The sequence below is a fragment of the Shimia sp. CNT1-13L.2 genome, assembly GCF_024331145.1.
Lineage (GTDB): Bacteria > Pseudomonadota > Alphaproteobacteria > Rhodobacterales > Rhodobacteraceae > Shimia.
In genome coordinates, this window is record NZ_JANDJO010000004.1 from 113,665 (window position 1) to 227,825 (window position 114,161).

A 114,161-nucleotide genomic window follows, 5' to 3' on the forward strand; every position below is an offset into this window, starting at 1 on the left:
CGGGCTTGGCCGCCACCACCCAACCGACGCGCAAACCGGGCGAGAGGGTCTTGGAAAAACTGCCGCAATAGATCGTCCGGCAAGCCTCGATTGTGCCCTTGCGGGCAATCTCGAGCGCAAGGATCGGCGGCACCGCTTTGCCATCATAACGCAGGCTTTGATAGGCCGCGTCCTCGATCACGGCACAGTCCATGTCCTCGGCCTGATCCAGCATCCACTCGCGCCCTGCACGGTCTACGGTCTCGCCGGTGGGGTTGGCGAAATCCACTGATAAATAAGCAAATTTCACCGATCCACCCGCCGCCTTGGCACGTTCGGAAAAATCCGCCGCGCCCTGATTTCCATTGATCGTCAACTGGTCATAGGTCGGCTCGTAAGGATTGAAGGCGCCCAGCGCCCCCATGTAGGTTGGCCAGCTCACAAGCGCGGTATCACCGGGGGACAGGAACAGCTTGCCCAGGTAGTCCAGCGCCTGCTGCGATCCGCTGGTGATCAGGATGTTGTCGGCATCACAGGGAATACCGATCCTGCCCATCTCTGAGGCCAGCCAGTCGCGCAACGGGCGATAACCTTCGCTGACTGAATATTGCAGGGCCATCGCCTGCTTGTCGGGCATCATGCAGGTCGACATGGCGTCACGGAACGCATCGCCCGGAAACAGGTCGGGATCGGGGATGCCCCCGGCAAAGGAAATGATGCCCGGTTGATCCAGAAGTTTCAGCAACTCACGGATCTCCGACGCCTTCATGCGCGCGGTGCGTGTCGCAAAGATTTGTTCAAGGCTCATGGGGCAGTGTCCTCATCCGAAAATTTCAAACGACGCTACCCGAGACGCAATATAAGTCAATATTGCTGACCCACTGTAACAATTTTTGTGAACACGCTCCCACCCCTTGCCCCCGCACCCCCAAATGTGGTCAAATCATCTGACCACCGCGCACAGGTCCCCCATGCCCTTCCAAAAAGTCCAAACCGAAAAACTCTCCACCTCCGTCATCAAGCAGGTTGAGTTATTGATTTTGCGAGGAATTTTGCGGCCCGGTGAGCGCTTGCCATCGGAGCGGGAACTTTCTGAAAGGCTGGGCGTCTCGCGTCCTTCCCTGCGTGAGGCAATTGCCGAACTACAGGAACGCGGTCTGCTCGAAGCCAAGGCCGGGGCCGGGATATTTGTGGCGGATGTCCTTGGGAACGCTTTCTCAGACAGCCTGATCAAGCTCTTTGCGTCACATGACGAGGCGGTTTTCGATTACATCTCGTTCCGCCGCGACATGGAGGGGCTCGCTGCGGAAAGGGCGGCACTTTATGCCTCGGACACAGACCTGGCGGTTATCCAAGCCGTGTTCGACAAGATGGAAGCCGCCCACGCCAAGCGCAATCCTGCGGACGAAGCGCAACTTGATGCGGACTTTCACCTCGCTATCATCGAAGCAAGCCACAATGTCATCATGCTGCATATGATGCGTTCGATGTATCAGCTGTTGCGCGAAGGTGTTTTCTACAATCGCTCAATCATGTTCAAACAGCGCACCACGCGCGGCGACCTTCTGGACCAGCACCGCGCCATTAACACGGCGCTTCAGTCCCGGGATGCGGAAGGCGCACGGACGGCGGTGATTGCGCACCTCGACTATGTTGAGAGATCGCTGTTCGACTACAAGAAGTCCGAACAGAACGAGGCAATCGCCAGACAGCGTTACGAGCACGAGCAACGCCGCTAGGACGTTGCTCTAAGACTTTGTTAAACTTTTAGGACGATCTTGCCGATATGACCGCTGGTTTCCATGCGGGCATGGGCCGCCGATGCCTCTTCCAAGGCGAATTCGCTGTCCATAACGGGGGCTACGCGCCCTGCATCCAGAAGCGGCCAGACCTTTTCCCGAAGGTCAGCGGCAATCTTGGCTTTGGCCAAATCGCTTTGCGGACGAAGGGTACTGCCCGTGACTGTAAGGCGGCGGGTCATGATCTGCGCAAAATTCAACTCAACTTTCGGGCCGGTCAGAAAGGCGATTTGAACCAGCCGACCGTCGTCTGACAGGGTTTTGACGTTGCGGGGGATATATGACCCGCCAACCATATCAAGGATCAGGTTCGCGCCACCTTCGGCCCGAAGGATTTCGACAAAATCCTCGTCGCGATAGTTGATGGCCCGCTCTGCACCCAGCTTCAGACAGGCTTCGCACTTGTCGTCTGATCCGGCCGTCGCGAACACGCGGGCGCCGAAAATCTTGGCCAACTGAATGGCCGTTGTGCCAATGCCACTTGAGCCGCCATGCACCAGGAACCGCTCTCCGGCCTGAAGGCCGCCGCGCTGGAACACGTTGGACCAGACAGTAAAGAAGGTTTCCGGCAGACATGCTGCTTCGCGCAAGCCCATGCCCTCGGGAATGGGCAGGCAGTGCGCGGCCGGGGTCAGAACATACTCGGCATAGCCGCCGCCGGGCAGGAGAGCGCAGACCTTGTCGCCGACCTCCCACTCGCTCACGCCTTCGCCAATCGCCACGATCTCGCCAGAGGCTTCCAGACCCGGCAGATCACTTGCGGTCGGCGGCGGGGCATACATCCCCGCCCGTTGCAGGGCATCGGGTCGGTTGACGCCGGCATAGGCCACCTTGATCACGACCTCCCCGGCCCCGGGGGTCGGGACGGGTCTCTCGCAAAGTTGCAGGACCTCGGGGCCACCTGCCTCGGTAATCTCGATTGCGCGCATAGTCTGGCTCATCTGCCCCTCCTCGAATGCCACATGGATTTGTCACGAGACATATCACCCGGCATCAGGCAGGCAAACGCCGAAAAGCGACGCGCTGCGCACGGGTCCGAACCAAGTTTTCGAAAGAGATCAGCTTTTCCACTGGCCCGGCATATTCGTCCGGGCCGTTGGGGCCTTGATACGCCCGAGCAACCCCAGGGGTCCCTCTGCCAACTTACCAAGTGGGCTCTTGCGGAACTGGGCCTTGGCTTTTTCGAACTGCATCACGTTCTCGATCCGACGATCAAGAAATGCCCAGGTCGCCTCGTGCCCTTCGCTTTCGTCGCCCAACCAATAGAGCACCGTCGAGCCATAGACCGCCGACAGGGTCATGCGCTTGGTGTACCAGTTCACATCATCCGAGGTATCACCAAGGGCGTTCCAGATGGCATCGCACGTATACCAAATCAGCTGAGCGCCGGTAGCAGCATATTGCGGCAAGGAAAACAGTGTCGAACCGCGACGCACGGCTTCCTTGTCTTCGGCTGCTTCAAGGCGGAACCGTACCAAGGCCGCAACCTTTTCGCTGTAGCGCAGGGTGCCTAGGTCTTCCTCATGAAATCGTGCCAACATCTCGGCGTCGCCGCGCTTGTGGTAGGCAACAGCAAGGTCCACGGCTCCGCGTGGGCACAAGGCCCGCGCCAGCGCGGGATCTATATCGGTGTCAGCTATGGCCGCGTCGAAAGTCGCCTCGCTCCAGCCGTCGAATACCACGTGAAGCAGGGCTGCATCCAACAGGGCTTCTTTAGGATCTGTGGTAGTCATGGCATACTCCTTGGCGCTCGCGCGGATACTAGACAAACTCAAGGGGCTTTGCTATAGGGCGGCTTCCTGCAATTCCTTGCAACACAAACTTAGAAAGGTGGTGAAAACCACATGCAGGTTAGCGTTCGCGACAATAACGTCGATCAGGCTCTCCGTGCCCTGAAGAAAAAGCTGCAGCGTGAAGGCGTCTTCCGCGAAATGAAGCTCAAGCAACATTTCGAAAAGCCGTCCGAGAAAAAAGCACGCGAGAAAGCTGAAGCGATTCGCCGTGCCCGTAAGCTGGCACGCAAAAAAGCACAGCGCGAAGGTCTTCTCTAAGAACTTCTTCTCAGCTTTGACGCAAAAGTTAGACGACCCCCGAGGCCCTGCTTCGGGGGTTTGTCATTTCCAAGACACGAAAAGTTGTGTCGCGGCTTGCTTGATGTCCCCCCTAGTAAACTCGGGCGTATCCCCTAGATTGTGTTCAAACCAATAACAGGGCGTGCTCTTATGACTGATACCTACACCCCCCCGAAAGTCTGGACTTGGGATTCCGAAAGCGGTGGCAAATTCGCCAGCATAAACCGCCCGATTGCAGGGCCGACACACGACAAGGAGCTTGAGGTCGGCAAGCACCCTCACCAGCTTTATTCGCTTGCCACACCGAATGGCGTGAAGGTCACCATCCTGTTCGAAGAACTGCTGGCCGCGGGACATGCGGATGCGGAATATGATGCCTGGCTCATCAATATCGGCGAGGGCAACCAGTTTGGCAGCGGTTTCGTGGATGTGAACCCGAACTCGAAAATCCCTGCACTGATGGACCATTCGACCACGCCCCCGACCCGTGTGTTCGAATCCGGTGCGATCCTTCTCTACCTTGCCGAGAAATTCGGTGCCTTTATCCCGGAAGACCCTGCAAAGCGCACAGAGATGATGTCCTGGCTGTTCTGGCAGATGGGCAGCGCGCCTTACCTGGGTGGCGGGTTTGGTCACTTCTATGCCTATGCGCCAGAGAAGTGGCAGTATCCGATTGACCGGTTCGCAATGGAAACCAAACGTCAGCTGGATGTGCTTAACCGCCATCTGGCCGAGAACACCTATATGGCGGGTGACGAGTATTCGATTGCCGATATCGCGATCTGGTCATGGTACGGGGCGTTGGCACTGGGCCGCCTGTATGATGCGGCCGAGTTCCTGGACGTGGAGAGCTATGAACACGTCCAACGCTGGGCCAAGGCCATCAACGAGCGCCCCGCCGTCAAACGCGGGGTTATGGTCAACCGCTCTTGGGGTGATCTCGACAAGCAGCTGCGGGAACGTCACGATGCCGAAGATTTCGAAACCCGGACTCAGGACAAGCTGGAACCGGAAGACAGCGAAACCGCGTAACTGATGAAACGCCGCCTCCTTGGGGAGGCGGCGTTTTTCTATGCAGGTTGGCTCAGCAGACCAACCATTTCACTTTCTCTATCGGCGAGAGCATCAATCACGTCAAAGTGGTGACGGCCCTTCTCGATATGCAGGTCCGTGTGCCACGCCTCTGACAGCCATTGCGCCTGTTCAATAAAGACAGGGCGTTCGTCCGCCCCGACCCAGACAATCACTTTCGCCCCAGAAACCGGTTTCCCGAAGATCGGGCTTTCGGCTTTGGCGGTCTTTTCATCCAGATCAAAATCGGCATTCATCGAGGTCGACATCAAGGGGCGCAGGTCGGAAAGGGGCGAAATTGGCAATACCGTTTGCAGGCGCGCGGCGATGTCTTCGGGAAGGACACCTTCGCAGGCCATGCGCGCCGCGAGGTGCCCGCCAGCCGAATGGCCCGCAAGGCAAATTGGCCCCGCGATGCAATGTGCGGCATGCGTCGTCGCCTCAGCGATCTGACGGGTGATATCGGGGATGCCCACGGCAGGGCAGAGATCGTAGCTGGGCATGGCCACGGCCCACCCCCTCGCTCGCATCCCTTCCGCCAAATGCGACCATGACGATTTGTCGAAGGCCCGCCAATATCCGCCGTGAACAAAGAGAAACAGTCCGCATGAATGGCCATCCGGGTGAAACAGATCGTACACTTGCCGATCACCGGCCCCGTATTTCACGTCTATTTCGGCATGTGCAACAGGTGCCTCTCTATAAGCCTGCGCATCGGCGGACCAACGGGCGGGAAAGGCGTCGCTCCCCTCGATATAGGCAGCATTGGCATAGGCATCATCCAGTTGCATCAATTTACCTAACATGTTAATTATTATCTGGACTCACAAAGAGTGCTAGACAACAATATGATCAAATGTATTTGTTGCGCGAGAGGAATCCCGGGAGGCCACTATGCTTGATACCGTTACCAATATGAAATCGCTTTTGAGCGACCCCACCCTTCTCGAAACCCGCGCCTATATCGGCGGTGCATGGGTCGACGGTGAAAACGGCACCTTTGCCGTGACCAACCCTGCACGCGGCGACGTGATTGCCGACGTTGCCGATCTGAGTCGTGCCCAGGTTGCCGGCGCCATTGCCCAGGCACAGGACGCCCAAAAGGAATGGGCGAAATGGACCGGCAAGGAACGTGCCAATGTTATGCGCAAATGGTACGACCTGATGATCGAGAACCAGCAGGATCTTGGCATCATCCTGACCGCCGAGATGGGCAAGCCGCTGGCCGAAGCGGTTGGTGAAATCGGTTACGGCGCCTCGTTCATCGAGTTCTTCGGTGAAGAAGCCAAACGCATCTATGGTGAAACCATCCCCGGCCATCAGCGCGACAAACGTATCACCGTAATCAAACAGCCCATTGGCGTTGCCGCGTCGATCACGCCATGGAACTTTCCGAACGCGATGATCACCCGCAAAGCGGGCCCGGCGCTGGCTGCTGGCTGTGCCTTCGTCGCGCGCCCCGCCGCGGAAACACCGCTTTCGGCGATCGTTCTGGGCGTTCTGGCGGAACGCGCAGGCATCCCGGCTGGTGTCTTCAACGTGGTACCGTCGTCGCGTGCGAGCGACATTGGCAAAGAGTTCTGCGAGAACGATGCCGTGCGCAAACTGACCTTCACCGGATCGACGGAAGTTGGCCGTATCCTGCTGCGCCAGGCGGCCGACAGCGTGATGAAGTGTTCGATGGAACTCGGCGGTAACGCTCCCTTCATCGTGTTTGACGATGCGGATCTCGATGCGGCAGTCGAAGGCGCAATCATGTGCAAGTTCCGCAACAACGGCCAAACCTGCGTCTGTGCGAACCGCATTTACGTACAGGCCGGCATCTACGATGCCTTTGCCGCAAAGCTGAAGGCCCGCGTAGAAGCCATGAAGGTCGGCGACGGCCTTGAAGATGGTACGATCTTCGGCCCCCTGATCAGCCAGGACGCCGTTGAAAAGGTTCAGGAACATATCGCGGATGCAACCGCCAAGGGTGCGGAAGTGATCCTGGGCGGCAATCCGTCGGAACTGGGTGGCACCTTCTTCCAGCCGACAATCGTCACCGGAGCCACCACAGAGATGGCCTTTGCCACCGACGAGACTTTTGGCCCGCTTGCCCCACTCTTCAAGTTCGAAGACGAGGACGAGGTGATCGCGATGGCCAACGACACGATCTTTGGCCTTGCATCCTACTTCTACGCCAAGGACCTGAGCCGCGTTTACAAGGTGGCTGAAGCGCTGGAATACGGCATCGTTGGTGTGAACACGGGCATTATCTCGACCGAAGTTGCGCCTTTCGGTGGCGTCAAGCAATCGGGCCTTGGCCGAGAAGGCAGCCATCATGGCATCGAAGACTACCTTGAGATGAAATACATCTGCATGAGCGTCTAACCAATCTGGCGCCGTCCGAAGACTGTTCGGGTGGCGCCCTTTAGGCTCTTGGGAAAAGCTTGACGCCTTCGTGCGACAAACGAACGACCATGTCTTCCACGTCGTCCTCGGTCTTCCCTGTCAAGTCGGCAAGCCAATTCAGTGCCTGCCTGATGTCGTCCGTCACAATCGTATGGTCTTCGGGTGACAGGCCCGAAAGCTCGGCGAAGATGTTTGCCATACGCAAGGCGGCCTGTCCGGCGATGCCTTTCACCAGATAGGCACAGGGAATGCGCATCAGCTTTGGATCAAGCGACGTTTTCTTCATCAAGTGGCGCCTGATGTCAGGAGCCTCGAGGCGGCCAAGATCGACAAACCGAAGATCAAGGAGCGTCGGCTGAGATAATACTTCGGCAATCTGCGGGTTCTCATTCGCCTTGAGCAGCAAAGAAAACAGCTCTCCCAATGAAAAGGGTTCGAGCGCACAGACATAGTTGATGCCGAAATCCGGATAGAATTCATGGTGAACCATAACGCACAGTTCCCGACACAAAGATGACTTTAGAATATCGACAGTTTACCTCTGGCGCGGGTCGGCTGTCTACACCAAGACCAGAAATCGGACATGATGCACTCTCGCCAGAATTGTATTATTTTCCGTTTTCCGAATTGAAATGCCCCGGATGCGATTGCGCCCAGGGCATTGGTGAAAGCGGTTTGTACCGGACGGCCCTAGTTTACAGCCTTGGCTTCAACCACGTCTTTCTCGATCTGCTTGCCGCTGGAGATCGCGATACGACGCGGCTTGAGTGCTTCTGGAATTTCGCGTTCGAGATCAATGTGCAACATGCCGTCTTCGTGGCTTGCGCCGACAACCCGAACGTGATCGGCAAGGTGGAAGCGACGCTCGAAGGCGCGCGTGGCGATGCCACGGTGCAGATAGGTTGCCTCATTGGTGTCTTCGGCTTTGCGCGCGGTCACAACCAGCGCGTTTTCCTTGACTTCGATCCCCAGATCGTCCGCCGAGAAACCCGCGACGGCAATCGATATGCGATAGGCGTCATCGTCGGTTTTCTCGATGTTGTAGGGGGGATAGCTCGGCTGGGACACGTCGTTTGACAGAACGCGGTCCATCAGGTTTGCCAGTTGATCAAAGCCAACCGACGAACGGTAAAGGGGTGCAAAATCATAGCTACGCATGGGAATCCTCCATCATGAGCGATACCAAAGTGGGTGCCTTCCCAAAGGGACAGGCGGGTTATGCGAGACCCGATCATCGGCGTCCCGTGGAACCTAGGTGTGGATCGCTTTCGGGGTTTTCAAGTGGAGAAGGCCATTCGCCTAATCGACCCGGATGAACTTGGCGCCAGAGGTCGATTTGCGGGTGCCGATCTTGATGCGTTTGGCGCCTGAATTCACCCGAACGGGCGCCGCATCGCCAGTGCGCATCCGGCGCTTCAGTTCCGCGACAACCGCGGGCAGTTCCATGCCAAAGGCGATCGTCTGGCCCTGGGCATCCTTATCCATCGCCGACACGAGCGACAGGATACGCACGCGATCGCCGTATCGGGCAAAGACCGGTGCCCCCGATGAGCCGTAGGTGACATTGCAATCAAACGTCATGAGGCCACGGCCGCGGCTGAGAAGCCCGCAATCCCTTTGCCAGGACAGGTGTTCGCTGCGTCCTCTGCCGTAGCTCAGAACCGAAACCTTTTCGCCAGGACGCGGATCCGAGTAGATCGCAAACGGGTTGGCTTCGCTGGGTGAAATGGGCGAATCCAGCCGTAATAGAGCCACATCATGCAGCATCATGCTGCCGGAAATCTTTCCATCCCGACTTGGGACGTAACGGGCATTGGCGACCACCTTGTTCACGCCTCGTGTCGCGAAAGATGCTCCTGAAACATACCCTGCATTGAAACGGATGCTACCCGCGTCAAGGAGTTTGCCGGTCTTGCGTTCGAACACGCAGTGCGCTGCCGTCAAAACCAGATCGGAGGCGATCAAGGCACCAGTACAGTAACCCTCTCCCCTCAGATCGACACGTCCCACAGCCTCCCAACCAATCAACTCTCCCCGGCTCTTCAAGGCACGCAGGGTTTCCTCGGCGCTGGCCTGAGAGCCAAGGGCCATCGAAAACAGGCACAGAATTCGCAGGATGGTTTTCATGGTCGCACAAACTTTGCACTCAAAGTCGTGCGACCCTGACCAGATGTTGCACGCGACGAAACGAAGTGTCCGGAAGACATCTGCATCACCTCGAGCAAGAGCTGTAGCGGTTCGAGCAAAGGCATCCCAAGAGCCACGGGCTGTCCATTCAAATCCGCCTTGGCCGAGACAACGGAAACGATGCGCGGCTCACCGCCTTCAAAGGAAAAGATCGGGGCGCCGCTGCTGCCGAAATCGACGTTGCACGAGGTCACGACAAGACCTTTTTCATGACCGAGAAACTCACACCCTTCCTGGATCGAGGGCACCTCGGCGCGGTCATGGGCATAGGAAACAACACCAACACGATCGCCACGACGCAAACCGACGGAGGTTTTGTAGGGCCTGATGGCCGTCGTGCGGATCGGATGGTAAAGCTGCAGGAGCGCCAGATCATCAGCGTCCGGCAACGCCCCATCCCGTTTCATTTCGAAATCGGGGTGGACCACGGCCTGTCGAATACTGCGATAGGCCTCGGCCCTGCCGTTGCGCCAACCGGCACGAAACTCGATCCGGGTGTGATCGATACGACGTTTGCTCGCCTTGTCGAACAGGCAATGGGCGGCTGTCAAAACAAGGTCCGGCGCGATCAATGCGCCGGTACAGAACCCCTTGCCACCAATTTCCAGACGACCAACCGCCTGCCAGCCACGGATGTCATCCCCGGTTGTCATCTGGCGCAGCCCGCCTGAATCCGCGAGTGCGGTCTGGGCCAGCCCCATGAATGCAAACAGAAAAAGAAGATTTCGCAGCATGTTCATCCCTTGTGTCACCCTCTTCCTAACAAGGGGAGAGGGCAAAACTTGGGCAGGAACTGCGCAATCTGCGGGCGGTTTGGACTGTCAGCGCAGGATCGGGATGTCCGGCGTGCGCTTGCCTTCCTCGGTCAAAGCGGGCGGTTGGGGACCACCCGTTGCCCAATCCAGAAGCTCGACCGTGTGCACGATCGGCACCTCGGTACCCGAACCAATCTGCATCATGCAGCCAATGTTGCCTGCTGCGATGATGTCGGGGTTTCGCGCCTCAAGGGTGCGCACTTTGCGTTCCTTGAGCTGGCCCGAAATCTCGGGCTGCATCAGGTTGTAGGTTCCCGCCGAGCCACAGCAAAGATGGCTGTCTGCGGGCTCGACAACCGTAAAGCCCGCGCGCTTCAACAAATCCTTGGGATAGGTCTTGATCTGCTGGCCATGCTGCAAAGAACACGCCGCGTGATAGGCGACCACGGTGTCCTTTGCCTCACCTTCCGGCAGTTCAAGCTTCATCAAGAGTTCCGACACATCCATCGCCAATGCGCTCACCCGTATCGCATCCTCTGCCAGCGGATCGTTGCGGAACATGTGGCCATAGTCTTTGACCGTCGTGCCACAGCCCGACGTATTGATGACAATCGCATCTAGGCCTTCACCATCCATTTCAGAACACCACGCTTTGATATTCTTGGCGGCAGCCGTGTGACTTTCGCTTGTTTTGCCCATGTGATGGGTCAGCGCCCCACAGCACCCTGCCCCCTTGGCCACGACTATTTCGCATCCCAGCCGCCGCAACAGGCGTATTGTGGCATCATTGATATCGGTATTCAGCGCCTTTTGCGCACAGCCCGTCATCAGGGCGACACGCATTTTCCGGGCACCCGTGGCTGAAAAGCTTTGTGGATCGTCATTTCGGCTCACCGGCGGAATGTGCTTGGGTGCCATGGCCAGCATCGCCTTGAGCCGTGCATCCGGCATCAGGAAAGCAAAGGGGCGGCCGATCTTTGCGCCCAGCAGCGCAAGGCGGAACCGTTTTGGGTAGGGCAGGATGCGGGCCAGAACCCAACGCAACGCGCGGTCCATGAATGGCCGTTTGTAGCGGTCTTCGATGTATTCCCGCGCATGATCCACCAGGTGCATATAGTGCACGCCGGACGGACAGGTTGTCATGCAGGCAAGGCACGACAGGCAGCGATCGATGTGCTTAACGGTTTTCGGATCGGGGTCACGCTCGTTTTCGAGCATATCCTTGATTTGGTAGATCCGTCCCCGCGGGCTGTCGAGTTCGTCTCCCAGCACTTGATAGGTCGGGCATGTGGCCGTGCAAAAACCGCAGTGCACGCAGGCACGCAGGATTTCGTTGGCGCGCTGCGTGCCGGGGTTCTTCAACTGGTTTTCGGTAAATGTCGTCTGCATCGTATTATCCCATCAGGCCCGGATTGAGGATGCCGCGCGGATCAAACTTGTCGCGGATGCCTTGGGAAAGCAAAGCAAGCGGCGCGGGCTCGGGGTGAAAGGCTGGTGGTTTCTGCTGGGATTGCCCCACAGAACGCACAAGAGTGGCGTGCCCACCAAGTGAAGCCACGACATCGCGAACCGGCAAGTCCGGATCATCGGTTACAATCGAGATCAGACCGCCGCCCCAATCGAAGATCGTACGCGGGGTGCCTAGCGCCTGAATGACTTCTGGTGCATCGCTCGGCTTTACAGAGACCCGCCAGACGAAACCGTCTTGTCCGCTGAACGCATCCAGGTTCTTGAGCGCCTTCCAGAGCATCGCGCTTTGCTCGCCTTCCACCAACTGCCAGCCAACGCAGATCGAAGACTGAAGCTGTTGCACGCGATAGGAAACCGACTGGGCCAGGCCTTCAAGGCGTATCATCGCACGCCCGTCAGCCCCTATGCCTGCACCGGTCAGATCAAAAGGCGAACCCAATGCCTTGGACAAGGCGGAAATGGCATTCCCCAGATCAAGCTCCGGCGCAACAAGGGTCGCTTCGGTCTCTGGAATGGCCTGAACCTTCAGAGAAACTTCGGTCAGCACGCCCAGTGTTCCCCAGCTTCCCGCCATAAGCTTGACGAGATCATATCCGGTCACGTTTTTCATGACCCGACCGCCGTTTTTCAGGACACGCCCCATGCCGTCAACAAAGCGCACGCCGAGAAGGGAATCCCGGCAGGCACCCACCTGTATACGGCGAGGGCCAGACACATTCCCCGCAACCGCACCTCCGATCGTGGGAGTACCGGTCGTTCCAAGCAGTGCGCGATGGTCCATCGGCTCAAAGGCAAGTCGCTGGCCTTCCGCTGCAAGCGTGTCTTCGATCTCGCTGACGGGCGTACCGGCCTTGGCAACAAGGGTTAATGCACCGGGCTCATAGAGCGTCACGCCCGACATGCCGGAAGCCGAAAGAACCTCGCCGTCTACGGGATCGCCAATCGGGCGGGTGCCACCGCCGATGATCCGCAAGGGGCCATTCGCTGAGGCAATACACTCGGCCAACGCGGCTTCGTTTTCTGGTTTCATCATGTGCATGTGTCTCTATTCCGCCGCAATGCGCCGCGTTTCACTGGATGCCAGCGGAAAAACCTTGGCCGGATTCAAAAGCCATTTGGGATCGAACACGTCCTTGATCGCCATCTGGATGTCGAGATCTTCAGGGGCGTACTGGTCCACCATGAGATCGCGCTTTTCGATCCCGACCCCGTGTTCGCCCGTCAGGCAGCCGCCAACCTCGACACACAGGCGCAGGATGTCGGCGCCAAAGGCTTCGCACTTCTCGAGATCTCCGGGTTTGTTGGCATCAAACAGGATCAGCGGGTGCATGTTGCCATCACCGGCGTGAAATACGTTGCCCACATCAAGACCATAGTCCTTCGACAGTTCACCGATCCGGCGCAGGACGAAAGGAAGCTGGCTGACCGGAATGGTTCCATCAAGGCACATGTAGTCGTTGATCTGCCCCATCGCGCCAAACGCCGACTTTCGACCAAGCCAGATGCGCGCACTCTCGTCTGCCGAGCCGCTTTCGCGCAGTTCGACCGGATTGTGTGTCTTCGCAATTGCGACGATGCGCTCAAGCTGCGCATCAATCTCCTGGTCGCTGCCCTCAACCTCGACGATCAGTAGCGCCTCGCAGTCAGGATAACCCGCACCGGCAAATGCCTCGGTCGCGCGGATGCAGGGGCGATCCATGAACTCAATGGCAACGGGCAAGATGCCCGCCTTGATGATGTCGCTAACGCACTGGCCGGCAACTTCGTTGCTATCAAATCCCATCAGCACCGGACGCGCGCCTTCGGGTTTACGAAGAATACGCAGCGTGGCCTCGGTCACGACGCCAAGCTGTCCTTCGGAGCCACAAATGACACCAAGCAGATCAAGGCCTTGTGCATCAAGGTGCGCGCCGCCAATTTCGACGATCTCGCCATCCATCATGACCATCTTCACGGCCATGAGGTTGTTCGTCGTCACGCCGTACTTCAAACAGTGCGCCCCGCCAGAGTTCATTGCAATATTGCCAGCAATGGCGCAGGCCAGCTGGGACGAAGGGTCAGGCGCATAGAAGAAATCCTCTTCTTCTACCGCACCTGAAACACTCAGGTTCGTGCGTCCGGTTTGAACACGGATAAAGCGGTTGTCGTAGTCGACTTCGAGAACATCGTTCATTCGGGCAACACCGAGAATAACCGAATCGGCCGTTGGCAAGGCCCCGCCCGCCAAAGAGGTGCCGGCACCGCGGGGTACGACGGGAACACCTTCTTCGTGGCATATCTTAAGGATTTCCGAGACCTCTTGTGTTGTTGCGGGCAGCACGGCTGCAAGAGGGGGGCACCGGTATGCGGTTAACGCATCGCACTCATAGGCACGGGTTTCTATCTCGTCTTCCACCACTGCGTCGGTCGGCAAGACGGATCGCAGGCGGGCCACGATACGGGACTTGCGGGCAAGGATCCGGGGATCCGGGGCTGGCATCTCCATGGGGCGCACTCCTCACTCATAGATTGGTAAGGAAATATAACCAATTCTTGCCTCTGGCAAGCCCAGAGCAAAGCCGTTAGTGTCCAATCATGATCTGGATGGACCGACTTTCTCTTTTCTCGGCAATGGATTTCATTGCAGTTTCAATGCTTTGCCTTCTGTGGCTCGGAATTGGTTTTTTTATTGAAAATCCTCCAAAGAAGCATCCATCTCTGTCATTTCTGATGGTCAAATACCGAAAGGAGTGGATGATCCAGTTCGTCCACCGCAATCCAAGGATGTTTGACGCCCAAATGCTTGGGCACCTGCGTCAGGGAACGGCGTTTTTCGCGTCTACGACCATGATCGCCATCGGCGGCGGGCTTGCCCTGATTGGCAATACAGAGCGCCTCGCAGGGGTGGCAAGCGACCTAACCCTGGTGAGCGCACCAGCCTTCGTGATTGAGGTAAAGCTCGTCCTCATGGTCCTGTTCGTGGCGAACTCATTTCTGAAATTTGTGTGGGCTCACAGGCTCTTCGGCTATTGTTCCGTGGTGATGTCAGCGGTTCCGAACGACCCTGAAGACGCGGCGGCCATTCCGCGTGCCATGCAGGCATCCGAGATCAACATTACGGCCGCTCGCAGCTTCAACAGGGCGATGCGGTCGGTTTATTTTGGGCTGGCTTCGGCGGCCTGGCTTTTTGGTGCGTCAGCGTTGATTGCGGCCTCTTTGTTAACGGTTTTCGTGCTTTGGCGGCGCGAATTTGCTTCGCAATCGCGCAATGCGCTGTTCCAAGACCCGCTTTGAGGTTTACCAAGGTTAAGGGCAAAACCCCCTGTCGGTGCCACGTCGGTATTGCGTCGGTATTGCGACGGTATGTATGCCGGAAATCGGACGGTTAACGCACCGCACGGGTTGACGTTTCATGAAGATTTCAATTGGAGAGATTGGTCAGACGCGGTGGTAGGGAGAGCCCGCGAGGATCGAGGCGGCGCGATAAAGCTGTTCGCTCAGCATGACGCGCGCCAGCATATGTGGCCAAACCATCTTACCAAAACTGAGCTTGGCATCGACCCGCGATCGCAACGAGGGATCAATGCCATCCGCGCCACCGATGACAAAGGCGAGGTCGCCACGACCCTCGTCCCGCCACCCCGCCATCATGTTGGCGAAGTCGGGAGAGGACATCAGCTTGCCGCGCTCATCGAGGGCGCAGATCACGGCCCCTTTCGGGATGACACCGGACAGGAGCGTGGCCTCGGCGGCCATGCCGCCACCCTTCTTGTCTTCAACCTCGTGAACGGCAACAGGGCCGAGACCCAAGGCCCGGCCCGTCTTGTCAAACCGTGAAAGATAATCGTCAAGGAGTTGGCGCTCGGGACCGGCGCGCAGCCGTCCCACGGCGCAGATATGCACCCGCAAAGGCATGTTTCACCCGTGGCCCTTCCTGGCCCGAAAGTTAATGGATCAGGCGGTACCGCCCGGCAGCCACATCTTTTCGAGCTGATAGAATTCGCGAACCTCGGGACGGAACACGTGAACGATCACATCGCCCGTATCAATCAGCACCCAGTCGCCGGTCTCTTTACCTTCGACCTTAGAGATTCGATTGAAGTCCTGCTTCACGCGCTCGATGAGCTTTTCCGAAATCGCCGCCACCTGACGCGAGGAGCGACCAGAGCAGATCACCATGTAATCCGCCATGGACGACTTGCCGCGCAGGTCGACCTGAACGATGTCTTCGGCTTTGTCATCTTCGAGCGAGGAAAGGACCCGAGCAAGCAATGCTTCGCTTGTCGCTTCGGCCTGAACTCCGTTGGTTTCGGAGTTGGGAGTAGCATCATGTGCCACGTCAGAATTCAGAGACAGAGATCTGCCCTCCTTGCAACGCACCGCAACGCCCCGGTGCTGGGCATGCTTTCAAGATAGCATCGCTTATGGGGCTGCTCAATGGCGCTCACGCAGGATTGTGGTGTTCCTGCCACAGGGGTGTCAGTCGGCCAGTGGGCGTGGATCGCCGTCCTGAAGCATGCGCACTTCGCGCTGCGGGAAGGGCAAAGAGATCCCATTTTCGTGGAAAGCGTCCCAAAGCGCGAGATAGACGTTGCCGCGGATATTGGTCAGGCCGCCAGTCGGATCTTCGATCCAGAAGCGAAGGATGTAATCAACCGAACTGTCGCCAAAGCCAACGATGTGGCAGACTGGCGTCTTGGGGAACGTCAGGACACGGTCCACGCTTTTGGCGGCGTCGATCGCCAGTTTGCGAACGACATGCGGATCGTCGCCATATGAAGTCCCGAAATAGATATCGAGCCGCACATAGGCATCGGTATGAGACCAGTTCACCACCTGCCCCGTGATCAGGTCTTCGTTCGGAATGAGGTATTCGCGGCCATCGCGGGTAACGACGCTGACATAGCGGGCGCCAAGTGAATTGATCCACCCGAAGGTTTCGCCAAGCGAGATCACGTCGCCGGGTTTGATCGACTTGTCGAGCAGGATGATGATGCCGGACACAAGGTTCGAAACCACCTTTTGCAGACCGAAACCAAGGCCGACGCCGATGAAGCCGGACATGAAGGCAAGGCCACGCAGATCAAAACCGACGATGCGCAGGCCGACCACGAAGGCGATTCCGTAAAGCACCACTTGCAGGAACTTGACGAAGAGCACCTGCATAGACGGTGAAATGTCTTCGTTGTTGCGGATCGACGTGGCGGATTGGGTGGACAGGAACCGGGCAAGCGCGAAGGTCAGGCCCAGCATCACCGCCGCCTGTGCTACCACCCAGAGCGAGATCCGGGTTTCCCCGATCTCGATGGCGGCATGATCCATCAGCTGCATGGTTTCCTGGGACAGGCCAAGGATCGAGATGGTGACCCAAGCCCATGCGCCGTAGCGCAGGATCGCCCGCAGGAACGAATTCGAGACCAGACGGACGACAAGCACCACAACCAGCCAGGCCGTCGACAGATTGGCGAGAACCCCGAGAAGGTAGGAGCGGCTTGGCCAGGTGACCTCGCGCATGATCCAGACAATTGACCAGATCAATACAACGAACACCACAAGCGCCAGACGCCTGTGCAGCATCAGCATGTAGCGATAACGCCACTTGGGCCAATCCTCGCGCGCGCGCATCCACTCATAAAACCGGGGTTTGATGATCCGGGCCAAGAGAAGCGACACCGCGAGGACGGCCAGTGCGATGGCCACCTGATAGGCATTCCATGGGCGCAACAGCCCTTCGAGGAAGGTCAGGGTCTGATCCCAGACGCTTAGCGCGATTTCCTGGGCATCCTGTTCGACTGCCTCCGCAGGGGCATCGGTTGCCTGTTCAAGGGTGGTTTGCGATTCCGCCTGGGTTGTCTCTTCGTCTGCCATTGCCCTCATCATGCACGGGTGGGCGGCTTGCGGCAATCATCAACCGACCACTGGAAATCCGAAGGCGCCGACGGGTGATTTCGATGAGGCAGGCAAGTTGACTTGATGGAAAGCGATTCGAGGTGTATGTCGGGCGCATGAAACGCATCTATGACATTGCCGACCGCGCCTTTCTGCCCTGGCGCTTTCACGGTCAGAGCAAGACTGTCATCGCCGCGCTATGAGCGCGCCGGCGCGCCTTTTGGCGTGCCCGATTTGCAAGCCACACAGCCATTCTAAACAAATCGGAGAGGACCCATGTCCCCCAAGACCCTTTATGACAAGATCTGGGATGCGCATGTTGCGCATGAAGCGGAAGACGGCACCTGCCTTCTGTATATCGACCGCCACCTGGTACACGAAGTAACCTCGCCGCAGGCCTTTGAAGGTCTGCGCATGGCGGGCCGAAAGGTACGCGCGCCCGAGAAAACCATCGCGGTTCCGGACCACAACGTGCCGACCACCGCAGGCCGCGAAGACCCGGCGCAGATGACCGAAGAGTCGCGCATCCAGGTTGAGGCGCTCGACAAGAACGCCAAGGAATTCGGCGTGCACTACTATCCGGTGTCGGACGTGCGTCAGGGCATCGTGCACATCGTTGGCCCGGAAAACGGCTGGACCCTGCCGGGCATGACCGTTGTTTGCGGTGACAGCCACACCGCGACCCACGGTGCCTTTGGCGCGCTGGCGCATGGTATCGGGACGTCGGAAGTGGAACACGTTCTGGCGACCCAGACCCTGATCCAGAAGAAATCGAAGAACATGAAGGTCGAGATCACCGGCAAGCTCAAGCCGGGTGTGACCGCCAAGGACATCACCCTCGCGGTGATCGGCGAGACCGGCACCGGTGGCGGTACTGGCTATGTCATCGAGTATTGCGGTGAAGCGATCCGTGATCTGTCGATGGAAGGCCGTATGACCGTCTGCAACATGGCGATCGAAGGCGGTGCCCGCGCGGGCCTGATCGCGCCGGACGAGACCACCTTTGAATACTGCAAGGGCCGTCCGCACGCACCGAAAGGTGGTGCTTGGGAGCAGGCTGTCGAGTACTGGAAGACCCTGTTCACCGACGAAGGTGCGCATTTCGACAAGGTTGTCACCCTGAAGGGTGAAGAGATCGAGCCGGTTGTGACCTGGGGCACCTCGCCCGAGGACGTTCTGCCGATCACCGGTGTTGTGCCCTCGCCCGAAGATTTCGAAGGCGGCAAGGTCGAAGCGGCCCGTCGTTCGATCGAATACATGGGCCTGACCCCCGGTCAGAAGCTGGACGAGATCGAGATCGACACCGTGTTCATCGGTTCCTGCACCAACGGCCGTATCGAAGACATGCGCGCCGTGGCCGAGATCGTGAAGGGCAAGAAGATCAAGGAAGGCATCCGCGCCATGATCGTTCCCGGTTCGGGCCTCGTTCGTGCGCAGGCCGAAGAGGAAGGTCTTGCCGAGATCTTCAAGGACGCCGGTTTCGAATGGCGCCTTGCGGGCTGTTCGATGTGCCTTGCGATGAACCCCGACCAGCTTTCGGAAAACGAGCGTTGCGCGTCGACCTCGAACCGGAACTTCGAAGGACGTCAGGGCTATAAGGGCCGTACGCACCTCGTGTCGCCGGGCATGGCCGCCGCTGCCGCATTGACCGGCAAACTCACCGACGTTCGCGAGCTGATGTAAGGAGCCAGCACAATGGAAAAATTCGAAAAACTGCACGGCATCGCCGCGCCCATGCCGCTGGTGAACATCGACACCGACATGATCATCCCCAAGGTGTTCCTGAAGTCGATTCAACGCACCGGGTTCGGCAAGAACCTGTTTGACGAAATGCGCTACAACCGCGACGGCAGCGAGATTGAGGACTTCGTCCTGAACAAGCCGCAGTATCGCAACGCCGAGATCCTGATCGCCGGTGACAACTTCGGCTGTGGTTCCTCGCGCGAGCACGCGCCCTGGGCTATTGCCGACTTTGGCATCAAGTGCATCGTGTCGACCTCGTTTGCCGACATCTTCTTCAACAACTCGTTCAAGAACGGCATTCTGCCGATCGTCCTGCCGCAAGAGCAGGTCGACATCCTGATGGCCGACGCGGAAAAGGGTGCCAACGCCCGCATGACCGTGGACCTGGAAGCGCAGGAAATCACCACTTCGGACGGCACCACCATCGCCTTCGAAGTTGACGCGTTCAAAAAGCACTGCCTGCTGAACGGTCTGGATGACATCGGTCTGACCATGGAAAAAGCCGAGGCGATCGACGCGTTCGAAGCCAAGGCATCGGCCGCACGCCCCTGGGTCTGACCCCAAAGGAATGTGGCAGAAATAAGGCGGGCCGCCCCATTTGGGCGGCCCGTTTTCTTTTGAACACCCCCCACATACCCCCGGTTTTGTCCCCTAGCGTGCCTTGTGAGCAGGGGATTCCACCCCCACAATATCTTGTAGAGCCTTGGGGAAATTGACAATTTTCCGGAAGAGTTGGTGCAAACGCGCACCAGTTTTCCAGCTTTGCCAAGGATTTCAGAGCTTTGGCAAACATTTGCTTGAGAACATGCTACATTGGATGCAAGATTGAGGCAGAAATGAGGCAACCGTCCGAGCAGACGGTATCAAGTTGGAAAAAGATCACGGCAATGTATCGTGACAGTCCAGTTTGGAAGGAAGAGAGCAGTGGTCGCAAAGCTGATTAGTGCGCTGACGCGTGCGGTGTTGATGTCGCTTCTGGTGGCGACTCCCGCGCTGATTCTGCCCAATGTCAGCACCGATGTGATCCATATCGTTGTCCTGTTCTCGATCTTTGCCGGCGCACTGGTCTTCTTTGAATACTTCGCCACCTATCCCAGCATCGTTGAATTCCGCTATGCGCCACCATTCAACAGGCTGCGGTTCGTTTCGATCTTCATGACGGTGTTCACCCTGTCGGTGATCGCGCGCGGCCAGTTCGAGCCCAACGCGCTGACGAGTTTCCTGCGCACGCTTGGCGTGATTGTCGGAAACTGGATCGACTTTCCCTATTCGCCGGTCCGCCTGATGGTGATCATGATGCCGGACAATGCGTCGCCCGCATTGATCGCCGAAGTCCGGACGGCCTCTGGCATGTCCTACCTGATCTCGCTGATCACGCTGACGGTGTTCTTTTTCTTCGTGCGTATCCTGGGCTGGCCTGCACGCAACGGTGCCTTCAATGTCTGGGTGAACCTGCCGCTGTTTGATCCGACGGCGGGGGGCGATGTCTTGCCGCGCCTGCAACGTGATGGACGTCTTAACATCGCGTTAGGATTTCTGATGCCATTCTTGATCCCGGCGATCGTGCAGATGATGTCGGACCTTGTGGACCCCGTGCATCTGGATGATCCGATGACCCTGATCTGGACGATGAGCGCATGGGCCTTTATCCCGGCAAGCCTGATCATGCGGGGCATGGCAATGATCCGCGTGGCCGAGTTGATCGGCGAAAACCGGCGTCGCGCCTATGCGGCGGCAGAGGCCATTCAAACGGCCTGATCCTTCTTCTGTGTCTGTTTTTGATGCTGCCCGGCCTTGTCGGGGCGGATGCTCTGCGCTTGGCGACCTTTCATGTGGAAATGGGGCGCAAGGGGCCGGGGCTGATGCTGCGGGACATCCTGAAGGGGGATGCGCAGGCACGGGCGGTGGCGCAGGTGGTGGCCGAGGTCGGGCCGGATGTGCTGGTGTTGCAGGGGGTGGATTATGACCATGGGTTGCGCGGGCTGGGGGCCCTGCGAGACGTGATGGCGGCCGAGGGCGTGGCGTATGACCATATGTTCGCGCTGCGCCCCAATACGGGCATGGCGACGGGGATGGATTTGAATGGTGACGGGCGCACGGGTGGGCCGGCGGATGCACAGGGGTTCGGGTATTTCGCGGGACAGCGCGGGATGGCGGTCTTGTCGCGCTGGCCGGTTGTGCGGGACGGGGTGCAGGACTTCAGCGCGATGTTATGGCGTGATTTCCCGGGGGCGGAGATGCCCTTGGTGGAAGGTGCGCCCTTTCCTTCCCAAACCGCTTGGGAGGTTCAACGGCTGAGTTCCGTGGGCCATTGGGTGGTGCCGGTTGAGACGCCGGAGGGCGTGTTGTCGTTGCTGGTGTTTCACGCAACACCGCCGGTGTTTGACGGCCCGGAGGATCGCAACGGGTTGCGCAATGCCGATGAGGTGCGGCTGTGGCAGCGTGTGTTGGATGGAGAGGTCGGCGCGGCGCCTGAGCCGCCCTTTGTGATTGCGGGGGTTGGCAATGTTGATCCCGAGCGTGGGGAAGGCAGGCGCGAGGTGATGCGCGGGCTGTTACAGGACGCGCGATTGCAAAACCCGGGACCGCGCGGCGCGGACGGACGGCTGGTGACGGTTGATTGGCCCGAGCCGACACCGGGCGATCTGCGCGTGAGCTATCTGCTGCCCTCGGCCGGGGTCACCGTGGTGGCCAGCGGGGTTTACTGGCCACACAGCGGGAGTGGAGTGGATGTCGCAGCAGCGAGCCGTCACCGGCTGGTCTGGGTTGATTTCGAGATGTGAGTGGGCGTGGTGCGGGTGTGGGCCGTTGCCATGCGCAGGGCTTCATCGCGCGGGGTTGGCTGAAAGTCGGGCAACAGAGTGTTGAACCGCGTACCGTCCAGCGCGTGCGGCAGGTTCCAGAGATAGCGCATCTCGAGCAGGCAGCGCCCCATCGCCCAGAACGGAGCGGCAAGCCTCAGGGGCAGCCAGTTCATGGTCTTGGCGCGAACGATCTGGCCGGTGGCCCTGGAGATCGCCTGTGCCATCTCGGCGCCGCTCAGGGTGTAGCCGGGAAAGGGAACCTCTTCGTATTGCGCAAGGTCGTGGCGTTTTTCGGCGAGGGCGACAGCGGCACGGGCCAGATCGGGCAGATAGGCCCAGGCATGGGGCGCATCAAGGCGACCGGGATAGGTCAGCCTGCCCTTGGCAAGCGGCGTGGTGATGATCTGATCGAACCAGTTGCCCGAGGCTTCGGTATCGAGGAAATCCCCTGCCCGCAGCAGGATCACCCGCACGCCGCTTTCCCGATAGGCGCGTTCCATCTCGATGCGGAGACGGCCCAGCGGGTTGGTGGCGCGATGGGCGGTGCGTTCGTCCCACGGCATGCCCGCGTCCGGCCCGAAGACATAGACGTTGCCCGGCACGATCACGGTTGCGCCCGATGTCTTGGCGGCGCGGATAATCCCGGCGTGGAGCTTTGGCACCTGTCTTGCCCAATCGGGATAGGCCGGGTTCCAGCCGGCTACGATCACGTCCTTGCCCTGCGCTGCGGTGACGAGGGTGTCTTGGTCACGGTCGAACTGGTGAACATCCCATCCCGACGCTGAAAAAGCGCGGGTGGCGTTCCTGCCAAAGCGACCAGAGCCGCCGAGGATGAGTACGGATTTTGTCATGCTGTCCTCCAGATGTCTTGGGATCATGGAGAGAATGAGGTGTTCACAATCAAATATAAATTGGCAAATTTCTTACGTATGGTATTCATTTTTGAATGGATAAACTTGCCTCTCTCGACTGGTCGCTTGTGCAGTCTTTTCTTGCCGTGGCCGAAACCGGATCGCTTTCTGCCGCGGCCAAGGCCCTGCGCACGAGCCAGCCGACGGTGGGGCGGCACATCCGCAGCCTTGAGGCGGAACTGGAAGTGGAACTGTTTCACCGCCACGCCCGGGGGCTGCACCTTACGCCGCTTGGGCAGGACATGGCGGCATCGGCCCGCGACATGCAGGAGGCGGTGCGCCGGATCGGCATAAGGGCGGCAGGTGCGCGCGAGGCGCTGGAGGGTGATGTGCGGATCACGGCCAGCGTGTTCATGTCACATCACGTACTGCCGTGGATCATCGGCGACATTCGCCGCAAGGAACCGCATATCCGCATAGATCTTGTGGCAACGGACGAGACCGAGAACCTCTTGTTTCGCGAATCCGACATCGCGGTGCGCATGTATCGCCCGACCCAGCTTGATACGATCACCCGCCACCTTGGGGATATTCCGCTGGGGTTCTATGCCACCGAAGACTATGTCGCGCGCATGGGCCTGCCAGAGGTGCCTGACGATCTGACCCTGCATGACCTTGTGGGCTATGACCGCAACGAGGTGATCATCCACGCCATGCGCGAACAGGGATGGCCGGCGACACGGGACTGGTTCAAGGTGCGCTCGGACAACCAGAGCGCGGTCTGGGAGCTGATCCGGGCGGGATGCGGGATCGGATTTTGCCAGACCCACGTGGGGGATACGACACCGGGTATGGTGCGCATTCTGCCGGACTATCCGCTGCCCACCCTGCCGGTTTGGCTCACGGCACCGGAAGCCATGCGGCACACGCCGCGCATTTCGCGGGTCTGGGACCTTCTGTCAGAGGGGCTTTTGCCCTTCGTTTCTTGATCTTTGCGCCCCATCCGGCTAGGGCAAGGCCAAGCAATTTCATCAAGGACGACACACCCATGAGCAACCCTTCGCTTCTCATCCTCGCCGGCGACGGCATCGGCCCCGAAGTCATGGCCGAGGTGCAACGCATCATCGACTGGTACGGTGACAAACGCGGCCTGAAATTCGACGTGAGCGAAGATCTCGTGGGCGGTGCGGCCTATGACGCGCACGGTGTTCCGCTGCATGACGACACGATGGCCAAGGCGCAGGAAGTGGACGCGGTTCTTCTGGGGGCCGTGGGCGGCCCGAAGTACGACGTTCTGGACTTCAGCGTGAAGCCCGAGCGTGGCCTGCTGCGCCTGCGCAAGGAAATGGACCTGTTTGCCAACCTGCGCCCGGCGCAGTGCTTTGACGCGCTGGCAGACTTCTCGTCGCTGAAAAAAGACATCGTGGCCGGCCTCGACATCATGATCGTGCGCGAACTGACCTCGGGGTCCTACTTTGGCGAACCGCGCGGCATCTTTACCGAGAACAACGAGCGCGTGGGCATCAACACCCAGCGTTACACCGAGTCGGAAATCGAGCGTGTTGCACGTTCGGCATTCGAACTGGCCAAGCGCCGCGGCAACAAGGTTTGCTCGATGGAGAAGGCCAACGTGATGGAATCGGGCATCCTGTGGCGCGACGTTGTCACCGAGGTTCACCAGGCGGACTATGCCGACGTGGAACTGTCGCACATGTATGCCGACAACGGCGCGATGCAGCTGGTGCGCGCCCCGAAACAGTTCGACGTGATCCTGACCGACAACCTGTTTGGCGATCTCCTGTCGGATTGTGCCGCGATGCTGACCGGCTCGCTTGGTATGCTTCCTTCGGCAAGCCTTGGTGCGCCGATGGAGAATGGCCGTCCGAAAGCGCTTTACGAGCCGGTACACGGTTCGGCACCTGACATCGCGGGCGAAGGCAAGGCCAACCCCTGTGCCTGTATCCTCAGCTTTGCAATGGCGCTGCGCTACTCGTTCGACCAGGGCGCGGAAGCCGATCGCCTCGAAGCCGCGGTTGAGAAGGTACTGGCCGACGGCGTGCGCACCGGCGACCTGATGCAGGCCGATGGCGGCACCCCGGTTTCGACCTCGGAAATGGGTTCGGCCGTGATCGCTGCGCTCGACGCGAGCCTCTAAGACGTGTCTCCCTCGACCTCTCACGGGGTCGAGGGAAGCCGCTGATTGCGTTGTCGCAATCAAATGTCATGGGCGGTTCTTTTCTTCACCTTTGAAGGCAAAGCCGCGCCATGCAAAGAATCCAACAAATCCCCCGTTTCAGGGGAAAAGACGCTTGCAAAAGCAGACAGCGCCGTATAATCCACCCGCCACGGTCGGAGCGTAGCTCAGCCTGGTAGAGCACTGTCTTCGGGAGGCAGGGGCCGGAGGTTCGAATCCTCTCGCTCCGACCAAATAAACAAGGCGCCTTAGGGCGCCTTTTTGTTTTTCTGCCCTGAACGGATTTTCTGGCGTCTCGATGCCCTAAGAAGTGGCGCAGGGAGCCTTGGAGCGCGAGATTCGCGACGGCGCTGCCGGTTTCAGGATTGTTCGTTTTCCCAAAAGCCGTTCTGGCATTATCATGGAATTGTTGAAGGTACTTATCAAAGCTCGCCATTTAATCGCGCGCGGGCTGACCTTAGACTTCAAGGGCTGTGCAGAGCGATAATCCGCAATGGGAGGCCAGATGGCGCAACAAAACCACATTCGCTTTCTTCTCAATGATACCGAGATCACCGTTGAGGGTGCGAAGGCGACGCTGACGCTGTTGGATTACCTGCGTCTGGAACGCAGGCTGACAGGGACCAAGGAAGGCTGTGCCGAGGGTGATTGCGGGGCCTGTACGGTGCTGGTCGGGCGGCTGGCCAACGGGGTCTTGCGGTATGAGACGGTCAACGCCTGTATCCGGTTCCTGGCCTCGTTGAACGGGTGTCATATCGTGACGATCGAACATCTGCGGGGAGAAGGTGGCGCATTGCACCCGGTGCAGCAGGCGATGGTTGATTTCCACGGCAGCCAGTGTGGATTTTGTACGCCCGGTATCGTCATGTCGCTTTATGCGCTTTGGATGGAAAATTCGGACCCGAGCGTCGGGCAGGTCGAGACGGCCTTGCAGGGGAACCTGTGTCGCTGCACCGGCTATGAGCCGATCATCAAGGCGGCGCTGGCGGTTGGGGCGTATGGCAGCCCGGCGCGGGATGCCTTGTCGGTTGAGCGAGAGACGATTGCGGCAACTCTGAACGGGATGCAGGCGACGGGGCGGATCGTGGCTGGCCCGCAGGATGACATGGCGATCCTACCGGTGGATGCCGCCGACCTTGCCGCCGTTCTGGGCGAATACCCCGAGGCGACGATTGTGGCCGGGGCGACAGATGTGGGGCTTTGGGTGACCAAGTTCCTGAAACCGATTTCGCCGGTCGTGTTCATCAACCATCTGGAAGAGTTGAAAACCATCGATCTTAGCGCGGATATGCTTAGCATCGGGGCCGGTGTCACCTATTCCGAGGCCGAAAATGTGATCAGAGAGGCGCTGCCGCATCTGTCGGAATATTGGGATCGCATTGCCGGATGGCAGGTGCGCAACATGGGCACGATCGGGGGCAATATCGCCAATGGCTCTCCCATTGGGGACACGCCGCCGGTTCTGATTTCGCTGGGCGCGCGGATTACGTTGCAAAGCATGGAAGGCGCCCGCGAGGTGCCGCTGGAGGCCTATTTCATCGACTATGGCAAACAGGATCGCAAGGCGGGAGAGTTCGTGTCGGCAATCCATATTCCACGGCCAAAGGCCAACCAGATCGACGCGGCCTACAAGATTTCAAAGCGGCGGGACGAGGATATTTCGGCAGTGGCCGTCGGGATCAGCGTCACGGTAGACGCAGCCCAGATCACCGGGGCCCGGATCGCCTATGGCGGTATGGCAGCGACCCCGAAACGGGCCGCTAAAGCCGAGGATGCGCTGGTGGGTGCGGCCTGGAGCGCGGCGGCGTTTGACGCAGCGGCACGGGCGCTGGCCGAAGATTTCGCGCCGTTGAGCGACTGGCGGGCGTCGGCGGAATACCGGCTTTTGGTTGCGGGCAACCTGTTGCGCCGCTTTCACCTTGAACATGACGCGGCCCACGAGGGTCCGGCGCGTCTTGCAGCGGTATGAGGGGTGAGGTCATGAAAGACAGACAGGATATCCGCGGCGCGACGCGACATTCGATCCCGCATGACAGCGCGGCAAAACAGGTGATGGGGCGGGCCGAATATACCGACGACATCGCCGAACCGGCTGGGACGCTGCACGCCTATCTTGGGGTGTCCGATGTGGCCCATGCACGGCTTCGGTCGATTGACCTGTCCGCGGTGCGGGCCGCGCCGGGTGTTGTCGATGTTCTGACGGCGGCTGACATTCCGGGGGTGAACGACGTGAGCCCGACCGGACGCCACGACGAGCCGGTGTTCCCGACGGACGCGATCGAATACCACGGCCAGCCCCTGTTCGCGGTTGTGGCCGAGACACGGGACGCCGCGCGGCGAGCAGCGGAGCTGGCCAAGATCGACTGCGAGGTTCTGCCCCACGCGACAGACCCTGTTTCGGCGCGGGACGCGGGAATGCCACTGGTGACAGATCCTCTCAAGCTTGAGCGCGGGGACGTGGCCAGCGGGTTCGGGAAGGCCGCGCATCGGGTAACGGGGCGGATGGTGATTGGTGGTCAGGATCACATGTATCTTGAAGGCCAGATCGCCTTTGCCGTACCGGGCGAGGACGACGACGTTGTCGTGCATTGTTCGACGCAACACCCTAGCGAGGCGCAGCATATGGTGGCGCATGTCCTTGGGGTGCCCTCCAACGCAGTGGTGGTGAACGTCCGGCGTATGGGCGGCGGGTTTGGCGGCAAGGAAAGCCAGATGAACCTGTTCTGTGCGGTCGCTGCCATGGCCGCCAAGAAGCTGGGGCGGCCAGTGAAGATTCGTCCGGATCGTGATCAGGACATGACCGCCACAGGCAAGCGCCATGACTTTGTTGTCGACTATGATGTGGGGTTTGATGACACGGGGCGGATCGCGGCGGTGGAAGGCGAGTTCGCGGCGCGGTGCGGATATTCCTCGGACCTGTCGGGGCCGGTCACGGATCGGGCACTGTTTCACGCCGACAACGCCTATTTCTATCCCAATGTGCGCCTGACATCGCGGCCGCAAAAGACAAATACAGTCTCTAACACGGCCTTTCGTGGCTTTGGCGGGCCGCAGGGCGTTGTGGCTGCGGAACGCATGATCGAAGAGATCGCCTTTGCGCTTGGCAAGGATCCTCTGGAGATCAGACGAGCCAATTTCTATGGCGATGGTTCGGATGACCGCAGCCTGACGCCCTATCATCAGACGGTCGAAGACAACGTAATTGGCCGGATCGTTGATGAACTTGAGGACAGCGCAGATTACCAGGCGCGTCGCAAGGCGATTGTCGAGGAGAACGCCAAGGGAGGTGTCTTGCGGCGCGGTATTGCGCTGACGCCGGTCAAGTTCGGGATTTCCTTTACCGCGACCTGGTACAATCAGGCCGGGGCGCTGATCCATGTCTATAACGACGGGTCGATCCATCTGAACCATGGTGGCACCGAGATGGGCCAGGGGCTGAACACCAAGGTGGCGCAGGTGGTGGCAGAGGCCTTTCAGGTGGATTTTGACCGGATCAAGATCACCAAGACCACAACAGAGAAAGTGCCGAATACCTCGGCGACGGCGGCCTCGTCAGGATCGGACCTGAACGGGATGGCGGCGCTGGATGCTGCCGAGCAGATCAAGGCGCGGCTGGTGCAGTTTGCGGCAGAGAGCCGTGGTGTGGGCGAAGACGCGGTACGTTTTGTGCCGAACCACGTGCAGATCGGCGATGAGGTCGTGGCTTTTGATGCGCTTGTGAAAGAGGCCTATATGGCGCGGGTGCATCTGTCGGCGGCGGGGTTCTACAAGACGCCGAAAATCCACTGGGATCGCGCGGCGGGCAAGGGGCGGCCGTTTTACTATTACGCCTATGGCGCGGCCTGTTCCGAGGTGGTGATTGATACGCTGACGGGTGAATATCGCGTCGAGCGCACGGATATCCTGCATGATGTGGGCAGGTCGCTTAATCCGGCGCTGGACAAGGGGCAGGTTGAGGGCGCGTTTATCCAGGGCATGGGATGGCTGACCACGGAAGAGCTTTGGTGGGACGATGCAGGGCGGCTGCGCACGCATGCGCCTTCGACCTACAAGATTCCGCTGGCGAGTGACCGGCCCCGTGTTTTCAACGTGGAACTCGCGGATTGGTCGGAAAACCGGGAGATGACGATCAAACGGTCAAAGGCGGTCGGAGAGCCTCCGTTCATCCTTGGGATTGCGGTTCTCGAGGCGCTGTCGATGGCGGTGGCGTCGGTTGCGGATTACAAGGTCTGCCCGCGTCTTGATACGCCCGCCACGCCGGAGCGGGTCTTGCTGGCGGTGGAACGGCTGCGGACCGAGGGAGCGCGGGGATGAGCCAGAGCGCGACATTGCGGGCTTTCCTAGAGGCACATGAGGCCGTGGTCAAGGTGCGGATCAGCCGCGTCTTGGGGTCGGCACCGCGTGCGGAAGGCACCGAGATGTTCGTAGCGTCAGGGGGTGTTTTCGGCACGATTGGTGGCGGTCAGCTGGAGTTTCGGGTGATTGATGCGGCCCGCGCCCTATTGGAACGGGGCGACGCGGCGGATGTGCTTGATCTGCCGTTGGGGCCGGAGATCGGCCAGTGTTGCGGCGGGCGCGTCGAGGTTTCGCTGTCCTGCATGAGCGCGCAAGACAAGGAGGCGGCGGTTTCCGTGGCGGCGCGGGAAGATGCGCGCCAGCCGTCGGTTTATGTGCTGGGGGCCGGCCATGTGGGGCGTGCGCTGTGTGACCTGTTTCAGCATATGCCGGTGCGTTGCGTGTTGGTGGATCAGCGCGAGGAAGAGCTGGCGCAATGCGCGGCGCAGGTGGAACAGTGTCTTACTGCGCTGCCCGAGGCCGAGATTACAAGCGCACCGGATGGCAGCGCCTTTATCGTCACGACACACGATCACGGACTGGATTTCCTCTTGGCCTCGACCGCACTTGGGCGGGAGGATGCGACCTATGTCGGGCTGATCGGGTCCGCCACGAAACGGGCGAATTTCCGCAGTTGGGTGCAGCGGCATTGTGACGGGGTCGACGTTGCGCGGCTTGTTTGCCCGATTGGTGCGGGTGCCGATAAGGACAAGCGGCCAGCCGTGATTGCGGCAATGACGGTGGCCGAGGTGATGGCGGCGCTGTCGATCGCTACCCAGTGTGACGCCGACATCCCGGTGCGCCATTTCGCGGCGCAGTAGCGCGTTTCTAGGTGTCGATCGTCAGCGGCGTTGCGAACCAGTGTTCCTCGAGGTTGGGGCCTTCGCCGATTCGATCCACCACGGCAAAGAGGCCGGGATCATGGAGCGGCGTCAGAACGCCGTGCCAGACACCCCGATGATAGTTCACCCCCTGCCCCGGAGCGGTTTTGAACGCCAGGGGGCGGCCGGGTTTGCCATCCTCATCCGGTGCGACGACGACGATGAAGGGTTTGTCTGACAGGGGCAGAAAGGCCTGACTGCCGTCGGGATGCCGTTCCATCATGTCGAGGGCGAAGGGCAAGGTCACGCATTTGGATTGAAACACGCTGATCCCGGCCTGACCGTCGGTGAAATCAAGGCGCGCGCGATCGTGGTAGCGGCCACACCGACCCTGATTGATGATCTTGTCGGCCTTGCCCGAGACTTCGATCACATCGCCGAAAGGGGCAAAGGCCGCGGCGGTCAGCGGTTGCAGGTGGATGGTATCGCTCATGCGCCCAGCTTCTCGATCAGGCGCAATTCGGCGATCCGCTCGACCTGTTTGCAGGCCTCGGTGAATTCGGTGTCGCGATCATTGCCGACCCTGCGCTTGAAGGCCTCTAGGATCGTGGCCTTGGTGTTGTCGCGCACGGCGATGATGAAGGGGAAGCCGAATTTTTCGGTGTAAGCGGTGTTGAGCGCGGTAAACTCCGCGCGCTCCTGATCGGTCAGCGCGTCGAGACCGGCCGAGGCCTGTTCGGCGGTGGATTCGGCGGTCAGGCGCTTGGCAGCCGCCAGTTTGCCGGCAAGGTCCGGGTGCGCGACCAGAACCGCGTGGCGCTGTTCCTGCGAGGCGGAGCGGAAAATGCGCGACAGGGCGCTGTGAATGCCGGTTGCCGTGTCATGGGTTGGGCCAAGTTCGAGATCAAAGGCGCCTTCGGCGATCCACGGGCTGTGTTCGAAAATGCCGCCGAATTCCGACACGAAGGTTTCCTTGTCCATCTCGGACGGACGCAAGCCCTGTTTGGGTGGGTGTTGCCGCGCCCAGTGATCGGCGATCTGTTCGCGGGTGGCGAACCAGACGCCGTCGTGCTGGCGGAAGTAGTCGAGCACGCGCTTGAGGGCGGCGGCACGGCCCGGGCGGCCCATCAGGCGGCAATGCAGACCGATAGAGAGCATCTTGGGCGCGCCCTCCTGCCCCTCGGCATAGAGCATATCGAAGCTGTCCTTGAGGTAGCTTTCGAACTGGTCGCCGTTGGTATAGCCCGCCTGAATGGCAAAGCGCATGTCGTTGCAATCCATCGTGTAGGGCACGATCAGCTGATCCTTGCCCCCTGCCCTGACCCAATAGGGCAGATCATCGGCATAGCTGTCGGCGATATAGGCAAAGCTGCCTTCGCGGGCGACAAGGTCGACGGTGTTCATGGAACAGCGGCCGGTGTACCAGCCGCGCGGGGCGCTGCCGGTGACTTCGGTGTGCAGACGGATCGCTTCGCGGATTTGTGCGGCCTCTTCCTCGGCGCTCATGTCCTTGTGTTCGATCCACTTCAGACCGTGGCTGGCGATTTCCCAGCCTGCGGCGGTCATTGCCGCCACCTGTTCCGGCGCGCGTGCCAAGGCAGTGGCGACACCGTAGACCGTGACAGGCAGATCGGACATCAGGCGATGCAGGCGCCAGAAACCGGCGCGGCTGCCGTATTCGTAGATCGATTCCATGTTCCAGTGGCGCTGACCGGACCAAGGCTGAGCGCCGGTGATTTCGGAGAGGAACGCCTCGGAGGCGGCGTCGCCGTGGAGGATGTTGTTCTCGCCGCCCTCTTCGTAGTTGAGAACGATCTGAACGGCGATCTTGGCACCGTTCGGCCAGTTGGCCGCCGGCGGGTTTGCGCCGTGGCCTGTCATGTCTCGTGGATAGCGTGTCACGTGAAATCCCTTGTGCGTTCGACACTTACTAAATCACAAAGCCGCCGTGGTTTTTCAAAAAATGTTAGAAACACCATTCTGGTGGACCGGCTTTGCCTCATTTCTGATATTAGGGCAGAACGATCCCAGCACACAGGAGGCCCAGCCGATGACCGGATATTTGACCACGCATGTTCTTGATACCGCGCGCGGATGCCCGGCGGCGGGGCTTGAGATTGCACTGTTCCGGATTGAAGGCGAGAGCCGCACCCTGTTGAAGACGCTGACAACCAATGACGACGGGCGCACGGATGAACAGATCCTGCCAGCAGACGCCTTTGAGATCGGGGAATACGAGTTGGTGTTTCACGCGGGCGCCTATCTGGACGCGACCGGCACGCCGCCGGAATCCCCGCGTTTCCTGAACGTGATCCCGATCCGGTTCGGCATGTCGGAAGCGGCGCATTACCACGTGCCGCTGCTGCTGTCTCCGTTCGGCTATTCCACCTATCGCGGCAGTTGATCCCGGGGCCGGTCAGGCCGTGGCAAATTCGGCCTGCGCGGCGGTGACGGCGATCATGTGAAGCGCGTCTTCGGCGCTGCAACCACGCGAAAGATCGTTCGCCGGTTTGTCGAGTCCCTGAAGGATCGGGCCAATCGCAACCGCGCCGCCAAGGCGTTGCGCGATCTTGTAGGCGATGTTGCCGCTTTCGAGATTGGGGAAGACGAAGATGTTGGCATCCCCTCCAAGCGGCGAGTCGCTGGCCTTGGAGGCGGCGACGTCGGGCACAAAGGCCGCGTCGAACTGGAGTTCGCCGTCGATCAGGAGATTGGGCTGGGTTTCCTGTGCGATCTGGGTGGCGGTGACGACCTTGGACACGGCCACATGTTCGGCACTGCCGCGCGTCGAGAAGGACAGCATGGCGACGCGAGGTGTTTCGCTGGTAAGGGTGGCGAAAGATTCCGCGGAGGCCATGGCGATCTCGGCCAGTTCCTCGGCGTTGGGGTCGACCACGAGGCCGCTGTCGGCAAAGATGTGGGCGCCTTTCTTGGCGTGATGCGCCTCGCAGAACAGCATCAGGAAGAAACTGGACACCAGCTTGGCGCCTTTTTTGGGGCCGATGACCTGAATCGCGGTGCGGACGATTTCGGCGGTGGTGGCAACCGCCCCGCCAACGGTCCCGTCTGCTAGCCCAGCTTTGACCAGAAGCGCCGCATAGACATGCGGTTTCGACGCGGCACGCAACGCCTGTTCGAGGGTGACACCCTTGTGCTTGCGCAGGCTGTAGTAGAGGAGCGCAAGTTCATCACGGTGGGGGGATTTGGTGGGGTCGTGAATCTCGATACCCTCGCCCGGCTCTTGCTTGAGCAGCGAGAATTGCAACTGAACAGTCAGTTCATCGCCAACCAGAATCGTGCGGGCGATCCCCTTGTCGCGCGCCTCGATGGCGGCCTCGACGATACGCGGATCCGTGCCTTCGCTCATGGCAATGACCTTTTGCGAGCGGGCAGCGTTTTTCAGCAGCGTCTCCAATGGTTTCATGAATTCTTCCCCTCCCGAGATGCATCCGGAAGCGTACGGCAAATTCCCAAACGGGTTAGGGCCAGCCAGAAGCGCCGTTTAGGTCCAAGCAAGAAGTATCTGGCATTCACCTGCTGATCGCCAAGTGCGGACGATTGCATTCAGGTCTGCCGGCGGGCAAAAGGGAGGCAGATTTGCAGAGCAACATGCGTCCAATGGACCGGAAAAGTCGCGTAGGTGTTACATTCGTTTGTTTTGCGCCCTAAAGGAACGTTAGAAGAGCTTGATACTGGCCTTTTGACCAAAATTTTTCGCAAGGAGAGACACGTTGAACATTCTTCTGGTAGGAGCCGGACTTTCCGGTGCGGTGATCGGGCGACGTCTTGCCGAGGCAGGACATGACATCACGATTGTTGACGGGCGCGACCATATCGGCGGCAACTGCCATACCGAACGCGATGCCGAAACCGATGTGATGGTGCATGTCTACGGCCCGCATATCTTCCACACCGACGACGAAGAAGTGTGGACCTATGTCAACGAGTTCACCACCTTCATGCCCTACAAGAACCGCGTGAAGACAACGAGCCAGGGGCAGGTGTTTTCACTGCCGATCAACCTGCACACCATCAACCAGTATTACGGCAAGACCATGCGCCCCGACGAAGCGCGCGAGTTTATCGCCAGCATCGGTGACAGCTCGATCGAAGAGCCGGAAACCTTTGAAGAGCAGGCGCTGAAGTTTGTTGGCCCCGATCTCTACGAAGCCTTTTTCAAGGGCTATACCGAGAAGCAGTGGGGCTGTTCGCCAACCGAGCTGCCGGCTTCGATCCTGAAGCGCCTGCCGGTGCGCTTCAACTATGATGACAACTATTTCTTCCACAAGTTCCAGGGCATGCCGGAAAACGGCTATACCCCGATGATCGAAGCGATCCTGAAGCACGACAAGATCACCGTGAAGCTGAACACCTGGTACACGCCGGAGATGGGGGAAGGTTTTGATCACGTGTTCTGGTCGGGTCCGCTGGATGGCTTCTTCGATTACAAGCTGGGCCGTCTTGGCTATCGCACGCTGGACTTTGAAAAGTTCACCGAACGGGGCGACTACCAAGGCTGTGCCGTGATGAATTATGGCGACCGTGACGTGCCCTTTACCCGCATCACCGAGCACAAGCATTTCTCGCCGTGGGAAGAGCATGAGGGCACCGTGTGCTACCGCGAATTCTCGCGTTCCTGCACGCCGGACGACATCCCCTATTATCCGATCCGCATGGTCGACGAGAAGGCGATGCTGGCGGACTATGTGGCGCTGGCGGAAGAAAGCGAGGGCGTGACCTTTGTGGGGCGCCTTGGCACCTATCGGTATCTCGACATGGATGTGACCATTCGCGAGGCGATGGACACGGCGACGATGTTCCTTGAGCATCAGGAAAAGGGCAGCAAGATGCCGGCCTTCGCGGTGTCGCCGCAGTAACGACGCGCGCCTCAAGCCAAAGAAACAAGGCCGGTACCGGCAAGGGTGCCGGCCTTTTGCGTTCCTCAAGGAGGTGTTTTGCCTTGGGGACAAATCTGCGGTAAGGGAAAGCCTTCCAAAACGGATGCGCGACTCATGACCCAACATCGTTCCGAACTGCTGATGCCAGCGGGCAACCTTCGCAAGCTCAAGATGGCCGTGCTTTATGGCGCGGATGCCGTCTATCTTGGCACGCCCGACATGTCGCTTCGCACGAAATCCGAGTTTTCGCTCGAGGATGTGATCGAGGGGGTCGAGTTCTGCCATGAACATGGTCGCCGCGCCTATCTGACGCTGAACCTGTTCTCGCACAACAAGGACATCCCCAAGCTGGACGAGTACATCGAGACGGTGCGGAAGGTGAAGCCGGACGGGCTTATCATTTCCGACCCGGGGGTGTTTCAATACGTACGCGAACGGGCACCGGAAATCCCGCTGCATGTCTCGACGCAGGCCAATATCGCTTCTTGGCTGACGACCCAGTTCTGGCAGTCGCAGGGTGCGGACCTTGTGGTTCTGGCGCGTGAGGTGTCTTTCCCCGAGCTGGAGGAAATTCGCGAGAAATGCCCGGACATCAAGCTGGAAGCCTTTGTGCATGGCGCGATGTGCATGACCTATTCGGGCCGCTGCCTGTTGTCGAACTTTATGGCCGAGCGCGGGGCGAACCAGGGCAACTGTGCCAATTCGTGCCGTTGGAACTACAAGTTCCACATGCGTCTCAAGGATGGCACGGTTCAGGAGTTGATTGTCGACGAAGACAATCTGCACATGTTCGAATTCCTGCTGGAAGAAGGCGTGCGACCCGGTGAGTTCCTGCCGATCCAGGAAGACGAGCGCGGGAGTTATATCCTGAACTCGAAAGACCTGTGCCTGATGCCAAAGCTGGATGACTATCTGCGCATTGGTGTCGACAGTCTCAAGGTCGAGGGGCGCGGGAAGTCGGAATACTATGCCGCCGTCGTGGCGCGGGCCTACCGGATGGCGATTGATGACTACTATGCCGACCCGGAGAACTGGAACGCGGCGGATTACATGGAAGAGCTGGGGACCGTGGGCAACCGCGGTTATACGCTGGCCTTCCACAAGGGGCGTTTGACCAACCTCGCGCATGGCTATGAGCAGACGCAGGCAATTGCCCAGTGGGAATATGCCGGGGTTGTGACCGAGGTGACCGAAGACGCCTTTCATGTCGAGGTGAAGAACAAACTCGAGCCGGGGGATGTGATCGAGATCGTGTCGCCGGTGGCGCGCAATACCATCCTGCTGCGTGGCTATGAGTACGAGGTGGCGGCGACCGGTGAGAAGAAAGAGGTGATCCACGGATCGACCAAGACGATCATCCGTCTGCCCTTCGCCCTGTTCGAGCATGAAGACCTTGATGACCTGCGCACGAACTTTCCGCCCTACACGGTGCTGCGCAAAGAGCGTGCGCTGACCGAAGAGCAATGGGCGCGTCTGCAACTCGACAAGACGGCGCTGGCGATGGAAGTGAAGGACAGCACGGGCGAGACCGCCTACAAGCGCCGCCGCGACAAGCTGGTGGAGGCGATCGAAGCGGATGCCAACACCAAGCGTTTCAAGACCAACCGTAAGGGCACCGAAGGGTGTTGCGGCAAGGGGTGCAACGGCTGTCTGATCTTCTGGCAGGACGACATATACGCCAAGGCCCGCGAAGTTCTTCTGGAACGCAAGCAGGGGGCGATGCTGACCAAGGCCGAGGCGGCCGAGTTCAAGCTGCCGGCGGCGGAGTAAGCAGGCTTCAGGCCTGATCGTGCCGGTAGAGCGTGATCGGGCCGGATTGCATTTCGCTCAGGAACTGGCGGGTGAATTCCCAGATATCGGCATCATGCACGAGGTGGTGGGTGAGATAGCCCAGCGGCTCGGCGGCATCGGTGTTGCCGTTCCGCCGATCCTGCAGCAGCTGCACGGTCTGGGCGATCAGGGTTTCAGGCGCGACGAGGCCCCGCGTGCCGCGCCAGAAAATCGGATCGATATGGGTGTTGATCTGGACCACGCCGGGCGCGGGTTCAACGGCTTTGCGGGGTGTATAGGTCGAGATCGCGGTATAGCCGATGGCGGCAAGATCCGGCATCAGGTCGGGCGCGATGCGGTTCCAGGGCGGCACGAACATCGGGGCGAGACGCGCACCAAAGAGGCCTTGCAGGCGGGTGAGCGCGTTTTGCAGATCGGCGCGGGCGTCTTCAGGTCTGCGGGTGGCGCCGAACTCGGCCTTCTTGGCTTCGGGCGGGGCGTGGTTTTCATGCGCCCAGCCGTGGATCACGGGGATCAGGTTTTGGCGGCCGTCAACAAAAGCCGCCAGTTCCGGCGTGGCCGTTTTCGGGATCACGGCAAGGTGGACAGGCACGCCAAGCGCCTTTGACATCTCGTGCATCCGGTCCAGGTGCGCGGTGGGGTGGATCGCGTCGTCGTCGCGCCACCAGAAGGGCAGAATCAGACCCTGTTCCCGCCAAATCGCCAATTCTTGCCGGAGGGGGGCCCAGTCAATCCTCATACCACACTGACCAGTTTTTCGGTGATGCGTACCGCCTCGGCAGCGCCATCCATCGCGGCACCATTCCCCGTGCGGGGGCCTTGAGCGATCACCCTGGCGACCAGATCGGCCATACGCGCCGGTGTCATGTCGGCGGTAGGCAGAACCTCGATTGCGGGCTGTTTGGCAAGCGAGGTAGAGCGCAGGGTCTGTTCTACTTCTCCGCCATCATCGAAGGGGACGAGAACAGAAGGGATGCCGGTTTGCAGGAGATCAAGCGCGGTGTTGTAGCCACACATGCTTAGCGAGGCGGCAGAGCAGTAGAGCATCTGCCGGAAGTCGGGGCGCACGGCCTCAATGGTGATGTCGAGATCGCCGGCCTTGTGTTTCAGCGCGGCAATCCGCGCGTCGCGGTCTGCGCCGCCAACAAGGATGTGCCAGTGCAGATCGCTTTGGCGGGCGGCCTCGATCGCGCATTCGAACATGGCCTGCCCGACTGATCCACCACCGGCACTGACCAGCACCTCGCCCTGCCCAGCCTTGTCAGGATGGGGTGTTGCGGCGGGCGGTGCCACGTAACCGGTGTAGTGCAACAGGGGCGCAATCGCATCGGTGACCGGCCAGCTTGCCGAGAGTTGGGTGATCTCGGGGTCGGAGTGGACCAAGACGCCGTCGTAGTAGGTTGTGAGAATCTGACAGGCTTTTTCCGCCTTTTTAGGTTTCGAGGGCGGGGCGAGGATATCGCGAATGGAGCATAGCACCCTCGGGCGGTTGGGCATGGCATGGGCCGCTTTGAGAAGGGCCAGAAACTCGTCCGACAAGGAACGGCGACCGAAGGGAAAGAGTTCGGTCAGGAGCACATCGGGTTGCAGGCGGTGCAGGGTTGCGATGGCCAGCTGCTTGCGCGCTTCGAAGGTTTGCTCTGTGACCTCAAGGCCAGCATCGTCCAGTAGGCGGCTGAAATTGGTGCCGTCAGAGGCGACCGACGGCAATTGTATGAGATCGATTCCGGCAAAATCCATGTGCGGCGCGGGGCGGCCGCCCGACAGGATCGTGACGGTGTGGCCTGCGGCCAGATAGGCCCGGCCCAGTGTCAGGGCGCGGGACAGGTGGCCAGCGCCGAGAAGATGGGTGACGGAGATCAGAACCTTCATGCGACCCTGTCCAGACGCACGATTTCGGGTGAGGCGACGCGCAGGTCTGTGCCGTCGATCTCTACCACGAACAGGCGGTTTCGCTTGACGGCAAAGGGCGGCGTGCCAAGGAAATCCCAGCCGTGGGCCTTGGCGAGGATCATGCGCATGATGCCGATGTGGCAGACGGCAAGCGTATCGGCCTTGAGCGAAAACACCCAGTCGGCGAGACGGTTCCAGACCTCGGCCGGGGTTTCGCCGCCGGGGGGCTGATAGTCCCAGCCCCAGTATTCGATGTCCCGAAAGCCGGAGCTTGGATCGGCCTTGAGGTCGATGCCCTTGAGGCCTTCCCAATCGCCCCAGTTCATTTCGATCAGGGAGTCGACGGTTTCGGGCGCGCGGCCAGCAATGATTTCCGCCGTTTCGCGGGCGCGGTGAAGGGGGCTTGAGACCAGGGCGGCATCGGCCCAGTCGGATGGCAAGCGAAAGGCGGCAAGGTCGGCGCGGGCCTCGTCATCCAGCGTAATATCGGTGCGCCCCTGAATGCGGCCTGCACGGTTCCAGTGCGTGTGCCCGTGACGCAGCATGGCCAATCGGATCATGCGTTCTCTCCCATCAGTGTCTCAAGCACATCCCACAGGGTTTTGCGGGCGGCTGGCAAGAGATGATTTTGCTGAACGAAGGCGCGGGCCTGCGTGGCGCGGGAGGCCCAGTAATGCCGCGCGCCCCAGAGGCGATCAATCGCGGTGGCCATCGCGGTGATATCGCCTTCGGGCACCATCGCCGCGTTTGGCAGGACGTCGCGCACGCCGGGACGGTTCTCGGCCACGACGGGAACGCCCGCCGCCTGCGCCTCGAGGTAGACCATGCCGAAAGCCTCGTTCACACCCGGCCAAAGGAGAACCGAAGCGCGATCAAAGGCGGCGTCTTTTGCAGGCCCTTCCAGTTTGCCCAGAAAGGTGACGCGATCGCCGAATGGGGCGAACAGGGCTTCGACTTCGGCGCGGGCAGTCCCATCGCCGACGATTTCGCACCGCCAGTCGGGGGTCTTGAGGTGTTTCAGAACTTCGGCGGCCACGGTGTAGGACGCCAGCTTGTCGCCCGGACGCATCATGCCGAGGCACAGGATGGTCCGGTCCGAGGGCATCTGGTGCACCGGAAGATCATCGCGGCGCAGGAAAGGGTGCAGGTGCGCGATGCGCTGGTCTTCGGGGGCGTGCTCCCGAAGCGAGACACCATCGCGTTCGGTGACATGGAAAATCGCCTGTGCCTGATCGGAGGCGGCGTGGGCCGCGCGGGCAAATTGATCCCACGGGCCATCAAGGCGTTTGTAGGCGCGTGTTGCTTCGATCTGGATGTAGGGGATGTTCAGGGCCGCTGCGACCTTTGGGCCGATCAGGTCGGGCGCCTTGTAGTAGTTGTGATAGGTGACCCAGGCCGACCATCCGCCTTTGGCGATCAATCGCTCTGCCTCGGCCTCTGCGTCCTTGAAAAGCCCAGCCTGTACCGCGCTGTCGCCCTTGCCGTCATAGCTGCGCAGTTCGGAGACAAGGTCCACGGTGCAATCGCGGGTCGGATCGGCCAGCGCGTCCATGATCCCCCGAGCCATTTCGCGATCTCCCGACGGGTTCGGATGGTTCGGGGACTTGAGCGGCGCGTAGAAGGCGATCCGGGCCATCTTACTCTCCGATCAGGGCCTTGAGACGGGCGTCGAGCGCCTTGATATGCGGGCCCATGAGGAAGTGATTGGTGAGACGCTCGTAAGCGGCTTCGGCCAGGGAAAGGCGCTTCTGCGGATTGTTGCCAAGATCGGTCATGGCCGCGGCCAGTGCCTCGGGTGCGTCATCCGAAAGGATGCCGTGAACGCCCGTGTCGATGAACTCGGGGATGGCAGAGACCGGGGTCGACAGGATGCAAAGCTTTTGCGAGGCGGCTTCCATCAGGACGTTGGGCAGGCCATCGCGGTCACCATCCTTGGCGATACGGCTGGGTAGAACGAAGATATCGGAGGCGCGCATGGCCTCGATCACTTCCGGCTGGTCGCAGGCCCCGCTCCAGGTGATGCGGTGGTCGATCCCGAGGTCGCGGGCGTATGCCTTGAGGGTATCGCCGTTGCCTCCGCCGATATGTTGCCAGTGCCAGTCGAGCGTTTCGGGCAGTTGGCCGAGGGCGGCGATCAGGTTGTCGAAGCCTTTCTTCTCGACCAGACGACCGACCGACAGGAGGCGCAGGGGGCCGTCGGTGATGGTGCGTTCCGGGGGGGCGGGAAAGCGGGCGAGATCAAGCCCGTGGTAGATCAGTTCGACCCGATCACGACGGTCAGCCAGTCCCTTGAGGTGCTCGGCGCCAAAGCCGGTGCAGGTGGCAAGAAACTCGGCCCCGTAAGTGCTGGCCTGGAGTTTCTCGCGCTTTTCCCATTCCGGCGAGGTCCAGATGTCCTTGGCGTGGGCCGATACCCCCCAGTCCATGCCCCGCATGATGGCGGCATAGCGGGTGACAGAGGCCGGTGTGTGCATGAAATGCGCATAAAGGGCAGCGGTTTCCGGCGGCAATTCAGCGCCCAGAACGCAGGCCTGACCAAAGCGGCGGCCACGGTTGGTAGTGCGGTCGCGCATCAGATCCCACAGCCAGACAGCCGTCGCCTTCCAGAAGCCGCCGCGCAGGATGTTGCGACCGATGCCGCGCAAAACGCGCAGGGGTTCCTGATAGAGATACTCGGGCAGGTAGTTGACCTTGGCCTTGAGCCGGTCATGCAGCGGATGGCGCTTTTTGTCGGTTGGAAAGCGAAGCGACCAGATTTCCAGATCATGGCCCATTTCTTCGAGGGCCACGAGCTCCTGTGCGATGAAGGTTTCGGACAGGCGCGGCCAGCCCTTTACCACAACCGCCAGACGGGCGTGTTTTGTGTTCATGCCACCCCTTGTGCGTCCTTCAGACCCAGCATTTCAAGAGAACGATGTGAAACGAAATCCAACCCATCCAGAAGCCCCGGCACAAAGGCCGTCGAGGGTTTCTTCTGGTGCGGCAGTGCGCGGATGGCTTCGATCATGGCCTCGACGGTCAGCCCTTCGCGGAATTCGTCGAGAACGCGCACAAGACCGAGTTCCTCGGCGCGGTGTGCACGGATGTATTGTTCGAGACGCGGCTTGGTGCGGGGCACGATGACCGCGGGCTTGTCGAATGACAGCATCTCGCAAAAGGTGTTGTAGCCGCCCATCGATACGATGCCCTGGGCACCGGTGATCAGGTTTTCCATACGGCTGTCGAAACCGGTGGTCTGCACGCGGCCATCAAGAGCGGCAACGCGGGTTTCAAACTCGGCACGCTGCTCGCCAGAGAGGAAGGGGCCGTAGACCAGCTTGGCATTGGGGCCGAGGTTGGGATCGCGTTCGTAGGCAGACAGAACGAGGTCCACCATGCTGGCGCCGTCGCCGCCACCGCCCGGAGTGATGAGAATATAGTTCTCATCCGGGATCTCGCCCTCTTCGAGGACTTCGCGGCGGAGATAGCCGGTATATTTCATCCGCGACCGGAAGGCGGCGGAGAGGTCGAGACCTGCCGTGGGATCATAGATCGAGCGCAGGCCATAGACCCATGCCTCGTCATAGTATTTCTCGGCCGCTTCGATGGCGCCCTTGCGTTCCCATTCGGCGGCCAGAACTTCAGGTTCATCCAGCACGTCCCGCAGGCCCAGAACGATATGCGCCTTGCGCTTGTTCTTGAGCCAGTCGAGCGCCGGGATCAATTCGCCGCGAAACCCCGTGGGTTCCTTGTCGACGATCAGGATGTCCGGATTGAAGTGCATGGCGGCCGACTTGATGAGACCCGCCCGCAATTCCGTGGTTTCGTCGATATCAAGGCCAAGCGTTTCGGAGGCATAGGAGCCATCGGGGTTCTTGGTAACACCGGGCAGGCGGATGTGGTCGACACGATCCGGGAAGGCAAAGCGCCCTGCGACCGGAGACCCGGTGAGGATGATCGCGGAAATGCTCTGGTCTGCGGCGGTGATGGCACTGGCAAGGGTACGCGAGCGACGGAGATGGCCAAGGCCGAAGGTGTCATGGCTGTAGAACAGCACACGCGGCGAGCTGTTGCCCGCTGCCTGTCCGGTCACATTCTTGTCGTCAGCCAAGTTCTTGCCCCTTTACCGCGAGATCACAGTCGCAAATCCGACTCGGACTTCGCAAGCACCCCTTTGATATCGTACAGGATCGCGCCCGGCTTTCCGAGTGCTCTTATTGCCTCGGCTCCCATGGTCACGAATTCGGAATGGGAAACGGCAACAATGATTCCGTCATACGCCCCTTGTTCCGGTGTCTCAACCGGGGTGAGGCCATATTCTTCCTGCATCACTTCGGCACTGACCCACGGATCCCAGATATCGACCTCTGCTGAGTAGGATTGCAGCTCTTCCGCGATGTCGGCGACGCGGGTGTTGCGCGTGTCGGCGCAGTTTTCCTTGAAGGTGAACCCCATGATGAGCACGCGCGAACGGGCCGGGTTTTCCTTGCGTGCCAGCATCGCCTTGATCATCTCCTGGGCAACGTGACGGCCCATGTGATCGTTGATGCGGCGTCCTGCGAGGATCACTTCGGGATGATAGCCCAGCTGTTCGGCGCGATAGGTCAGGTAGTAGGGATCGACACCGATACAGTGCCCGCCGACAAGACCCGGCTTGAACGGCAGGAAGTTCCACTTGGTTCCCGCAGCCTCGAGAACCTCGAGCGTATCGAGGCCAAGGCGGGAGAAGATCAGGGCGAATTCGTTGACCAATGCGATATTGAGGTCGCGCTGGGTGTTTTCGATGACCTTGGCCGCCTCGGCGGTCTTGATCGAACTGGCCCGATGGAGGCCCGCCTTGACGACCGGCGCGTAGATCGCCTCGACACGGTCGAGGGTTTCATCATCCTGCGCGGCGACCACCTTGATGACGGACTCGAGCGAATGTTCCGCATCACCGGGGTTCACGCGTTCGGGCGAATAGGCGAGTTTGAAGTCTTCGTAGGCCCGTAGCCCGCTGCCGACGGCAAGCGCGGGACCGCAGACGTCTTCCGTCACGCCGGGATAGACGGTGGATTCAAGGATGACCAGGTCGCCCTTGGACAGGTATGGCGCAATGCTGTTGCAGGCGCTGTGGATCGGCCCAAGGTCAGGTTTGCGTGCGTCGCTGATCGGGGTCGGCACGGCGATCACGTAGACCGTCGCGTCAGCAAGATCGGCGGGGTTCGACGTATAGAGCACGTTGGCGGCCTGCATCGACTCGGTCGAGACCTCGCCGTTGCGATCTTCGCCGTTGCGCAGCGCGGCGACATGACCGTCGTGGGTATCAAAGCCGATCACGCCGAAGCCGTTTCTGGACAGGGCCAGGGCCAAAGGCAGCCCCACGTAGCCAAGACCAAGGACTGCGATTTTCTCTTTTGGTGCGATTGTCACGGATCCTCGCCCAGCGGCCAAGGCCGCGTCTTCTTCATCCGCACTTGCGCTAACGAAAACCACGGGAAATGTCACCCCTAAAGGCGCAGAAAGCACCGGCTAAGGACACAAAGACAACAGATTCCCCGGGCTTGGCGGCGCGGATAAACCCGAACGTTTACGTGGCGCGGGTTTCTGCGCTACATCTTGGCTGTAACGCGGCAGAAGGCTTTCTCGATGGTACTCCGATTTCTGGTTCTTGTTCTGACTGTACTTTTCCTTGCGCAGACCCCGCAAATCGGGATGGCGCAGGGAACGGAGGTCAGCGGCGAAGTAAGTGATATTCTCCAACAGGCTGCCGACAATGGCATGAGCGTGATCGTGCTGGATGGTTCCGGCAACATGATAGGCGCCTCTGAGGAAGCCGGTGAGACGGAAGCGGAAGCCGAAGAGAGCGACGGCTCCCAGCTCATGAAAGCCCAGATGCGGGTCAAGAGTTTCCGGGAGACGTTTGCCCAGCGGCTGAGCGCCCTGCCCGCCGCCATCAACGAAGTCGAGTTCATCCTGCGCGCCTCGAGCCCGACAGGCCAAATCTGGGCCTTTTTCGAGACGGTTATCTGGACGCTTGGGTTCCTCGCGATTGGTATCCTGTTCGAACGCGAGGTGTACGGCAAACGGTTTGCCATCAATTTCGTGGTGCCGCGCATCAAGGAAAATCCGGAAGGGTATTCGGGCAAACTGCCGTTCCTTGTCTATCGCTTTGTGGCTGGTTGTATCGGCATCTGCGTTTCGGTGGCCGTCGCTATTCTGGTGAGCTTCCTGGTCTTTGGCTCGACGGACGATACCGCGATCGAATTCACCTATCTGACGGTGACGGCCGCCTACATGCTGGTGCGCGTGGTGTCACTGGTCTGGCGGATGATCCTGTCACCCTACCTTGATCAGTACCGCATTCCCGCGTTTTCAACCCACGATGCGCGCAAGTTGCACAACTGGCTGTTCTTCGTGGCGATGTTCGACATCTGCACGGCGTTCTTTGGCATCTGGCTGAAAGAGCTGGGACTGAACTACGATGTGTTTGCAATCATGTCGGTGGGTCTGAACACGGCGCTTCTGTTGCTGAACATCAGCATGATCTTTGCCAACCGCGTCGCCATTTCGAACGCGATCCGGAATGGGCGCGATCTCGACGACGTGACGCTTGCCACACGTCTTGCCAGCCAGCTGTGGGCACCTTTCATGCTGGTCTACATGGTCATCGGCTGGGCGCGTCTGAACTTCCAGCTGGTGCTGGAACTGCCGGTCTCGATCCCGCTGATCGCCGGTGCCTACATGATCCTTATGTCAATCATCGTGGTCTACGCCACGATCAACTATGGCATCGAACGCTATTTCCAGCGTGCCCGCGCCATCCGAGAGCTGAACGAAGCTGCCGAGGAACTGGCCGCGGCTGCGGAAGAGGATGGTGAAGACGCGGAAGTTCAGGACGAGGTGGCCGAAATCGAGGAGCAGCTTGAAGAGCTGAACTCGAAGAAGATGAACACCTTCGAAGATCTCGCGCGGCGTATCTCGGGGATTCTGGCGATGGTGGCGGGTCTCGTCGCCTGCATCAATATCTGGAACGGCGAAAACATCATGGACAGTGATGATTTTTCGGGACGCGCGATTGATGTGATCGTGATCCTGTTCCTTGGATATATCGTGTTCCATGCCTTCCGGATCTGGGTTGATACCAAGATCCGCGAAGAACAGGGGGATCAGCCGGAAGAGGCCGAGCTTGGTGACGAGGGTGGCGCGTCCAGTGCTTCTCGCCTGGCGACCCTGCTGCCGCTGTTCCGCAATTTCATCCTTGTGGTGATCACCGTCACCATCGTGCTGATTGCGCTGATGGAACTGGGTGTGAACGTCAGCCCGCTGTTCGCCGGTGCCGGTGTTGTTGGCCTGGCGATCGGTTTCGGCGCACAGACCCTTGTGCGGGATATTTTCTCGGGCGCGTTCTTCCTGTTCGACGATGCGTTCCGCAAGGGCGAGTACATCGACATTGGCAGCGTGAAAGGGACGGTCGAGAAAATCTCGGTACGTTCGTTCCAGCTGCGCCACCACCTTGGGCCGCTGCACACGGTGCCCTTTGGTGAAATCACCCACCTGACGAACTTTTCGCGTGACTGGGTGATCATGAAGCTACCGCTGCGCGTGACATATGACACCGACGTGGAACGCGTGCGCAAGCTGATCAAGAAGCTGGGGATCAGCCTGCTGGATGATCCGGTTATCGGTAAGGATTTCATCCAGCCGCTGAAAAGCCAGGGTGTGATCGAGATGCAGGATTCGGCGATGATCATCCGGGTGAAGTTCATGACCAAGCCGGGGGATCAGTGGATGGTGCGCAAACGTGTCTTCCAGGAAATCCGCGATCTGTTCGAGCGCGAAGGCATCAAGTTCGCCCACCGCGAAGTGACCGTGCGCCTTGCGGATGAACCGAAAGAGCCGCTGAACGAGAAGCAGAAAGAAGCGATTGCAGGGGCGGTACAGGGCGCCATCGACGACGAGGCGCTGGAAGGTCAGAGCGCCCCGATGGATGACCGGTAACGCGAAACCAATCGTCTGAAAAACGAATGCCCCGGACATTGTCCGGGGCATCTTTCGTTTGGGGTGTTGGTTGCTGCCTTAGCTGCGGTTCGGATCGAGCGCGTCGCGCAGGCCATCCCCGAAGAAGTTGAAGGCCAGAACCACGATCACGATGGGCAGCATGGGAATGGCTGTCCAGGGATAGATTTCGATGGAGGCGAGGTTCTGGGCGTCATTGAGCATGACCCCCCAGCTTACGGCCGGGGCGCGCAGGCCAAGACCAAGGAATGACAGGGCCGTTTCGCCAAGGATCATCGCCGGTATCGACAGGGTGGCGCTGGCGATGAGGTGGCTGAGGAAGTTCGGCAGCAGGTGCTTGCGGATGACGCGGCTGGGCCGTGCGCCCATCATTTCAGCGGCGCGCACGAATTCTTCTTCGCGCAGCGACAGGAACTTGGATCGCACGGCACGGGCGAGGCCCGGCCAATCAAGAATGCCAAGGATGATCGAGATGATGAAGAACACCGCAACCGGCCCCCAGTGCGAGGGCACTGCGGCAGATAGCGCCAGCCAGAGAGGCAATTCAGGCAGGGAGCGCAGGATTTCAATGACGCGGTTGATGCCCCAGTCGAGGATACCGCCGAAATAACCCGCGATGGAGCCCAGCACGATGCCGATGACAAAGGACACGGTGATCCCGACAAGACCCACGGTCAGCGACAGCTGAGCACCATAGAGGATGCGCGAGAACACATCGCGGCCAAGCCGGTCAGCCCCGAAAAGGAACAGAGTGGCCCCTTCCGGTGCGCAGAACAGGTGCGTGTTGGTTTTGATCAACCCGGCCAGCTTGTAGTGCGAGCCTTCGCAAAAGAATTCGAGCGGTGCGGGTGACGCGGTGTCCGGGATGTACTTCCACGCAAAGGTTTCGAGATCCATCTCGGCCACGAGCGGATAGACGAAGGGTCCAACAAATTCGCCCTCGTGGATGAAATGCACCGCTTGCGGCGGGGCGTAGAGGTGGTCGGGATGCCGCTCGTTCGCCGTGTAGGGCGAGATGAACCCCGCGAAGGGCAGCATCAGGTAGGAAAACAGCAGGAACAGGGCCGAGAAGAGACCGAGCTTGTGTTCCTTGAACCGCAGCCAGATCAGCCGGGTGTTGGACATATCTAGTTCGGCGCTGCGCTCTTCGATACCGCTGTTCGGATCATAGGGGGCGTCGTCGATGTAACGACCGTCGGGAAGCTGGGTCATGCCGAACGTCCTCCAAAGCGGATGCGCGGATCAAGCAGCGCGAGAAGCAGGTCCGAGATCAGCGTACCGATCAGGGTCAGAAGGGCGACGAACATCAGGACAAAGGCCGAGAGGAACTGGTCCTGCGACTTGAGCGCAGTGAGCAGCACGGGGCCGATGGTTTGCAGGCCCAGCACCACCGAGACCAGAACCGAACCCGAAACCAGCGCGGGCAACAGCGTGCCGATGTCGGCAACGAAGGGGTTGAAGGCTACGCGCAGGGGATATTTCACCAGCATCCGGCTTTCGGGCATGCCCTTGGCGCGGGCGGTCTCGACGTAGGGTTTGCCGAGCTCGTCCAGAAGGTTGGCCCGCAGACGCTGCATCATCGCGGCCGCACCGGACGTGCCGATCACGAAGGTTGGAATGATCATGTGGATGAGAACCGACTTCATCTTTTCGAAACTCATGGGCTGGCCTTCGAATTCGGGCGCCATGAGACCGCCGATGGGCAGGTTGAGATAGCGGTTGCCGTAATAGAAGAGGATCAGCGCCAGAAGGAAGTTCGGCGTCGCAAGGCCAAGGTAGCCGACAAAGGCAGAGGTGTAATCGACCCATGTTTTTGCGCGGGCCGCAGCCAGAACGCCAAGCGGCAGCGCCACGGCATAGACAAAGATCACCGCGGCGAGGTTGACCAGAACCGTCAGCCAGAGCGCGCCACCCACCAGTTCGGAAACCGGGCGGTCGAATTCGAACGACCAGCCGAATTCACCCTGTAACATCCCGGCATAACCATGCGGACCGGGGGCGAACCCCATCCAGATCATGTATTGTTCCCACAACGGGCGATCCAGCGCGAACTCCTTGCGCAGGAACTCGGCCTTGGCGACGCCGGCAGACTGGCCCGTCGCGCGCAGCTCGTTGATCTGGTTCGACAGGTAATCGCCGGGGGGCAGGTTGATGATCACGAAGATCAGCACCGACACCACCAGCAATGTCGCCAGCATGGTCAGAAGCCGAAAGAACGCAAAGCGCAGAAGGGCCATTCAGGGGTCTCCTTACCGGTCCAGCCAGTATTCGTCGGGACGGTGCACCCCGAAATGCGACCCCGGCGACCAGGCCCAGATGGCCTTGAGCGGTACATTTTTCACGGCGTTGTTCACCACGACGGGCTGACGGCCACCGGCGAGGATACCGATGCCGTAAACCTGATCGGCGTGGATATCGACAATCTCCTGCCAGGCCGCCGTGCGTCCCGCATCGTCGGTGGCGGTGCGCCAGTTCTCTGCCAGTTCCATCAGGCGTTTGGGGGCGTCCATGTCGACGGGCTCTCCGGCTTCACCGCGGGTTTGGTAATACTGCCCCCACTTGGGCCATGCGAAGAATTCCTGCTGCTGCGGAACGGCATAGGTGGGCGAGGTATAGGGCTGGGCCAGACCATTGTCCCATCCGAACCAGACCGCCATCATGGTTTCGCCCGCGTAGACGCGGTTGCGCAGGATGTCCCGTTCGAGCGGGCGCATGATCAGTTTGACGCCGATGTCACGCCAGTTGTCTGTGATGATCTGAAGCGCGTTTTCAACTTCCTGACGTTCGCCAGCGGTTTCGATGACAACCCAGACCGGACGACCATCGGGCATAAGGCGGATACCTTCGGCGTCGCGTTCGGTCAGGCCCATGTCATCGAGCAGCGCATTGGCCTGTGCCACGTCGTAGGCCGACCACGCGGCGAGGTTTTCCGGCTTGTGGAACGGGCTTTCGGGCAGCATGGTCATCGCGCCCTCTTTGCCCAGACCGAAGTAGAGCGCCTTGTTGATGATGCGCCGGTCGATCGCCAGCGATAGGGCACGGCGGAAACGCACGTCGCGCAGCGTGTTGCGCCAGCCTTCGTCGTTGTAGTTCAGGTTGGGGTAGATGGCGATTTGCGAGGCATTGCCCTGCCCCCAGAGAAGCGTTTTGTAGCCGCCCGTCTTTTCGCCTTTCTTGAGGATCGCAACGTCCTTGAAATCAAGACCGCGGGCCTGAAGATCAACTTCGCCGGCATTGGCCTTGGCCGCCACGAGACCACCGGAGACCACATTCATTTCGACGACGTCGATATAGGGCAGCTGGGTCCCCTTGGTATCAATGCGGTGATAGTAGGGGTTGCGCACGAAGAGGAAGCGGCTCTTGCCGTCCTTGGTGGCGAGAATCCAGGGCTGTAGCGTCGGCAGGGCCGGATTGTCGAACTTGTACATGTTGTCCGACTTGTTGTGCAGCGCCGCCCAGGAGCGCACCCGCTTTTCCTCCAGCAGGGCCTCAAGGCTTGCCATGTCGGCATATTTCTCGTGAAACGGCTTCAGGAAATGCGCCGGGCGATAGATGAACGGTGGGCGGGCCTCGGCGAGGGCCTGAAGGAACAGCGGGTTGGGTTTGGACCATTCGTAGATCACGGTGGTCTCGTCCGGGAAGGTCACGGTTGGCAATTCGCCTTCCACGCGCAGGAAATCCTGCGGGCCGGAGGGCGACAGCGCGGGGTTGTTGGCAACGTCTTCCCACCAGTAGCGGAAATCCTCGGAGGTGAAGGGGTGGCCGTCTGACCACTTGTGCCCCGGCCTCAGACGCAGGGTGAACTTGCGGCTGTCTTCGATGTCGATGGCCGCGAGGATGTCCGGCTTGATCTCGTAGGTTTCGTCATAGCCGGCAAGACGCGCGTAGCCGTAGACAACCATCTGGCGGATGTCCTTGCTGCGGGTCACGAGCGTGCGCAGGGTGCCCCCCTGTTTCCCGATGGTGCGCCCCTTGGCCTTGAGATCAACAACAAGCGGGTCGGACGGCACACGTTCCGCGGCGGGTGGCAGATTGCCTGCGTCCACTTCAGCCTTCCAGAAGTTGCTTTCATTGACGCCTGCCAAAGCTGTTGTCGCGGTGAGCGCAATGGCGGCGAGAGAGGAAAGAAGACGGTTAAACATGGCAGCGCACCTTATGTCCGGGGCTTGTTTCGTTGAGAGGTGGCACGTTGGCACCATCAAAGCGGAAGGCTTCGGGCCAGGACGAGGGCTCTCCGGCCCCCTGTGCCACAACATTGAGATCGATCGGGCGTTTGATGTCGGGCTCGGGCTGGGCCGCGAGCAACGCCTTGGTGTAGGGATGTTTGGGGTCGAAAAAGAGGCTTTCGGGCGGCCCCTGTTCCACCACCAGCCCCGCACGCATCACCGCAACATCATCCGCGATCCGCGCCACGACGGCGAGGTCATGCGAGATGAACAGGTAGCTGAGGTTGAGACGGTCGCGGATTTCCTCGAGTAGTTGCAGTACCTGTTCCTGTACTGACACATCCAGCGCGGAGGTGGGTTCGTCGCACACAAGGAATGTCGGCCCAAGCATCAGGGCGCGGGCAATTGAGAGGCGCTGGCGCTGTCCGCCGGAAAAGGCGTGTGGATAACGGGTCAGCATGTTCTCGGAGAGGCCCACCCAGTTCAGCATCTCTGCCGCGCGGTCGAGGCGTTCTGAGGCGGACCCGATACCGTGAATATCCATTGGTTCGCACAGGGCATCCTTGACGCGCATCCGGGGGTTCAGGGTCGAGTAGGGATCCTGAAACACCATCTGTGCCTTGCGCTGGAAAGCAAGGCGACCGGCGCGATCAAGCTCTTGCAGGTTCACCGGATCGGCGCCCTTTTCGGCACGGAACAGAACCTGCGCACCCGGATCGGCAATTTCCGCGCCCAGCGCAATGCGGGCGCAGGTCGTCTTGCCCGAGCCGCTTTCGCCGACGACAGCCAGCGTCTTGCCGCGCTCGACACCAAATTCGATGCCACGCACAGCATGAACATGGGTCTTGGGATGCCAGGGCGCCGATCCCTTGAGCGTGAACGTCTTGGTGACGTCCTTCATCTCGAGGATCATGTCCTTTTCCGGCTCTTGCGTATCTAGGGCACAGCCCTCGGGGATCTGCGGCGCCGCCGCGAACAGATGACGGGTGTAGCCGTGTTGTGGATCGCCCAGGATTTGCTGCGCGGTCCCTGCCTCCATGACCCGGCCACGATTCATCACGCAAACGCTGTCGGCCATGTTGGCAACAACGCCAAGATCGTGGGTCACGAGGACAACGGACATGCCCGTATCTTTCTGGATGTCCTTGATCAGGCCCAGAACCTGTGCCTGCGTGGTCACATCCAGGGCGGTTGTCGGTTCATCCGCGATAAGAAGGTCGGGTTTGCCGACAATCGCCATTGCGATCATCGCGCGCTGGCGCATACCGCCGGACAATTCGAAGGGGTAGGAGCGAAAGATGCGCTCGGGGTCGACAAAGCCAACACGTTCGAAGGTTTCCAGAACCCGCTTGCGGGCGCCCTGCCCCTTGGCAGTGCCATGCAGGCGCAGGACCTCGATCACCTGATTGCCGATGCGATGCAACGGCGAGAGCGAGCGCATCGGCTCTTGGAAGATCATCGAAATCTGGTTGCCGCGGATGTCACACATGCGCCGCTCGGACTGGGCGAGGATATCAACGGGGCCGTTCTGACCGTTCAGCGTGATCGAACCGGCCCGGATTTGCGCGGCGGCGGGCAAGATACGCAGGGCGGAGCGGCAGCTCAGGGTTTTGCCCGAACCGGATTCGCCAACAAGGGCCAGTGTTTCACCCGGTTCGACGGAAAAGCTCACGTCTTCGACAACGGGGGCCGACTTGCCGAAACCGATGGTAAGCCCCTCAACCTTCAATAATGCCGTCACGCGTTTTCCCCTAAACCCGCCTTTGCGGGACACTCCCTACAGGGCAGATCATTTTTTCTTGATTCAATCTGTCCCTGACAACAAAGCGAGTGAAGCATGTTTGACAGTCGACAGGCAAGTCGCTTGAACCCTTTCGACGTAACGCCGCTGTGACGTTTTGGCGTCAATGCCTCACTTCCCTGTTATCTATTGGTGAACTGCGCTAAAGAGTTTTCAAGCTGACTTCTTGCTTTAGCAATCGGTTGCCTTTGCGCGGCCAACAATCACATTTGACCCATTTTCTTTTGATCAGGCCACCCCATAATGATGAAGATTGCAGTACGATCAATGGCTTGGCATCCGGTTTGGATAGCCCGTGAAATTCGCCCCACCGCAATGCCACAAAAAGCATCAAAAGGGGATTATCCAAACAGTACTGTTTCCGGATCAATCACGAAAAAGCCTTTCCTCGCGCGAGTCTTGTGGGCTAGAACGGTTTGGAAGGGGTTGTTTTCAAACGTTTTGGCCCAACAGTTAGGGCGGAGGAAGTGATGTCGTCTGACTGTGGCAGTTTCTTGACCTATGTGGAGCGCCGTTTCCGGTTGGCCGGCAGTGCGCTCGTCGACGACGGCAACCACCCTTATTTTGTCCCCACAGACACGCTTGAGGAAGAAGGCGGGCCGTGGCCCGAGGGCTTTCTGAGCATGTCGCACTATGACTATCTCGGCCTCATGCACCATCCGGAGACGGTTGGCGCGGCCAAGGCGGCCTATGACACGTTCGGGACCGGCGCGGGCGGATCGCGGCTTGTGGGTGGTGAACGCAGCACGCACAGGGCGTTTGAAAAAGACCTTGCCGAGTTCCTTGGCGTAGGCGGTGTGCTATCGATCATTTCCGGCTATCTCACCAATATTTCGCTTATCCAGCATATGGTTGGCGGCCGTGATCTGGTGATCGCGGACGAGCTTGCCCACAATTCGATCATCATGGGGTGCAAGGCTGCGAAGTGCACCTTTCTGACCTATCCGCACAACGATCTTGATGCCCTTGCGGCCCTGCTGGACGAACAGCGCGCGCATTTTGGCCGCGTGTTGATCGCCACCGACGGGTTGTTTTCGATGGATGGCGACATCACCGACCTGCCCAGGCTTCTTGAGATCAAGGAAAGGCACGACGCCTGGCTGTTGCTGGACGAAGCGCATTCCTACGGGGTGCTTGGGGCGACGGGTCGCGGACTGTGCGAGCATTTCGGGATCGACCCCAACCGTATCGAACTGGCCGTGGGCACCCTGTCAAAGACCTTTGGGTCGTCGGGCGGGTTCGTGGCCGCGAATGAACGGGTGATCGAATGGCTGCGGTTTACCCTGCCCGGGTTCGTCTTCTCCGTGGGGCTGGCCCCCGCGACGGTGGCCTGTGCGCAGGCGGCTCTTGGTATCCTGCGCCGCGAACCAGAGCGGGTTGCGCAGCTGCGTGACAATTCCCGGACGTTCCTGAACATGGCACATGCTGCGGGGCTTGATACCGGCGAAGCCATTGGCGAAGCGGTGGTGCCGGTGCTGTTCGATACTCCGGACGAATGCGTCTATGTCGCCGGGTGTCTCATGCAGCAGGGGATCTATGCGCCGCCTGTCGTTCACGTGGGTGTGCCGAAGGATGCGCCACGTATCCGGTTCTTTATCTCGGCAGCACATGAAAAGGCCGACCTTGAGAGGGTTATCAACGCGGTTGCATTGGCGCTTGCCGATTTCCGGGCATCGCAACAAACGGCGATCAGCGCGGAGTAACTGAATGACATCGCGCCAGTCCCTTACACGCCGCACCGCGCTTGGCTTGATGTCCGGTGCCACGATCGCGGGGTTCGGCGCGACCCAAGGGCACGCGGGACCGAAACTGAGCGTGGTCGAGTCGATCCCGAGCAAGCGGCTGCCGAAAGTGCGGCGGACTTGGCCGATGCCCAAGGATCGCGGGCAGGTTTTCTTTATCCAGAGGTCAATGAACCCCAATACCGTGGTCTATGCCGCGCGATATGACGGCGCCGGGAATCTGGGGCGTCGGCCCCTGACGGCCTATTGGCGCAGGTATGCCGAAGAAGGGCAAAAGCGCGACCTTTTTGTTTACGAGCGTGTCTTTGCGTATGGCATTTCGGCCCGCAGGAAACGTGAGGCCGGGCGATGGTCGGCACGTTTTGCCGCTTTGCCCGACCTGCCTGCCGAACTCAGGCAAAACGGACCGAATGACGCGGCCCTCTGGAGCCGGATCGAGGGGCGGGACTACCGCCTGATTTACGGCTTTCTCGATCTCGACGAAAGCGGGATGATCCCGAAAGTTGAGCGCCTGCGCCTTGTGACCCATGACAAGGATGCGGGGCAATTTGTAACCCATATGATTTCCGTATCCGGCGGAGAAATTCACTGATGAACACGACGACCAAGACCTCCATCCGCACCGCAATTGTAGGTGTCGGCAACTGTGCCAGCTCGCTGATCCAGGGGGTAAGTTATTGCCGCGCCAAGGGCGATGCCGCCATCGGGGTGAGCTTTCCGAACCTGGGCGGTTACACGCCTGCCGATGTCGAGCTGGTTGCCGGATTCGATGTGGACAAACGCAAGGTCGGCAAGACGCTGGGCGAAGCGGCCTTTGCCGCCCCCAACTGTACCGAACAGTTCCATACCGAGGTCTCGGATCAACAGGCGCTGGTCTATCGCGCGCCGGATCTGGATGGCGTCGCGGCGCATATGCTGTCCAAGCCCGAAGACCGGAGTTTCCGCCTGTCGGATGCACCTGAGATGGCACGGGACGAGATCATCGACCTGCTGCGAGAGAAAGGTGTCGAGGTTCTGATCATCTTCCTGCCGGTGGGATCACAGAAGGCGGTGGAGTTTTGGGCCGGTTGCGCGCTTGAAGCGGGCGTGTCGATCGTGAACGGCATCCCGGTATTCATCGTCTCCAACCCGGTCTGGGCCGAGAAGTTCACCAAGGCGGGCATTCCCTGCGTCGGCGACGATTTCAAGGCGCAGCTTGGCGCTACCATCGTGCACCGGACGCTTGCCAACCTTGCCGAGATGCGCGGTGTTCAGATCGACCGCACCTATCAGCTGAACGTGGGTGGCAATACCGATTTTCTGAACATGACGGAACATGATCGTCTGGCCAGCAAGCGCGAAAGCAAGACCGAAGCGGTTCAGGCGGTGATGGAAGAACGGCTGCCGACGGATGACATCCGCATTGGCCCGTCGGACTATGTGCCGTGGTTGAATGACCGCAAGGTGGCCTATGTGCGTCTTGAAGGGCGTCTGTTTGGCGGCGCACGGACCAACATCGAACTCCGTCTGGATGTCGAGGACAGCCCGAATGCAGCAGCCGAGGCGCTGACGGCGATCCGGTGTGCGCGTATTGCGCGGGATCGTGGCATGGCCGGGCCGGTGGCCGCGGCAAGCGCCTTCCTGTTCAAACATCCGCCGGAGCAGATCGAAGACACCGACGCGCATGACGCGCTTTTGGCCTTTGCCAACGGCGACGAGGGATAAGACCGTGCGCGCCGCCTTCGTGACTGGGGGTTCCAGCGGAATTGGTCTGGCGGCGGCAAAGCTCTTGGCGAAACGCGGGCACGTGGTGGTCATGTTTGCCAGGGATGCGGGCAAGCTGACACAGGCGGCTAATGGTGTGCGGGCCGAAACGCCGGGGGCCGAGGTGCATGTCTTTTCGGTGGATGTGAGTGACAAAAGCGCTCTTGCGGCGGTGGTTGAGGCCGCGATTGCCAAGGTGGGTGCCCCCGAAATTGCCATTGCCAGCGCGGGGATTGCCGAACCGGGATTGTTCCGCGAGCAGTCGCTTGAAGCGCACGAAACGCAGATGGCCGTGAACTATTTCGGCACGTTGTATTTCCTGCACGCTTTGCGGGGGCCGATGGCGGCGGCTGGCGGCGGCAAGGTCGGGGTGATCGCCTCTGGGGCCGCGTTCTTTGGCATCTATGGCTATGGGGCCTATGCGCCGTCGAAATTCGCCCTTCGCGGCCTTGCCGAGGTGCTTCGGCTTGAGCTGGAAGAGGACGGGATTGGCCTGACCCTCAGCTATCCGCCAGATACGGATACGCCACAGTTGGTGGCAGAAAAACGGACCAAGCCGATGGCCACGCAGAAGATCACCGAAGGCGGTGGCCTCTGGAGCGCCGAGGCGGTGGCCGCGTCGCTGCTGGATGGCATGGATGCGGGGCGTTTCGTGGATGCTCCCGGGGCGCAGATGAAGGCGCTGAACCGTTTGACCAGCCTGATTGCGCCGCTGCTGCGGTGGCATCAAGCGCGTATCATTCGCAAGGTGAACCGGTGAGCGTTGTTCAGATTGCCTATGCCGCCGGGGTCTTGCTTGCCATTGGCGCCACGACCATCGCGATCTTGATGATGGTGCCAGCCGGCCGGAAGGTTGCCAGCGACCTTGTCGGCGCATTTGGGAGCCTTGCGATCACCGCAGCCGTGTTGATTGGCGTGTTTCTGGCCGGTCCATGGGCGCTGATGGTGTTCTTTTTGTTGCTGGCCGGGCGCGTGACGTTTGAGGCGGCGCAGGTGCGCCTTGGAAACGGTTACGTTTTTGGCAGCGTGGCTGTGTTGCTGACGCTGGGCTCGGTTCTGCACGAAGCGGTGGCCCCGACGCTGATCGCGCTTTGGTTTCTTGTCGCAGGGCGGCTGCTGGCGGTTCCGTGGGCGGACAACAGCAAATGGCGCGCCGTGATCGAGGTGCTTTTGTTTCCCGCGCTTCCCGTTGCCATCCTTGCCCAGGGGGTACTGCGTCCTGAACTGACGGCGCTGATGCTGGCGATCTATGTCCTGATTGAAACCTTCGACAGCTACGCGCTTGTGGTGGGCAAGGTCTTTGGCAGGACCAAGGCCTTTCCCGTTCTGAGCCCGCGCAAGACGGTTGAGGGGCTATTGGGCGGCACGGTCTGCCTCGTGATAACGGCCGCAGGCGTTGCCTCTCTTGTTGGGGAACCGGTTGGTCTAGCCTGCGGTATCGCGGTGGCGGTGGGTGTGCTTGGCCTTGCCGGAGATCTTGGTGCGTCGCGGCTCAAGCGGATTGGGGGCGTTAAGGATTATCCCGTTGTTCTGAAACGGCAGGGCGGGGCCTTCGACATTTTCGACAGCTGGATCGCCGCCGGTGCGGGGGTGACGGCTGGAGCAATGCTTTGGTCGATGCTGTGAAAGGGTTGCAAGCAATGGCAGGGAAACGGACAATCACCCCATGATCCGACCCGGCCCCGTTTTTCGCATCCTCGCCGTGCCGACCGTTGCACGGCTTGCCTTGCTCGTGGGGTTGGTGGTCGCCGTATTCTTGGCCGAGAGTTTCACCACGCTGATGGAAGGGGCCATCCGGCATGGCGGCGGCAGCCTGCATGTGCTGACACTGCTCGGCTATAAGGCACCTGAGATCATTGATCTTGCCCTGGCCCTTGGCATGCTGATCGCCCTTTATTTTGCCCTGAGCGATGCGCGGCGGCGGGGAGAGCTTGTCATTCTGGCCACTAGCGGCGTGAGCTGGGCGCGCATTCTCTGGTTCGCGATCTGGATGGGCGCGATTGGCGCCATGCTGTCGGTACTGGTGTCCGGCTATCTTGTGCCTGCTGCCCGATTTGGCGAGCGGATCACGCAGGCGGAGTTGCGAAAGGACTATATCCTGGCGCAGGTTCTGGAGGCCGGGCCGCGCAATACGCTGCAAACGATCGAGGACATCACCTTTATTGCGACCCCGCCTGCAAGCACCGAACAGGAGCGCGGCAAGCTTTTTGCCTTTCAGGCGCATCCGAGCGGATCGTGGCGCGTCGGGCAATCGCACGACTGGACCGTGACCGGGCCGGACGGCGAAGGCAGCTACCGGCTGCAAATGAACCAAACAACGGCCTATGAAGGCCTGCCAGCAGACGCCCGCCCCCTGCCAATCAGCGTCTTTCGCGCCCGGAATGCGGGGTTCGATTTCGAGATGCAGAAAATCGTTTCCGAGGTCAGCAAGGTTCGACAGACCTGGGAGCGGCCGCTGGTGCTGGGCGAGGTGCCTCTCAAACGCCTTGCCGAAGTGCTGTCGCGCGCAATCCTTGTCCCAACGGCGGCGCTTCTTGCGGTGGCTGCCGTGCTTGCGGCGGGGCGCGGCCTGATGCGGTTTGCCAGCCTGCCTCTCGCGGCGGTTCTGCTGCTGTTTTATGACGTTCTGGGCCGGACTCTTGTTCTGGATACGGTCGGCAGCCTGCCGTTCGTGGGGTTGGTGGCGTTGACGATGCTCGCCTATCTTGGACCACCGCTTGCCTATGTGCTGATGCGCGGTGAAGCGATCATGATCCCGGTCAGAGGTGACGCATGAGATGGCGCGGCGGAGTGGCCCGGCGCATGATTGTCATGACGCATCTGCAGGCGATTGCCTTCGTGATGTTTGTTCTGCTGACCGTTGCCATTGCCATTGACCTGACCGAGACGCTTGACGAGGTGCGGGCGCATGTTGCGGAAACAGGACAGGCGCTGCCCTTGGTATTGGCGCAATACCTGAGCTACCGGGCGGCTGATATCGTGACGCGCCTCTTGCCGATGGCCTGTCTTGCCGGGGCCTTTGTGGCGGAGCTTTTGCGTCATCAGCGCATGGAGAATGTCATCCTTGCCGCGGCAGGTGCCGGTCCGGGCATGTTCCTTGCCTCGATGTTGTGGGTTGGGGGCATCGTGGGCGGCGCACAGGTGGCGCTGGAAGGCTGGCTGCGCCCTGCGGCGGTGTTTGCCCAGACCGACCTTGGCATCGGATCTTATGCCCACCGGTTTCGTCGGGGGGAAAGTGGACCGCGCTGGTTTCTTGACGGCAATCGCGCAATCCGGGCGCGGGTTCTGAGGGACACAAACCCGGAACTGCGCGAGGTGATGGTTTTCGAAGGCGTTGATGAACCTGCGCTGCGCAGCATCACGCAGGCGGACCGTGCCATTCCCGGAGCGACCGATCAGGAATGGATTTTGGAGAACGTGGTGGTCTGGTCCCCTTCGGGTGGGCAGGTGCTGTTTCCCGTACGCCATGACCGGCTGGTGCTGCAATTCCCGCTGCGGCAGGCGCATCTTGAGTATCACGATATCTGGAGCTTCTACCTGCCCAATGCGGCGCTTCGACAGATCGCCACCCTCGAAGGCACACCCAAAACGGCAGACGGGCAAACCGCGGTCGCACGGCGATATCTAGCGCTGTTTCTGCCCGGGGTCTTTGCCCTTCTGGGCGCCAGCCTTGCCCAGGCCGCACGCAGTGGCCGGTTGATCGCATGGTGGCGCCTGTTGGCGTTGGGGACGCTGGGGTATGTCACGCTGGTGTCGGTCAAGGCGTTCTGGTCTCTGGGCGAAATCGGCACGATGGCCCCCTTGCCGGCCACCACGGCGCCGTTGGTGTTCGCCCTGATCCTTGTGATGATCCTTCAGATCCGGATGAACGGGCTACCCGGCCGTCGCTAACTGGGTGTCGCGCTCCTGAATCCGCGGCCAGATGGTGCCGATCGCACGCGAGAGCATTTCCTCGGTGTCCACCTCGCTCCACGCCAGATCAGGGATCAGGGTGCAGGCGATATCGCGGGTCTGCGCCAACCGGATCACCGAGTCCTCGTAATCGGCCTTGGCGTCTTCAGCGAGAACCGCGCGTGCGGCGGTTTTCAGGCGCTCGGTGTCTTCGGCGTCAAACCTGCTGAGACCGGTCAGTTCGCCGAAATGGGCGCGAGGCTGGGCGTCGATCTTCTTGGACATGGTGTCGAAAATGGTTTCGTCACGGGTCCAGATGTAAACCTCGTCCCCTGATCCGGTCACGCCGGACACAAGGATTGTCGATGGCCCGTCAAGAACGGGCGCAAGCGCGGCGGTTTCGTAGATCAGATCGGATTCCAGAAGCACGAAAGGCCCCGAGAGATCTTCGAGACCGGTCATCATGGACCGAAGGCTGCCAGTGGTCGCGAAGTCAGGATTGTGCACCAGTTCGACCCCCGGCATGGTGCCGAAGATATCCTCGTATTGGTCCGCCAGATGCCCGGTCACGATGCGCACGCGCGAAACGCCTTTGGCTTGCAGGAGATTGACGGATCGCGCCACGAGCGGGGTGTCGTTGATTTTCAACAGGCCCTTGGGCGTAAGGGTGCCACGTGGCCCCATGCGGATGCCGCGCCCGGCCGCAACAATCAAGGCAGTATCTGTCATCGTATTACAAGATCCTGAAATGGCTCGAATTTGAGGGTGAGCCTATGGTAGGGAAGAAGCGTTCGCAAGTTTCAAGGGGCCGGTTGCCACCATGAAGATCGTGCAGGTTAGCCCCTATGCAATGGACCGCCCGGGCGGTGTGCAAAGCCATGTTCGTGACCTGAGCAACTGGCTGGAGCGGCAGGGCCACGACGTTCAGATCATTGCGCCTCCGGGCAAGGGGGGCGCGCCGGATGTGATGACCCTTGGCAGGGTGCGCGAAATCTCGATGCACGGCACGCATTTCGAACTAAGCCGCGCCAGCAAGAGCGAGATCGAAGGCGCGTCGATGGCGCTTTTCGACTGGGGGGCGGATGTGGTTCACCTGCATACGCCGTGGACCCCGATGCTCGGCTGGCAGGTTTGGAAGGCACTGGAGCTGCCAACCGTCGCCACCTTCCACGCGACCCTGCCGGAAGGGGGCGGGTTTGACCCGATGACATGGTTCCTGGGCCGCGCTGCCAAATACTTTGACGAGCGCCTCGAAGGTATCGTCGTGCCCTCGCGGGCGCCCCAGGCGCAATGGGAAGCGCGCGGGCATGATCCGGTTCCCAAAATTCTGGCGCCCGCGATTGATCTTTCAGAGTGGCGGGATGTCCGGCAGGGGCCGAGGCATTCCGAAGACGGGCCGCACGTGATCTATCTGGGGCGGCTGGAAGAGCGAAAAGGTGTGCATGTTCTGGTGGAAGCCTGGAAAGAGGTGTCCCGACGCCTGCCGGCTGCGCGCCTGACCATTGCAGGCAAGGGCAGCATGGAGGGCGCATTGCGCGACGCGGCGCAGGGCATGCGTTCGATCCGCTTTCTTCCGCCCCCCGACAACGAGGCGGCCCGTGCGCTGGTTGCGCGCGCCGATTTCTTTGCCGCACCAGCAACGGGCGGCGAAAGCTTTGGCCTTGTTCTGATCGAGGCGATGGCAGCGGGCACCATACCGATTGCGGCAGAGAACGAGGGATACGCCACCGTTCTGGCCAATGGCGGCGAGACGCTGCTGGTGCCGCCGGGTGATCCTGTGGCCCTGGCGGACCGCATTGTCCTGCTTGCCTCGGACCAGCAGAAGGCGCTGGATTTGCGCACATGGGCAATGGCGCGGGCCGAAACCTTTGACGTGGCGCAGGTCGGGCCGCGTTACGTCGCACTTTATCAGGCCGCGGTGGACAAGCACGGCGCATCCGTGCCAGCGTGCGACGAAACATGACAAGCAATTGACGCGCGGCGAAAACCGGCGCGAAGAGGGATAGACAACAGGTATGGGCGATCTCGTGATCTCGGCCGATTTCGGCACGTCCGGTGTCAAGGTGGGCGTCGTGGACGAAAGCCTGACCCTGCTTGCACGGACGACCGAGACCTATCCCATGCATCTTGCCCCCGGCGGGATCGCCGAGCAGGCGCCGGATGACCTTTGGCAGGGTTTCGTGCGTGCGGTGCGTCGCCTTGCCGAAGAATTGCCGGACCTGCAAACCCGCGTGAACGTGATCGTGTTTTCAAGCCAGCTTTGCGGTGTGATCTGTGCCGACGAAAGTGGCGCGGCGCTGCGGCCCTGTTTGACATGGTTGGACAAAAGGGCGGCAGAGACGGGCCAGTCGCTGGTGGGCGGGTTTCCGACTGTCGCTGGGTACGGCGCGTTCAAGCTCGCCCGCTGGCTCAGGATCGCGAATGGTGCGCCGGCCAAGAACGGCATGGACCCGACGGCCAAGATCCTGTGGGTCATGCAGAACGAAGCCGATGTTTTTGCCCGCACTCGGTGGCTGCTGGATGTGAAAGACTGGCTGATCCATCGCGCCACGGGCGTGTTCACCACGAGTTCGGAAAGCGCCAACCTGACGTGGTTGATGGATACGCGCAAAGGGCGTGAAGGGTGGTCTGAAACCCTGTCGCGCATGACCGGCATCGGGTTGGACAAGATGCCGGAGATCGTGGATGGCGAAGCGGTTGTGGACCGCCTGTCCGCGAGGGCCGCGGATGAACTTGGGTTGCGGGCGGACACCGTCGTCCTTGGGGGCACATCGGATGTGACCGCGGCAGCGTTGGGATCAGGCGAGGTGGAAGACGGGGCGCTGCATGTCTCGGCGGCGACCAGCCTCTGGATTGCCGGTTTCATGCCGGGACGCGTGTTGAACGTGGCAAGTTCCTACGCCACGATTTCATCCAGCCTTAGCTATCGGCCACTGCTTGTCGCCTCGCAGGAGAATGCGGGATCGGCGATGGAGTGGGCGGTCCGGATGAGTGGCGGCAAAACCGAAGGCGAGGCGCTGGCGGGGGCATTCGACGACATGGGCACACCGCAAGCGGATGATCCCTATTTCCTGCCGTGGCTTGCCGGTGAACGTGTTCCGGTGGACAACGAAGCCGTAAGAGGCGCGTTTCACGGGCTTGCCCTGCACCATGATGCCCGCGCCATCCGTCGCGCGGCGGTCGAAGGTGTCGCGCTGAATCTGCGGTGGGCCTATGACAAGGTCAGCCGTGAACGGGGTGTTCTGACGAACCGCCCCTTGCGTATGGTGGGCGGCGTGGCGGCAAATGCCGCATTCGCACAGACGGTTGCAGACGCACTGGATCGCGAGGTTCATGTGGGTGGCGCACGTCATGCGGGTGTTCTGGGCGCGGCGACCCTTGCGGCCAGCTACCAGGGATGGGCGCAGAACGCGTTTGAGGCGGCCGCGCGTCTGCGGCACCAGACCACGGCGACCTATACCCCCAATCCGCAGCGTGTGGATGCGCTTGCCCACCGCAATGCGCGGCTTGAAAAAATCCGCCGCCACGTGGTGCGCAGCTACCAGTAGGAGAGCGATATGATCGACGGGCTTATCAAATCCAAGATCGACCCGATGTGGGAGGCCATGTCGACACCGCTTGTCCGCGCCAAGTGGACACCCAATCAGGTGACCTTTGCGGGGCTGGTGCTGATCATTCTGGTCTCGGCAGCCTACCTCTGGCACGGCAACCCGTGGATCTATGGGCTGACGCTGGCGGTGGCTTTTGCCTTTGATGCGCTGGACGGAGCGGTGGCGCGCCGGCGGGACATGCGCAGCAAGGCAGGTGGGTATTTCGATGCCATGGTGGACCGCTATCAGGAACTTGCCGTTCTGGGCGCATTGGCGTGGATGCACGACCTTTGGGCGCTGGCGCTGCTGGCCTTTTCGGGCAGCGTTATCACCAGCTATGCCAAGGCGCGCACTGCCATCGAAATCCCGATCAGCAACGAGGATTGGCCGGACTTTTTCGAACGGCTTGAGCGGGTGATCTTTCTCTGTGTGATGCTGGTGATCGCGGGCGTGTTTCGCACCCACGCAGACCTGATCGTGATGGGCGGACTTGCCATATTCGCGCTATTGTCACACGCAACGGCGCTTCAACGGGCGCGGCGTGCCACGGCCATGTTGCGAAACGAGGATCAGGCGCGCAAGTAGCGCCAGATCGCCCGTCCCATATCGAAGTGGTAGGACAGGACGTAGCCAAGGAATGACGAGAGCAGCATGGGCTCTGTCACGGTATAGGCCGCGTAAAGTGGCACGCTGATCGGGCCGAGATCGTATCCCTTGATCACGAATAGAAAGAGATAGGCCACACCAAGGCAGACCGGCACCCAGATATAGACGCGCCGCAGGTTTCCGCCCCTTTTGTCCATGAAGCTGCGCCCCTCTTCCAGGGCACCGTGGCGGCGCGAAAGGAACTCCCCGAAGACGACGACGAAGGCCTGTGAGAAGAAGAAAAGGTAAGAGCCAACCATGTGCATTTCATGGTGATCCGGAAAGCGGTAGTGGCTTAGCAAGACCATACCGACGCTGGCCATTGCCTGAAGCAGAACCACAATCAGGGAGAGCCAGAAGATGCCCCGATCCGTGGGACCGGTGCGCGCCTGTTCGCGCCATGCGCCGTAGACCAGTGCAGAGACACCAAAAAAAAGGATCGGAGCGCAGATCGCCATCCAGATGGCAAAGGGCTCACCCACCTGCGGGGCAGAGAGTGCGCGGCTGATGGTGGCCGGTTGCTCCGAGACATACTCGGGGTGCAGAACGGCGAACACGATGCGGGCGCGGTAGATCAGGATGTTGACCACGACAATGACGAACCCCGTGCAGAGGATCGACAGCGCCAGAAGGCGCACGGTGAGGCGCGAGGGGATCACCCCGACACCTGTGTCGCGTGATGGTCCTGTCGCTGGTCCTGCACAACCCTGCCCGCTTCCATGCGGATCAGGCGATCGCATTTGTGGAACTGGTGTTCATCATGTGTAATCGCGATGACCAACTGACCCGAAGCCGCGAGTTCTGGCACAAGAACGTCGTAGAAAAACGCCCGGTTGGCCGGGTCCTGATCGGCGGCAAATTCATCCAGAACGATGATGGGGCGTTGTTCGGCCAGGGCAAGCGAGAGGGCCAGACGGCGTTTTTGGCCGGCGGACAGGGACAGCGACGAAAAGCGATCCTCGTGCATGTTGACGCGGTCAGACAGGTTCAGATCGGCGATGCGGCGCTCCATACGCTCGATTTCCTCAGAGCTGAGGCCATAGGCGCGTGGGAACAGGTAGAAACCGCTGAAGACCGACGAGAACAGCTCGCGGTAGGTATGGCGGCTTTGATCGTCCAGCGGCGCGCCATCAAGGTAGATTTCCCCCTGATCCGGGCGTCGCAGACCGGTGATGATGTCGAGCAGGGTGGTCTTGCCCGAGCCATTGCCACCACAGATGAAGATTGTTTCGCCGGGTGAGAAGGTAAGATCAACCGGGCCGAGGTGAAAGGTTTCCGCATCTTCGCGGCCGGGTTCGGACACGCTGGCAGAGATATTTTCGAGCCGGACTTCCCTGAAGGATGTCGGGGCGGGCTGATCACTGTCGATGGAAGCTGACTGCGCATGTGTCAGGGCCTCTTCCACCTCGTGAATCCGGTTGAAGGAGTTTTCGGCGCTGGCAAGGATCGGCAGGGCGCCGAAGAAATATTCAATCGGTCCGTTGGTCAGGAAAATGATCGTCAGAACCTGGAACATCAGGGCCACGCTGCCGCCGGGCAGAACCGGCAGGAGGATGACGACGAAACACAACAAAAGGATCACCGCGGTCTGCCCAAGGGCGGTGGAGGCCGCGAACATGCGTTCGGCATCAATTGTATGGCGGCTGGTGTCCTCGATGATCTCGAGCGTCTCGCTTTCAAGCGCGGCGCGGCGGCTTTGGCGCAGACGCAGTTCTTTCCAGCCGGACAGCAGGTCGCGGACACGATCCCAATAGGCGGCGCGATCCTGCGATGCGCGATGCAGTCTGGTGCGGGCGGGCCGGTCGAAGAACTGGTAGCCCAGCGCGCCGATGACCATCGCCCCAACCGTGGCCATGCCGGTTTCCCAGCTGATCCAGAACAGGTAGGGCACCGCGAACAGGATGATGACCGTGGCCTCGACCGCGCCGATCACGGTGTTGATTGCGCCGGAGAGGTTGTCGACCTCGTGGGTGATCGCCTGATGCACCCGACCGTGTGGGCTGGACAACAGGAAATCAATATCGGCGCGGGTCAGGGTCTTGGTCAGACGGATGCGGGTCTTTTTGCGGATGCGTTCGATCAGGACATGGGTCCGCATTTTGAGGACATATCCGAAGGCCAGCATCAGCACCGCCGAAACCCCGATCCAGACTGCGGACCAACCCACGCCCTGTTCCGCGGTCTTGGCTGTTTCGTTGATCGAAAACATCAGACCAGCGCGGCTGAGGCTGCTGAAAATCACCAGAAAGACAATCGGATCGCGCATGATACCGCTGGTGACCAATAGGTAGCGCACCACCGGGGCCTTTTCGGCAAACATCCTGCCAATACCCTGCTTTTTGGATGAAGTAGTCACGAAAATTCCTTGCCCATCGACCTTGGGAGAACGCTAAACGGTTTCTTGTGAGGACGCCAGATTGTGTCCGCCGACGCGCCAGCGATCTGCATAATGGCGGATGGCAATCGTATTGTTGCGGGTTTCCGGCCCGCCTTCCCCGGCGTTGATCCGGCCCAGCGAGGTTTCCTTGAAATGCTTGAAGTCCTGCCACGGCAGATAGCTGAGGCCGTTGTTTGGCACCACGAGGCAGGGCGCGTTGCACAGGGCCGAGGTGCGCACGTCATCGGCAAGAAACGCGGCACGCGGGGTTTCCGAGAAATCGGTCATTTCTTCCAAGTCGAAGAAACGGGGGCGCACCAGATAGGCGAAGACACCCAGAAGGACATCAACCACTTCGGGTTGACGCAGGCGATGCCCCCGCAGGGGCGCGGGCGCGCGTTTCAGCAGGTTGTCCATGACCCGCGTTGGGCCATCGGTCAGGTCACCGGGCACGATCCAGCCCGCGTTGGTCAGGGCGGCATCCGGCAAGCGGGAGGCGTGTTTCTCGACCTCTTCAAGCGTGTCGCGTGGATATATGCGGTCGTCGTCAACCACGAGGATCGGCTGGTCCGGGTTGTCAGAGGATAGCAAGGTTGGGATCAGCTTGGTCGCGGGCCCCCAGTCGCGACCACAACGGTGGATATCAACGCCTTGCAGGGCACTCAGATGGGGCGGCACCTCATAGGCGCAATCTTCGCGCAGGGAATGATCGGGGATGTTCACAACGATCTTTTTCGGCGGGCGCGACTGGGCCAGAAGGCCTTTCAGCGCATAGTCGATGCGCGAAATGCGGCTTGGGATCGTTGTCAGGCTGATGATCGTGTCGGATTTCGCAGGGGAAGCGGCCCACTCTGCATCGAGTTGCGCCAGTGACTTTCGCGACAGACGCCATTCGTGCAGAACGTCTCGAAAAAACCTTTCCCCTTCGAACAGGAACAGCAGCCGCCAGGCAAGGTAAACCGCCGCGATCAATAGGATAGCTGTCCAGATAACCCAACTCATCCCTGTCCCCCAGTTGCGCCCTTCCCGTGTAACAGGTGGCAGGCGCAGCGCAAACTGTCTCCTTTGGCGCAGGGTGGTAAAATGGTGCACAAGGGGGTTTAGTGGTCGGGAATTCCATTTCATGACTCGGATTGCGATGACCAAGCCTCTTCCACTTTTCGTGACCGCTGCTGATGCGCGTTATTGGCGGTGCCTGCATCAACTGCTGCGTGCGGCTCAGCGCAAGGGCTGGACCGAACAGGCGGAGTGGGCGGCCTATGATCTTGGCATGGAAGCGGAACAGAGGGCGCGGCTTGAGCGCGATTTTCCCTGGGTGCGATGGGAGACGTTTTCTTACGAGGGTCTGCCGGAACAATACGTCCCCTCGGCCGGGAGCTATGCCTGGAAAGCGCATCTTTTCTGGCCGGAGGTGGAACGCGCATCCGGCCCCGTGATCTGGATGGACAGCGCCAACCTGCCACTGGCGTCGCCGAGCGAGATGCTGGATCACATCGATCAACATGGGATCTACTTATTGCATGGACAGGCCCCTTTGCAGGAACGCTGTGATCCGCGGGTGCTGGATGCTTTGGATGTCCCGCGCTGGACTTGGGGCACGCGCGAGTGTGTGACGGGCCTTGTGGGCGTGGATGCCGCCAACCCGGTGATGCGCGATTTCATGCGGCGCTGGTGTGAGTTGTCGGCCGACCCAGAGATCATCCGCCCAAAGGAGCGGATCGAGCGACACATGAACGATCAGGCGGTTCTGAATGCAATCATGGCCGAAGCAACCTGCAAGGGTGACGTCGTGCTCCCGCAGAAGGATGTCGACATCAGTTCGGGGCGCCCTGCGCGTTTTCTTTCGACGCGCAACAAGGTGCGGCCCAGTTTTCCAATCTGGGCAGACTGGTTTTCCCGCGCCTATTATCGCGTGAACAAGGTGCTGGATCAGTTTCTGCATCGGCTGGATGATTTCCACCTCGATCACAACCCGTTCTGGCGGATGTACAAGGAGTATTTCGGGGTGCACTACAAGGCGGCGGACGGGTCGGTGACCGACATGCCCTGCCCCTTTGGCCACTACTATGCCGATCCTTTCCTGATCGAACAGAATGGCGAGACATGGGCGTTCTTTGAAGACCTGAACTATTTCAAGGATCGCGCCACCATCGCGGCGATGCGTCTGGACGCAGGGCCATCAAAGGCCGTTCAGGTGCTTGATCCGGGGTGTCATGCCTCGTTCCCGTTCCTGTTCCGCCATGATGGCCAGCTGTGGATGCTGCCGGAAACCTGCAAGAACGGCACGTTGGAGCTGTGGCGGTGCATCGGGTTTCCAGATCGCTGGGAGAAGGTGCGCAATGTGTTTGAAGGCGTCAACTGCGCAGACAGCGTGATGCTTGAACACGATGGGCGCTGGTGGCTGATCACCTCCATGGAATCGCCGATGGCAGGCGGCATGTACCGCTATCTTGCGATCTTCCACAGCGATGATCCGGTGACGGGGGATTGGCAGGCGCATCCGGTCAATAGCCAGGGTCTGGAAGTCACATCACGCTGCGGTACGGGGCGCAACGCGGGTGGCGTCCTGCGCAGTAAGGGGCGGCTCCTCAGGGCCGTTCAGTCCAGTCGGGACTATTATGGTCAGGGCATGCAGTTTCGCGAAATCACCACTTTGACACCCGAAGCGTTCGAGGAACGTGTTGTCCCGACACCTGACGACCTGCGCATGGCGGATCAGGAGGGCGTGCATCACCTGTCACGACTCGGGACGCTGACAATCTGGGACAAGCGCACACGGCACTAAACCAACCCGCCCATCGCATTCGCAATGGGCACATGCAGTGTCGGTTTTCGCAAACAGATTTCGGAATCATGCAGGTGTGGGGCCGTTTGTCTCTTTTACCGTAAGGGTCAAAGGAGACATCGCAATGAACATGGAAACCCCTCGCACCCGTTCCCGCTCGGGCGGTCGCAGCGCCCGCCGCGCGGCACGTACGGCACCCGATTTCGCAATGCTGCCCGGCCTGACCCGCAACATTCCCGTTTGCGAGGTCATGGACGGTAGCCAGGTTGAACGCATCCATAATGCGTCGATGGACATTCTCGAAAACGTGGGCGTCCACTTCCGCGATCCGATTGCCTTGGAAGACTGGAAGCGCATTGGCGCCAAGGTGGTCGACGAAACCGTCTATCTTGACCGTGCGCTGGTGATGGACCTGATTTCGACGATCCCATCGGACTTTACCTACCACGCGCGCAACCCGGCCAAGAACGTGCGCCTTGGAGGCAAACATTCGATCTTTGTGCCGATGACCGGTGCGCCGTTCCTGCGTGACCTCGATGACGTGCGTCGCAACCCGACGCTCGACGATCTCGCCATGTTCCACAAGCTGGCGCATATGTCCCCTGCGCTACATTCGTCAGCGCACCACATCGTCGAACCCTACGACCACCCGATTTCGCAACGGCACCTGCGCATCACCTATTCGTCGATGAAGTACTCGGACAAGACCTTCATGGGCATGACTACCTCGCCCAAGAACGCCGAGGATGTCATGGACATGTGCGCAATCCTGTTCGGCGAGGATTTCCTTGAGGAAAACCCGGTGACCACGGGCAACTGTAACGGCAACTCGCCGCTGGTGTGGGATGAGACGATGCTGGGGGCGATGCGGGCCTTCTGCAAACGCAACCAGCCGGTTCTGTGTTCACCCTTCGTGCTGGGTGGTGCCAACACGCCGGCATCTGTGGCAGCCTCCGTGGCGCAGCTGAATGCCGAGGCGCTTTCCGCCCTGGCCTATACGCAGGTGATCCGCCGCGGGGCGCCGGCGATCTATGGTCACTACCTGTCGACCGTGAGCATGAAGTCGGGCGCACCGATGGCAGGCACCCCCGAGATCAGCCTGATGAACTTTATGATCGGCCAGATGGCGCGATTCTATGACGTACCGTGGCGGACTTCGAACACCCTTGGCGGGGCCAAGACCTTTGATGCGCAGGCAGGGTACGAGAGTGCGACCACGCTGTCGTCGGTCATTCACGCGGGCGCCAACTATATCTGGCACTCGGCCGGTTGGAACGAGGCGGGTATGCACTGTTCGGTTGCCAAGTTCGTGGTGGATGCCGAGCAATGCGCGATGGCCTATCGCATGGCGGAAGGCCCGAAATGGGATGACTTTGACACCGCCGTGGGCGCCGTGCCTGATGTTGGTCCGGGCGGTCACTATCTTGGCCACCCGCACACGCAGGAAAACTTCCAGACCGCATTCTTCATGCCGGAATTGTTCGACAACAACTCGATCGAGCAATGGGTGGCCGAAGGTAGTGTCGAGATCACCGAGCGCGCCTTGAACCACGCCCGCAAGCTGCTCAACGACTATGAAGAGCCGAAGCTGGACGAAGCCAAGAACGAAGCGCTTCTGGATTACATCGCGCGCCGCGAACGTGAAATCCCGGCAGCGGACGAGTTGAACCAGAGCTACTAAGCACATTGAGGGGCCACATCGGCCCCTCTTTTCCTAGGCGCCTTCGGCGGCGCAAACGAGCCAATCCCGCAGTAACAGAGCCTGTTTCGAGGCCCCCGTGGCGGCGCGAATATAGAACTCGCGCGGTGCCGGTGCTTCGAGATCCATCAAGGGCACCAAGGCCCCGCTTTCCAGCATCGGCCGGGTTTCCTCGCGCCATCCCAGCACAACACCGATCCCGTCCTGTGCCGCCTGAAGCGCGATGATGTAGTTGTTGAGATGCAAAAGATCGCCGAGCGGGCCTTCATAGCCGACCTCGCGGAACCAGACCGGCCATGTTGTATAGACGTCCTCTGGTGAGTGCAGGTGAATGAGCGGCAGTTTCGCCAGCTCCTCAACCGAGGTAACGGGATGCTCGGCTGCGAACGCGGGACTGGCAAGAGGCACCATCACATCGCGGAACAGAAGCCGACAGTCGCCCGCATCTTCGGACATGTGACCATAGCGGATTTCAAGATCGGCGCGCGCGCCCTCGGGTTCAACATCGCTCAGTTCCTGAGTGACCCGGACGTTTGGAAACTCGCGCCAGAACCGCGCGAGCCGCGGAGTGAGCCAGAGGTAAGATAGGGCGGTTGTTGATGCGATGCGCACGCCCCGGTGCTCGGCCTGGTGGCGCAGCGCGGCTATCGCCTCGCCAATCTGGGAGAACCCCCGTTCAAGCGCGGCGTAGAGCATGGCCCCCTCGGGGTTCAGTTCCACCCCGCGCCGGTGCCTTTCGAACAGAACAAGGCCCAGCTCGGTTTCCAACCCCTTGATCTGATGGCTGACGGCGGCCGGGGTCACGTTCAACTCTCCCGCGGCACGTTTGAAACTGCGATGACGCGCGGCAGCCTCGAAGGCGTCCAGCGCGCTTAGCGGGGGCAGATCATAGTAGGTACGGGCCATTACCTTCTCTAACTTGGATGTTTGCGCTTTCACCAAAGCACAAGGGACAGGATCACTCCATAGATGAATCCATCTAAACTCAGATGAATTTTTTCAGAATTGTCGGGCCGAACGCGCGAGGGCAGGTTCCCGCCACACACAGGAGACCGCAATGACCCAATCCCCTCTCGCCCTGCTGGATGACACCCTGCGCGCCACACGCGTGTCGTTTGACCAGATCCCCGTTATCGACGTAGCGCCACTTTTGGATGGCAGCGACAAACAGAAAGTCGCCAAGGAAATCCGCTGGGCGCTGTCCAATGTCGGCTTCATGTACGTCAAGAACCATGGTGTGGCCCGCGACGTTGTCGAGGGCGCGTTTGACCAGACCCGCCAGTTCTTTGACCTGCCGCTTGAACAGAAGATGGACCTGCACGTGAGCAAGTCCGGCACCGCACTACGGGGCTATATCGAGATGTTCGGCGAGAACACCGACCCGACCCGCACCAAGGATCTGAAAGAGTGTTTCGATCTTGGTCCAGAGACGCCGGGAGATGCCACACCGTTTTTCGGGGCAAACCAATGGCCGTCTGAAGCGGTACTGCCGGATTTTGCCAAGGTGATCTATGGCTACCATCAGGACATGCGGGCCCTGTCGACCAAACTGCTGCGCGGCATTGCGCTCTCTCTGGATCTCGACGAAGACTTCTTTGCGCCGAAGATGACCAACCCGATCTCGATCCAGCGCCTTCTTCACTACCCGCCGCAGACCGGCAAGATCGACGAAAGCGTGATGGGCATCGGCGCGCACACCGACTATGGCAACCTCACCATTCTTGCCCAGGACAACGTTGGCGGGCTGCAAGTGATGAACCGCGACGGGGATTGGGTGATGGGTCCGCCGATCGAGGACACCTTTGTCATCAACATCGGCGACCTTGTGCAGAAGCTGACCAACGACCGCTATATCGCCAACCTGCATCGCGTGGTGAACACGTCGGGGCGCGAGCGCTACTCGATTCCGTTCTTCATCGACGCCGACTATGACGCCGAGTTTGCGCCGCTGCCGTCCTGTGTGACGGCGGACAATCCGGCACGCTATGAGCCGGTGACCTGCGGTCAACACAAGTTCGCCCGCTTTGTCGACAGCTTCCCGCATCTGGCTGCGGAACAGGGCAAATGAAAGAAAGGGGCGGTTTCTAGCCGCCCTTTGCATCAAAGGGTGAGCGCGGCAGGTGGGGCCACGTTCAAAAGCAACGCCTGGGGAAATCTTCGGGCATCCTCCTCCGCAAAGAGGGGCGGCGGTGCACACGGAGCTGCCTTTCAAATAGAGATGGGTTACTTCCGTTTTCGTTCGAATTCTTGTTCGACGACTTCCGTACCCCACTGCTTGCCCCGTTCTTCATGGACTAGTTCAAATCCATACTTTTCATAAAGGTGGCGCGCGGCATCGAGTCCTTTGAACGTCCAGAGACGGGTTCGATCGAAAGCTGCCGTATCAACAAATGACGTGGCCTTTTCGAGAAGCAGTTTTCCTACTCCCATACCTTGGGATTCGGGACTGACAATGAACCACCTGAGATGGCTGACCCCATCCTCAAGGTCCTCTCCATCAAGCGACACCGAGCCCAGCAGTGTTTCGCCAATGTAAGCGGAGAATGTCGTGTTCACGGAGCTTTCTATACGCCCCATGAATTCTGACATTTCAGCCGCAACTTTTCTCTCAAAGATGGCACCAAAACCAAAATTGCTCGCGTAGTACGAGGCGTGCAGACCAACGACGGACGCAATCACACCGGGGTAATAACCCTGGCGAAACTCTATCGCACTCGAGTCAAAGACCCGGCTTTTTTCTCCTCGCAACGCCTTGGCGAAAAGCGTCAAACCTGTTTCGACCTTCGTGAGATCATCCTTCGCAAGATGTTCAAAGGCCGACCTGATTTGTCGGCGCCCGAAGTCTTCAAGCGACTTCAAAAGAGCTTTACCTTCCTTCGTGAGACCTATTTCCCGAGATCGGCGGTCGGCGGGGTTTGTCTTTGCCTCGATCAATCCGTCGTCAGCGAGTCTTTGGACAAGACGACTGACCGATGACTTCTCTAGCTGCAGTAAGTAGCTCAGGTCACTTGCATTTGTGACGGTGCCGTAACCCAACTCTATGATCGTATGCACGGCTGACGGAGACAGCGCTGTCCCAGCTAGCCCTTTCTGCATGAACCCAAGCTCGCGGACGATGTCGCGTGAAGCTGCGCGCAGCTTATCGATACGCTGTATGGAAACGAGTTCACTCATAGTTGTATAGTACAACTAATTTTCCTCCCGTCTACCTACAACCGACATTCGCTTCGATGCTGCGACACGTCTGGGTGGACTCAAAGCGACCATTGTCCTTCGAGCCTTCGGGGCTCTCAAATTCACCACGTCTTGCAAGGGGCTAGCGCTTACAAACCGGCCCATCGTCTCTGAATCAGTCTCTAATTCACCTTATTCGGCGCCGGCGCGCCATTCCTTGTAGCGCAGATAGACGTTGGCGCCGATGGTGGCGAAGGGCTGGGGCGGGAGCCGTTTGGGCGCGTCCTCGGCGGTGAAATGCGCGGTGATCTCGCTGCTTTCGCCACAGGCAAGTTCCGCCGCCCCCATACCGGTTAGGGTGCCGCGTGCGGTGCCAAGGCCGTTCTGCACGCAGGCCGAAAAGACACCGTCTTCAACCTCCTGCATCACCGACACGCCATTGAGCGAGAGGCACAGGTGCCCTGCCCATTTGTACTCCATCGGGTATCCGGCAAGCTGTGGGAAACGTTCGTCGAACTTCTGGCGATGTACGCGGCCGGCGCGATTGTTTTCCGCCTCGGACGGGTTCATCCCGGGTTTGAGAACGGCACAGGTGCGGGTCACGATGCGATGGCCGCCCTGCCCCGTATCAATGCGCCGCATGGTGGTGCCCATCGGATCCGATGGCGTGATGCCCCAGCGCGGCTGGCCGCCAAGTGCCTTGAGGGCATCCGCGTCAAGTTCGCTCGTCATCGAGGCAAAGAGGAAGAGCTGCATCAGCCGCCCCCTGGCAAAGCCGAAGCTCTCCAGATGGCCGTTGTTGGCAAGGATGATACGCCCCGTTGCCACGCTTCCCCTGGCGGTTTTGACCACCCAATCGCTGCCCGCCTTTTCGAACCCGGTGACGGGCGAATTCTCATGCAGGGACATCCGGTTGGAAAGCGCCTCGCCAAGGCTTCGGATATAGCCGGCGGGCTGGAGCATCACGGTGCCCGGCGTATAGAGACCGGACGTGTAGTGCCTGCTTCCGGTCAGGTCATACATGGCCTGCGCGTCAAGCATCTCGGAGGTTTCCCCCATCGTCGCAAGGTGCCTGGCATAGCTTTGGTTGTGCGCATCCCCGGCGGGGGTTGCGGCACCGTTCACCTTGCCGACCGGATCGAAAAAGTTTGCGTTGATCCCGTAAGCGTTGACGGCGTCACGCGCAAAACCGATGGCCTTGCGATTGAGGTTGATGATCTTCCGGTCATCCCCCGATCCAGCGTAATCATCCGAGGCAAGGTCGTGCGGCAGATCAATCATGAAACCCGAATTGCGCCCTGCGGCACCTTCGGCAAGCCGACCGGCCTCGAGCAGGACAACGCGCGCATCTGGTTGCAACTGAAGCAAACGCTCGGCGGCCGAGAGGCCCGCAAAACCGCCACCGACAATGACGAAGTCGGCGGTCTGAGACCCCTCAAGCGGCACGGCCGGTGGCTGCGGCCCCAGAATGGCGCTCCAGGCCGCCTGCCCCCGATGCGAGGGCAGGCGTTTGGCTGTGAACCGTGTCACGACACGGCCTCGTCATCGTCGTCCGCCAGATCGATCCAGATCGTCTTGAGCTGGGTATACTGGTCGTGGGCGTGAACCGAGTTGTCCCGACCACCAAAGCCCGACTGCTTGTAGCCGCCGAAGGGTGTGGTGATGTCGCCTTCGCCAAAGCTGTTGACGGTCACCGTCCCTGCGCGGATGGCGCGGGCGCCGCGCACTGCGCGTTTGACGTTCGAGGTGAAGATCGACGCCGCGAGGCCGTATTCGGTATCGTTGGCCATGGCGATGGCTTCGTCGAAACCAGAGACCGTGATGACCGAGAGAACCGGGCCGAAAATCTCTTCACGGGCCAGTTCGTGATCATTGCCGTCAACTTCGACAACCGTGGCCTCGACATGGGTGCCGTTGTGGGCCTTGCCACCCAGAACCACGGTCTCTGCCTTGTCGAGATAGCCACACACCTTGTCGAAATGCGCCTTGGAGACCAACGCGCCCATGCGGGTTTCCGGATCCAGCGGATCCCCGACATTCCACTCCCGGGCATGGTGGCTGATGCGCTCGATCAGCTCGGCCTTGACGTCCTTGTGCACGATCAGGCGCGAGGTGGCAGAACAGTTCTCGCCCATGTTCCAGAAGGCACCGTTCACGATGTGCTGGGCCACGCGATCAAGGTTCTCGGCGTCATCCATGACAACGCAGGGGTTCTTGCCGCCCATTTCAAGCACGACTTCCTTGGCGTTGCTTTCTGCCGCGTAGGTCAGGAACCGTTTTCCGGTGACTGTCGAGCCGGTGAAAGACACCATGTCGATGTCCATGTGGCGGCCAATCGGTTCGCCGACGTCGGCACCCCCGCCCGGCAGGATGTTCAACACCCCCTTTGGCAAGCCCGCCTCGGAGGCCAGCTCGGCCACGCGCAGCGCGGTCAGGGTGGTTTCCGCCGCAGGTTTCAGAACCACCGAACAGCCTGCCGCAAGGGCCGGACCGATTTTCCAGGCCAGCATCAGAAGCGGGAAGTTCCAGGGGAGGACCAGCCCGACAACCCCGATGGGTTCGCGCACGACCATGGCGATATGATCGTCGGATGCGGGCGAGACCTGATCATAGATCTTGTCGATGGCCTCGGCGTGCCACTTGATGCAGTGGATGGTTTCGGGAACATCGACGGTTTCGCAATCGAAGATGGTTTTGCCGGAATCGAGCGCCTCCATCACCGCCAGTTCGCGACAGTTGCGGGTCAGGAGCTTGGCAAAGCGGATCAGAATATCCTTGCGGTCTGACGGGTGCATCCGCGACCAGCGGCCGTCTTCAAAGGCTTCACGCGCCTTCGCCACGGCAAAGTCCACGTCTTCCTGCCCGCAGGCCGCGATCTCAGCCAGCTTTTCGCCGGTTGCCGGGTTTACGCTTTCGAAGGTCTTGCCCGACGCCGCCGGACGATAGCCGCCATCAATGAAGGCATTGGTTGGCAGGGTCAGATTGGCAGCGATGGATGTGTATTCTTCCTGTGTCAGCAGATCCATGATCCTTACCCCTCTGCCTGAATGTCTGCGATGGTGGATTTCAGCACGCGGATCACTTGTTCCAGCGCACGTTTGTCGTCTTTGTTGAGCCCCTTGAGCGGCGGGCGCATCGGGCCGGTGTCGATGCCGTTCATCGTCACGCCGTGCTTGATGCACTGGATGAACTTGCCACCCTGCTCGAGCACGCGCATCAGCGGCATCATGGCGCTCATGATGCGGCGGCCCTTGTCAAAGTTCCCTTCGATGGCGCAGGCCTGATACAGGGCCACGTGCTCCTCGGGCAGGAAGTTCGATCCGCCGCAAACCCAGCTGCGCGCGCCCCATGCGAAGAATTCAAGCGCCTGATCGTCCATGCCGCAGGACATCTGGATGTGTGGATAGTCACGCGCCAGAAGGTGCACGCGGTTGATGTCGCCCGAGCTTTCCTTGATGGCGCAGATGTTGCGTGACCGGCCGACGCGATCGAGGAACTCTTCCCCCATGTGGACACCCATCCGGCCGGGGTAGTTGTAGAGCATCACCGGCAGGTTCGCGGCCTTGTCGATGGCGAGTGCGTTCAAGGCGTTCTCGCGTTCGGTGGGCACCGAATAGGGCGGCGTGGCCAAGAGGATCGCATCGGCCCCCATGTCGCGGGCGCCCGTGGCAAGGGCAATCGAATCCGGTGTCATCATCGCGCCCGTGCCGACGATCAACGGCAAACGCCCCTTGGAGCGTTCGCGGGTGAAACGCGCGATTTCAAGGCGTTCCTCGACGGACTGGGCATAGTTTTCGCCGGTTGAACCACCGGAGATCAGGCCATGCACGCCCTTGTCGATGAGGTTCTCGATCACGTCGGCCAGCGCGTCCCAGTTGACGCTATGGTCGTCGTTGAAGGGCGTCACGACCGGCGTGTAGATCCCTTCGAATTTGAAAATCGGAGTCATGTGCATCCTCTGTTCGGAGTTAAGCGGGGGTCTTGCGGGGCAGATCGCCAAGCGGCAGATCAAGCCCGGCAGGCATTACGAAAATTTCGATCTGGTCGCGCGACAACGCCCAGTGGTCATCGGCCAGCTTGCCGGCGGCAGCCTCATCACCAGCTTCGATGGCGGCGATGATCTGGTCGTGTTGTTCAGCGGCGTCCGACAGGTTCTCGGCCATGCGATTGTCGGTCGGGCGATAGAAAGTCATGCCGATGCGGGCGTGATCGATCAGCAGGCGATGAAAGCTGGGCGTCAGATAGACATTGTCGGCCATCTCGCCGGTGATCTCGTGAAATCGGTTGTTGGCAAGGGCGCGATCTGCACCGGTGCCGGATTTCAGCGCGGCGCGAAACTCTGCCTGCGCCTCTTTCAGCCTGGCGATCTGATCGGCGCGCGCGTTCTTGGCCGCGAGGCGCAGCACGGCGGCATAGATCATTGGTGCAGTCAGAAAGAAATCGCGCAGGGTGGTGTGAGACATCTCGGAAATGCGCGCGCCGCGATTCTCGCGAAGGTCGATGTAACCTTCACCCGCAAGTTGGCGAAACACCTCGCGCAAGGGGGTGCGCGAAAGGGAGAACTCTTCGCTGAGCGCGGTTTCATCTAGGTCTTCACCCGGACGCATCTGCATGGTCAGAATGCCCATCTTGAGCGCCTCGTAGAGAGCCATTTTCCGCGATTTCGAGTCGGTTTTCATCTGTGTCTCCCGGTCTGCGATTTTGCTGACCTAACACGAAATACAATTTGTATACACAGAAAATTTCGATTACACCGATGCGACGCCGTGGTGCGGATTCACGACTCACGCTAGGGTTTACTCATGAAAAAGCCGGAACACTTTGCCTTTGTGCTTGTGCCAGAATTCACTCACATCGCGTTTTCCTGCGCGATTGAACCGCTGCGCATTGCCAACCTTGTCAGTGGCGAAGAGCTTTATAAGTGGTCTCTGATCTCGGAAAACGGCGAGACGGCGACCTGTTCCAACGACATCGTGACGGTGGTGCATCACGGCTATGACGCGGTGCCCGAGTGTGACCGCCTTTTCATCTTGTCCGGCATCAACGTTCAGAATCACGTATCCCAGCCGTTGCTGAATCTGATCCGAAAGGCGCGGGTTGGTAAGGCAAAACTGGGTGCCCTGTGTTCGGCGGCCTTTATCATGGCCAAGGCGGGGCTGCTTGATGGCAAACGTGCTGCGATACACTGGGATTTCCACGACGGGTTCATGGAAGATTTTCCCGAAGTGAGCCTCGTGAGCAGCGTCTTTGTTGCAGATGAATCCATCGTGACCGCCTCGGGGGGGACGGCGACGGCCGACCTGATGATCCACCTGATCGCCGAGCAGCACGGCAACGAGCTTGCCGTCGCCGTGGCGGACCAGATGGTCTATAACGCCGTGCGCGAAAGCAGCGCGGAACAGCGGGTCTCGCTTCAATCACGTCACGGGATGCGCAATCCGCATCTCGTCAAGGCGATCCAGATGATGAACGAGAACATCGAAGCGCCGCAGTCACCGGCGCTGATTGCCGAGGAAATCGGCATCTCGACCCGACAACTTGAGCGGCTTTTTGGCCGCTATCTGAACTGTTCGCCCAAGAAGTACTATGTCGATCTGCGGCTTCAGAAGGCGCGCAACCTTTTGGTGCAGACGGATCAGTCGGTCACGGAAATCGCGCTGGCCTGCGGGTTTGAAAGCCCTGGCCATTTCAGCCGCGTCTATCGGTCGAAATTCGGCATCACCCCGACCACCCAGAAATCCACAATCGGTTAAAGCGGATCGGTCCGGTAGAGTTTCACCCGCAACCCGCCGTGCGCAACAGGCGGGCCGGGTTCGAGAAATGGCAGGCCGGTTGCCTTGGCGAGGCTGCCATCGGTGGTGATGATCCCGACACGCCAGCCCCGAAAACGGTCGAGCATTGTTTTGCCCAGCGCGCCGTGCAGGGCGAACAACTGCTTTTTCTCGCCGATCCGCGTGCCGTAGGGCGGGTTGACGATGACAAGGCCGGGCGGGCCGGAGGGGCGCTGGATTTCACTTACGCCGCAATGGGCAAATTCGGTGAGGTCTTCGACACCCGCGCGTTTGGCATTGTGCTCGGCCGCGGTGACGGCGCCTTTGTTGCGGTCAGAGCCAAAAAAACGCAGTTCCGGTGGATTAGACTCTGATTTCGATTGCAGGCCTGCCCAGATATCCGCATCGAAGGTTGCCAGTTTCTCAAAGGCAAAGGCGCGGGAACGGCCCGGTTTCAGACCGCGTGCAATCTCTGCCGCCTCGATCACGAAGGTGCCTGATCCGCACATTGGATCAAGGACAGGTTCGGTGCCGTCATAGCCGCATTGGCGCAGGAAACTGGCTGCGAGCGTCTCACGCATCGGTGCCTTGCCGACCGCCCCCTTGTTGCCGCGCTTGTGCAACGGTTCGCCCGAGGTATCGAGCGAGAAACTGCACTGGTTGTCTTCGATCCGCACCTTGATCTGCAAGGGCGCATCGATCGCAACGGGGATGCCAACGGCACTCGAAAGTGCGCGCTCGATCCGTTCCGAAGCGGCACCGGCATGGTAGATCTTGGACTTGCGGCAAGTCACCTCGACCTTCACGGGCACATCGCGGCGCAGAAAACGTAGCCACGGAAGTTCCGCAGTCTGCTTTTCAAGCTGCGACAAGTGCATGGCCTGAAACCCGCCAATGCGCACCATCACACGACCGGCACACCGCATTTCGAGGTTGGCGCGCCAGACATCGCGCCAGTTGCCCCGAAACCGCACGCCGCCGGGCATGGCCTTGGGTTTCTTGAACCCGAGGGCGGCGGCTTCGTCCTTGACGATGAGTTCGAGACCCGGCGCGGCCTGAAGGAAGATTTCGAATGTGGCGTTGGCTGTCATGGCGCCTGTCTAACGAGAGATCAGCGTGAAGCCTAGCCGAGATATGTCCTCAACGCAGGCGGCGGATTGTCGAGCAGGTCTCTGGTGGCGGTGGGGGCATAAGCGACGCCATCGGCAACAAGCACGGTGTGGGGGGCGATGCGCCGTGCATCTTGCGGATCGTGGCTTACCATCAGGAGCCCGGCACCGGTTTCGTCGAGAACCTCGGCCACCAGATCCAGCATTTCCACCTTGAGTGCGGGGCCAAGGGCCGCGAAGGGCTCGTCCAGCAGGACCCAGGGTTTGTCTTGCACAAGGACGCGGGCAAGGGCGACTCGGCTTTGCTGACCGCCAGAAAGCGCTGCCGGTTTGCGGGGGCCATAGCCCTCGAGCCCCACCCGCTTCAGCGCGGCCTCAACGCGGCTGGCCTGTGTCGCATCAAGGCGCAGATCTGGGCGAATACCAAGGCCGACGTTCTGGGCCACGGTCAGGTGCGGAAACAGGTTGTTGTCCTGAAACAGCATTGCCAGCGGGCGCTCTCCCGGAGCTGCGCGTGTCATATCCTGACCCTGATTGAGAACGCGCCCTGTTTCGGGGTCCAGAAAACCGGCGAGGAGGTTCAGCAAGGTGGATTTGCCCGCCCCGGAGGGGCCGATCACGGCAACGCGCATTCCGGGCTGGATCGAAAAATCGGCGGTGAGGGAAAACTCTCCCTGACGGATCAGGGTGTTTTCAAGAGTCAGCATGGCCACGCCCTCCGCGATCAAATAGCCAGAACAGGCCAAAACTCAGCACCAGCAGCAAAAGCGCCGCGCCGGATGCCGCCTCCATCCGATAGCTGCCCATCAGGCGATACATCTGCAAGGGCAAAGTCGCCGTTTCCGGATCGGCAAACAGGGCAATGACCCCAAGGTCGCCCATGGATAACGCGGCTGTCAGGCCGCAGGCGAAACCCAGCGGCGCGCGCATCCGTGGCAGATAGACGATGCGCAGCCATTGCCGTCCTGTGAGACCCAGAGAGAGGCTTAGGCGGCCATACCCCTGCACCACGTCGCGGGTTGGCCCGACCAGAATGCGCAGGGCAAAGGGCAGCGCCATGATCGCATTGACAAGCGCCGTGACCGGAAAGGCGAAATCAAACGGATCGGCAATCGGATAGATCACAATGAACAGCCCCGTCCCGATCACCAGTGGAGAAGAGGCGATGCCAAAAAGGCCAATGGCCTCCAGCCAGCTGCTCTTGCCGGCGGCAGCGATTGCGATGGGCAGGGCAAAGGCCAGCATGAGCGCGGTTGATCCAAGCGACACAACCACCGAAACACCGGCCGCTTTCCAGACCTGCGCGGGCATCTTGGCGATGCCGAGAACCCCGTCAATCACAACAAGGGACATCGGGAGCAAGAGGAAGAGGACGGCAAGGGCAATGACGGCAGAATCGAGACTAATCCGGCCCAATCCAGCGCTATCCCACCTGCGCACGGCACGATCCAGCCCCGCGCCGAAACTCTCGTTGCCGGAGAGTTTCAGGGCAACAAGCGCGGCAATGCCGACCAGAACCAGCTGCACACAGGACAGGAGCGCGGCGCGCCCGAGATCGAAATCGAAGCGGAAGGCCTGGTAGATAGCGAGTTCAACCGTGGTGGCCTTTGGGCCGCCGCCCAATGTCAGGGCCACGGCGAAGCTCGACAGGCAAATGGCAAAGATCACGGCGGCAGCCGGAGGCACGACGCGCAGCAGCATGGGGGCCTCGATCACGCGCCACATCTCGCGCGGACCAAAGCCCAGTTGCGCGGCAAGGCGAAAACGTTCGGCGGGCACTTGCTGCCACCCCTGCAAGATCAGGCGCGTGGCCAATGGCAGGTTGAAGAAGACATGCGCCAGAACAACACCGTGCAATCCGTAAACCTGTACTTCGGGAAGACCCAGCCAGCGTAGGGCTTCGTTCAGGATGCCACTGCGCCCGAAAACCGCCAGCAGACCCAGAACCGCGACAATCACGGGCAGAATGAACGGGGCGCCCAACAGCGTGATGAGAACACGACGACCGAAAAACCGCCGTCGCGACAGGGCCCGGGCGACGGGGATGGCAAGCGCCACGCTTATCGCAGCGGACAATACGGATTGAACAAGGGTAAATCGAATGGCCGCCCAATCAGACGGCCCAAGGCCGCGCCCCGCTTCTGCGCGCAGGGCGACGGCAAGCAATGTGCCCAGAACAAGCGCCGCGACCAGAGCCGCAGCACCAATCCCGGGCCAGCGCCTTACTGCGACAGCGCGCCCAGCCATTCGGCCAGCGCCTCGTCACGGATGGCCTGCACCTTGTCGGTGGCAATCAGGCGTGCCTGTTCCGGCGCGATCGGCGCGGCAAAGGCGTCTGGAACACCCGCAGCCGGGGTAAAGGCGGGGTACATCCAGTTGGTGGTCGGGATGATCGACTGGAACCCGTCAGAGACCATGAAGCTCAGGAATTGATCCGCCAGTTCCGGCTGATCGGTGCCCGCCAGTTTGCCAGCCACCTCGATCTGCATGTAATGCGAGGGGAAGGCAGCGGCGGCCTTGCTCTGATCTTCTTCGGCGATGATGTGATAGGCGGGCGAGGTTGTGTAGCTCAGCACCATGTCGGCTTCGCCTTCAAGGAACAGGCCGTAGGCTTCGGACCAGCCCTTGGTCACGGTCACGACGTTGTCGGCAAGGCCTTCCCACATCGCGGCAGCGCCATCACCGTACTGCTCTTTCACCCAGAGCAGGAGGCCAAGGCCCGGAGTCGAGGAACGGGGATCCTGGATCACGATCTTGACGTCGGATGCGGCCAGCTCTTCGAAGGAGGCCGGTGCATTTTCCAGCTTGGTGGTGTCGTAGACAAAGGCGAAATAGCCCCAGTCGTAAGGCAGGAAGTTGGCGTCATCCCAGCTACCGGCCTCGCCAAACGGGTTCGGCACGTCGGTGGTCACGGTCTGGCCATGCGGTGCAAACAGGCCGGTTGCGGCGGCTGCGCCAGTCAGGCTTGTGTCGAGGCCAAGCACGACATCGGCATCGGAACGCGCGCCTTCCAGTTTGAGACGCGCCAGAAGCGCCGCGCCATCGCCTGCGCCGACCAGCTTGAGATCACAGCCGCAGGTTTCTTCAAAAGCAGCTTCGACCGCCGGGCCGGGGCCCCAATCCGAGACAAAGCTGTCGTAGGTGTAAACAGTGAGAACGGGTGTCTCGGCCACCGCGGCAGTGGCGGCCATCATTCCCGTGGCAAACGCAAGATACTTCATGGCATCCTCCAAAATGCGACGGACGGAGCTTATTTGGAAGAGAGTCAGCCTTCCCTCCGCCGGTCTTAACCGGTTCAGGTTCTACGGGTTCACAGCGATCTGCATCTCAGCCCAATTCGGGCACCCCGAGGTAGGCGCGACCCTAGTGATGCCAGCAGCCGGTGACAAGCGGATTCCATGAGTCCAGCAAGGTTGACTGCGGCGAATGGGCAAAGCCCCTTGAGCAAAGACCTCCAGACCGCTATTCCGCCTTGGAACAAAGGAGCCCGCCCCATGTCGATGAACAGCTTTGGCCATCTCTTCCGCGTCACCACCTGGGGTGAAAGCCACGGACCCGCCCTTGGCGCCACCGTGGATGGCTGCCCTCCCGGTGTGCCGATCGAACCGGAGATGCTGCAACAGTGGCTCGACAAACGCCGCCCCGGCCAAAACAAGAACACCACCCAACGCAACGAGCCGGATGCGGTGAAGATCCTGTCGGGTGTGTTCGAAGGGCAATCTACGGGAACGTCGATCCAGTTGATGATCGAAAACACCGATCAGCGCTCGAAAGACTATGGCGATATTTCGGAAACTTTCCGTCCCGGGCATGCCGACATCACCTACTGGCAAAAGTACGGCATCCGCGACTATCGCGGCGGCGGGCGGTCCTCTGCACGTGAAACTGCGGCCCGTGTGGCGGCAGGTGGCATCGCACGCGAAGCCATCAAGGCGCTGGCCCCCAATGTCGAGATCAAGGGCTACATGACCTCGATGGGCGAGCTGGAAATCGACCGCAGCAAGTTCGACTGGGACGCCATCGACCAGAACCCGTTCTGGATTCCGCAAGGCGCGGAAATTGCGCAGGAATGGGAAGATTACCTTCAGAAAATCCGCAAGGAGCACAATTCGGTCGGCGGCATCGTCGAAGTTGTGGCACGCAATGTGCCTGCGGGCATCGGCGCGCCGGTCTATGGCAAGCTAGATACCGATCTTGCCGCTGCGATGATGTCGATCAACGCCGTGAAGGGCGTTGAGATTGGCGAAGGCATGAACGCGGCCCGCCTGATGGGCACCGACAATGCCGACGAAATCTATATGGGCGAGAACGGCCCAGAGTATTCCTCGAACCACGCCGGCGGCATTTTGGGTGGTATTTCAACCGGCCAAGACATCGTGGTGCGTTTCGCGGTCAAACCGACCTCGTCGATCCTGACCCCGCGCAAATCGATCCGCAAGGACGGCAGCCCGATCGAAGTGGTCACCAAGGGCCGCCACGACCCCTGTGTTGGCATTCGCGCCGTTCCGGTGGGCGAAGCCATGATGGCCTGCGTGATCCTCGATCATATGCTGTTGCATCGCGGCCAGGTCGGCGAAAACCGCGGCAAGATCGGCTAACCCTTTGGGCGCAATCCTTGCCATTACCTTTCCGATCTACGCCGCGATTGCCCTTGGCTATGTCTTGGTGCGGATGGGCTGGTTCAGCGCCGGGGACATGCGGACGCTTGGCAAATACGTCCTGAACATTGCGCTGCCGGCCCTGCTGTTCAATGCGGTGGCCTCGCGTGATCTTGGCGATGTGCTGCACCCCGGCTACATGGCTGTGTTCCTGTTGGGGGGCCTGGCGACGATCTTGCTGGCCTATCTCTGGTTCTCGATGACAGCCCCTGACGCGACTCGACGCGCAGTCGCGGTGATGGGCAGCGCCTGTCCGAACTCGGGCTTCATCGGGTTTCCGGTCATGTTGCTGGTGTTTCCGGATATCGCCGGGGTGGTCCTCGCGCTCAACTTTCTTGTTGAAAACGTCATCCTGATCCCGATCTGTCTGATCCTGATGGAGCTGTCACGGGGTAAGGGTCACACGTCGGTCACGCGGCAGATCCTGATGATCCTCTGGGGTGTTGCCAAACGGCCAATGGTGATCGGGCTGGCCCTTGGCATCCTTGTCTCGCTCAGCGGCGTGGCTCTGCCCGACCCGGCGACGCGGTTGTTCAAGATGCTGGCGGCCTCGGCGTCGGCGCTGTCACTGGTGGTGATCGGCGGCTCATTGGTGGGCTTGCCGACCAAGGGGAACCGCGCCCTGGCCCTGCAAATCTCGGCGGGCAAGCTGCTTTTGCATCCCGCGATGGTCGCCCTCGCGCTTGTGGCGCTCGCGGCAGTTGACGCGACCCTCCCGGCGGACATGGCGGTTGCCGTTGTCCTGTCAGCCGCAATGCCGATGTTCGGCATCTACTCGGTTCTGGCGCAGGAACACGGGTTGGAGGGTCTGGCCTCTATCGCCATGCTGGTGGCAACCTCTGCCGCCTTTGTGACCCTATCGGCCTTCCTTTTCTGGATGGTCTAGGCGGGTATTGCCCGCCTGCCATGATCAGGCAAACAGACCGGCGTATTCCTCGCGCAGGGCTTTCTTCTGAACCTTGCCCATCGTGTTACGCGGAAGTTCGTCGAGCAGGATCACGGTTTTTGGCTGTTTGAACTTGGCCAGCTGCTCAACCAACCCCGAGGCAATCGCCTCGGTTGAGGTGCCCTCGCCTTCGGGGACAACAACGGCAACGACGGCTTCTCCGAAATCCGGATGCGGCACACCGATCACCGCGCTTTCCTTGACGCCCGGCATGTCGTCGATCAGGGCTTCGACTTCTTTGGGGTAGACGTTGAACCCGCCAGTGATCACGAGATCCTTGGAACGCCCGACGATGGTGACATAGCCGTCCTCGTCCACCTTGGCCAAGTCGCCGGTGATGAACCAGCCATCCGGCAAAAGCTCTTCCGCCGTCTTTTCGGGCATCTGCCAGTAGCCCTGAAAGACGTTGTCACCGCGCACTTCCAGCACCCCGATCTCGCCCGCAGGCACCACTTCGCCCTCATTGCGAATCCGGGCCTCTACGCCCGGAAGGGGGAAGCCTACGGTGCCGGCTCGACGCTCTCCGTCATAAGGGTTCGACGTGCTCATGTTGGTTTCGGTCATGCCATAGCGTTCGAGGATACGGTGACCCGTCCGGTCCTCCCACTTCTCGTGCGTATCCACCAAGAGAGGCGCAGAGCCGGAAATGAACAGCCGCATGTTGGCAGCGCGGTCTTTGGTCAGGCGCGGGTCATCCAGCAGGCGGGTGTAGAACGTGGGAACCCCCATCATCGCCGTGGCACGCGGCATGGCTTCGAGAATCTGGTCCGCATCAAAGCGGGCGAGGAACTCGACCGAAGCGCCTGCCAGAAGTGCCACGTTGGTAGCCACGAACAGGCCATGGGTGTGGAAGATCGGCAGGGCATGGATCAAGTTGTCAGACTTGGTGAACTGCCAGTAGTCACGCAGCATTTCCGAGTTGCTGGCAAGGTTCTTGTGCGACAGCATCGCGCCTTTCGAACGGCCCGTGGTGCCGGAAGTGTAAAGGATGGCGGCAAGGTCATCGGCCCCGCGCGCAACAGGCGTGAACCCGCCGCGTCCCACAACGGCCTCTTCCATCGTCCCACGCCCCTTGGCATCCAGCGTCATCACCTTGGCCGCGCCCGCAACCGTTGCAATCGCCTCGGCCCTGGCCGGGTCACAGACCACGACACGCGGGGTTGCATCGCCAAGGAAATAGGACACTTCGGCGGTGGTGTAGGCTGTGTTCAAGGGCAGGAAGACCCCGCCCGCCATGACCGTCCCAAGGTAGAGCTGGATGGCTTCGATGGTTTTTTCCACCTGAACGGCCACACGGTCTCCGGGTTCCAGACCAAGGTCGACAAGCGCACCTGCCATGCGTTCCGCACCGGCAAACAATTCGCCAAATGTCATGCTCGCACGCTGCGGAATACGAGCGAAATTGCGGGTTTCCTGGCCCACTGATGCGGCATGCAGGCGGGAAATCAGATAGTTGGCGTCATACATTGTGAAACCCTTGAGAAATTGGCTTCGCCTTTTCTCACTTGCACCTGCCCCAAGATCAAGCCCCAACTCCTTGCCAATCTGCCGCAAGAGGGCCACGATAGCTGCGCGCACGAACCCCACGAGATTTCCATGACCCCGTTTCGCGGCATTGCCCTCAAAGTGATTTCAGTCCTGCTGTTTGCGATCATGGCAAGCTGCATCAAGGCAACGGCCCCACATGTACCACCGGGCGAGGCGGTATTCTTCCGGTCATTCTTTGCCCTGCCGGTTATAGTAGGCTGGCTTTTGGTACGTGGCGAATTGCGTACCGGCCTGAAAACCCAAAACAAGATGGGCCATTTCTGGCGCGGTTTCATCGGCACATCGGCAATGGCGCTTGGCTTTGCCAGCCTCGGGCTTTTGCCGCTGCCCGAGGTGACGGCCATCGGCTATGCAGCACCGTTGCTGACCGTCATCTTCGCGTCCATGTTCCTTGGCGAACAGGTGCGCGCCTTCCGCCTTTCCGCCGTTGGACTGGGACTGGTGGGGGTGCTCATCGTGCTCTATCCGCGTTTGACGATTTTCGGCACCGGCGATCCCTACAGCGCCGCGACGCTTGGGGCGGTTCTGGTGCTGGGCTCGGCGGTGTTCCGGGCGCTTGCGCAAATCCACATCCGCAAACTTGTCCATACCGAGGAAACCGCGGCCATCGTGTTCTATTTCTCGATGACGGCCACCCTGCTCTCTCTGCTGACCCTGCCGCTTGGCTGGGTCTGGCCGACGCCGTGGGAAGCCGCGCTGTTGGTCTCGGCTGGCCTTATAGGCGGTGCGGCCCAGATTTTCCTGACGTCTGCTTACAGGTTTGCGCCCGCGTCGGTGGTGGCCCCGTTCGACTATGCCTCGATGCTCTTTGCCATACTGATCGGTTTTTTCATTTTCGATGAAGTGCCCACCGTCGTGATGCTGATCGGGTCGAGTATCATCATCGGGGCCGGCGTGCTGATCATCTGGCGTGAACGCCAGCTGGGCCTGCAACGCGGGGCACGTCAGAACCTGACGCCGCAGGGGTAAGCAAAGAAAAGGGCCGCCCAAGGGGCGACCCTAAGGCCCTTTCCGGACCTGAAATTTTCAAGCGCAATTATTCGCGCACGAGCCGTTCGTAGCTTTCCGCGATGTCGCGGGTCAGGTCGCCCACTTCGAAGGTGTAGTCACCGATCTGGCCAACCGGGGTCACTTCTGCGGCGGTGCCGGTCAGGAAGCACTGCTCGAAATCGGCCATCTCTTCCGGCATGATGCGACGTTCGTGGACGGTAACGCCCTTGTCTTTCAGCATCTGGATGATGGTCTGACGGGTGATACCGTTCAGGATCGCGTCCGGGATCGGCGTGTGCACTTCGCCGTCTTTCACAAAGAAGACGTTGGCACCGGTCGCCTCGGCAACGTAACCGCGGTAGTCCATGAACAGGGCGTCAGAACACCCTTTGGCCTCGGCCGCGTGTTTGGAGATGGTGCAGATCATGTAGAGGCCGGCGGCCTTGGCCGCGGTCGGAATGGTTTCCGGGCTCGGGCGCTTCCACTGGGCGATGTCGAGCTTGGCGCCTTTCATCTTGGCGTCGCCATAATACGCGCCCCATTCCCAGACTGCGATGGCAAGGCGCACGGGGTTCTTGGCGGAGGCCACGCCCATGTCTTCGCCCGCACCTCGCCATGCAACTGCACGCACGTAAGCGTCGGTCAGGCCGTTGGCCTTGAGGGTTTCTTCCTTGGCGGCCTCAATCTGGTCTACGGTCCACGGAATGTCCATGTCGATGAGTTGGCCCGATTTCAGCAGACGCTCCGAATGCTCGCGGCTTTTGAAGATCTTGCCGTTATAGGCGCGTTCGCCTTCGAAAACCGAGCTTGCATAGTGCATCGCGTGGGTCAGGATATGCACGTTGGCATCGCGCCACTCGACCAGCTTGCCATCCATCCAGATCTTGCCGTCGCGATCATCATAAGACCCTGCCATGGTCTTCCCTCCAACTTGGGTTCGTTTTGCATAAGTTGCGCGAGAAATGGCCGATGCGGTCACATTGTTGCGCAAAATCTGCGATTCGCTACCAGTTCGCCCTTGGAGTGTCAATAAAGCTGACTTATTGTGGCGCTAAATTGATCGAAAAACGACTTGGACACTCCAATGGCCGACTCACACAGTGGCGAAAGCCTGCTGTACCTGACCGATGAACAGCTCAGGCAAGGCATTGAGGCGATGTATTTTGCCTATCGCGGCTTTACCGCAGATCCGGACCGAATCCTTGCGACGATGGCCTATGGCCGCGCGCATCACCGCGCGATCCACTTCATCAAGCGTGCTCCGGGGACCACGGTGACCAACCTCCTCGAGATTCTCGGCGTGACCAAACAGTCGCTGAACCGCGTTCTGCGCACCCTGATCGAAGACGGGCTTGTCGAAAGCCGTGTCGGCTCGGCCGATCGTCGCGAGCGCAACCTGTTCCTGACGGAAGCGGGGGAAGCCCTGGAAAACCGGCTGTCCGACGCCCAGCGCACACGGATGCGCGCCGCCTATCGCGATGCCGGACCGGAAGCGGTATCGGGTTTCCGCCGTGTGCTTGAGGCGATGATGGATGGCGAAATGCGCCGCCGGTACGAAAGTCTGCGGGAGAAGGGCTGATGAGTGACGTTGATCCCCACCTCCTGATCGTTGACGATGACGAACGCATCCGCGAATTGCTCAAGAAATTCCTGATGCGCAACGGGTTCCTTGTGACCTCGGCGCGTGATGCAAGCCACGCCCGTCGCATTCTTTCCGGACTGGATTTCGATCTGATCGTTCTGGATGTGATGATGCCGGGCGAAGACGGCATGTCCTTTACCCGTTCGATCCGCGAAACCTCGATGACTCCCATCCTTCTTTTGACCGCCAAGGGCGAAACCGAAGACCGGATTACCGGACTTGAGGCTGGCGCAGATGATTATCTGGCCAAACCCTTCGAGCCAAAGGAACTGCTTTTGCGGATCAACGCCATCCTGCGCCGGATGCCCGAGGTCAAAGAGGCGGATACGGCGCCCAAGGTGCTGAACCTCGGTCCGATCCGCTATGACATCGACCGGGGCGAGATGTGGCAGGGGGATGAAATCGTCCGCCTGACGGCCACTGAAAGCCAGCTGATGCGGATCTTCTCGACCACGCCGGGCGAGGCAATCAGCCGTGCCAAGCTGGTTGAGGAACTGGGGCGGGATCGTGGACAGGCGCAAGAACGTGCGGTGGATGTTCAGATCACCCGCCTGCGCCGCAAGATCGAGACCGATCCAAAGCAACCCCGCTACCTCCAGACAGTGCGCGGGGCGGGGTACATGCTCGCGCCCGATTGATCGGAGCAATTTGAACCGCGACAAACAGGGGCCGCTGGTCTAGGGTAAGATCAGGACACGGCCCCGTTATCCCGTTGCCTTCCTTGCGATTTCCCGGCGCAACGCGCCTTGGGCACGTGTCGTGAACAGGGGAGGACACTATGAAAAACACTTGTTTCGCACTGGCTCTGGCTTGCGCCCTGCCGACCTTTGCCTTGGCTCAGCAACTCGAGCAATGGGGCACGGCAGGCGGCTGGGACGTGATGATCGACCCATCCATGGGCGATGGTTGCCTGATACAGGCCGAATATACGGACGGATCGGTGGTCAGAATCGGATTCGACCGCAATGTCGGCGAAGGATATGTCACCGCGTTCAATATGGAATGGGGCGACATCATCGAGGGCGAACAATACGGCATTCTCTTTGATCTCGACGGCGCAGAGTATGATGCGGTGGCAACAGGCATCTATCTTAACGATGTGCCCGGGGCGGACATCTATTTCGACAATGTCGAGTTCTTCATGGACATTGCCAACCGCTATACGATGACGATCTACAACGAGAACGGATATGTCACCGCGATTGATCTGGGGGGTACGCAGATCGGACTGGAAGCGGTTCTGGAGTGTCAGGCCGAGATGGGCTGATACCTCTGGCGTCTTGGCACCCCGCTGACTAACGTGCCGGAAAGCGGCCCGCACCGCTTGGTCTAAACGGCAGGGAGAACGCGTATGACAACGGCGCTTTACACACACGCAGAGTGTTTGAACCACCGCACACCGGCGGGGCATCCGGAACAGGTTGCGCGGCTGGAGTATATAAACGACGCCCTGAGCGCGGGAATGTTTGATGCCCTGGACCGGCGCGAGGCACCTTTGTGCGAGGATGCCGACATATTGCTGTGCCATCCGCAATCCCACCTCGATACCATCCTTGCTTCGGAACCGGAGACAGGAAGCCGCGCTCTGGACGCAGACACGCATATGTCGCCCGGATCCGTGCTTGCCGCGCGCCGCGCCGTGGGCGGGTGTATCGCGGCGGTGGATGCCGTGCTCTCCGGTGAGGTCGGAAACGCCTTTGTCGCCTGCCGCCCGCCGGGGCACCACGCGGAACAGAGCACTCCGATGGGATTCTGCCTGTTTGGCAATGCCGCCATTGCGGCGAAACATTCGATAGAGCGCCACGGCCTAGAACGGGTGGCGATTGTCGATTTCGACGTACACCACGGCAACGGCACACAGGCCCTGCTGTGGAACGAGGCACGTGCCCTGTTTTTCTCGAGCCACCAGAACCCGCTCTGGCCCGGCACAGGAATGCCCGAGGAAACCGGTGGTCACAATAACGTCCACAATCTGCCCCTGCCCCCGCATTCCGATGGCCGCCTGATGCGCGCGACTTATGAGGCCCAGGTCTTTCCGGTGATCGAACGCTTCAAGCCTCAACTCCTCATCATCTCGGCAGGGTTTGACGCGCATATGGCCGATCCGCTGGCGCAGTTGAATTGGGCCACTGATGACTTTGTCTGGCTGACAGAGAAACTCTGCGATCTGGCCGAAGAACATTGCGAAGGTCGCGTTGTCTCGACTCTCGAGGGCGGATATGATCTTTCGGCACTGGCTGCTTCGGTAGCGGCCCACGTAAGCGTATTGATGGAGAAAACCGCATGAGCGACACGCCCGTAAGCGAACTCAGTTTCGAACAGGCCATGGCCGAGCTGGAACGCGTGGTTGGACAGCTGGAACGGGGCGATGTGGCTCTGGAAGAATCGATCGCGCTTTATGAACGTGGGGCCGAGTTGAAGAAACGCTGCGAGGCCAAGCTCAAGGAAGCCGAAGAGAAGGTGGCTGCGATCACGCTTGACGGCGACGGCAACCCGGCCTCCCTGAAGCCGGTTGACGGCCTCTGAACAAAATAGACCAGCCCACCCGAAGGGGTGGCGCGACAAGGACCAGACCATCGTGTTCCAGACCCGCCTGAAAGAGACCGCCGCCCTTGTGCAGGCGCATCTTGAAACCACGCTTGCCCACTATGGCGATCTGCCCGTGATCGAAGCCATGCGCTATGCCAGCGCCGGCGGCAAACGCCTGCGCGCCTTTCTTGTTCTGGAAAGCGCCCGCATCCACGGTGTCGATGCCGATCATGCAATCTGGCCAGCCACGGCAATCGAGGCGATCCATGCCTATAGCCTCGTGCATGACGATCTGCCCTGCATGGACGATGACGATCTGCGCCGTGGCCTGCCGACCGTTCACAAGAAGTGGGACGAATGCACTGCGGTTCTGGCGGGGGATGCCCTGCACACCTTTGGCTTTGAATGCGTGAGCCGCCCGGAATGCCATGCCGATCCGCTTGTTCGCGCGGAACTGACTCTGAACCTGGCCCGCGCTGCCGGAGCACAGGGGATGGTCCTGGGTCAGGCGCTCGATATTGCGGCGGAAACCGCCCCCGAGCCGCTTACACTTGACGAGATCACCCACCTTCAGGCGGGCAAGACCGGCGCCTTGATCGCGTGGTCGGCAACAGCCGGTGCCGTCATGGCGCAGGCCGACACCACGCCGCTGATGCGCTATGCGGCGGACCTCGGCCTCGCCTTCCAGATTGCTGACGATATATTGGATGTAGAAGGCGACGCGGAGAAGCTCGGCAAGGCCGTCGGCAAAGACGCCGATGCCGGTAAGGCAACCTTCGTATCCCTTCTTGGCCTCGACGAGGCAAGAAACCGCGCACGGCAGTTGGTGGAAGACGCCTGTGATGCGCTGGAAATCTATGGCAGCGAGGGCGATACCTTGCGGGAGGCCGCGCGGTTCGTTATCTCGCGGGACAGCTAAGACAGAAAGGCACGTCCATGTCTGCCAGACCCGAAACGCCCCTTCTGGACCGCGTGAATGCGCCCGCGGACCTGAAACAGTTCACTGATACGGAACTGACCCAGCTCGCGCACGAGCTGCGGGCGGAAACTGTTTCGGCGGTTTCAGAAACCGGCGGGCACCTGGGCGCGGGCCTTGGCGTGGTGGAACTCACGGTTGCCCTGCACGCGATTTTCGACACGCCGCAGGACAAGATCATCTGGGACGTCGGCCACCAATGCTATCCCCACAAGATTCTGACCGGCCGCCGCGACCGCATTCGCACACTGCGCCAGAAAGACGGCCTGTCGGGTTTCACCAAGCGCAGCGAAAGCGTCTATGACCCCTTCGGCGCGGCGCATAGCTCGACCTCGATTTCCGCCGCCCTCGGCTTTGCCGTGGCGCGTGATCTGGGCGGTCAATGCGACGGCGGGCTTGGCGATGCGGTGGCGGTTATCGGCGACGGGTCGATCTCTGCGGGCATGGCCTATGAGGCGATGAACAACGCGGGCCACCTCAACAAACGCCTGTTCGTGATCCTGAACGACAACGACATGTCGATTGCGCCCCCGGTGGGTGCGATGTCGTCTTACCTGTCGCGCCTCTATGCCGGTGATCCGTTTCAAGAGCTGAAATCGGCGGCCAAGGGCGCAGTGTCCCTGCTGCCAGAACCCTTCCGCGAAGGGGCGAAACGCGCCAAGGAAATGCTCAAGGGCATGACGGTTGGCGGCACCCTGTTCGAAGAACTGGGTTTTTCCTATGTCGGCCCGATTGATGGCCACGACATGGAGCAGCTGTTGCCGGTTCTGCGCACCATGCATCAGCGCGCCACAGGTCCGGTTCTGCTGCACGTGATCACCAAGAAGGGCAAAGGCTATGCCCCGGCGGAAAACGCCCGCGACCGTGGCCATGCGACGGCCAAGTTCGACGTGCTGACCGGCAAACAACACAAGGCCCCCTCGAACGCGCCCTCCTATACCTCGGTATTCGGGCAGGCGCTGGTGGACGAAGCCGCCCGTGACAACCGCATCTGCGCGGTGACTGCCGCGATGCCCGATGGCACCGGCCTCAACCTGTTTGCAGAACGCTATCCAAGCCGCTGTTTCGACGTGGCGATTGCCGAACAACACGGGGTGACCTTCTCGGCCGCGCTGGCGGCGGGCGGGATGAAACCCTTCTGCGCGATGTATTCGACCTTCCTGCAACGCGGCTATGACCAGGTGGTGCATGACGTGGCAATCCAGCGCCTGCCGGTGCGCTTTGCCATCGACCGTGCCGGTCTTGTTGGCGCCGACGGGGCAACCCACGCCGGCAGCTTTGACATCGCCTATATGGCCAATCTGCCAGGCATGGTGGTGATGGCCGCCGCAGATGAGGCCGAACTGGTCCACATGGTCGCCACGGCCGCAGCCTATGACGATGGCCCGATCGCCTTCCGCTATCCGCGTGGCGAAGGTGTGGGTGTTGATATGCCGGAACAGGGCGACATCCTCGAGATCGGCAAGGGGCGTATGATCCAGGAAGGCAAGCGCGTGGCGCTCTTGTCTTTTGGCACACGTCTGGAAGAGGTCAAGAAAGCTGCCGAAGCGCTTTCGGCCAAGGGCATCACGCCCACCATTGCCGATGCGCGTTTTGCCAAACCTCTCGACGAGGCGCTCATCCTCGATCTGGCGGCCAATCATGAGGCGCTGATCACGATCGAAGAAGGTGCAATCGGCGGCTTTGGCAGCCACGTGTCTCAGCTTCTGTCCGAGAACGGCGTGTTTGATCAGGGGTTCAAGTTCCGCTCAATGGTGCTGCCCGATATCTTCCTTGATCAGGCAAGCCCCAAGGCCATGTATGACACCGCCGCCATGAATGCCGAGCATATCGAAGCCAAGGTTCTGGATACGCTGGGCATCTCGCAAATCGGCTCTAAATCAGCCTGAAATGCAGCCTAGGGACGCGTCCCCCGGACTTTTCATTCCTGTTCGGCATCAAGCATCGCGTCCAGTGCCGAAGTGTAGGTCGGGTATTTCAGGACCACGCCCAACTCGTCCTTGATGCGATCATTGCGCACCCGCTTGCTGTCGGAATAGAAGCTGCGCGCCATCGGGCTCATGTTCGCCTCTTCAAACGGCACGGCAGGTGGTGGCTCCATGCCAAGCAGCTTGGCCGCGTATTCGATCACGTCCTGCGGCGGGGCCGGGTCGTCGTCACAGACATTGTAAATGCGGCCCGGGTTGGGGTGCATGATCGACGCTTCCAGCACCTGGGCGATGTCTTCGACGTGGATGCGGCTGAAGATCTGGTTCTTCTTGATCACCCGTTGCGCCACCCCTTTGCGCAGCTTGGCAAATGGGCCACGCCCCGGGCCATAGATGCCCGCGAGGCGAAACACATGCACCGGAAGCCCTTCGATATCCAACCATTCGCGTTCAGCCATCACCCGGCGCTGGCCACGCACCGTCGCCGGATCGGTTGGAGACTTTTCATCGACCCATCCGCCATCATGGTCACCGTAAACACCCGTCGTCGAGAGATAGCCAACCCATTCCAACCGGGGCGCGGCATCCACAATCGCCTGCCGCCCGATACGCATGATGGGGTCACCCTGTTCATCCGGTCCCGCAGAGGTCAACAGATGGGTCACACCCTTGAGCGCGTCGTGAAGATCGCAGGGCCACAAAAGCGGCTTCACACCTTCCGCCTTAAATGCCTCGAACTTTTCGGGTTTGCGAGTGGTACCGATCACGGTCCACCCTTTTGGCACCAGTCGCCGCGCCAGTTCGCGCGCGGAAAACCCGTGCCCCAGTGACAGAAGAACCTTATCCATGTGCGCACCCTGCCGCCGCGCCACGGGACATGCAAGGGAAACCCTTGAATGGAATCGACGGTCACGATTGACTGAGGTCATGACAACAGCCGATGAACCAAATCTAGACGCCGCCTACGACCTCGAAACGCCGGAAGACTCTCTCAGGCTCTATGCGAACTGGGCCGAGACCTACGACAGCACCTTTGCCGAAAGCCACGACTATGTCCTGCCGCTGAGGGTGGCAGAGCAATTCGTAAATGCAGGGGGTGCAGGGCCTGTGCTGGATGTCGGCGCTGGTACCGGATTGTGTGGGGCCTGCCTGCGCGGGCTGGGCATTGCCGATGTCGATGCCACGGATATCTCGCAAGAGATGCTGGACGTCGCTGCGCGCAAAGGCATTTATCAGTCTCTGTTCACCGGCGATCTGACTAAGCGTCTGCCCGTGGAAGACGGCAGTTACGCTGGAATAGTCTCTTCTGGAACCTTCACCACGGGCCATGTCGGGCCTGATGCCTTCGACGAACTGCTGCGTATCGTGCGGCCTGGCGGCCTTCTCGCGATCTCGATCAACGGGGTGCATTTCGAGAATATGGGCTTCAAGGCCAAACTGGATGGGTTATCGGATCAGATCACGGATTTGCAGCTGCCCGAAGTGCGCTACTATGGCGAAAACGCCAGCGGGGACCACAAGGACGACACCGGATTTGTGGCTCTGTTCCGCAGGATTAGAGACTGATTTCTTTCAAAGTCAGCGGGCACGGCTCTCCGTCATAGAAAGTGGAAAGAGCTTCGCCAAAGATGGCAGGCGCGCCGGGTACGGCGGCAAAGAGCGTGGCAGTGCTGCGCACTTTGAGGGCGTCGACAGGCCCGAGAATTTCCTCCGCTGTCGAGTCAAAGTGCCTTGTCAGAGCCTCGAACATCTCGATCAGACGCGGCCCCAGAATGGAATGCGCAAGATAGCGGCTCGCCTCATCCAGATCCGCAAGCCCATAGTCATGGGCCCATTGCGACCGACCGAGGGAGCGCAGCTGTGGCATCTCCCACCAGATCCAGTGGGTCACCTTGCGACCGGCGGTCAACTCGACCAGCGCCTGTGCATGGGTCGCCTCCTGCCGTGGCAGGAAGCGATCCAGATCCTGGATGTCGATCACTTGCCCTTCCAGACAGGATCGCGCTTTTCGGCAAAGGCGCGTGCGCCCTCAAGCTGGTCATCCGAGCGATAGAGTGTATCGACGGTCGCCAGCTGGCTTTTGGTGATCCGGTTCATCGTGTCCTGGAACTTGCTGTCCTCGGCGTCGCGCACGATTTCCTTGATCGCGGCATAGACCAGCGGCGGGCCGCTTGCCAGAAGACGCGCCAGTTCCCATGCGCGATCCATGAGTTGATCCGCAGGCACAATTTCGTTCACAAGCCCCCAGCGGTTCGCCTCTTCCGCATCGAACCAGCGCCCGGTGAGCAGCAGTTCCATCGCGATGTGATAGGGAATGCGCTTCGGCAGCTTCACGCTGGCCGCGTCGGCGACGGTGCCGGACCGAATCTCAGGCAGGGCAAAGGTTGCGTGGTCTGCGGCAAGGATCATGTCAGCCGAAATCGCCAGTTCGAGACCACCGCCGCAGGCGATACCGTTCACCGCGGCGATGATCGGCTTGTTCATGTCGCGCATTTCCTGAATGCCGCCAAAACCGCCGACGCCATAGTCCCCGTCAACTGCGTCACCACCAGCCGCCGCCTTGAGATCCCAGCCAGGGCAGAAGAACTTGTCGCCGCCCCCGGTCAGGATCGCGACACGCAACTCGGGGTCGTCGCGGAACTCACGGAAAACCTCGCCCATGATACGGCTGGTCGCGAGATCAATCGCATTGGCCTTGGGGCGGTCCAGCGTGACCTCAAGAATGGCCCCCTCGCGCCGTGTTTTCACTACGTCCTGGCTCATCTCTTCAATCCTTCCGTCGCATCAGCGCATCTGCCGCAACCGCATCGGTTGGCGTGCAGAGCAGCGGGTTGATTTCAATTTCCTCAAGTCCTTCGGCCTTGGCAAGAACATAGGCCTCGACCGCACGAATGGCCCGCAGGATCGCCGCCCGATCTGCCGCAGGAGCACCGCGATAGCCATCCAACAGCTTGGCCACACGCAGGCTATTCAATGCGTTGTCGATCATGCTGTCGGTCGCAGGCAGCAGGAAGCTCGCGCTGTCTTCCATCACTTCGGTCAGGGTGCCGCCTGCTGCAACGGTCATGACGAACCCGTGCGCCGGATCCTTGACCACCCCGATCAGCAGTTCGGCAACAGCGCCGGTCACCATTTCCTCGATCAGGAAGTGTTCGGTCGGCATGGCAGCTGCGCGATCACTGACCTCTCGCCCGCTCATTAGGTTCAAGGCCACAGCCCCCGCTTCGGTCTTGTGGGCAATGCCCTCTCCTTTGAGGACCACGGGAAAGCCAAGATCAACGGCCGCTGCCCGCGCCGCCCCTGACGAGTTCGCACGTTTGAAGTTGGGCAGCCTCAAACCGTGCCACCCCAAGCGATGTTTGGCTTCGGCTTCTGGCACGAGTTCAGGTGAAACAGTCTCTGTTGGCAGACACAATGGTGGAACGTCTTCCGGTGCGGGTTGCGCCGCGGCTTCGCAGGCCACAATGGCTTCTGACAGCCCCATCAAGGGCACCACACCAGCCGCCAAAAGGCGCTCAGCCACATCCTCGGGGAGTAGTTCCGGCAGGGTCGCCACCATGGCCACGTTTGCGCCCGTTTGTTGTTTCGCTGCAATCGCCGCCTGCACCGTGCACTCCCAATCGTCCGCATCGCAGCGATCGGCGCGCGGAAAATCCACGACCATCATGGTCAGAGCCAGATCAGGATCCATCATGGCGGCCCAGGCTTTGGTCATCGCCTCAGTGTCACGCCAGATATAGGTGTGATAGTCGAGCGGGTTCGCGAGGGCCACCATAGGGCCCAGCGCTTCGCGCAGATCGGTTTTCTGGCGCTCATTCAATTCAGGGAAAACCACTCCGCGCCCATGCCCGGTATCTGCCGCCAGGCTTGCTTCGCCTCCGGAACAGCTTATCGACGCGATCCGGTTCGAAGGCAGGCGCCCGACCACGTGCAAGAGTTTCAGGGTTTCCATGAACTCTGGAATGGAATTCAGGCGCGGGATGCCGAGGCGTGAGAGCAAAGCCCCGGCACCCGCATCGCCCCCCGCAAGAGAGGCGGTATGAGAGACGGTTGCCGCCTGTGCCTGATCCGACTTGCCCACCTTCAGGGCCACAATCGGTTTACCCACGGCACGTGCCTTGGCGGCGAGATCTTCAAAGGCCCGAAGATCACCGAATCCTTCGATATGCAGACCCAGCGCCGTGACGCGCGGATCATCCAGCAGGGCCTGACCGATATGGGCCACACCCGATTGCGCCTGATTGCCTGCCGTCACCACATAGGCCACCGGCACGGCGCGTTTCTGCATCGTCATGTTGATGGCGATGTTCGAGCTTTGGGTGACAATCGCTACGCCCTTGTCCGTAGCATGTCCGCCGTGTTGATCCGGCCAAAGCAGGGCACCATCAAGGTAGTTCACGAAGCCATAACAGTTCGGTCCGAGGAACGGCATGTCGCCCGCGGCTTCAAGCAGTTGTTCCTGCAAGTCGGCGCCCTCGGCATCCTCGGCCTGCGCTTCGAGGAAGCCACTGGCGAAACAGACAGCGCCCCCTGCCCCGCGTTCAGACAACAGGCGCACGGCTTCGATGGTGATAAACCGGTTCACACCGATAAAGCTGGCGTCCGGGGCTTCGGGCAGGTTTTCGATATGCGCATAGACCGGCAAGCCCGCCATTTCCTCGGCCTTGGGATGCACGGGCCAGATTTCACCCGCGAACCCCATCTTGCGGCATTGCTCGATCACGAGACGGCACCATGCGCCACCTCCGATCACGGCAATCGTTTTAGGCCGGAATAGTCTCGAAAGATCGCGCATCAAGAGTCTCTTTTTCTGTTCTTCAAGCTGCCGGAGCACTGGCGTTAGCTGGATGGGCTGCGGTCGTTGTGACCAAGGTCGCGGTCCGGGTCGATCTGGTCGCGCAGGCGGCGTTTGAGTTCCTTGGCTTCAGGAAACCCGCCATCGCGCTTGCGCTCCCAGATCAAGACGCCGTCCACGTTTACTTCGAAAACCCCACCAACCTCGCCGGGCACGATGGTGACACCACCGAGGTCGGTCTGGAACGTTTGCAACAATTCCTGCGCCAACCATCCTGCCCGCAAAAGCCAATTACATCCGGTGCAATAGGTGATGGTCACGCGGGGTTTTCCCATGGATCAGGCTCCGAGAGGTCTCAGCATCTCGCGGCTGATGATGTGCCGCTGGATTTCACTGGTCCCTTCCCAGATACGCTCAACCCGCGCGTCGCGCCAGATGCGTTCGAGAGGCAGTTCATCCATAAGCCCCATGCCGCCATGAATTTGGATCGCTTCATCGGCCACAAAAGCCAGCATCTCGGTCGCCTTGAGTTTGGCCATCGACATGTCGCTCTCGGTTACGGTGCCCTGATCGTATTTCCAGCCGGCCTCCCAGGTCAGAAGGTTCGCGGCCTTCAGTTCCAGCGCCATGTCGGCGAGCTTGAAGCTGATACCCTGAAACTTGCCGATCTGCTGGCCAAACTGCTTGCGTTCGGCGGCATATTCCACGGCATGTTGCAGCGCACGTTCGGCACGACCCAGACAGGTCGAGGCCACCTGAAGGCGCGTTGCGCCAAGCCAGGCGTTTGCCACTTCGAAGCCCTTGTCGACTTCGCCAAGCACCGCGGAGGCAGGCAGGCGGCAATTGTCGAATTCAAGCACCTGGTTGGTATAGCCACGGTGGCTCACGTTGCGATACCCGTCGCGCACCACGAAACCCGGTGTTCCCTTGTCGACGAAGAAAGCTGTGATCTTCTTTTTCGGCCCGCGCGGCGTGTCTTCGACACCGGTCGCCATGAAAACAATCGCGAAATCGGCAATGTCGGCGTGGCTGATGAAGTGCTTGGTGCCGTTCAGAATCCAGTCATCGCCATCTTTCTTGGCCGAGGCTTTCATGCCACGCAGATCAGACCCCGCGTCCGGCTCGGTCATGGCGAGACAATCCCATTTCTCACCGCGCAGACACGGATAGAGGTATTGTTCTTTCTGTTCGTCGGTTCCGGCCAAAAGAATGTTCGAGGGGCGGGCGACCGCCGTCCAGTGCAGCGCATAGTTCGCGCGCCCCAGTTCCTTTTCGTACATCAGCCAAGTCAGCGTATCGAGCCCTGCACCGCCTACCTCTTCGGGCATGTTGGCCGCATAGAGACCGGCCTCCATCGCCTTTTTCTGAACGTCCTTGATCACGTCCATATCGAGATGGCCGGTGCGTTCAATCTCGGCTTCGTGCGGGTAGAGTTCATTCTCAACAAAGGCGCGTGTCGTCTCGACGATCATCGCCTGTTCTTCGGTCATCCCAAATTGCATCTTGTCGCGCTCCTATGCGGGTTTCCTTCATCTGAAATCACTTGCATCAAAGCACCATGCATTGATAGGCATTTTTCATGCAAGAATGGGCGAAAACTTCCGCTACACCGCAGCGAATCGGTGTCCTTCTCTTCGAAGGATTTTCCAACCACTGCCTTGCCAACACGGTGGAACCGATGCGGGCCGCGAACATGCTGTCTGGCCGCAACCTTTACGACTGGCAGTTCCTCGCACTGGATGGTGCGGCGGTGGCATCGTCCAGCGGCCTGCAAGTCACGCCACATGCCCGCTTGATCGATCATTCCGGCGACATGCTGATCGTCATGCCCTCTTACGGATTTCTCGACCACGGCGGCTGGAAAACCCAATCCGCGCTGCGCGGGGCCGCGTCGCGCTATGATATTCTTGCCGCGATGGACACCGGCAGCTGGCTTCTTGCCGAGGCCGGGTTGCTGGACGGGCATCGCGCGACAATTCACTGGGAAGAACTGATCCGTTTTTCGGAGCGGTTTCCCGAAGTCGAGGCCTTGAGAGAAAGGTTCGTTCTGGACCGGGATCGCATCACCTGTTCCGGTGCGATGGCGGCATTCGATCTCATCATGCACCTGATCGGGCGTGATCACGGGCAGGCCCTCGCGCTTGAAGTCGCGCAGCTGTTCATGACTCGCGATTCGGCGCGATCTCATGCCGGTGGGGCCAGCTCCTCAAGCCGCGTGGTGAACCAGGCGCTGGCCTTGATGCAGGAACACCTCGAGGAACCTCTGCCGATATCAGAGATCGCTCGCCTAACGGGACGCACACAGAAAGCCCTGGAAACCCGCATGCGGGCGGATCTTGGCGCGACACCTGCACAGGTCTATCGTCGCCTGCGCCTGAACCTCGCGCGCAAGCTGGTCGTGGAAACCGATCTGCCGGTTTCCGAAATCACGCTACGCGCGGGCTACGAAAACTCAGCCTCCATGACCCGCGCTTTCCGCGAGGAATTCGGCACAACGCCTCGTCAGCTCCGCCAGCACGACTAGCTCTGGTTGCGACGTCGCGCGATCCTTTCTCGCATCATCTCCTTGGCCTTGGCTGAACCGTCGTGAAAGGTTCCAAACAGCTTGTCCCAAGGCACTTCAAGCGTGCCGTAGTTCACTTCGAAATAGCGATGATGCAGTTGGTGATGGAAATTCCCCAAGTGCAGCCGCTTGCGTCCTCCTGCCCAGACGCCTTCGAACCCGGTGTGCGTGATGATCGCGTAAAGACCGTAGAACATCAGGTGGCAGATCAGGTGAACCGGATGGGTCGGCAGAAAGAAATGCACGAAGATCGTTCCGAAGTAGAACAGGTGCTCAACCGGGTGCATGCTCAGGCCGGACCAGGGGCCGATATCCGTGTTGCGGTGATGCAGGGCGTGGAACCTGTAGAATGGTCCGGCGTGTAGAAGGCGGTGAATCCAGTAGAAATAGAAACTCTCCCAGATCGGGATCAGGAAGAATATCGCCACGAACCAGACAGGGTTTTCCGCCCATGTCAGCACAGGCGCAAAGCCATTCGACATCGACCACCAGATCAGCACCTCGTACCCGCTCCAGACAGTCACGCCCGAGGCAATCGCCCAGAACATGTTGTCGTGAAGCTGATTGCCAAAGGTGAAGACACGACCTTGCCGCGGGAAGGGCCTTGGATCGTATTTGTGGTCGGTGCCCTGCAATTGATAGCGGTGAAAGACAAGGTGCAGGCCATGCGCGAGCAGGAGCACCAGAAGACAATTGCGCAACCAGATTTCAGCTATCCAAAACCCCGGTTGCGCGGCGTCTTCAAGGGTTGGGCTCGACCAGAAGTAACTGAGATAGGCGAGCCCAACGATGCCAAGATTAATCGAAATGGGAAACCAGCTGTCCCAGTACCAACGCAAGATCGCGACCGGGCGCAACGGCCATTGGAAGAGTGGATTTACCCCCAGGGGCAAGTCGGGCGTATAGTTCCACTCTTTCCGCTGTGTCATTTCGTATACATCTGCTTTTTGTGCGCGCGGGTCTGGATCGTCCCCGCTTCGCTCCCATCGTGGTACGTGCCGAACCACTTGTCGAAGGGAATCTCGGACGTGCCATAGTTGCACTCGAAATACCGGTGGTGCAGCTGGTGAAAGAAATCCCCTGTACGCGCCACTTCGTTGTCGGTCACCACGAGTTTTTCAAAACCGCTATGGCTGAGCACAGGGCTGATCTGCTGAAAGTAGGTATGGAACAGCAGGTGCATCGGATGCGACGGTACGATCAGGTGGATGAAGTACGTGGTGAAGTAGAGGATGTTCTCGAACCAGTGATTCGAGATGCCCGACCACGGCCCCGTGTTCACGTTGCGGTGGTGAACGGCGTGTACGTGTTTGTAGAGACGTGGTGAGTGCTCAAGACGATGCACCCAGTAGAAATGCAGCCCCGACCACATAGGGATGAAGAACATCCAGGCGATGCACCAGATCGGCGAGTCTGCGAAGGTCACGGTTGGCACATAGGCATTCGCCATCGCCCACCAGATGATCCAGTGATAGACGGTTGCGACCGTCATCGCGCTGCCAAGGGTCCACCAGATATTGTCCCAGACCTGATTGCTAAAAGTGAAGGTGCCGTTGCCCCGGCTCAGGTCGCGCCTGTCGAACTTCTTGGTCATCCCCTGGCCCTTGCGGATGTAGAGCCACCAATGCAGCCCCCCGGCAACGACCGTCTGGGCCACCATGTTCATCAGCCAGATACGGACCATCCAGCCAGCCTGGAACGTTTTCATCTGTTCAAGTGGCGGCAAGGCCCAGAGATAGGCGATCGAGGCAATCGCCATGCAGACAACCAGTGACGTGAGCTGCAACCAGGCCCCCCGGTACCAGTTCCAGACCGCGCGAGGATTGGGCGGCCACGCAAATAGCGGGTTCAGCGCCACCGGTTGTGGTGGCCGATAGTTCCAGCGCGCAGCTTCTCCGTCCGCTGCGAAGTCGTTTGTGACATCCGTCGGCATTTCGTCCTCCCAAACGATAGTGTGCCTTAGCTGGCGTAGTTAGACCCTTCCTCATCGAGGATGGCCTTGAGTTCATTGAGATGGCGCACGTCCTGCTCCGGGTAGTCCTCGAGCTCTTGTGCGGTTTTCTCGGCAATCTCGTCCGACAGCACGCGTAGCGGCTGGCCGGTTTGCAGGGCGCGGATATAGGTCTCGGCCGCGCGCTCGAAATAGTAGAGCCGGTTGAAGGTATCCGCGACGGACGACCCGATCACCAGAACACCGTGGTTGCCCATGATCATGGTTTTGACCTTCGGATCACTCATCATCGAGGCACAGCGTTCACCTTCCTCCTCGAAGGCAAGGCCGCCAAACTGGTTGTCGACAACATAGCGGTTGTAGAAAGTCGCCGTGTTCTGATCGATCGGCGGCAGGGTGCTGTCTGCCAGCGCAGCAAGAACCGTGGCGTGGATCGAATGCACATGCATCACGCAACGGGCATGCGGGCAGCGGCGGTGAATGCTGCCATGCAGTCCCCAGGCCGTGGGATCAGGCGCATCCGGACCTTCGAGGGTCTTGGGATTGTTGGCATCAAGGAACAGAAGATCGCTCGCCTTGATGCGGCGAAAGTGCATCTGGTTAGGGTTCATCAGGAACTGGGTGCCATCGTCGTTCACTGCAAGGCTGAAGTGATTGGCGACCCCTTCATGCATGTTCAGACGTTCCGTCCAGCGGAACGCGGCGGCCATATCCACGCGTTCCTGCCAGAAATCCATATTGGGGCGAAGTTCGGCTACACTCATTTTTGCGCATCTCCCTTAGATGCGATCAAGCCTGCCCAAGGCGGATTTTCTTTACCAACGAAAAAAACAAAGGCATACCATTAGTCAAACTTATGATCGAGTTATAGCCATGCAACCTGGCCTGCCGCCTCTGAACTGGCTCCGTGCCTTCGAAGCCGCCGCGCGCCACCTGTCATTCACGGGTGCCGCGGCCGAGCTGAACATGACGCAAAGTGCCGTTTCCCAGCAGATCAAATCGCTCGAAGGCCATCTGGGCCAGCCCCTGTTTTACCGCCGTCCCCGCACCCTCGAACTCACCACGACAGGTCTGATCTATCTTCCCGTGGTGCGCGAGGCCTTTCGTACCTTGCGGCGTGGCACCCGTGCCTTGCTTGGACCGGAAAGCAATGTCTTGCAGGTGCAAAGCAACATCACCTTCGCGATCTACTGGCTTGCTCCGCGCATTGGCCGGTTTCACGAGCGTCACCCCGACATTCGCCTGAACATCCGCACCGAACTTTGGGAGCCGCGCGACATGGCCGAAGGGGCCGATGTGGAAATCCGCTATTCCCTGAACCCGGCGCCGCATCTGAATGCCCGCCTTCTCAGGAAAGACCACTACTATCCGGTTGCGGCCCCCGACTATGCCGTCACGCTGGACACACTTGCGGAACAGCCTCTATTCGACTGTTCCAACCTGATGTGCAATTGGCCATCATGGGCGGAAGAACAGTCTCTATTCTGGCCCAATCCGCACATTACCTACTGTACAACCTATTCCGTTTCGATGGCGATTGCGGCGGGTGGCAGCGGCGTCGCCCTTGCGCATGACACGATCGCGGCGGGCCTAATACAACAGGGCAAACTTGTCCCGCCTTTTGACCTGCGCGTCGCTATGGAAGAGGCCTACTACATCCTGCTTTCAGCACAGGCGCAGGACATGCCGGCCGCCCACGCTTTTGTGGACTGGCTGGAAGAGGAAATGCACCTGTTTGAAACCGAGCTGGAACACCTGCGCCCCTAGATGAAATCAATCCATCCATCGAGGTAATTGAGGCTTCCCTTGCCCTCAATCGTGAGTGACTCACCACCGGAGAAATAGAAGACAAGGTTATTGCCCGCATCGAACTTGGTGTGCTGGTCAATCACTTCGATCACGGTCTTTCCGCCACCCCAAAGGTCTTCATCAAGGGCAAGGCGATCCGACTTCTTGTTCCAATCTGCGATACGGTGCTGGCCATCGCCCAGCCGAAGCACAAAGCTGTCCGCACCGCCTCCGCCAAACAGGCTGTCGGTTCCGGTGCCACCTTCAAGGGTGTCCCTGCCCAAGCCGCCTTTCAGCGTATCGTTGCCCGCCTCGCCAAACAATTCGTCGTGGCTTTCCGCGCCAATCAGGAGATCTTCGTTGTCTCCGCCGAGCAGGGTGTCGTTGCTAGCCCCACCGGTCAGAGTATCGTTGCCGGCTTCGCCATTTGAACTACCGCCATCTTTGCCCGAGAACAGCTTGTCATTTCCGGCACCGCCATACAGCTGGTTATAGCCGTTTCCGCCATATACCGTATCGCCGCCAAGACCACCGTAAAGGTTGTCATCACCGCCGCCACCAACGATCGAGTCATTGCCAGCACCTCCATAGATGAGGTCGGAACCGCCTTCGCCCAAAAGCGTATCCCTGCCGCCGTCTCCCCACATCTGATCGGTGCCAAAGCCGCCTTTGAGCAAATCATTGCCACTGCCAGCGCTCATGAAGTCGTTGCCACTGCCCCCTTCAAGGGTATCGTCATTGGCCCCGCCATAAAGGATGTCATCATCATCTTCCCCCATGAGCTTGTCGTTGCCCAAGCCACCTGAAAGACTGTCATCCCCCACACCGCCGATCAGCAGATCGATGCCATCGCCGCCAACGAGATAGTCAATCCCGTTCTCGCCCAGCAGCGTGTCGTTCCCGTCTCCTCCCTCGAGGATATCCCAGCCAACGCCACCATTCAGGGAATCATTGTCGGCGCCGCCAAAGAGCTGGTCGTTCCCGACGCCACCAATCAGGGTGTCTGCCCCCGCATCGCCCTTGAGCGTGTCGTTGTGTTTGCCGCCATCAATAAGGTCGGCATCATTTTCGCCGTTGAGGGAATCTTCTCCATCGCCACCAAGCAACGTATCGTTCCCGTCACCGCCAAGCAGGGTATCGACCCCTTCGCCTGCATCCAACAGGTCATTGCCCGTGCCACCCACCAGATAGTCATCGCCATCATTGCCAAACAGCAGGTCATCGTCTTCGTCGCCGGCAACGACATCGTTGCCCTTGCCGCCAACGAGCGAGTCGATCCCGGTGCCACCGCCAAGGGTGTCGTTGTCGGCACCCCCAAGCAGCGTGTCGTTGCCGTTACCCCCATTGAGAATATCCCAGCCATTTCCACCATTGAGAAGATCGGTGCCATCCCCTCCAAACATGGTATCCACACCGGCTTCACCCTTCACGATGTCATTGCCAGCACCGCCATCCATAAAGTCGTGGCCCGTACCGCCAAGCAACGTGTCATTCCCGAGATCGCCCATCATGGTATCGAGGCCATCATCGCCCTGCATCTCATCGTCACCTGCTCCGCCGGACAGGTTGTCGTTATCCGCGCCCCCAGAAAGCGTATCGTTGCCATTCCCGCCATTTACCTGGTCGAATCCCGCGCCGCCCAAGAGCTTGTCGGCATCCCCCTGACCTTCCAGAAAATCATCGCCGACACCCCCAGAAAGCGTATCCTGGCCCAGGCCTCCAAACAGGAAATCCCCGTCCTTGTCGCCGCGCAGAAAGTCGTTGCCAGCGTCGCCGCTCAGGAAATCGACACCGACACCGCCGTAGAGCGTGTCATTGCCATCGCCGCCTTCAAGGTTGTCACTCCCGTCGCCTCCACTCAGGAAATCGGCTCCACCCCCACCAAAGACACCGTCATCGCCGCCTTCTCCAAGAAGGCTGTCATTGCCAGAGCCTCCCCTTACGTGGTCGCGCGCGTCTCCGCCCAACAGCGTGTCATTTCCACTGCCACCTTCCAGGGAATCCTCGCCAGCTTCACCCAGCAACTTGTCGTTGCCATTGCCCCCCAAGAGCGTGTCAGCACCATAACCGCCAAAGAGCTTGTCGTTGCCGTCCTCGCCGTTCAGCAGATCCTTGTCTCCGCCGCCCCTGATGACGTCATTCTCGCCGCCACCGTTGATCGTGTCGTTCCCCGCGAACCCCAGCAGCGTGTCCTTGCCAATGGTTCCGGCAAGAAGATCTGGATTTGCTGTTCCCTTGATTTTCGGCATGGCGTTGTCTCCCCTTTCGTCTCGCGTACAGACACTCCCATTGCCTGCAACGGTGAACGGCTCATTGCGACCAAGGTCGTGAGCGCTCGGGGATTATATCAGAATTCGGGAATGCGAGTCTGACTTATGTCAAAGCGGTCTGGACGGCACCCAGGCATAGCCATCGCCACACAGGAGATAGGCCTCTCTCAGGCCGTGTGGTTTGTCGGTGGGAGGTTGCAGAACGTGCATCCCGGCCGCCTCTGCGCGGTCGGCGCACAGATCCGGATCACTGTCGTAGAGCCTGATTTCCACGCCAGCCCCACGCGCACCAGACTCGGGAAGAAGACCAGGGAGAGGATGCGAGTGATACGTAGCATCGCTATGAACCTGAAACACCTGATCGCCATAGGTCAGGATTGCGAAATCCCTGGTGACACGGTGTGCTTTCATTTCGAAAACAGTCTCTAACATGGCGCAAAGAGCCTGAACATCGCGTACCAGGATGTTGATCCCGATCCCTCGCAAAGACGCCCCGAAATCGGCCGCGCTGACAGTTTCAAAATCCACCTGAAGCTCCTTTCACGAAACCTTCACCATGCCTAGCCTTGATCACCCCTGCAACGCGTGTCAACGTGGGACATGGAGCCTATTCAACTGAAAACATGGGCCGAATGTGCCCCCCGTCTTGTTGCCGTCGCCGCCGGGCGCGCGCCTGCAGACACCGTTATCCGCAATGGCCGTTGGGTCAACGTCCACACCCGCGAAATTCTTCCAGACCACGATATCGCAATCGCCGAAGGGCGGATTGCCTATGTCGGGCCGGATGCCGATCATTGTATCGGGCCGGAGACCGAGATCATCGAAGCGGATGATCGCTACATGATTCCCGGCCTGTGCGACGCCCACATGCACATTGAATCCGGCATGCTGACGCCAGCGGAATTTGCCCGCGCCGTCATTCCGCACGGCACGACCAGCATGTTCACCGACCCGCATGAGATCGCCAATGTCCTCGGCCTCGAAGGTGTGCGGATGATGCACGACGAAGCCCTGATGCAACCCGTGAACATTTTCACGCAGATGCCCTCCTGCGCCCCTTCCGCCCCCGGCCTTGAAACCACCGGTTTCGAAATCGGGCCGGATGATGTGTCCGAAGCCATGCAGTGGCCCGGAATCATCGGCCTTGGCGAAATGATGAATTTCCCGGGCGTGGTAAATGGCTCGCAGCAGATGCTGGCGGAAATCGCCGCGACACAGGCCGCGGGAAAAACGGTGGGCGGCCACTATGCCTCGCCCGATCTGGGCCCGGCCTTTCACGCCTACGCAGTCGGAGGCCCGGCAGACGACCACGAAGGCACCTGCGAGGCCGATGCCATTGCCCGCGTGCGTCAGGGGATGCGCTCGATGATGCGCCTTGGCAGCGCCTGGTACGACGTGGAAAGCCAGATCACGGCCGTCACTGAAAAGGGGCTCGACCCACGCAACTTTATCCTCTGCACCGATGATTGCCACTCGGGCACGCTCGTCAACGACGGCCATATGAACCGCGTGGTGCGGCATGCCATTGCCTGTGGATGTGATCCGGTGATTGCCCTGCAAATGGCGACCATCAACACGGCAAGCCACTTTGGCCTCGAACGCGAACTCGGCTCAATCGCGCCCGGGCGGCGTGCGGACATCATCCTGACCAGTGACATTGAAACCCTACCGATTGAACATGTGATCGCGCGGGGCCGGACTGTCGCCAAGGATGGTGAGATCCTCGTTGATTGCCCGCACTATGACTGGCCTGAACATGCCCGGAACACCGTTCGCCTTGGCCATGAACTCGCCGCGGAAGACTTCGCGATCCCCGCGCCTGAAGGCGCAAGCGAGGTGACAGTCAACGTTATCGGTGTGGTCGAAAACCAGGCTCCGACAAAGGCTCTCACTGCAAATCTTCAGGTCGAAGATGGATTGATTCAAGGTGATATAGAGACTGATATTGCCCAGATTGCCCTTGTCGAGCGCCACCGCGCAACCGGCGATGTGACCAACGCTTTTGTTTCAGGGTTTGGCTACGCGGGCAGGATGGCGATGGCCTCGACCGTGGCCCATGACAGCCACCACATGATCGTGGTTGGCACCTCGCGGGAAGACATGGCGCTGGCGGCCAACCGGCTGGGTGAGGTTGGTGGCGGTGTCACCGTGTTCAGGGAGGGTAAGGAAATCGCGCTCGTTGAACTGCCGATTGCCGGCCTGATGTCCGATGCCCCTGCCGCCGATGTCGCGGCCAAGGCGCAAGCGCTGGTCGAAGCGATGGAAGCCTGCGGTTGCACCCTCAACAACGCCTATATGCAGCATTCCCTTCTTGCACTCGTGGTGATCCCCGAGCTGCGTATTTCCGATCTCGGCCTCGTCGATGTGACGCGGTTTGAATTGACTGACCTTGTGACTGGAACCAAATGACACCTGCCCAAGACCTTGCCACCCTGACGCCCCCCTCCTATGCCGCCGAAGCCTTTACCGATGCGCGCGCGGCCGTGGACCGGCTTGAAGAGCTTTATGAACAGGCAACCCGTTTTCTCTGCGACAGCTTTCGGAACACCTTGAATGGCGGACCGCGCGGCAATCGTTTCCGCGCCTTCTATCCCGAGGTGCGGATCACCACGAAAACCTTTGCCCAGGTCGACAGCCGCCTGTCCTTTGGCCATGTCTCGGAACCGGGCACGCATGTTGCAACGATCACCCGCCCAGACCTGTTCCGCCATTACCTGGAACAGCAGATCGATCTCCTGATCTGCAATCATGGCGTGCCAGTCATGATCGGCCCGTCGACAACACCGATCCCGATCCACTTTGCCGTAAGCTCCGATGCAGACCTGACGGTGCCGCAACAGGGGGCGGCCGCCTTTACCCTGCGCGACATCTTTGATGTGCCGGAACTCTCTACGACGAACGACGACATCGTGAACGGCATGCACGTGCATGATTCAGATGACACAGGCCCCCTTGCCCTCTTCACCGCCCAGCGCATCGACTATTCGCTTGCACGGCTTTCGCACTACACCGCGACGGACGCCGAACATTTTCAGAACCATGTGTTGTTCACCAACTACCAGTTCTATGTGTCCGAGTTCGAAGCCTATGCCCGTCAGCAGCTTGGTGACCCTGAAAGCGGCTATACCGCCTTTGTCAGCACCGGCAACCACGCGATCACCACGGCGGATGGCACGCTGCCCACCGTCGACAAGCAACCGCAGATGCCGACCTATCATCTCAAACGGGCGGATGGATCGGGCATTACACTGGTGAACATCGGCGTCGGACCCTCCAACGCCAAGACAGCCACCGACCATATCGCCGTCTTGCGCCCGCACGCATGGGTCATGGTTGGCCACTGCGCCGGTCTGCGCAACTCACAATCTCTGGGTGATTTCGTTCTGGCCCATGCCTACCTGCGCGAGGATCATGTACTGGATGACGATCTCCCTGTCTGGGTGCCGATCCCGCCGCTGGCCGAGGTGCAGATCGCCCTTGAGACGGCTGTGGCCGAAGTCACCGAGTTGAAGGGCTATGATCTCAAGCGTGTCATGCGGACCGGCACAATTGCCACCATCGACAATCGCAACTGGGAACTTCGAGACCAGTCAGGCCCGGTTCAGCGGCTGAGCCAATCACGCGCCGTCGCGCTGGACATGGAAAGCGCCACGATTGCCGCCAACGGTTTCCGGTTCCGTGTGCCCTATGGCACGCTTTTGTGTGTGTCCGACAAACCGCTGCATGGGGAACTCAAGCTTCCCGGCATGGCGTCAGACTTCTACAAAACGCAGGTGGCCCGCCACCTTCTGATCGGAATACGCGCGATGGAAGCCCTGCGCGACATGCCTCTTGAGCGGTTGCATTCGCGGAAATTGCGCAGCTTCGACGAGACTGCATTCCTCTGAGAAATGCCGAACAGCGCAAAGTGACGCTACGTCGTGGACTCGTCATAACGACACCAGAAGTGTTCAAGGCGACAGAGACTGGCCCTTTTGGTCAAAAAATTCGTGGATAACCCTAATTTTTTAGGGTTTTCGCGCCCAGATTTCGTTGTGTTCCCTACACTATTCCCCTTAAATGCCGGACACGAGGCCCGGTTCGGGCAGACTAAGGAGACCTGAAAATGGCAAAACCGATGACCAAGACCCAACTCGTTGCTGCACTGGCCGAAGATATGGGCACCGACAAGAAATCCGCAGCAGC

General features: G+C 60.2%; 104 protein-coding genes, 1 tRNA gene and 1 riboswitch (2 of these 106 only partly in view). Of the genes, 49 read left to right on the forward strand and 56 right to left on the reverse strand.

All coding sequences use genetic code 11. The features are described 5' to 3' along the window. Window positions 1–787: the 5' portion of a PLP-dependent aminotransferase family protein gene (locus NNA36_RS10375; RefSeq protein ID WP_255106953.1), read on the reverse strand. Its footprint begins 437 nt before the window's first position; only the first 787 of its 1,224 coding nucleotides appear in the window; it begins with the start codon at window positions 785–787; its stop codon lies beyond the left edge, outside the window. A gap of 163 nt (window positions 788–950) precedes the next feature. Here NNA36_RS10375 and NNA36_RS10380 point away from each other — a divergent pair, with 163 nt between their 5' ends. Beyond that, window positions 951–1,718, forward strand: coding sequence for a FadR/GntR family transcriptional regulator (locus NNA36_RS10380; RefSeq protein WP_255106954.1), 768 nt, complete (start codon window positions 951–953; stop codon window positions 1,716–1,718). Window positions 1,719–1,738: 20 nt separating this feature from the next. Here the strand turns inward: NNA36_RS10380 and NNA36_RS10385 are convergent, their stop codons facing one another. After that, window positions 1,739–2,719: an NAD(P)H-quinone oxidoreductase gene (locus tag NNA36_RS10385; RefSeq protein ID WP_255106955.1), complete on the reverse strand. Its 981-nt coding sequence runs from the start codon at window positions 2,717–2,719 to the stop codon at window positions 1,739–1,741. Between the two features lie 117 nt (window positions 2,720–2,836). Continuing rightward, complete coding sequence (locus NNA36_RS10390; RefSeq protein ID WP_255106956.1) at window positions 2,837–3,511, reverse strand: COQ9 family protein; 675 nt, start codon at window positions 3,509–3,511, stop codon at window positions 2,837–2,839. Window positions 3,512–3,622: 111 nt separating this feature from the next. On the opposite strand from NNA36_RS10390, the gene rpsU reads away from it, so the two are divergent. Together rpsU and yghU are read left to right on the forward strand one after the other, a co-directional pair. After that, the gene (gene rpsU / locus NNA36_RS10395; RefSeq protein ID WP_005614280.1) at window positions 3,623–3,829 is read left to right on the forward strand and encodes a 30S ribosomal protein S21; all 207 of its coding nucleotides are present in this window, start codon (window positions 3,623–3,625) and stop codon (window positions 3,827–3,829) included. 171 nt (window positions 3,830–4,000) lie between these two features. After that, window positions 4,001–4,882 (forward strand): glutathione-dependent disulfide-bond oxidoreductase, encoded by an 882-nt coding sequence (yghU, locus tag NNA36_RS10400; RefSeq protein ID WP_255106957.1) that lies wholly within the window; start codon window positions 4,001–4,003, stop codon window positions 4,880–4,882. A 38-nt stretch (window positions 4,883–4,920) separates the two neighbouring features. On the opposite strand, the gene NNA36_RS10405 is transcribed toward yghU, so the two are convergent. Continuing rightward, a complete protein-coding gene (locus NNA36_RS10405) occupies window positions 4,921–5,712 on the reverse strand; it encodes an alpha/beta hydrolase (protein WP_255106958.1) in 792 nt (263 codons plus the stop codon). A 103-nt stretch (window positions 5,713–5,815) separates the two neighbouring features. On the opposite strand from NNA36_RS10405, the gene NNA36_RS10410 reads away from it, so the two are divergent. Continuing rightward, on the forward strand, window positions 5,816–7,291 hold the full coding sequence (locus NNA36_RS10410) for an NAD-dependent succinate-semialdehyde dehydrogenase (protein ID WP_255106959.1): 1,476 nt from the start codon (window positions 5,816–5,818) through the stop codon (window positions 7,289–7,291). A 40-nt stretch (window positions 7,292–7,331) separates the two neighbouring features. Here NNA36_RS10410 and NNA36_RS10415 read toward each other — a convergent pair whose 3' ends face one another. From NNA36_RS10415 to NNA36_RS10445, 7 genes are all read right to left on the reverse strand, one after another. Beyond that, a complete protein-coding gene (locus NNA36_RS10415) occupies window positions 7,332–7,802 on the reverse strand; it encodes a hypothetical protein (protein WP_255106960.1) in 471 nt (156 codons plus the stop codon). 200 nt (window positions 7,803–8,002) lie between these two features. After that, complete coding sequence (locus tag NNA36_RS10420; RefSeq protein ID WP_255106961.1) at window positions 8,003–8,470, reverse strand: Hsp20 family protein; 468 nt, start codon at window positions 8,468–8,470, stop codon at window positions 8,003–8,005. Between the two features lie 141 nt (window positions 8,471–8,611). Next, entirely contained in the window at window positions 8,612–9,439 is an 828-nt protein-coding gene (locus NNA36_RS10425; RefSeq protein WP_255106962.1) for a serine protease, read from the reverse strand. Then, window positions 9,436–10,233 carry a serine protease gene (locus NNA36_RS10430; RefSeq protein WP_255106963.1) on the reverse strand — a complete coding sequence of 266 codons (798 nt, stop codon included), beginning with the start codon at window positions 10,231–10,233 and terminating at the stop codon, window positions 9,436–9,438. The genes NNA36_RS10425 and NNA36_RS10430 overlap by 4 nt, the downstream gene beginning before the upstream one ends. A gap of 87 nt (window positions 10,234–10,320) precedes the next feature. Further along, entirely contained in the window at window positions 10,321–11,643 is a 1,323-nt protein-coding gene (gene glcF / locus NNA36_RS10435) for a glycolate oxidase subunit GlcF (protein WP_255106964.1), read from the reverse strand. Between the two features lie 4 nt (window positions 11,644–11,647). Then, window positions 11,648–12,754: an FAD-binding protein gene (locus NNA36_RS10440; RefSeq protein WP_255107239.1), complete on the reverse strand. Its 1,107-nt coding sequence runs from the start codon at window positions 12,752–12,754 to the stop codon at window positions 11,648–11,650. A gap of 15 nt (window positions 12,755–12,769) precedes the next feature. Next, complete coding sequence (locus NNA36_RS10445) at window positions 12,770–14,209, reverse strand: FAD-linked oxidase C-terminal domain-containing protein (RefSeq protein ID WP_255106965.1); 1,440 nt, start codon at window positions 14,207–14,209, stop codon at window positions 12,770–12,772. Window positions 14,210–14,298: 89 nt separating this feature from the next. Here NNA36_RS10445 and NNA36_RS10450 point away from each other — a divergent pair, with 89 nt between their 5' ends. Then, the gene (locus NNA36_RS10450) at window positions 14,299–14,997 is read left to right on the forward strand and encodes a DUF599 domain-containing protein (protein WP_255106966.1); all 699 of its coding nucleotides are present in this window, start codon (window positions 14,299–14,301) and stop codon (window positions 14,995–14,997) included. Window positions 14,998–15,141: 144 nt separating this feature from the next. On the opposite strand, the gene rlmH is transcribed toward NNA36_RS10450, so the two are convergent. The 3 genes from rlmH to NNA36_RS10465 all read right to left on the reverse strand — a co-directional run bounded on the left by rlmH (window position 15,142) and on the right by NNA36_RS10465 (window position 17,571). Continuing rightward, complete coding sequence (gene rlmH, locus NNA36_RS10455; protein ID WP_255107240.1) at window positions 15,142–15,612, reverse strand: 23S rRNA (pseudouridine(1915)-N(3))-methyltransferase RlmH; 471 nt, start codon at window positions 15,610–15,612, stop codon at window positions 15,142–15,144. Between the two features lie 45 nt (window positions 15,613–15,657). Next, a complete protein-coding gene (gene rsfS / locus NNA36_RS10460; RefSeq protein ID WP_303623718.1) occupies window positions 15,658–15,975 on the reverse strand; it encodes a ribosome silencing factor in 318 nt (105 codons plus the stop codon). 207 nt (window positions 15,976–16,182) lie between these two features. Next, the gene (locus NNA36_RS10465) at window positions 16,183–17,571 is read right to left on the reverse strand and encodes a mechanosensitive ion channel family protein (RefSeq protein WP_255106968.1); all 1,389 of its coding nucleotides are present in this window, start codon (window positions 17,569–17,571) and stop codon (window positions 16,183–16,185) included. A gap of 297 nt (window positions 17,572–17,868) precedes the next feature. Between NNA36_RS10465 and leuC the strand changes: the two genes are divergently transcribed. The 4 genes from leuC to NNA36_RS10485 all read left to right on the forward strand — a co-directional run bounded on the left by leuC (window position 17,869) and on the right by NNA36_RS10485 (window position 22,118). Further along, the gene (gene leuC, locus NNA36_RS10470) at window positions 17,869–19,275 is read left to right on the forward strand and encodes a 3-isopropylmalate dehydratase large subunit (protein WP_255106969.1); all 1,407 of its coding nucleotides are present in this window, start codon (window positions 17,869–17,871) and stop codon (window positions 19,273–19,275) included. Window positions 19,276–19,287: 12 nt separating this feature from the next. After that, window positions 19,288–19,893: a 3-isopropylmalate dehydratase small subunit gene (gene leuD / locus NNA36_RS10475; RefSeq protein ID WP_255106970.1), complete on the forward strand. Its 606-nt coding sequence runs from the start codon at window positions 19,288–19,290 to the stop codon at window positions 19,891–19,893. A gap of 366 nt (window positions 19,894–20,259) precedes the next feature. Then, the gene (locus NNA36_RS10480) at window positions 20,260–21,093 is read left to right on the forward strand and encodes a hypothetical protein (RefSeq protein ID WP_255106971.1); all 834 of its coding nucleotides are present in this window, start codon (window positions 20,260–20,262) and stop codon (window positions 21,091–21,093) included. Window positions 21,094–21,152: 59 nt separating this feature from the next. After that, complete coding sequence (locus tag NNA36_RS10485) at window positions 21,153–22,118, forward strand: endonuclease/exonuclease/phosphatase family protein (RefSeq protein ID WP_255106972.1); 966 nt, start codon at window positions 21,153–21,155, stop codon at window positions 22,116–22,118. Here the strand turns inward: NNA36_RS10485 and NNA36_RS10490 are convergent. Next, window positions 22,085–22,990, reverse strand: coding sequence for an epimerase (locus tag NNA36_RS10490; protein ID WP_255106973.1), 906 nt, complete (start codon window positions 22,988–22,990; stop codon window positions 22,085–22,087). The two genes, NNA36_RS10485 and NNA36_RS10490, sit on opposite strands and share 34 nt — an antisense overlap. Window positions 22,991–23,085: 95 nt before the next feature. Here NNA36_RS10490 and NNA36_RS10495 point away from each other — a divergent pair, with 95 nt between their 5' ends. From NNA36_RS10495 to xdhC, 6 genes are all read left to right on the forward strand, one after another. Continuing rightward, window positions 23,086–23,979 (forward strand): LysR family transcriptional regulator, encoded by an 894-nt coding sequence (locus NNA36_RS10495; protein WP_255106974.1) that lies wholly within the window; start codon window positions 23,086–23,088, stop codon window positions 23,977–23,979. A 59-nt stretch (window positions 23,980–24,038) separates the two neighbouring features. After that, window positions 24,039–25,145: a 3-isopropylmalate dehydrogenase gene (gene leuB / locus NNA36_RS10500; protein WP_255106975.1), complete on the forward strand. Its 1,107-nt coding sequence runs from the start codon at window positions 24,039–24,041 to the stop codon at window positions 25,143–25,145. Between the two features lie 195 nt (window positions 25,146–25,340). Then, window positions 25,341–25,417, forward strand: a tRNA-Pro gene (locus NNA36_RS10505). A 272-nt stretch (window positions 25,418–25,689) separates the two neighbouring features. Continuing rightward, window positions 25,690–27,153 carry a xanthine dehydrogenase small subunit gene (xdhA, locus tag NNA36_RS10510; protein WP_255106976.1) on the forward strand — a complete coding sequence of 488 codons (1,464 nt, stop codon included), beginning with the start codon at window positions 25,690–25,692 and terminating at the stop codon, window positions 27,151–27,153. Window positions 27,154–27,164: 11 nt separating this feature from the next. Next, window positions 27,165–29,498, forward strand: a complete 2,334-nt coding sequence (xdhB, locus tag NNA36_RS10515; protein ID WP_255106977.1) for a xanthine dehydrogenase molybdopterin binding subunit — start codon at window positions 27,165–27,167, stop codon at window positions 29,496–29,498. Next, the gene (gene xdhC / locus NNA36_RS10520; RefSeq protein ID WP_255106978.1) at window positions 29,495–30,340 is read left to right on the forward strand and encodes a xanthine dehydrogenase accessory protein XdhC; all 846 of its coding nucleotides are present in this window, start codon (window positions 29,495–29,497) and stop codon (window positions 30,338–30,340) included. The genes xdhB and xdhC overlap by 4 nt, the downstream gene beginning before the upstream one ends. Window positions 30,341–30,347: 7 nt before the next feature. On the opposite strand, the gene NNA36_RS10525 is transcribed toward xdhC, so the two are convergent. Together NNA36_RS10525 and puuE are read right to left on the reverse strand one after the other, a co-directional pair. Next, on the reverse strand, window positions 30,348–30,833 hold the full coding sequence (locus NNA36_RS10525; RefSeq protein ID WP_255106979.1) for an ureidoglycolate lyase: 486 nt from the start codon (window positions 30,831–30,833) through the stop codon (window positions 30,348–30,350). After that, on the reverse strand, window positions 30,830–32,242 hold the full coding sequence (gene puuE / locus NNA36_RS10530) for an allantoinase PuuE (RefSeq protein WP_255106980.1): 1,413 nt from the start codon (window positions 32,240–32,242) through the stop codon (window positions 30,830–30,832). Before puuE ends, NNA36_RS10525 begins: the two co-directional genes overlap by 4 nt. A 148-nt stretch (window positions 32,243–32,390) precedes the next feature. Between puuE and uraH the strand changes: the two genes are divergently transcribed. Beyond that, window positions 32,391–32,744, forward strand: coding sequence for a hydroxyisourate hydrolase (gene uraH / locus NNA36_RS10535; protein WP_255106981.1), 354 nt, complete (start codon window positions 32,391–32,393; stop codon window positions 32,742–32,744). 12 nt (window positions 32,745–32,756) lie between these two features. Here uraH and pta read toward each other — a convergent pair whose 3' ends face one another. Continuing rightward, entirely contained in the window at window positions 32,757–33,764 is a 1,008-nt protein-coding gene (gene pta / locus NNA36_RS10540) for a phosphate acetyltransferase (RefSeq protein WP_255106982.1), read from the reverse strand. Window positions 33,765–34,071: 307 nt separating this feature from the next. On the opposite strand from pta, the gene NNA36_RS10545 reads away from it, so the two are divergent. Beyond that, the gene (locus NNA36_RS10545; RefSeq protein ID WP_255106983.1) at window positions 34,072–35,217 is read left to right on the forward strand and encodes a UDP-galactopyranose mutase; all 1,146 of its coding nucleotides are present in this window, start codon (window positions 34,072–34,074) and stop codon (window positions 35,215–35,217) included. 135 nt (window positions 35,218–35,352) lie between these two features. Continuing rightward, on the forward strand, window positions 35,353–37,008 hold the full coding sequence (locus NNA36_RS10550) for a U32 family peptidase C-terminal domain-containing protein (RefSeq protein WP_255106984.1): 1,656 nt from the start codon (window positions 35,353–35,355) through the stop codon (window positions 37,006–37,008). Between the two features lie 7 nt (window positions 37,009–37,015). Here the strand turns inward: NNA36_RS10550 and NNA36_RS10555 are convergent, their stop codons facing one another. The 7 genes from NNA36_RS10555 to NNA36_RS10585 are packed head-to-tail and all read right to left on the reverse strand — an operon-like array spanning window position 37,016 to window position 44,307. Beyond that, entirely contained in the window at window positions 37,016–37,768 is a 753-nt protein-coding gene (locus tag NNA36_RS10555; RefSeq protein ID WP_255106985.1) for a polysaccharide deacetylase family protein, read from the reverse strand. Then, the gene (locus NNA36_RS10560) at window positions 37,765–38,901 is read right to left on the reverse strand and encodes a glycosyltransferase family protein (RefSeq protein WP_255106986.1); all 1,137 of its coding nucleotides are present in this window, start codon (window positions 38,899–38,901) and stop codon (window positions 37,765–37,767) included. The genes NNA36_RS10555 and NNA36_RS10560 overlap by 4 nt, the downstream gene beginning before the upstream one ends. After that, the gene (locus tag NNA36_RS10565) at window positions 38,898–39,482 is read right to left on the reverse strand and encodes a histidine phosphatase family protein (protein ID WP_255106987.1); all 585 of its coding nucleotides are present in this window, start codon (window positions 39,480–39,482) and stop codon (window positions 38,898–38,900) included. The genes NNA36_RS10560 and NNA36_RS10565 overlap by 4 nt, the downstream gene beginning before the upstream one ends. Continuing rightward, window positions 39,479–40,558 carry a glycosyltransferase family 4 protein gene (locus NNA36_RS10570; protein ID WP_255106988.1) on the reverse strand — a complete coding sequence of 360 codons (1,080 nt, stop codon included), beginning with the start codon at window positions 40,556–40,558 and terminating at the stop codon, window positions 39,479–39,481. The genes NNA36_RS10565 and NNA36_RS10570 overlap by 4 nt, the downstream gene beginning before the upstream one ends. A 1-nt stretch (window position 40,559) precedes the next feature. Then, window positions 40,560–41,792: a glycosyltransferase gene (locus tag NNA36_RS10575; RefSeq protein WP_255106989.1), complete on the reverse strand. Its 1,233-nt coding sequence runs from the start codon at window positions 41,790–41,792 to the stop codon at window positions 40,560–40,562. Continuing rightward, window positions 41,789–43,012: a glycosyltransferase family protein gene (locus tag NNA36_RS10580; RefSeq protein WP_255106990.1), complete on the reverse strand. Its 1,224-nt coding sequence runs from the start codon at window positions 43,010–43,012 to the stop codon at window positions 41,789–41,791. The genes NNA36_RS10575 and NNA36_RS10580 overlap by 4 nt, the downstream gene beginning before the upstream one ends. Window positions 43,013–43,035: 23 nt before the next feature. Further along, window positions 43,036–44,307, reverse strand: a complete 1,272-nt coding sequence (locus NNA36_RS10585; protein ID WP_369681659.1) for a nucleotide sugar dehydrogenase — start codon at window positions 44,305–44,307, stop codon at window positions 43,036–43,038. A 222-nt stretch (window positions 44,308–44,529) separates the two neighbouring features. On the opposite strand from NNA36_RS10585, the gene NNA36_RS10590 reads away from it, so the two are divergent. Further along, window positions 44,530–46,881, forward strand: a complete 2,352-nt coding sequence (locus NNA36_RS10590) for a mechanosensitive ion channel family protein (protein ID WP_255106992.1) — start codon at window positions 44,530–44,532, stop codon at window positions 46,879–46,881. A 78-nt stretch (window positions 46,882–46,959) separates the two neighbouring features. Here NNA36_RS10590 and NNA36_RS10595 read toward each other — a convergent pair whose 3' ends face one another. Genes NNA36_RS10595 through NNA36_RS10610 form a run of 4 tightly spaced genes read right to left on the reverse strand, consistent with a single transcriptional unit; the run spans window position 46,960 to window position 52,806 of the window. Next, complete coding sequence (locus tag NNA36_RS10595) at window positions 46,960–48,111, reverse strand: ABC transporter permease (RefSeq protein WP_255106993.1); 1,152 nt, start codon at window positions 48,109–48,111, stop codon at window positions 46,960–46,962. Next, complete coding sequence (locus NNA36_RS10600) at window positions 48,108–49,136, reverse strand: ABC transporter permease (RefSeq protein ID WP_255106994.1); 1,029 nt, start codon at window positions 49,134–49,136, stop codon at window positions 48,108–48,110. The genes NNA36_RS10595 and NNA36_RS10600 overlap by 4 nt, the downstream gene beginning before the upstream one ends. A gap of 12 nt (window positions 49,137–49,148) precedes the next feature. Continuing rightward, on the reverse strand, window positions 49,149–51,041 hold the full coding sequence (locus NNA36_RS10605) for an ABC transporter substrate-binding protein (RefSeq protein WP_255106995.1): 1,893 nt from the start codon (window positions 51,039–51,041) through the stop codon (window positions 49,149–49,151). Further along, a complete protein-coding gene (locus NNA36_RS10610; RefSeq protein WP_255106996.1) occupies window positions 51,034–52,806 on the reverse strand; it encodes an ABC transporter ATP-binding protein in 1,773 nt (590 codons plus the stop codon). Before NNA36_RS10610 ends, NNA36_RS10605 begins: the two co-directional genes overlap by 8 nt. A 530-nt stretch (window positions 52,807–53,336) precedes the next feature. Between NNA36_RS10610 and NNA36_RS10615 the strand changes: the two genes are divergently transcribed. The 7 genes from NNA36_RS10615 to NNA36_RS10645 are packed head-to-tail and all read left to right on the forward strand — an operon-like array spanning window position 53,337 to window position 60,242. Continuing rightward, a complete protein-coding gene (locus NNA36_RS10615) occupies window positions 53,337–54,569 on the forward strand; it encodes an aminotransferase class I/II-fold pyridoxal phosphate-dependent enzyme (RefSeq protein WP_255106997.1) in 1,233 nt (410 codons plus the stop codon). A gap of 4 nt (window positions 54,570–54,573) precedes the next feature. Further along, window positions 54,574–55,200, forward strand: a complete 627-nt coding sequence (locus tag NNA36_RS10620; RefSeq protein WP_255106998.1) for a DUF4833 domain-containing protein — start codon at window positions 54,574–54,576, stop codon at window positions 55,198–55,200. Next, window positions 55,200–56,312, forward strand: a complete 1,113-nt coding sequence (locus NNA36_RS10625) for an inositol-3-phosphate synthase (protein WP_255106999.1) — start codon at window positions 55,200–55,202, stop codon at window positions 56,310–56,312. Before NNA36_RS10620 ends, NNA36_RS10625 begins: the two co-directional genes overlap by 1 nt. Window positions 56,313–56,316: 4 nt before the next feature. After that, a complete protein-coding gene (locus NNA36_RS10630; protein ID WP_255107000.1) occupies window positions 56,317–57,111 on the forward strand; it encodes an SDR family oxidoreductase in 795 nt (264 codons plus the stop codon). After that, on the forward strand, window positions 57,108–57,977 hold the full coding sequence (locus NNA36_RS10635; RefSeq protein ID WP_255107001.1) for a phosphatidate cytidylyltransferase: 870 nt from the start codon (window positions 57,108–57,110) through the stop codon (window positions 57,975–57,977). Before NNA36_RS10630 ends, NNA36_RS10635 begins: the two co-directional genes overlap by 4 nt. Window positions 57,978–58,017: 40 nt before the next feature. Further along, on the forward strand, window positions 58,018–59,127 hold the full coding sequence (locus NNA36_RS10640) for an LptF/LptG family permease (protein WP_255107002.1): 1,110 nt from the start codon (window positions 58,018–58,020) through the stop codon (window positions 59,125–59,127). A gap of 35 nt (window positions 59,128–59,162) precedes the next feature. Then, window positions 59,163–60,242 carry an LptF/LptG family permease gene (locus NNA36_RS10645; protein ID WP_255107003.1) on the forward strand — a complete coding sequence of 360 codons (1,080 nt, stop codon included), beginning with the start codon at window positions 59,163–59,165 and terminating at the stop codon, window positions 60,240–60,242. Here NNA36_RS10645 and NNA36_RS10650 read toward each other — a convergent pair. After that, entirely contained in the window at window positions 60,225–60,971 is a 747-nt protein-coding gene (locus tag NNA36_RS10650; protein ID WP_255107004.1) for a phosphocholine cytidylyltransferase family protein, read from the reverse strand. The genes NNA36_RS10645 and NNA36_RS10650 overlap by 18 nt on opposite strands. 91 nt (window positions 60,972–61,062) lie before the next feature. Between NNA36_RS10650 and NNA36_RS10655 the strand changes: the two genes are divergently transcribed. The 3 genes from NNA36_RS10655 to NNA36_RS10665 are packed head-to-tail and all read left to right on the forward strand — an operon-like array spanning window position 61,063 to window position 64,417. Next, window positions 61,063–62,205 carry a glycosyltransferase family 4 protein gene (locus NNA36_RS10655; protein WP_255107005.1) on the forward strand — a complete coding sequence of 381 codons (1,143 nt, stop codon included), beginning with the start codon at window positions 61,063–61,065 and terminating at the stop codon, window positions 62,203–62,205. A gap of 52 nt (window positions 62,206–62,257) precedes the next feature. Next, window positions 62,258–63,790 (forward strand): FGGY-family carbohydrate kinase, encoded by a 1,533-nt coding sequence (locus tag NNA36_RS10660; RefSeq protein WP_255107006.1) that lies wholly within the window; start codon window positions 62,258–62,260, stop codon window positions 63,788–63,790. Between the two features lie 9 nt (window positions 63,791–63,799). Beyond that, complete coding sequence (locus NNA36_RS10665; RefSeq protein ID WP_255107007.1) at window positions 63,800–64,417, forward strand: CDP-alcohol phosphatidyltransferase family protein; 618 nt, start codon at window positions 63,800–63,802, stop codon at window positions 64,415–64,417. Here NNA36_RS10665 and NNA36_RS10670 read toward each other — a convergent pair. Genes NNA36_RS10670 through NNA36_RS10680 form a run of 3 tightly spaced genes read right to left on the reverse strand, consistent with a single transcriptional unit; the run spans window position 64,402 to window position 67,856 of the window. Next, on the reverse strand, window positions 64,402–65,136 hold the full coding sequence (locus NNA36_RS10670; RefSeq protein ID WP_255107008.1) for a hypothetical protein: 735 nt from the start codon (window positions 65,134–65,136) through the stop codon (window positions 64,402–64,404). The two genes, NNA36_RS10665 and NNA36_RS10670, sit on opposite strands and share 16 nt — an antisense overlap. After that, entirely contained in the window at window positions 65,133–66,833 is a 1,701-nt protein-coding gene (locus NNA36_RS10675) for a cyclic peptide export ABC transporter (RefSeq protein WP_255107009.1), read from the reverse strand. Before NNA36_RS10675 ends, NNA36_RS10670 begins: the two co-directional genes overlap by 4 nt. Before the next feature lie 33 nt (window positions 66,834–66,866). Continuing rightward, window positions 66,867–67,856 carry a hypothetical protein gene (locus tag NNA36_RS10680; RefSeq protein WP_255107010.1) on the reverse strand — a complete coding sequence of 330 codons (990 nt, stop codon included), beginning with the start codon at window positions 67,854–67,856 and terminating at the stop codon, window positions 66,867–66,869. A 121-nt stretch (window positions 67,857–67,977) separates the two neighbouring features. Here NNA36_RS10680 and NNA36_RS10685 point away from each other — a divergent pair, with 121 nt between their 5' ends. Both NNA36_RS10685 and NNA36_RS10690 read left to right on the forward strand, forming a co-directional pair. Further along, complete coding sequence (locus NNA36_RS10685; RefSeq protein WP_255107011.1) at window positions 67,978–69,639, forward strand: hypothetical protein; 1,662 nt, start codon at window positions 67,978–67,980, stop codon at window positions 69,637–69,639. 124 nt (window positions 69,640–69,763) lie between these two features. Then, complete coding sequence (locus NNA36_RS10690; protein ID WP_255107012.1) at window positions 69,764–71,320, forward strand: trimethylamine methyltransferase family protein; 1,557 nt, start codon at window positions 69,764–69,766, stop codon at window positions 71,318–71,320. Window positions 71,321–71,353: 33 nt separating this feature from the next. On the opposite strand, the gene NNA36_RS10695 is transcribed toward NNA36_RS10690, so the two are convergent. Continuing rightward, the gene (locus NNA36_RS10695) at window positions 71,354–72,244 is read right to left on the reverse strand and encodes a LysR family transcriptional regulator (RefSeq protein ID WP_255107013.1); all 891 of its coding nucleotides are present in this window, start codon (window positions 72,242–72,244) and stop codon (window positions 71,354–71,356) included. A 151-nt stretch (window positions 72,245–72,395) separates the two neighbouring features. Between NNA36_RS10695 and NNA36_RS10700 the strand changes: the two genes are divergently transcribed. Next, entirely contained in the window at window positions 72,396–73,406 is a 1,011-nt protein-coding gene (locus NNA36_RS10700; protein WP_255107014.1) for an isopenicillin N synthase family oxygenase, read from the forward strand. 155 nt (window positions 73,407–73,561) lie between these two features. Here the strand turns inward: NNA36_RS10700 and NNA36_RS10705 are convergent, their stop codons facing one another. The 5 genes from NNA36_RS10705 to NNA36_RS10725 form a co-directional block, all read right to left on the reverse strand. After that, a complete protein-coding gene (locus NNA36_RS10705; RefSeq protein ID WP_255107015.1) occupies window positions 73,562–74,527 on the reverse strand; it encodes a bifunctional helix-turn-helix transcriptional regulator/GNAT family N-acetyltransferase in 966 nt (321 codons plus the stop codon). A gap of 177 nt (window positions 74,528–74,704) precedes the next feature. Further along, window positions 74,705–76,042 (reverse strand): FAD-binding oxidoreductase, encoded by a 1,338-nt coding sequence (locus NNA36_RS10710; protein ID WP_255107016.1) that lies wholly within the window; start codon window positions 76,040–76,042, stop codon window positions 74,705–74,707. Further along, window positions 76,039–77,538, reverse strand: a complete 1,500-nt coding sequence (locus NNA36_RS10715) for an aldehyde dehydrogenase (RefSeq protein ID WP_255107017.1) — start codon at window positions 77,536–77,538, stop codon at window positions 76,039–76,041. Before NNA36_RS10715 ends, NNA36_RS10710 begins: the two co-directional genes overlap by 4 nt. 5 nt (window positions 77,539–77,543) lie before the next feature. Then, complete coding sequence (locus tag NNA36_RS10720) at window positions 77,544–78,461, reverse strand: dihydrodipicolinate synthase family protein (protein ID WP_255107018.1); 918 nt, start codon at window positions 78,459–78,461, stop codon at window positions 77,544–77,546. A gap of 19 nt (window positions 78,462–78,480) precedes the next feature. Next, on the reverse strand, window positions 78,481–79,191 hold the full coding sequence (locus tag NNA36_RS10725) for a GntR family transcriptional regulator (protein WP_255107019.1): 711 nt from the start codon (window positions 79,189–79,191) through the stop codon (window positions 78,481–78,483). Window positions 79,192–79,314: 123 nt separating this feature from the next. Here NNA36_RS10725 and NNA36_RS10730 point away from each other — a divergent pair, with 123 nt between their 5' ends. Then, window positions 79,315–80,265, forward strand: a complete 951-nt coding sequence (locus tag NNA36_RS10730) for a GlxA family transcriptional regulator (protein WP_255107020.1) — start codon at window positions 79,315–79,317, stop codon at window positions 80,263–80,265. On the opposite strand, the gene NNA36_RS10735 is transcribed toward NNA36_RS10730, so the two are convergent. From NNA36_RS10735 to thiB, 4 genes are read right to left on the reverse strand one after another with little or no spacing between them, the layout of a single operon-like run. Then, on the reverse strand, window positions 80,262–81,374 hold the full coding sequence (locus NNA36_RS10735) for a class I SAM-dependent RNA methyltransferase (protein WP_255107021.1): 1,113 nt from the start codon (window positions 81,372–81,374) through the stop codon (window positions 80,262–80,264). The two genes, NNA36_RS10730 and NNA36_RS10735, sit on opposite strands and share 4 nt — an antisense overlap. A 32-nt stretch (window positions 81,375–81,406) precedes the next feature. Continuing rightward, entirely contained in the window at window positions 81,407–82,099 is a 693-nt protein-coding gene (gene thiQ / locus NNA36_RS10740) for a thiamine ABC transporter ATP-binding protein (RefSeq protein WP_255107022.1), read from the reverse strand. Then, on the reverse strand, window positions 82,086–83,639 hold the full coding sequence (locus NNA36_RS10745; protein ID WP_255107023.1) for a thiamine/thiamine pyrophosphate ABC transporter permease ThiP: 1,554 nt from the start codon (window positions 83,637–83,639) through the stop codon (window positions 82,086–82,088). The genes thiQ and NNA36_RS10745 overlap by 14 nt, the downstream gene beginning before the upstream one ends. Further along, on the reverse strand, window positions 83,615–84,613 hold the full coding sequence (gene thiB, locus NNA36_RS10750) for a thiamine ABC transporter substrate binding subunit (protein ID WP_255107024.1): 999 nt from the start codon (window positions 84,611–84,613) through the stop codon (window positions 83,615–83,617). The genes NNA36_RS10745 and thiB overlap by 25 nt, the downstream gene beginning before the upstream one ends. 34 nt (window positions 84,614–84,647) lie before the next feature. After that, window positions 84,648–84,751, reverse strand: a riboswitch (TPP riboswitch). A 135-nt stretch (window positions 84,752–84,886) separates the two neighbouring features. On the opposite strand from thiB, the gene aroC reads away from it, so the two are divergent. Then, window positions 84,887–85,990: a chorismate synthase gene (gene aroC / locus NNA36_RS10755; RefSeq protein WP_255107025.1), complete on the forward strand. Its 1,104-nt coding sequence runs from the start codon at window positions 84,887–84,889 to the stop codon at window positions 85,988–85,990. A gap of 4 nt (window positions 85,991–85,994) precedes the next feature. After that, complete coding sequence (locus NNA36_RS10760) at window positions 85,995–86,936, forward strand: AEC family transporter (protein ID WP_255107026.1); 942 nt, start codon at window positions 85,995–85,997, stop codon at window positions 86,934–86,936. 24 nt (window positions 86,937–86,960) lie between these two features. On the opposite strand, the gene NNA36_RS10765 is transcribed toward NNA36_RS10760, so the two are convergent. Next, on the reverse strand, window positions 86,961–88,463 hold the full coding sequence (locus tag NNA36_RS10765; RefSeq protein ID WP_255107027.1) for a malonyl-CoA synthase: 1,503 nt from the start codon (window positions 88,461–88,463) through the stop codon (window positions 86,961–86,963). A gap of 129 nt (window positions 88,464–88,592) precedes the next feature. Between NNA36_RS10765 and NNA36_RS10770 the strand changes: the two genes are divergently transcribed. After that, window positions 88,593–89,513: a DMT family transporter gene (locus NNA36_RS10770; protein ID WP_255107028.1), complete on the forward strand. Its 921-nt coding sequence runs from the start codon at window positions 88,593–88,595 to the stop codon at window positions 89,511–89,513. 67 nt (window positions 89,514–89,580) lie between these two features. Here the strand turns inward: NNA36_RS10770 and NNA36_RS10775 are convergent, their stop codons facing one another. Next, complete coding sequence (locus tag NNA36_RS10775; RefSeq protein WP_255107029.1) at window positions 89,581–90,450, reverse strand: branched-chain amino acid aminotransferase; 870 nt, start codon at window positions 90,448–90,450, stop codon at window positions 89,581–89,583. 168 nt (window positions 90,451–90,618) lie between these two features. On the opposite strand from NNA36_RS10775, the gene NNA36_RS10780 reads away from it, so the two are divergent. The 7 genes from NNA36_RS10780 (at window position 90,619) to dxs (ending at window position 96,570) form a co-directional block, all read left to right on the forward strand. Next, complete coding sequence (locus tag NNA36_RS10780) at window positions 90,619–91,113, forward strand: MarR family winged helix-turn-helix transcriptional regulator (protein WP_255107030.1); 495 nt, start codon at window positions 90,619–90,621, stop codon at window positions 91,111–91,113. Continuing rightward, window positions 91,113–91,814, forward strand: a complete 702-nt coding sequence (locus tag NNA36_RS10785; protein WP_255107031.1) for a response regulator — start codon at window positions 91,113–91,115, stop codon at window positions 91,812–91,814. The genes NNA36_RS10780 and NNA36_RS10785 overlap by 1 nt, the downstream gene beginning before the upstream one ends. Window positions 91,815–91,954: 140 nt before the next feature. Continuing rightward, window positions 91,955–92,443, forward strand: coding sequence for a hypothetical protein (locus tag NNA36_RS10790; protein WP_255107032.1), 489 nt, complete (start codon window positions 91,955–91,957; stop codon window positions 92,441–92,443). 84 nt (window positions 92,444–92,527) lie between these two features. Beyond that, window positions 92,528–93,463, forward strand: a complete 936-nt coding sequence (locus NNA36_RS10795) for a histone deacetylase family protein (protein WP_255107033.1) — start codon at window positions 92,528–92,530, stop codon at window positions 93,461–93,463. Next, complete coding sequence (locus NNA36_RS10800; protein WP_255107034.1) at window positions 93,460–93,702, forward strand: exodeoxyribonuclease VII small subunit; 243 nt, start codon at window positions 93,460–93,462, stop codon at window positions 93,700–93,702. The genes NNA36_RS10795 and NNA36_RS10800 overlap by 4 nt, the downstream gene beginning before the upstream one ends. A 52-nt stretch (window positions 93,703–93,754) precedes the next feature. Then, on the forward strand, window positions 93,755–94,624 hold the full coding sequence (locus NNA36_RS10805) for a polyprenyl synthetase family protein (RefSeq protein ID WP_255107035.1): 870 nt from the start codon (window positions 93,755–93,757) through the stop codon (window positions 94,622–94,624). A gap of 17 nt (window positions 94,625–94,641) precedes the next feature. Continuing rightward, window positions 94,642–96,570 carry a 1-deoxy-D-xylulose-5-phosphate synthase gene (gene dxs, locus NNA36_RS10810; RefSeq protein WP_255107036.1) on the forward strand — a complete coding sequence of 643 codons (1,929 nt, stop codon included), beginning with the start codon at window positions 94,642–94,644 and terminating at the stop codon, window positions 96,568–96,570. 32 nt (window positions 96,571–96,602) lie between these two features. Here the strand turns inward: dxs and NNA36_RS10815 are convergent, their stop codons facing one another. Then, on the reverse strand, window positions 96,603–97,457 hold the full coding sequence (locus tag NNA36_RS10815) for an SDR family oxidoreductase (protein WP_255107037.1): 855 nt from the start codon (window positions 97,455–97,457) through the stop codon (window positions 96,603–96,605). 79 nt (window positions 97,458–97,536) lie between these two features. On the opposite strand from NNA36_RS10815, the gene NNA36_RS10820 reads away from it, so the two are divergent. Further along, entirely contained in the window at window positions 97,537–98,175 is a 639-nt protein-coding gene (locus tag NNA36_RS10820) for a class I SAM-dependent methyltransferase (RefSeq protein ID WP_255107038.1), read from the forward strand. Here NNA36_RS10820 and NNA36_RS10825 read toward each other — a convergent pair. Genes NNA36_RS10825 through NNA36_RS10845 form a run of 5 tightly spaced genes read right to left on the reverse strand, consistent with a single transcriptional unit; the run spans window position 98,165 to window position 102,906 of the window. Next, entirely contained in the window at window positions 98,165–98,590 is a 426-nt protein-coding gene (locus NNA36_RS10825) for a DUF1810 family protein (protein WP_255107039.1), read from the reverse strand. The genes NNA36_RS10820 and NNA36_RS10825 overlap by 11 nt on opposite strands. Further along, complete coding sequence (locus NNA36_RS10830; RefSeq protein ID WP_255107040.1) at window positions 98,587–99,372, reverse strand: carnitinyl-CoA dehydratase; 786 nt, start codon at window positions 99,370–99,372, stop codon at window positions 98,587–98,589. The genes NNA36_RS10825 and NNA36_RS10830 overlap by 4 nt, the downstream gene beginning before the upstream one ends. Window positions 99,373–99,376: 4 nt before the next feature. Beyond that, entirely contained in the window at window positions 99,377–101,404 is a 2,028-nt protein-coding gene (locus NNA36_RS10835) for an acetate--CoA ligase family protein (RefSeq protein WP_255107041.1), read from the reverse strand. A 44-nt stretch (window positions 101,405–101,448) separates the two neighbouring features. After that, window positions 101,449–101,739 (reverse strand): SelT/SelW/SelH family protein, encoded by a 291-nt coding sequence (locus tag NNA36_RS10840; RefSeq protein WP_255107042.1) that lies wholly within the window; start codon window positions 101,737–101,739, stop codon window positions 101,449–101,451. Between the two features lie 3 nt (window positions 101,740–101,742). Further along, entirely contained in the window at window positions 101,743–102,906 is a 1,164-nt protein-coding gene (locus NNA36_RS10845; RefSeq protein ID WP_255107043.1) for an acyl-CoA dehydrogenase family protein, read from the reverse strand. 77 nt (window positions 102,907–102,983) lie between these two features. Here NNA36_RS10845 and NNA36_RS10850 point away from each other — a divergent pair, with 77 nt between their 5' ends. Then, window positions 102,984–103,928, forward strand: a complete 945-nt coding sequence (locus NNA36_RS10850; RefSeq protein WP_255107044.1) for a GlxA family transcriptional regulator — start codon at window positions 102,984–102,986, stop codon at window positions 103,926–103,928. On the opposite strand, the gene NNA36_RS10855 is transcribed toward NNA36_RS10850, so the two are convergent. From NNA36_RS10855 to NNA36_RS10865, 3 genes are read right to left on the reverse strand one after another with little or no spacing between them, the layout of a single operon-like run. Next, window positions 103,925–104,896 (reverse strand): sterol desaturase family protein, encoded by a 972-nt coding sequence (locus tag NNA36_RS10855; protein WP_255107045.1) that lies wholly within the window; start codon window positions 104,894–104,896, stop codon window positions 103,925–103,927. The genes NNA36_RS10850 and NNA36_RS10855 overlap by 4 nt on opposite strands. Further along, window positions 104,893–105,900, reverse strand: a complete 1,008-nt coding sequence (locus tag NNA36_RS10860; protein WP_255107046.1) for a sterol desaturase family protein — start codon at window positions 105,898–105,900, stop codon at window positions 104,893–104,895. Before NNA36_RS10860 ends, NNA36_RS10855 begins: the two co-directional genes overlap by 4 nt. Before the next feature lie 26 nt (window positions 105,901–105,926). Then, window positions 105,927–106,682, reverse strand: a complete 756-nt coding sequence (locus NNA36_RS10865; protein WP_255107047.1) for a class II aldolase and adducin N-terminal domain-containing protein — start codon at window positions 106,680–106,682, stop codon at window positions 105,927–105,929. 109 nt (window positions 106,683–106,791) lie between these two features. On the opposite strand from NNA36_RS10865, the gene NNA36_RS10870 reads away from it, so the two are divergent. Next, the gene (locus tag NNA36_RS10870) at window positions 106,792–107,685 is read left to right on the forward strand and encodes a LysR substrate-binding domain-containing protein (RefSeq protein ID WP_255107048.1); all 894 of its coding nucleotides are present in this window, start codon (window positions 106,792–106,794) and stop codon (window positions 107,683–107,685) included. Here the strand turns inward: NNA36_RS10870 and NNA36_RS10875 are convergent. Together NNA36_RS10875 and NNA36_RS10890 are read right to left on the reverse strand one after the other, a co-directional pair. Continuing rightward, window positions 107,682–109,955, reverse strand: coding sequence for a calcium-binding protein (locus NNA36_RS10875; protein WP_303623714.1), 2,274 nt, complete (start codon window positions 109,953–109,955; stop codon window positions 107,682–107,684). The genes NNA36_RS10870 and NNA36_RS10875 overlap by 4 nt on opposite strands. Before the next feature lie 129 nt (window positions 109,956–110,084). Continuing rightward, window positions 110,085–110,504: a glyoxalase gene (locus NNA36_RS10890; RefSeq protein ID WP_255107049.1), complete on the reverse strand. Its 420-nt coding sequence runs from the start codon at window positions 110,502–110,504 to the stop codon at window positions 110,085–110,087. 72 nt (window positions 110,505–110,576) lie between these two features. Between NNA36_RS10890 and ade the strand changes: the two genes are divergently transcribed. From ade to NNA36_RS10905, 3 genes are all read left to right on the forward strand, one after another. Then, window positions 110,577–112,385, forward strand: coding sequence for an adenine deaminase (ade, locus tag NNA36_RS10895; RefSeq protein WP_255107050.1), 1,809 nt, complete (start codon window positions 110,577–110,579; stop codon window positions 112,383–112,385). Beyond that, window positions 112,382–113,863, forward strand: coding sequence for an AMP nucleosidase (locus NNA36_RS10900; protein ID WP_255107051.1), 1,482 nt, complete (start codon window positions 112,382–112,384; stop codon window positions 113,861–113,863). The genes ade and NNA36_RS10900 overlap by 4 nt, the downstream gene beginning before the upstream one ends. Before the next feature lie 218 nt (window positions 113,864–114,081). Further along, on the forward strand, window positions 114,082–114,161 hold the 5' end (the start) of the coding sequence (locus NNA36_RS10905; protein WP_255107052.1) for an HU family DNA-binding protein. 208 nt of this gene lie beyond the right edge of the window; 80 of the gene's 288 nt are visible here — the first part of the coding sequence; it begins with the start codon at window positions 114,082–114,084; its stop codon lies off the right edge, out of view.

Excerpts from the sequence above, each read along its gene's own strand:
- NNA36_RS10745 (WP_255107023.1), bottom strand. The coding sequence starts at position 83,639 with ATGGCTGGGCGCGCTGTCGCAGTAAGGCGCTGGCCCGGGATTGGTGCT.
- NNA36_RS10690 (WP_255107012.1), top strand. The coding sequence starts at position 69,764 with ATGAACATGGAAACCCCTCGCACCCGTTCCCGCTCGGGCGGTCGCAGC.
- NNA36_RS10815 (WP_255107037.1), bottom strand. The coding sequence starts at position 97,457 with ATGGATAAGGTTCTTCTGTCACTGGGGCACGGGTTTTCCGCGCGCGAA.
- aroC (WP_255107025.1), top strand. The coding sequence starts at position 84,887 with ATGTCGATGAACAGCTTTGGCCATCTCTTCCGCGTCACCACCTGGGGT.
- NNA36_RS10695 (WP_255107013.1), bottom strand. The coding sequence starts at position 72,244 with ATGGCCCGTACCTACTATGATCTGCCCCCGCTAAGCGCGCTGGACGCC.
- NNA36_RS10600 (WP_255106994.1), bottom strand. The coding sequence starts at position 49,136 with ATGGCCCTTCTGCGCTTTGCGTTCTTTCGGCTTCTGACCATGCTGGCG.
- NNA36_RS10430 (WP_255106963.1), bottom strand. The coding sequence starts at position 10,233 with ATGCTGCGAAATCTTCTTTTTCTGTTTGCATTCATGGGGCTGGCCCAG.
- NNA36_RS10795 (WP_255107033.1), top strand. The coding sequence starts at position 92,528 with ATGACAACGGCGCTTTACACACACGCAGAGTGTTTGAACCACCGCACA.
- NNA36_RS10490 (WP_255106973.1), bottom strand. The coding sequence starts at position 22,990 with ATGACAAAATCCGTACTCATCCTCGGCGGCTCTGGTCGCTTTGGCAGG.
- xdhC (WP_255106978.1), top strand. The coding sequence starts at position 29,495 with ATGAGCCAGAGCGCGACATTGCGGGCTTTCCTAGAGGCACATGAGGCC.
- NNA36_RS10640 (WP_255107002.1), top strand. The coding sequence starts at position 58,018 with ATGATCCGACCCGGCCCCGTTTTTCGCATCCTCGCCGTGCCGACCGTT.
- NNA36_RS10625 (WP_255106999.1), top strand. The coding sequence starts at position 55,200 with ATGAACACGACGACCAAGACCTCCATCCGCACCGCAATTGTAGGTGTC.
- NNA36_RS10575 (WP_255106989.1), bottom strand. The coding sequence starts at position 41,792 with ATGAACACAAAACACGCCCGTCTGGCGGTTGTGGTAAAGGGCTGGCCG.
- NNA36_RS10570 (WP_255106988.1), bottom strand. The coding sequence starts at position 40,558 with ATGGCCCGGATCGCCTTCTACGCGCCGCTCAAGTCCCCGAACCATCCG.
- NNA36_RS10765 (WP_255107027.1), bottom strand. The coding sequence starts at position 88,463 with ATGTATGACGCCAACTATCTGATTTCCCGCCTGCATGCCGCATCAGTG.
- NNA36_RS10605 (WP_255106995.1), bottom strand. The coding sequence starts at position 51,041 with ATGTTTAACCGTCTTCTTTCCTCTCTCGCCGCCATTGCGCTCACCGCG.
- NNA36_RS10410 (WP_255106959.1), top strand. The coding sequence starts at position 5,816 with ATGCTTGATACCGTTACCAATATGAAATCGCTTTTGAGCGACCCCACC.
- NNA36_RS10865 (WP_255107047.1), bottom strand. The coding sequence starts at position 106,682 with ATGAGTGTAGCCGAACTTCGCCCCAATATGGATTTCTGGCAGGAACGC.
- leuC (WP_255106969.1), top strand. The coding sequence starts at position 17,869 with ATGTCCCCCAAGACCCTTTATGACAAGATCTGGGATGCGCATGTTGCG.
- NNA36_RS10495 (WP_255106974.1), top strand. The coding sequence starts at position 23,086 with ATGGATAAACTTGCCTCTCTCGACTGGTCGCTTGTGCAGTCTTTTCTT.
- glcF (WP_255106964.1), bottom strand. The coding sequence starts at position 11,643 with ATGCAGACGACATTTACCGAAAACCAGTTGAAGAACCCCGGCACGCAG.
- NNA36_RS10870 (WP_255107048.1), top strand. The coding sequence starts at position 106,792 with ATGCAACCTGGCCTGCCGCCTCTGAACTGGCTCCGTGCCTTCGAAGCC.
- NNA36_RS10620 (WP_255106998.1), top strand. The coding sequence starts at position 54,574 with ATGACATCGCGCCAGTCCCTTACACGCCGCACCGCGCTTGGCTTGATG.
- NNA36_RS10385 (WP_255106955.1), bottom strand. The coding sequence starts at position 2,719 with ATGAGCCAGACTATGCGCGCAATCGAGATTACCGAGGCAGGTGGCCCC.
- rpsU (WP_005614280.1), top strand. The coding sequence starts at position 3,623 with ATGCAGGTTAGCGTTCGCGACAATAACGTCGATCAGGCTCTCCGTGCC.
- NNA36_RS10555 (WP_255106985.1), bottom strand. The coding sequence starts at position 37,768 with ATGAGGATTGACTGGGCCCCCCTCCGGCAAGAATTGGCGATTTGGCGG.
- leuB (WP_255106975.1), top strand. The coding sequence starts at position 24,039 with ATGAGCAACCCTTCGCTTCTCATCCTCGCCGGCGACGGCATCGGCCCC.
- xdhA (WP_255106976.1), top strand. The coding sequence starts at position 25,690 with ATGGCGCAACAAAACCACATTCGCTTTCTTCTCAATGATACCGAGATC.
- NNA36_RS10790 (WP_255107032.1), top strand. The coding sequence starts at position 91,955 with ATGAAAAACACTTGTTTCGCACTGGCTCTGGCTTGCGCCCTGCCGACC.
- NNA36_RS10730 (WP_255107020.1), top strand. The coding sequence starts at position 79,315 with ATGAAAAAGCCGGAACACTTTGCCTTTGTGCTTGTGCCAGAATTCACT.
- NNA36_RS10615 (WP_255106997.1), top strand. The coding sequence starts at position 53,337 with ATGTCGTCTGACTGTGGCAGTTTCTTGACCTATGTGGAGCGCCGTTTC.
- NNA36_RS10770 (WP_255107028.1), top strand. The coding sequence starts at position 88,593 with ATGACCCCGTTTCGCGGCATTGCCCTCAAAGTGATTTCAGTCCTGCTG.
- NNA36_RS10650 (WP_255107004.1), bottom strand. The coding sequence starts at position 60,971 with ATGACAGATACTGCCTTGATTGTTGCGGCCGGGCGCGGCATCCGCATG.
- NNA36_RS10655 (WP_255107005.1), top strand. The coding sequence starts at position 61,063 with ATGAAGATCGTGCAGGTTAGCCCCTATGCAATGGACCGCCCGGGCGGT.
- thiQ (WP_255107022.1), bottom strand. The coding sequence starts at position 82,099 with ATGCTGACTCTTGAAAACACCCTGATCCGTCAGGGAGAGTTTTCCCTC.
- NNA36_RS10440 (WP_255107239.1), bottom strand. The coding sequence starts at position 12,754 with ATGAAACCAGAAAACGAAGCCGCGTTGGCCGAGTGTATTGCCTCAGCG.
- uraH (WP_255106981.1), top strand. The coding sequence starts at position 32,391 with ATGACCGGATATTTGACCACGCATGTTCTTGATACCGCGCGCGGATGC.
- leuD (WP_255106970.1), top strand. The coding sequence starts at position 19,288 with ATGGAAAAATTCGAAAAACTGCACGGCATCGCCGCGCCCATGCCGCTG.
- pta (WP_255106982.1), bottom strand. The coding sequence starts at position 33,764 with ATGAAACCATTGGAGACGCTGCTGAAAAACGCTGCCCGCTCGCAAAAG.
- NNA36_RS10685 (WP_255107011.1), top strand. The coding sequence starts at position 67,978 with ATGACTCGGATTGCGATGACCAAGCCTCTTCCACTTTTCGTGACCGCT.
- xdhB (WP_255106977.1), top strand. The coding sequence starts at position 27,165 with ATGAAAGACAGACAGGATATCCGCGGCGCGACGCGACATTCGATCCCG.
- NNA36_RS10735 (WP_255107021.1), bottom strand. The coding sequence starts at position 81,374 with ATGACAGCCAACGCCACATTCGAAATCTTCCTTCAGGCCGCGCCGGGT.
- NNA36_RS10800 (WP_255107034.1), top strand. The coding sequence starts at position 93,460 with ATGAGCGACACGCCCGTAAGCGAACTCAGTTTCGAACAGGCCATGGCC.
- NNA36_RS10680 (WP_255107010.1), bottom strand. The coding sequence starts at position 67,856 with ATGAGTTGGGTTATCTGGACAGCTATCCTATTGATCGCGGCGGTTTAC.
- NNA36_RS10855 (WP_255107045.1), bottom strand. The coding sequence starts at position 104,896 with ATGACACAGCGGAAAGAGTGGAACTATACGCCCGACTTGCCCCTGGGG.
- NNA36_RS10465 (WP_255106968.1), bottom strand. The coding sequence starts at position 17,571 with ATGGCAGACGAAGAGACAACCCAGGCGGAATCGCAAACCACCCTTGAA.
- NNA36_RS10445 (WP_255106965.1), bottom strand. The coding sequence starts at position 14,209 with ATGGAGATGCCAGCCCCGGATCCCCGGATCCTTGCCCGCAAGTCCCGT.
- NNA36_RS10860 (WP_255107046.1), bottom strand. The coding sequence starts at position 105,900 with ATGCCGACGGATGTCACAAACGACTTCGCAGCGGACGGAGAAGCTGCG.
- NNA36_RS10380 (WP_255106954.1), top strand. The coding sequence starts at position 951 with ATGCCCTTCCAAAAAGTCCAAACCGAAAAACTCTCCACCTCCGTCATC.
- NNA36_RS10820 (WP_255107038.1), top strand. The coding sequence starts at position 97,537 with ATGACAACAGCCGATGAACCAAATCTAGACGCCGCCTACGACCTCGAA.
- NNA36_RS10590 (WP_255106992.1), top strand. The coding sequence starts at position 44,530 with ATGGTACTCCGATTTCTGGTTCTTGTTCTGACTGTACTTTTCCTTGCG.
- NNA36_RS10560 (WP_255106986.1), bottom strand. The coding sequence starts at position 38,901 with ATGAAGGTTCTGATCTCCGTCACCCATCTTCTCGGCGCTGGCCACCTG.
- yghU (WP_255106957.1), top strand. The coding sequence starts at position 4,001 with ATGACTGATACCTACACCCCCCCGAAAGTCTGGACTTGGGATTCCGAA.
- NNA36_RS10550 (WP_255106984.1), top strand. The coding sequence starts at position 35,353 with ATGACCCAACATCGTTCCGAACTGCTGATGCCAGCGGGCAACCTTCGC.
- NNA36_RS10720 (WP_255107018.1), bottom strand. The coding sequence starts at position 78,461 with ATGACTCCGATTTTCAAATTCGAAGGGATCTACACGCCGGTCGTGACG.
- NNA36_RS10875 (WP_303623714.1), bottom strand. The coding sequence starts at position 109,955 with ATGCCGAAAATCAAGGGAACAGCAAATCCAGATCTTCTTGCCGGAACC.
- NNA36_RS10525 (WP_255106979.1), bottom strand. The coding sequence starts at position 30,833 with ATGAGCGATACCATCCACCTGCAACCGCTGACCGCCGCGGCCTTTGCC.
- NNA36_RS10900 (WP_255107051.1), top strand. The coding sequence starts at position 112,382 with ATGACACCTGCCCAAGACCTTGCCACCCTGACGCCCCCCTCCTATGCC.
- NNA36_RS10775 (WP_255107029.1), bottom strand. The coding sequence starts at position 90,450 with ATGGCAGGGTCTTATGATGATCGCGACGGCAAGATCTGGATGGATGGC.
- NNA36_RS10425 (WP_255106962.1), bottom strand. The coding sequence starts at position 9,439 with ATGAAAACCATCCTGCGAATTCTGTGCCTGTTTTCGATGGCCCTTGGC.
- NNA36_RS10645 (WP_255107003.1), top strand. The coding sequence starts at position 59,163 with ATGACGCATCTGCAGGCGATTGCCTTCGTGATGTTTGTTCTGCTGACC.
- NNA36_RS10405 (WP_255106958.1), bottom strand. The coding sequence starts at position 5,712 with ATGCAACTGGATGATGCCTATGCCAATGCTGCCTATATCGAGGGGAGC.
- NNA36_RS10665 (WP_255107007.1), top strand. The coding sequence starts at position 63,800 with ATGATCGACGGGCTTATCAAATCCAAGATCGACCCGATGTGGGAGGCC.
- NNA36_RS10700 (WP_255107014.1), top strand. The coding sequence starts at position 72,396 with ATGACCCAATCCCCTCTCGCCCTGCTGGATGACACCCTGCGCGCCACA.
- NNA36_RS10845 (WP_255107043.1), bottom strand. The coding sequence starts at position 102,906 with ATGCAATTTGGGATGACCGAAGAACAGGCGATGATCGTCGAGACGACA.
- NNA36_RS10415 (WP_255106960.1), bottom strand. The coding sequence starts at position 7,802 with ATGGTTCACCATGAATTCTATCCGGATTTCGGCATCAACTATGTCTGT.
- NNA36_RS10420 (WP_255106961.1), bottom strand. The coding sequence starts at position 8,470 with ATGCGTAGCTATGATTTTGCACCCCTTTACCGTTCGTCGGTTGGCTTT.
- ade (WP_255107050.1), top strand. The coding sequence starts at position 110,577 with ATGGAGCCTATTCAACTGAAAACATGGGCCGAATGTGCCCCCCGTCTT.
- NNA36_RS10780 (WP_255107030.1), top strand. The coding sequence starts at position 90,619 with ATGGCCGACTCACACAGTGGCGAAAGCCTGCTGTACCTGACCGATGAA.
- NNA36_RS10450 (WP_255106966.1), top strand. The coding sequence starts at position 14,299 with ATGATCTGGATGGACCGACTTTCTCTTTTCTCGGCAATGGATTTCATT.
- NNA36_RS10390 (WP_255106956.1), bottom strand. The coding sequence starts at position 3,511 with ATGACTACCACAGATCCTAAAGAAGCCCTGTTGGATGCAGCCCTGCTT.
- NNA36_RS10840 (WP_255107042.1), bottom strand. The coding sequence starts at position 101,739 with ATGGGAAAACCCCGCGTGACCATCACCTATTGCACCGGATGTAATTGG.
- NNA36_RS10850 (WP_255107044.1), top strand. The coding sequence starts at position 102,984 with ATGCAAGAATGGGCGAAAACTTCCGCTACACCGCAGCGAATCGGTGTC.
- NNA36_RS10660 (WP_255107006.1), top strand. The coding sequence starts at position 62,258 with ATGGGCGATCTCGTGATCTCGGCCGATTTCGGCACGTCCGGTGTCAAG.
- NNA36_RS10595 (WP_255106993.1), bottom strand. The coding sequence starts at position 48,111 with ATGACCCAGCTTCCCGACGGTCGTTACATCGACGACGCCCCCTATGAT.
- NNA36_RS10830 (WP_255107040.1), bottom strand. The coding sequence starts at position 99,372 with ATGAGCCAGGACGTAGTGAAAACACGGCGCGAGGGGGCCATTCTTGAG.
- NNA36_RS10725 (WP_255107019.1), bottom strand. The coding sequence starts at position 79,191 with ATGAAAACCGACTCGAAATCGCGGAAAATGGCTCTCTACGAGGCGCTC.
- NNA36_RS10715 (WP_255107017.1), bottom strand. The coding sequence starts at position 77,538 with ATGGATCTGCTGACACAGGAAGAATACACATCCATCGCTGCCAATCTG.
- thiB (WP_255107024.1), bottom strand. The coding sequence starts at position 84,613 with ATGAAGTATCTTGCGTTTGCCACGGGAATGATGGCCGCCACTGCCGCG.
- NNA36_RS10835 (WP_255107041.1), bottom strand. The coding sequence starts at position 101,404 with ATGCGCGATCTTTCGAGACTATTCCGGCCTAAAACGATTGCCGTGATC.
- NNA36_RS10785 (WP_255107031.1), top strand. The coding sequence starts at position 91,113 with ATGAGTGACGTTGATCCCCACCTCCTGATCGTTGACGATGACGAACGC.
- NNA36_RS10565 (WP_255106987.1), bottom strand. The coding sequence starts at position 39,482 with ATGATCCGATTGGCCATGCTGCGTCACGGGCACACGCACTGGAACCGT.
- dxs (WP_255107036.1), top strand. The coding sequence starts at position 94,642 with ATGTCTGCCAGACCCGAAACGCCCCTTCTGGACCGCGTGAATGCGCCC.